Origin of the sequence: Kitasatospora sp. NPDC098663 (genome assembly GCF_044760075.1) — a bacterium.
Lineage (GTDB): Bacteria > Actinomycetota > Actinomycetes > Streptomycetales > Streptomycetaceae > Kitasatospora.
The window spans coordinates 1-87090 of record NZ_JBIWAP010000041.1 but is presented as its reverse complement, the minus strand read 5'-3'; the positions used below and the strand labels follow the sequence as shown (position 1 = coordinate 87090).

The following is an 87090-nucleotide window of genomic DNA, read 5'->3' as shown; positions in this document are numbered from 1 at the left end:
GGCGCCCCCGAAGAATGCCTGGACTGCGCCTGCGGCCTCTACCTCGACAGCCCGGCGACCTGACCCCTCCACGAACTTGCGCGGAGCAGCACTAGCCTGCAACCGTCGTCCGCCCTCGCGGACCCCCGCCGCCGGGACGCCGAGTCCTGTCCACCCGTCGGCCGGCAACCGAGCACCACAGCGGACGGGAGCGGGGGAACCAAGGTCAGCGCCCGGCCCGTACGCTCCCGCGTGCGGGCCGTGGCTAGGGGTGAAGCCGCTCCCACCGGCGGCCGGGCCACCTCAGCCCGAATCCGACAGCTCACCTCGCAGGCGTCGCAGAGGACACTGCCATGCACCAGCCTGCCCGGCGCCGCGCGCCGCGCCACGCCCGCCCCTCCCACCGGGGCCGCAACGCCGCCCTCGCCGTCACCGGAGCGCTCGCCGTCACCGGCGCCGGACTGCTCGGCCTGCCGGCCGTCTCCGGCGCCCAGGCAGCCGCCGCCCCGACTGTCACCCAGGACCGGCTCGCTCCGGCGACCATGGTCGCCAACCAGGCCGCCACCGCCTCGCTGACCCTCCACTCCCCGGCCTGCTTCACCGCGAGGACCGTCGGTGTGGGCGTCCGGAACGCGGCCGGAGCGAACCTCGACTTCCCGGGCAACGCCTCCAACGTGCAGATCTGCCCGAGCGGCCTGTCCTTCACCAGCGGCGCGCGCGCCCTGCCGGCCGGGACGTACACCCAGTTCGGCTTCTGGCAGGATCTCGGCGGGGCCTGGCACAACCTGGCCTCGCAGCAGCTGGTGGTCTCCAGCACCCCGGCGCCGACTCCTACCCCGACGCCGACCTCGACCCCGACGCCCACCGCGAAGCCGACCCCGACGGCGACCGCAACCCCGACGGCGACCGCAACCCCGACCCCCACCCCCACCCCCACCGCGAAGCCGACCCCGACGAGCAGCCCGAGCCCGACGAGCAGCCCGAGCGCCACCGCCAGCCCGTCGGCCGGCACCCCCGCCTCGCCGGTCGCCGGCAAGTCGCTGACCTGGTCCGACGAGTTCAACAGCCCGATCAGCTGGGGCTCGCGCTGGGTCGGCGACAAGAGCACCGCGTACAAGTACGGCAACCACAACCCGGACGACAACAAGCTCGACCTGCTGAACAAGAACAACGTCAGCGTCGCGAACGGGGTCGCCACCTTCACCGCCGCGCCCGGCACCACCACGCTGGAGAACGGCAAGCAGGCCTGGAACACCGGCTTCCTGACCACCGAGGGCTCCAGCGAGGGTTTCCAGGTCAGGACCGGCGACTACGCCGAGACCCGGGTCAAGCTGCCGTCCGGCTCCGGCGCCTGGCCGGCCTTCTGGACCTGGAAGAACGGCAACGGGGAGGTCGACTCCTTCGAGTACCACCCCGACAACCCGAATCTGCTGGAGCTGACCAACCACGTCAACCCCGGCAACCCCAAGTACTACACCGACGCGAGTGCCGTCGCGAAGGACCAGTGGGTGACCATCGGCACCTATTACGGCGCCACCTCGGTGGACTGGTACGTCAACGGCGCCAAGGTGTTCTCGGACGGCAAGGGCGTCGGCGCCAACTGGTCGGCGTACCTGATCCTCAACCTGTCGGTCGGCGCGGGGAAGTACCACCCGGCGCCGCAGGGCACCGCCCCGATCACCTTCGCCGCCGACTACGTCCGCGTGTACCGGTAGGGCCTTCGGGGATTCCGGGTCAGGAACCGGGAGCCGTCTCGACCACCGTGATGTCGAACGGCTGCCGGTTGTTCCCTTCGTCCGGGTCGTCCACGCCGCGCACCGCGACCGAGCCGCCGGTGAGCTTGCCGATCGGCAGGTCCGGGGAGAGGCGCACCGGTACCAGCGCGGTCGCGCTGCGCAGCGGGGGCAGTCCGGCCGGGAAGACGCAGCGCACCTGGCGGCCGTTGAGCCGCACCTCGCAGTCCTCCGGGAAGTACGGGCCCTCGGGGGAGACCCCGGGGGGCAGCGTGACCAGCACGGTGAACGGTGCGGCGGTGGTGTCCGGGCCGTGGTTGGCGATGAAGGCGTGGATGGTGGTGGTGCCGCCGGGCGGGGCGGCGTCCGGGTCGAGCCGGACCACCTCCAGATCGGAGCGGGACGCCGCGGGGGCTGCCGTGTCCACCGCCGACCGGGGCTCGGGCCGCCGCAGCGCCCAGGACGGGCCGGCGGTCAGCGTCGCCACCGAGCAGCCGGCCGCCATCGCGGCGACGAGCGGGGCCGCGCGGAATCCGCAGAGCCTGTTGCCCTGCCCGGACCAGCCCTGCCGGGACCCGCTCTGCCCGGACCCGCCCCGCATCATCGAACGCCCGTACGTCATCGTTGTCCACCCTGTCCCGGGGCCCGGCCGCCCGCGCCGTTGCGGGCCGCGTCCGCACCAGGGTGGCGGAGCCTGCGCCGGGGGCCGGTGCAACCCGCTCGGCGTCCGCCCGAACGGGCGAGCGCACGCACGGGAAGTCGACCGGAGGACTCTGCCGGCGAGATCGACTTCCCGTGCGCGAAGCGGGCGGTGGCGGCGGGTCAGGGGGCGAGGACCTGCCCCAGCCGGGTCGCGATGTGGTGCATCACCGGCACCAGCGAGGACGTGCCGGCCTGCTCCTCCAGGGCCCGGATGCGAGCCTCCGGGCCGGACACCGACAGGGCGGTGGGCGTCGGCGCGCCCGGTACGGCGAGCGCGATGCAGCGGACGCCGATCTCCTGCTCCTGGTCGTCGACCACGTAGCCGCGCTCGCGCGCCTCGGCGAGCTGGTGCAGCAGCTCCTGCGGGTCGGTGACGGTGTACTCGGTGTGCGCGGGCAGCGGGTTGGGGCCCAGGATGGCGCGTGCCTCGTCCTCGGGGAGCTGGGCGAGCAGCGCCTTGCCGACGCCGGTGCAGTGCGGTTGCACCCGTCGGCCGACCTCGGTGAACATCCGCATCGAGCGCCGCGACTGCACCTGCCCGACGTACACCACCTCGCCGCCCTCCAGCACCGCCAGGTTGGCGGTCTCGCCGGTGGCCTCCATGAGTTCGGCCAGGTAGGGGCGGGCCCAGCTGCCGAGCAGCCGGCCGGCCGTCTCGCCGAGGCGGATCAGCCGGGGGCCGAGGGTGTAGCGACGCGCGGTGTCCTGGCGTACATAGCCCTGCTGGACGAGGGTACGAACCAGGCGGTGGATGGTCGGCATCGGCAGGCCGGAGCTGGCGGAGAGCTCGCTGAGGGTGGCCACGCCGCCGGAGTCGGCCAGCGCCTCCAGGAGTTGGAAGGCGCGCTCGACGGACTGCACGCCGCCGGTCGCGCGGTCCGTGCTGGTCGTCGGTGCTGTGTCGGGGGTCGAAACCACCGGCGTTCCCTTCGCTGTCGGGGAGGAGTAGAGTCCCGGCGATCACATCAACAAACCGTTGAAATTCTGTATCGCGGAAACTAGTCTCCACCTTACAGAATCGAACTCGCCGACAGGCGGGTTCCGATCAAGGAAGTTCCCACCGGAGCTCCCTCCGCCAGGCTCAACCGCTTAGGAGTGTCCTGCCCATGGCTACAGAACAGGGACCCGTCGGCGCCTCCCCCGCTGCTCCGGTCGTCACTGTCGCCGGTCCGCGCGTTCACCGGGCGGAGGAGGTGCTCACTCCGGAGGCGGTCGCCTTCGTCGTCGGCCTCCATCGCGCTTTCGAAGGGCGGCGACAGGAGCTCCTGGCCGGGCGGAAGGCCCGCCGGGCGGAGATCGCCAGGGCCGGCACGCTGGACTTCCTCCCCGACACCGCCGACATCCGGGCCGGCGACTGGAAGGTCGCCGAGGCGCCCCGCGCGCTCCAGGACCGCCGCGTCGAGATCACCGGTCCCACCGACCGCAAGATGGTCATCAACGCCCTCAACTCCGGCGCGCGGATCTGGCTCGCCGACTTCGAGGACGCCACCTCCCCGACCTGGGAGAACGTGGTCGGCGGCCAGATCAACCTGATCGACGCCTTCGAGGGCCGGATCGACTTCACCACCTCCGCCGGAAAGGCGTACGCCCTCAAGCCCGCCGCCGAACTCGCCACCGTCGTGGTCCGCCCGCGCGGCTGGCACCTGGACGAGAACCACCTGCTCGTCGACGGCACCCCGGTCGCCGGAGCCTTCCTCGACTTCGGCCTGTACTTCTTCCACAACGCCGCCCGGCTGCTCGCCAAGGGCGCCGAGGACCCCAACTCCGGCCCGTACTTCTACCTGCCGAAGACCGAGAGCCACCTCGAAGCCAGGCTCTGGAACGACGTGTTCACCCACGCCCAGGCCGCGCTCGGCATCCCGCACGGCACCGTCCGCGCCACCGTGCTGATCGAGACCATCACCGCCGCGTTCGAGATGGACGAGATCCTCTACGAGCTGCGCGACCACGCGGCCGGCCTCAACGCCGGGCGCTGGGACTACCTGTTCTCGATCGTCAAGAACTTCCGCGACGCCGGCGAGCAGTACGTCCTGCCGGACCGCAACAGCGTCACCATGGCCTCGCCGTTCATGGCCGCGTACACCCGCCTGCTGGTGCAGACCTGCCACAAGCGCGGCGCCCACGCGATCGGCGGCATGGCCGCGTTCATTCCCAGCCGCAGGGACCCGGAGGTCAACGCCGCCGCCCTGGAGAAGGTCAAGGCGGACAAGGACCGCGAGGCCGGCAACGGCTTCGACGGCTCCTGGGTCGCCCACCCGGACCTGGTTCCGGTCGCCCGCGCCTCCTTCGACGCGGTGCTCGGCGAGCGCCCCCACCAGAAGGACCACCCCGGGCCCTCCGAGCCGGTCACCGCGACCCAGCTGCTCGACATCGCCGGCGCCGGCGGCACCTGCACCCACGCGGGGCTGCACAACGCCGTCCAGGTCGGTATCCGCTACATCGAGGCCTGGCTGCGCGGCCTCGGCGCGGTCGGCATCTTCAACATGATGGAGGACGCCGCCACCGCGGAGATCTCCCGCTCGCAGATCTGGCAGTGGATCCACAACGGCGTCGTCCTGTCCGACACCGGCGAGAAGGCCACCGCGGACCTCGTCCGCGCCCTGGTCGCCGCGGAGTTGGCCGAACTCCTGGCCGAGCTGGGTGCGGACGCGTACGCCGGCGGCCGCTGGCGCGAGGCCGCCCAGCTCTTCGAACAGGTTGCCCTGGCCGAGGAGTTCGCGGACTTCCTGACCCTCCCCGCGCTTCCCCTGCTGGGCTGAGACCCAATCCATCCGCCGGTGCCGCCGCTGCCGCCTGCCAGGCTGTAGCAGTCCCACCGGCCCATTGCTCCGTTCCGTACGGCGACGATTCCACCTGTCCTCCCGTCGCCGTACGGAACGGCCTTTTCCCGGTACCCGGTAAGGAGTTCAACCGTGCCCCGCATCTTCTTCAACGGCCAGGCCATGGTCGGCGGACCGTTCCACGCCAAGGTCGCCGACTCGCTGGTCGGCCCGGCCCGGACGGCCCCCGGCTACCGCTTCTTCTCGATCGACGACGTCTGCCCGGGCCTGCTCGCCGATCCGACGGTCGACACCGCCATCGAGGGCGAGCTCTACGACATCACCCTGGAGCACCTGCGCGACGTCATCCTCCCCGGCGAGCCGCGGGAGTTGGAGCTCGGTGTCATCAAGCTCGACGACGGATCCGCCTGCCTGTCGATGCTGCTCGCCCGCGGCGAGGTGGAGCGGGGGGTGCACCGCGAGATCACCCACCACGGCGGCTGGCGCGCGTACCTCGGCTCGCTCGGGCGTACCGCCTGAGTCCGGGCCCGTAGCGGCGGACGCACCACAGCGGACGGATCGCGGCGAACGGATCACAGCAAGCGCATCACGGCGAACAGATGTCAAAGAACAGATTTCAGCGAACAGATAACAGATGACAACTTTCGTCATCTGTTATCTGTTCGCTGTCACCTGTCACCTGTCACCCGCCCCCGGGCACGCCGCAGCCCCGGACCCTCGCCGTGGGTCCGGGGCTGGCGGTCCGCGCGCCGGCCGGGAAGGCCGGGTTGCGGAGTCCGGGTCACGCACCGTCCCTGGGCGGCCCGGAGTTCAGGGGGTGGAAGGGGAGCAGCGGGCGTCAGAGCGGCCGGGCGGCGAGCTCCTTGGCGGCGCGGGCGCAGGCGCGGGCGATCCGGTCCTCGTTGACGGTGGTCAGCTGGCCCTTCTCGACGACGGCGTTGCCGTTGACGAACAGCACGGCCAGCGGCGGCAGGGCGCCGAAGGTGAGGGCGGCGACCGGGTCGGCGATGGAGGAGTGAAGGACGCCGTCGATCTTCCACAGCGCGAGGTCGGCGAGCTTGCCGGCCTCGATCGAGCCGATCTCGTCCTGGCGGCCGAGCACCCGGGCGCCGCCCATGGTGCCCAGCCGCAGCGCCTGGCGGCCGGTGAGGGCGGTCGGGGAGCCGTGCAGACGGTTGATCAGCAGGGCGTTGCGCAGCTCGGTGCCGAGTTCGCCGGACTCGTTGGAGGCGGTGCCGTCGACGCCGAGGCCGACCGGGACGCCGGCCCTGAGCATGTCGGGGACGCGGGCGATCCCGGCGGCCAACCGGGCGTTGGAGGAGGGGCAGTGGGCCACGCCGGTGCCGGTCTCGGCGAACTTGGCGATGTCGGAGTCGTTCATGTGGACGCAGTGCGCCATCCAGACGTCCTCGCCGAGCCAGCCGACGGACTCGAAGTAGTCGGTCGGGCCCATGCCGAACAGTTCCTTGCAGAACTGCTCCTCCTCGGCGGTCTCCGAGCCGTGGGTGTGCAGCCGGACGCCCTTGCGGCGGGCGAGTTCGGCGGACTGGCGGAGCAGGTCGGTGGAGACCGAGAACGGCGAGCAGGGCGCGATGGCGACGTGCAGCATCGAGCCGAAGGAGGAGTCGTGGTACGTGTCCACGGCGGCCTCGGAGGCGGTGAGGATGTCGTCGAGCTCCTCGACCGCGTGGTCCGGCGGGAGGCCGCCGTCCTTCTTGCTGCGGTCCATGGAGCCGCGCAGCGCGGTGAACCGCAGGCCGAGCTCCCGGACGGCCTCGATGGAGGCGCCGAGGACGTCGCCGCCGTCCTTGGGGAAGACGTAGTGGTGGTCGGAGGCGGTGGTGCAGCCGGACTTGAGGAGGGCGGCGGCGGAGCCCTGGCTGGCGGCGTGGACGAGCTTCTCGTCGATCCGGGCCCAGGTCGGGTAGAGAGCGACGAGCCAGTCGAACAGGATGTCGTTCTGGGCGAGGCCGCGGGTGATCCACTGGTAGAAGTGGTGGTGGGTGTTGACCAGGCCGGGGGTGATCAGGTGGCCCTCGCCGTTGATCCGGCGCACCACGTTGTCCAGCCACTGCGGGGCGGGTCCGTCGCCGACCGACTCGATCGTGTTGCCGAGGATGACCACGTGGCCGCGGGCGTACTCGGTGTCGTCGGCGTCGACGGTGGCGATCGCGACGTTCTCGATGACGATCCGCTGGTCGGCGGGTGGGGGCTGGACTGCCATGGTGTCACTCCTATGGGGGGCCGGGAGGGGCGTGCGCCCCTCCCGGGCCGGTCAGGACGGTGTCGCCGTCGGCACCGTCGCGCCGGAGGTCTGGCCGGATCCGGTCCGGCGGGCGGCTCCGACGTGGTGGAAGAGCAGGTTGAGCAGGACGGCCATCACGCAGCCGACCGAGATCCCGGAGTGCATCAGGGTCCGGACGGCCTCCGGGAAGGAGTCGTAGAAGGTCGGCGCCGCGATGGGGATGATGCCGACGCCGAGCGACACGGACACCAGGATGGTGTTCGAGCTGGACTCCATCCCAGCCTCCGCGAGGGTGCGGATGCCACTCGCCGCGACGGTGCCGAAGAGCACGATTCCGGCGCCGCCCAGGACGGGCTGCGGTACCAGGGAGACGAGCGACCCGAGCACGGGGAAGAGCCCGAGCAGGATCAGGATGCCGCCGCCGGCCGCGACCACGAAGCGGCTGCGGATCTTGGTCAGCGCCACCAGCCCGATGTTCTGGGCGAAGGCGCTGGCGGCGAAGCCGTTGAAGACGGGGCTGAGCGCGGTGGCCAGTCCGTCGGCCCGGAGGCCGGCGGCGAGCGTGGGTTCGTCGGCCTCGCGCTCGACGATCTTGCCCAGGGCGAGCATGTCGGCGGTGGACTCGGTCATGGCGACCACCATGACGATGCACATCGAGACGATCGCGGCGGCGTCGAAGACGGGCGCGCCGAAGTGGAACGGGGAGGGGAGCGCGAAGATCTTCGCGTCCTTGACCGCGCCGAAGTCGGCCAGGCCCAGCGGGAAGGCGATCAGGGTGCCGAGCGCCAGGCCGATGAGCAACGAGAGCTGCTGCCAGAAGCCGCGCAGCAGCCGGTTGCAGAGCACTACCGCGACGAGGGTGATCGCGGCGAGCCCGACGGCCCGCATGGAGCCGTATCCGGGGGCGCCCGGCGAGCCGCCGCGCGCCCAGTTGACCGCCACCGGAAGCAGGGACACCCCGATGAGGGTGATCACGGTGCCCTGGACGACCGGGGGGAAGAACCGGATGAGCTTGCAGAAGTACGGTGCCGCGAGGAAGCACAGGATCCCCGCGACGATCACCGCTCCGAAGATCACCGGGAGGGCGTCCTTCGGGCTGTGCTCCTTGGCTATGGCGATCATGGGCGCGACTCCCGCGAAGGAGACGCCGTTGACGAACGGCAGTCGCGCGCCGATCTTCCAGATGCCGAGGGTCTGGAGCAGGGTGGCCAGTCCGGCGGTGAACAGGCTGGCCGAGATGAGCAGGGCGAGTTCGGCGGGGGAGAGCCCGACGCCGGCGCCGACGATGAGCGGGGGTGCGACGACTCCCGCGTACATCGCGGCGACGTGCTGGAGTCCGGTGGAGAAGAGCTTCACCGGGGGCAGCAACTCGTCCACGGGGTGGGTTCCGGGCCCGGACGGCTCACCGGGCAGGTGTGCCGACGTGCCGTCCGGGCCAGGGGTTCTTTCCGGGGTGGAACCGCCGTCTTTACTGCTGGTGTCGCTGGGTGCCATGTCGAGCCCCTCTTGTGCCCGTGACTCCCGGCGCGCCCGCGGCGCTGGAGGTGCCCCGAGGGCGGGACGGCGGTGCAGGAATCCCTCGGGGCGCTTCTCCAGTGCCCCGGGCCGGCCGCCGCGAGGCAGACACGAACTCCGGTGGGTGGGGGTGGAGAAACTGGTGGAACGGGTGGTGCCGGTGGTGCGGGTACTGCTGTCCGCCCGGACGCGGCCGGCGTTCGGGGGCCGGCGGGTGCGGCGATTCCGGGCGGTGCCCATTGGGGTGGGGCGGTCAGGCGACGGGGATGACCGGGACGACGCCCTCGCGGTGCACGGTGCCCTCGATGAGGCCGTACATCCGGTCGGCGGCGTAGTAGACCTCGTTGTCGTTCTTGAGGCCGAAGGGCTCCAGGTCGACGAGGAAGTGGTGCTTGTTGGGCAGTTCGAGGCGGACTTCGTCCACCTCGGCGCGGTTGTTGAGGACCCGGGTGCCCATCGAGTGCAGGGTCTGCTGCAGCGAGTAGGAGTAGGTCTCGGCGAAGGCCTCCAGCAGGTGCCGCCGCACGTGGGTGTAGGAGCGGTTCCAGTTGGGCTGGGCCTCGCCGTCCCGGCCGTCGTAGCCGTACTTCCAGCGGGCGGTGACCTGGGTGGCGAGGATGCGGTCGTACGCCTCCTGCAAGGTGGTGTACTTGTCCTTGATGTAGCCCCAGAACTCCGAGTTGGTGGAGTTCATGACGACGAGGTCCTTGAGGCCGGAGATGACCTGGACGGTCTCGCCGTCGTAGACGATCTCGGTGGTGCGGGTCTCCTGGCCGTTGCGGACGAAGGAGTGGCCGACCTCCTCCGAGCCGATGAAGCGGGCCGAGTTGTCCGGCGTCTTGATCCGGTCCCAGGCGTACTCCTCGATCCGGATCCGGGCGCTGTGCACGACGCCGCGCTCGGTGTCGTCGACGAAGTGGCGGGCCAGGATGATGCCGAAGGCCTCGGCCGACTCGATCCCGTGCTCCTTGGCGAAGGCGTACACGGTGTTCTTGGTGGTGTCGGTGGGGAGGCAGTTGGCGTTCGACCCGGTGAGGTGGACGTCCTCGAACTCGCCCCGGAGGGAGACCGAGACGTTCAGGTCCTTGATCTCGTGCCGGGTGGAGTCGCGGTAGACCCGCACGATGCGGTTCTCCGCCTTGCCGTACTGGTTCTGACCGAGCACGTGGGCCATGACGTGGCTCCTAGGGCTTCCAGGTCGGTCTACTAGCTTCCGCGGTAGACCGAGTATCCGAACGGGTTGAGCAGCAGCGGCACGTGGTAGTGGTGCTGCGCGGGCGCGACCGTGAAGACGATCGAGACCTCGGGGAAGAACGGCGGCTCCGCGGACTTGAGCGCGTGGTAGGCGCGGGTGTCGAAGAGCAGCCGGACGACCGAGCCCGCCTCCACGGCCGGCAGGTCCTTGACCCGGCCGTCGGAGTCCGTGGCGGAGGTGCCGAGCACCTGCCAGCCACCCTCGGTGTGCAGTGCGAGCTCGACCGGGACGCCCTCGGCCGGGAGGCCGAGGCTGGTGTCGAGCACGTGGGTGGAGATGCCAGTCATGGGTGAAGTGACCTTACTGATGGCAGAAGTGATCATTCGTCAACAAATGCTGATGATCCGTCAGGATATGTCCACCGGGGCCCGCCAGGGCCCGTCGCGGCTCCGTCAGGATGCGTCGAGCAGGCGGTTGAGCCGAATGTCGTTGATCTTGCGCAGTTCGCCCCGGACGATCTCCGCCTCGGTGGCGGCGTCGTTGGGGTGGCGCTCGCGCAGGGCGGCGAGCATGGTGGCCGCGGTGCGGCCGGTCGCGCAGATCAGGAACACGTGGCCGAACTTGGCCTCGTAGGCGGCGTTGGCCTCGTGCAGTTCGTCGAGGAGGGCTCGGTCCACGCCCCGGATTCCGGCCTGCTCCCGCTGCGAGGTGGCGTCGCCGGTCTTGGGCTTGCCGATCCGGGCGTGGCCGGCCATCGCGTCGTGCAGGTCGGCGACCGTCAGCCCGGCCATGGCCGCCGCGTTGGCGGTGAGCAGGGACTCCCGGTCGGACCAGGGCCTGGCCCGCGCGACGTCGGCGGCCCAGTGGGGGCTGGAGCAGACCTCCAGCAGAACGGCTTCCAGGTCCGCGGCGTCGGCCGCGGCCAGGGCGTCAAGGGTGTGGGGGTGGTTGGTCACGGGTGGACCTCCTGAAGAGTGGTGCCACCCGCACAAGCTAGATCCACCCCACCCGGCCGTCAACACTTTGTTGAACGGTTGGTGGTTACGTTTTGAACCGGCCGCCGTTGTCGGCGCGATTCGTGTGCGATTCGCCAAGTGCGCCCCGCCGGGGGCTGGTTCGGACCGGCCGTGCCGGCGGGGTCCGTCCGTTCGGAAGGTTTCCGCCAGAAGGAAGTCCTGGCGGAATCGACCGAGGAGACAGCCGGGGGGTCGACCCGGGGGCGACCGGGGTCAGGAGGGCTTCGAGCCGTCCTGGCGGTTGAGGTAGTTGTACACCGTGAACCGGCTGACGCCGAGCGCCGAGGCGACCGTCTCGACCCCGTGGCGGACGGTGAAGGCGCCGCGCTCCTCCAGGAGGGCGACGACCCGCTGCTTCTCCCCGCGGTCCAGTTCGGCCAGCGGGCGGCCGTCGAACTGGCGGGCCATCTCGGCCAGCAGCCGGTCCAGGGCGCTGCTGAGGTGCGGCAGCCGGACGGCGAGCGCCGGGGTGCCCTCCCACTCCAGGACGACGTCCTCGGGCTTCGCCTCGTCCAGTTGGACGGGCGTCGCGCCGACGGCGTCGAGCAGCGGCTTGATCGCCAGGGCGAGCGGGTGTTCCACGTGCCCGGTCACGGCGTACCGCCCTCCTCGCCGAGCACGCTGACCTGGACCGAGATCCGGGTCGCACCCGCGGTCAGGGTTTCCCGGAGCAGCTTGGTCACCGCGGCGAGCACCTGGTCGGCCTCGCCCTCGGCGCCGGTCCCGAAGGGGCCGACCGAGACGGCCAGGCCGGCCTCGTCGACGACCTGGCGGGCCGCCGCGGCGTGCTCGGGGAACGTGTCCAGTTCGAACGGTTCTGTCGTGAACTCCACCATCAATCGCACGTGCTCACTGTAGCGAGCGCCGGTGCGGGCGGGCAGGGTCGGTCGATCCGCCGGTCGCGGCGCCGGTGGGAGGGGGGTTCCGGGCTCACGGCCGGGCTCACGGCCGGGCTCACGGCCGGGCTCACGGCCGGGCTCACCTCCGGGCTTCTTCAACAAAATGTTGCGGCGGTCTTGACACCTGCTCGCCGAGCCGGAGATGCTTCCACCAAGCAGAATCCCTCTTCCGGATCGTGGAAGTTGCGGATCTCGGTAGCGAGTGAGAGGTGAGTGACGTGACGGCCGCTTCCCGGCACAGCTTCACGGTCAACCTGTCGATCCTGTTCGGCGAACTGCCGCTGCTGGAGCGTCCCGCCGCGGCCGCGGCCGCCGGTTTCACCGCCGCCGAGCTGTGGTGGCCCTTCGGCGCCGAGCCCACCCCGTCCGAGGCCGAGCTGGACACCCTCCGCAAGGCCTTCGGCGACGCGGGCGTGCGGCTCACCGGCCTCAACTTCCTGGACGACCTCACCCTCGGGGCCCGCGGCACCGTCTCGGTGCCCAGCGAGAAGGACCGCTTCCGGGCCAACGTCCCGGTCGCCGCGGGGCTTGCCGCCTCGCTCGGCGCCAAGGCGCTCAACGCGCTGTACGGCAACCGGATCGAAGGCGTCGAGGCCGCCGAGCAGGACGCCCTCGCGCTGGAGAACCTGGTGCTCGCCGCCGGGGCCGCGCACGAGATCGGCGCGATCCTGCTGATCGAGGCCCTCAACACGGCGGAGTCCCCGGACTACCCGCTGGTCTCCGCGGCCGCCGCGGTCGAGGTGGTCGACAAGGTCAACGCCGCCACCGGCCTGGGCAACGCGAAGTTCCTCTGCGACCTCTACCACCTGGCCAGGAACGGCGAGGACCTGCCGGCCGTCATCGACGCCTACGCCGACCGGTTCGGCCACGTGCAGATCGCCGACAACCCGGGCCGCAACGAGCCCGGTACCGGCGGGCTGGACTTCGAGGACCTCTTCGCCCGGCTCACCGCCGCCGGCTACGCCGGCCCGATCGGCCTGGAGTACCGCCCCTCCACCGGCGTCAGCGCCGACAGCTTCGGGTGGCTGCCGCGCGAGCACCGCGCCGCCGAGTAGCCGCCGAGTAGCCGTCGAACAGTCGTCGAGTAGCCGCTGAGCAGGCGCCGAGCACCCGTCGAGCGGGCGGGCCCTGCGCTGCCCCTGAGCGGGCGGGCCGCACGCCGCCGGGCAAGCCCGGCCCACCACCCTCCCCACCCCACGAACGACGTAAGGAACGACGCGATGAGCCGCAAGATCGCCTTCATCGGCCTCGGCATCATGGGCAGCCCGATGGCCGCCAACCTGGTCAAGGCCGGCCACCACGTCACCGGCTACAACCTCACCCAGCCGCAGATCGACGCCCTGGTCGCGGCCGGCGGTCACGGCGCCACCAGCATCGCGGACGCGGTGAAGGACGCCGAGGTCGTCATCACCATGGTCCCGGCCGACCCGCACGTCGAGCAGGCCATCCTGGGCGAGGGCGGGGTGCTGGAGAACGCCAGGCCCGGCACCCTCGTGATCGACATGTCCTCGATCACCCCGCAGACCTCCCAGAAGGTCGAGGCGGCCGCCAAGGAGAAGGGCGTGCGCACCCTGGACGCCCCGGTCTCCGGTGGCGAGGCCGGGGCCGTCGAGGCGGTGCTGTCGATCATGGTCGGTGGCGCCGCCGAGGACTTCGCCGAGGCCAAGCCGCTGTTCGACGTCCTGGGCACCACGGTCATCCACGTCGGGCCGTCCGGTGCCGGCCAGACCGTCAAGGCCGCCAACCAGCTGATCGTCGCCGTCAACATCCAGGTGCTCGCCGAGGCCGTGGTGTTCCTGGAGAACGCCGGCGTCGACCTGCCCGCCGCGCTGGACGTGCTCGGCGGCGGCCTGGCCGGTTCGACCGTGCTGAACCGCAAGAAGGCGAACATGGTCGACCGCGAGTTCGCCCCCGGCTTCCGGATCGACCTGCACCACAAGGACATGGGCATCGTCACCGACGCCGCCCGCGCCGTGGGCGCCGCGCTGCCGGTCGGCGCCGTGGTGGCCCAGCTGGTCGCCTCCGCCCGCGCCAACGGCGACGGCTCGCTCGACCACTCGGCGCTGCTGCGCGGCGTCGAGCGCCTCTCGGGCCGCGAGGTCAAGTAGGCCCCGGGGCCTCTCGGGCCCCCCTGTGAACTCCTCCTGGTGGCGTGTACCTCATCCGGTCGTGCCCGCGCCACCAGGGGGCCAGACCCGACCGGCGGTCGGGCCGGGGCTCATCCGCCCGCCCGCCGGTCGATCCAGCCGGTGATGCGTACTCCCCTGCCGGGGGCACTTCGGTCGTGCCGGTACGCCTCGCCTGGCCCCCTCCCCGCCGAGGGGAGCCTCTCGTACGTCGGAAGCGGGACGAGGGGAACGGCGGGGAGGGGGCCGCACCTCCCGCCGGGAGCGCACCCTCCCGGCGGGGGCGGACCCTCGCGACGGCGGGCTGACCCCCGCGACGACGGGCGGACCCCCGCGACGACGGGCGGGCGAATCTCCTGACAGGGGGTCGCATCCCCGGAGCACCCGGGCTCATGCTTGGCACAGGCTGTCGAAACATCGCCAGACCCCGTACGGAAGTGAGGACCGCACCATGCCCGTCACCCCCCACCAGGGCCATGTGGTCGTAGCTCCCGACAAGTTCAAGGGCACCCTGGAGGGCGCCGAGGTCGCCGCCCGGATCGCCGCCGGCGTCCGGCGCGCCGCGCCCGGCGTCGAGGTGCGCGAACTGCCCGTCGCCGACGGCGGCGAGGGCACCCTGGCCGCCGCGCTCGCGGCCGGCTTCACCCGCGTCCCGGCCAAGGTGGCCGGGCCGACCGGCCTGCCGGTGGACGCCGCGCTGGCCGTGCGGGGCGACACCGCCGTGGTCGAGCTGGCGCAGTCCTCCGGTCTCGCCCGGCTCCCCGGCGGCCGCACCGCCCCGCTCGCGGCCGGCTCCTACGGCGTCGGCCAGCTGATCGGCCGGGCCGTGGCGCTCGGCGCCAAGCGGATCGTGCTCGGCCTCGGCGGCAGCGCCTGCACCGACGGCGGCGCGGGCATGGTCCAGGCGCTCGGGGCCCGCCTGCGCGACGCCGACGGCGCCGAACTGCCCCCCGGCGGAGCGGCGTTGCGCAGGCTCGACCGGATCGAGCCCGGCCCGCTGGCCGACGTGCTGGCCGGCGTCGAGATCGTCGTGGCCTGCGACGTGGACAACCCGCTGCTCGGCCCGCGCGGCGCCACCGCCGTCTACGGCCCGCAGAAGGGCGCCGACGGCGACGACCTGGTGGTCCTGGAGGAGGGCCTGACCCGCTTCGCCGACCAGGTCGCCCTGGCCACCGGACGGGACGTGCGCGACGCCCCCGGTGCCGGGGCCGCCGGCGGGGTGGGTTTCGCCGCCCTCGCGCTGCTCGGCGCCACCATGCGACCCGGTATCGAGCTGCTGCTCGAACTGCTGGGTTTCGACGAGGCCGTGCGTGGGGCACGCCTCGTCGTGACCGGCGAGGGCTGTCTGGACGCGCAGACGCTCCACGGCAAGGCCCCCGCCGGCGTTGCCTCGGCGGCCGCCCGGGCGGGGGTTCGGGTGGCCGCCGTGGCGGGGCGGCTGGAGCTGTCCGAGCCCGAGTGGCGGGCCGCCGGGTTCACCGCCGCGATCGCCCTCACCGACCTCGCGGAGCAGCCGGGGGACAGCATGACCAAGGCCGGTGAGCTGGCCGAGGTGGCGGGGGAGCGGCTGGCGGGCGAGCTGCTGTCCGGCTGATCCTCCGCGCCGACCCGCCGTACCCGTTCCCGCATGCCGATGGGCCGGGCGGATCCCCCGTGCCGACGGGGTGCGCGGATCCCCCGTGTGTTCGCCTCGTACGTTCCTCCATTGACGTTTTGTTGAAGGCGGGCCTAGGCTCCCGGCAATCCTTCGCTTCCCCGCCCGGTTCGCTGCCGGTTCCCTGCCGGTCCGCCTCCCGGTTCCCGCCCGGCGCCCACCCCCAACTTCCAGGTTTCGGAGGTCTCCCATGCCTTTCAGCCAGCCAGCGGTGATCCGCTCCCGACGGGTGGTCCTGCCCGACGGTGAGCGCCCCGCCGACGTGCTGATCCGGGACGGGAAGATCGAGCAGGTCGCCGCGTACGGCGCGCTCCTCGCGGGCGACCGACCCGACGGCGACGGCGGCCTCGCCGACCTCGGGGACACCGCCCTGCTGCCCGGCCTGGTCGACACCCACGTGCACGTCAACGAGCCCGGCCGCACCGAGTGGGAGGGCTTCGCCACCGCCACCCGGGCCGCCGCGGCCGGCGGCGTCACCACGATCATCGACATGCCGCTCAACTCCGTCCCGCCCACCACCACGCTGGAGGGCCTGGCCGCCAAGCGGAAGACCGCGGACGGCCAGGCCTGGGTCGACCTCGGTTTCTGGGGCGGCGCCGTCCCCGGCAACGTCCCGGACCTCGCGCCGCTGCACGAGGCCGGCGTGTTCGGCTTCAAGAGCTTCCTCGCCCCCTCCGGCGTCGACGAGTTCCCGCACGTCGAGGCCGCGGACCTGGAGGCCGCGCTGGCCGAGCAGGCCCGGCTCGGGGCGCTGGCGATCATCCACGCCGAGGACCCGGCCGTGCTGGCCGCCGCCCCGCAGCAACCCGGCGTCCACTACCGCGACTTCCTCGCCTCCCGCCCCGCCGACGCGGAGACCGTCGCCGTCGCCGTCCTGCTCGACACCGCCCGGCGCACCGGCGCCCGCGTCCACATCCTGCACGTCTCCTCCGCCGCCGTGCTGCCGCTGCTGCGCCAGGCCCGCGAGGACGGCGTCCAGGTCACCGCCGAGACCTGCCCGCACTACCTGACCCTGGCGGCCGAGCAGGTGCCGGACGGCGGCACCGCCTTCAAGTGCTGCCCGCCGATCCGCGACGAGACCAACCGCGACCTGCTCTGGCAGGCCCTGGCGGACGGCGAGTTCATCGCCGTGGTCTCCGACCACTCGCCCTCCACCCCCGACCTCAAGCTGCTGCCCGAGTACGGCGGCAGCGGTGACTTCGCGGCCGCCTGGGGCGGCATCGCCTCCCTGCAACTGGGCCTGCCGGCGATCTGGACCGAGGCCCGCCGCCGCGGCCACGGCCTCGCCGACGTGGTCCGCTGGATGTCCGCCGGACCGGCCGAACTCGTCGGCCTCACCGGGATCAAGGGCGCCATCGCGGCGGGCTGCGACGCCGACCTGGTCGCCTTCGACCCCGACGGTGAATTCGCCGTCCACCCCCGCGAGTTGCACCACCGCAACCCCGTGACCCCGTACGCGGGCCGGACGCTGACCGGCGCGGTCCGCACCACCTGGCTGCGCGGCCGCGCGGTGGACGTCTCGGCCGAGCCCTTCGGCCGCCCGCTCACCCGGCCCGTCGCCGCCCCCACCACCACCCCGTCCGATCGCCTGTCCTGAGGAGACTTCGTGACCACTGCCGACACCCCGAGCGCTCCCTTCACCGAGCTGGTCAACCTGGCCTCGCGGCTGCTCGGCGCGGGCGTCGTCGCCACCAACGAGGACACCTTCGCCGACGCCGAGAACCTCCTGGTCGCCAAGCCCGCCGAGTTCCGCCCGCACACCTTCGGTCACAAGGGCCAGATCATGGACGGCTGGGAGTCCAGGCGCCGCCGCGGCGTCTGCGCCGACCAGCCCCACCCCACCGACCAGGACCACGACTGGGCGATCGTCCGGCTCGGCGCCGGCGGTGTGGTCCGCGGCCTGGTGGTGGACACCGCACACTTCACCGGCAACTACCCGGAGAGCGCCTCCGTCGAGGCCGCCTCCGTGCCCGGCCACCCCTCGCCCGAGGAGGTGGCGGACGCCGAGTGGACCACGCTGGTGCCGCGCACCCCGCTCCAGGGCGACACCGCCCACGAGTTCGCCGTCGACGACGCCAACCGCTACACCCACATCCGCCTCAACATCTTCCCGGACGGCGGCGTCGCCCGGCTGCGCGTCCACGGCGAGGTGCTGCCCGACCCGCGCGAACTGGACGGCCTCACCTTCGACCTGGCCGCCCAGGAGTACGGCGGCGTGGCCGAGGCGGCGTCCGACCGCTACTTCTCCTCCCCGCACAACCTGAACGCTCCCGGTCGCGCCTCCGTCATGGGCGAGGGCTGGGAGACCCGGCGTCGGCGCGACAAGGCCAACGACTGGGTGCAGATCGCCCTGGCCGGGGGCGGTGAGGCCCTGGCCGCCGAGGTGGACACCACCCACTTCGTCGCCAATGCCCCCGGCTGGGCCGACCTCGTCGGCTTCGACGCCTCGACCGGGGCGGACCCGGCCGACGGCGAGTGGTTCGAGATCCTGCCCCGCACCCGCCTGCAGCCCGACACCCGGCACCGCTTCCGGCTCGACGCCGGCCGCCCGGTGACCCACGTGCGCATCAACGTCCACCCGGACGGCGGCCTCGCCCGCCTCCGGCTCACCGGCCGCCTCACCGAGGCCGGCCGCGCGGCCCTCGCGCTGCGCTGGTTCAACGCCGTCCCGGCCGCCGAGGCCGCCGCGGCCCTCGCCGAGGCCGGCCTGACCGCCGACGAGGCCGCCGCGCTGACCGCCGCCCGCCCGCTGGCGGACCAGACCGCGGCCGCCGGCGCCGTCGCCGCGCTCCGGCCCGCCGACGGCCCCGACGGCGAGCACTCCTCCCGCCGCCGCTCGGCCGTGTGGCGCCTGCTGGGCGTCTGACGCCCGTTCGGCGGTCCGGCGGAGCCCCGCGCACACCGGGACTGACGGCACGTCACACCACTCTCCACGCAACGCTTTTATCGACACCTGAAGGACCCTCCATGTCCAAGATCCTGACCACGGAGTCCGGCGCCCCGGTCGCCGACAACCAGAACTCGGCCTCGGCCGGCGAGTACGGCCCGCTGCTGATCCAGGACCAGCAGCTGCTGGAGAAGCTGGCCCGGTTCAACCGCGAGCGCATCCCGGAGCGCGTCGTGCACGCCCGCGGCTCCGGCGCGTACGGCTACTTCGAGGTCACCGACGAGGTGTCGCGGTACACCCGCGCGGACTTCCTCGCCGAGGTCGGCAAGCGCACCGAGGTCTTCCTGCGGTTCTCCACCGTGGCCGGCAACCTGGGCTCCAGCGACGCGGTGCGAGACCCGCGCGGCTTCGCGCTGAAGTTCTACACCGCGCAGGGCAACTACGACCTGGTCGGCAACAACACCCCGGTGTTCTTCATCAAGGACCCGCTCAAGTTCCCCGACTTCATCCACTCGCAGAAGCGCGACCCGTACACCGGCGTGCAGGAGGCGGACAACGTCTGGGACTTCTGGGCCCACTCGCCCGCCTCGACCCACCAGATCACCTGGCTGTTCGGCGACCGCGGCATCCCGGCCTCCTACCGCCACATGAACGGCTACGGCTCGCACACCTACCAGTGGGTCAGCGCCGAGGGCGATGCCTACTGGGTGAAGTACCACTTCAAGACCAACCAGGGCATCCGCTCGCTGGACGGCGACCAGTCCGCCGAGGTGCTCGGCGCCGACGCCGACTCGCACCAGCGCGACCTGCACCAGGCCATCGAGCGCGGCGTGTTCCCGTCCTGGACCCTCTACGTCCAGCTGATGCCGGTGGCCGAGGCCGCAGACTACCGCTTCAACCCGTTCGACCTCACCAAGGTGTGGCCGCACGCCGACTACCCGCTGGTCAAGGTCGGCCGCCTGGTGCTCAACAGGAACCCGGAGAACGTCTTCGCCGACGTCGAGCAGTCCGCGTTCTCGCCGAACAACTTCGTGCCCGGCATCGGCCCCTCCCCGGACAAGATGCTCCAGGGCCGCCTGTTCGCCTACGCCGACGCCCAGCGCTACCGCCTCGGCGTCAACCACACCCAGCTGCCGGTGAACGCCCCGCACGCCACCGAGGCGGACAACTACGGCCGCGACGGCCTCCACGCCGTCAACAAGTCCGGCCGCGGCAAGAACTACGAGCCCAACTCGTACGACGGCCCCGCCCAGACCGACACCGCGCTCGCCGCGCCGGTCCGGCTGGACGGCTACACCGGCACCTACACCACGCCGGCTCACACCAAGGACGACGACTTCTTCCAGGCCGGTGAGCTGTACCGGCTGATGTCCGCGGGCGAGAAGACCCGGCTGATCGACAACATCGCGGGCTTCCTCGCCCAGGTGAGCCGCGACGACGTGGTCGAGAAGAACCTCGCCCACTTCCACGCCGCGGACGAGGAGTACGGCGCCCGCCTGGAGGCGGCCGTCGCCAAGCTGCGGGCGGGCGACGAGGGCTGAGTCACCCCGCCGCCGTGGCGCGCCACGCGTGACCACGGCTGAGTCACCCCGCCGTGGCGCACCACGTGTGACGCCCCGCTGACCGACTGACCCGCCCTCACCGGCCGCCGGGGCCCCGCAACCCGGCGGCCGCGGGACGGCCCCCTCCCCCCGGGGCAGTGGGGGAGGGGGCCGTCGTGCTGTCCTCCACTACCGTTCCTCCAGGCGATCGGTGGGTGCTCCACGGAATGTTCACGGATATTCACGGACAGCAGTCGCCGGGCCCGCCGGGTCGATAGGCTGGAGGGCGCCCGCGGTCGCTCCGTGGGGGGACATCGGAAGGGGACGACATGTCGACACCAGCCCCGGGTCGCCACGCCGCGCTGGACCAGGGCCTCGCCGGCCCGTTCACCTCCCTGCAGCACGCCCTCAGACTGCTGGAGGCCGTCGACCGGCACCCTGACGGTGCCACCCTGGTCGCCCTCGCGCGGGAGACCTCGCTCGGCCTGCCGACCGTCCGGCAGCTCGCCGAGATCCTCGAGATCGAGGGCTACCTCCAGTGCCAGGACGGCGGTTGGGTGCTCGGCGGCACCTTCGCCCTGCTCGGCCAGCACAACCGGGAGCAGCTGGTGAAGGCCCGGCTCAACCGCAAACTCGCCGAGCTGCGCGACGAGTTGGGCGCGGCAGTGTACTTCACCCGCTACCACGACGGCGAGTTGTCGGTGGAGGCGGTGTCCGCGGCCGAGTACGCGCCGGCGGTGCAGGAGTGGGTGGACTTCCGGGCCACCGCGCACGCCAGCGCGATCGGCAAGTGCCTGCTCGGCCAGCTCGACGCGGACGCCCGCTGGGACCACCTCTCCCGCCACCCGGTGGCCCGGCTCACCTCCCGGACCGTCACCGACGCCGACCAGCTGATGCACCGGCTGGAGCGGCAGCCGGCCACCGTGCCGGTGCTGGACATCCAGGAGTACGCGCTCGGCACGGTGTGCGCGGCCGTCCCGATCACGGCGGGCAGCACGGTCGGCTGCCTGGCCACGTCGATGCCGGTGGACAACGTGCACAAGCTGAAGGCCGCCGCCGAACTGCTGGCGGCCCGGGCGGCGCCGCTGATGCTGGCGATGGCGGTCTGACGGCCGGTCGTTCCCGCGGGCCCCGCCGGATCCGAGTGATCCGGCGGGGCCCGCGTGTTCGTTCAAGGACCTGGTCGTTCGCGCGCGTTTCCGATGACGGCCCCGGGGTGTGTCACTTATTAGACTCGATGTCGATAAGAGTCGCCGAACCCCTTGTCCCAACCGCTACCCGCGAGTACGTTTCCCTGAGTCGAGCCGCCGCCCCGAGGTCAGGAGGGCCCGCCGTGCCCCGCTCCACCCCCGTACCCGCCCTTGCCGTCCCCGCCGCGCGCGTCCACGACAGCCTCGTCCTCGAACCCCGGGACGTCCGCTTCGACTGGGACCGGCTGCCGCTGCACTGGATCCCCGACGAGCCGATGGCCACCCACGTCATCAACGTGCTGCACCTGCTGCTGCCCGAGGGCGAGCGCTGGTTCGTCAAGGTCTTCAAGGAGGCGCTGCCGCTCATCCGCGACGAGCAACTGCGCGAGGAGGTCCTCGGGTTCATCGGCCAGGAGGCCATCCACGCCGAGGCGCACCAGGAGGTCCTCGACCACCTGCTCGGCCAGGGGCTCGACCCGCGTCCGTACGTCCGGCAGATCGCCTGGCTGTTCCAGCGCGTCCTCGGCGACAAGCCCGGGCTCGGCCCCGCGCGGCGCCGCGAGAACCTCATCGAGCGGGTCGCCTTCGTGGCGGCGATCGAGCACTTCACCGCCTTCCTCGGCAACTGGGCGCTCAACTCCCCGGGCCTGGACCGCGCCAAGGCCGACCCGACGATGCTCGACCTGCTGCGCTGGCACGGCGCCGAGGAGGTCGAACACCGCAGCGTCGCCTTCGACCTGATGGTCCACCTCGACCCCGGCTACCTGCGCCGGGTCCGCGGCATGGCGGTCTCCGGGCCGCTGCTGGTCCACCTCTGGGTGCGCGGCGCCCGCTTCCTGCTCGCCGCCGACCCCACCCTCGACGGGCGGCTCAAGCCCACCTGGCGGGAGGCCGGCAGGATCGCCAGGCGCGGCCTGCTGCCCGACCCGGTCCGGTCGATCCGCTCCGGCCTGCGCTACCTGCGGCCCGGCTACCACCCCACCCAGGAGGGCTCCTCCAGCCAGGCCCTCGGCTACCTCGCCGCCTCCCCGGCCGCCCGCGCGGCGGCAGTGGCCCACTGACAAGGGGTCAGGTGACAGAGTTCAGATAACAGAAAACGTCATCTGTTATCTGTTATCTGAACTTTGAAATCCGAAACCTGTCACCCGTCGCTCGCGCCCCCTCCCAGACGCCAAGGACCGCCGGATGGACCTGCTCAACCCGCCCCCCGACCTCTACGGCCGCCCCCGCGCCGACGCGTTCATGCGCCGGCTCACCGCCTTCGGCGACCGCTACACCCCGGCCCTCGGTAGCCCCCTGCTGCGTCGCAACCCCCGCCGCCCGCTCAGCCGCCCCACCCCGCCGCTCCAGCTGGTCGTCGCCGCCCGCCGCCAACTCGCCGCCGACGTCGTCGAATTGCGGCTCACCGACCTCTCCGGCGGCCCGCTCCCCGGCTGGCAGCCCGGCGCCCACCTGCGCCTCGCCCTGCCCTCCGGCCGCGAACGCCACTACTCGCTCTGCGGCGACCCCGCCGACCGTGCCGCCTACCGGATCGCCATACGGCGACTGCCCGAGGGCGGCGGCGGCTCCGTCGAGATCCACGACACCCTGCACCCCGGCAGCCGCCTCACCGCCCGCCGCCCGCGCAACGGCTTCGCCTTCTGCGCCGAGCCCGCCGTCCTGCTGCTCGCCGGCGGCATCGGCATCACTCCACTGCTCCCGATGGCCCGCGAGGCGCGGCGGCACGGCCTGGACTGGCGCCTGGTGCACGTCGGCCGCAGCGCCGACACCCTCCCGTACGCGGACGAGCTGCGCGCTCTCGACCCGAGCCGGGTGGTGCTGCGCACCGACGACGAGCACGGCGTGCCGACCGGCGCCGACCTGCTCGCGCACGCCCCGCGCGGCGCCGCCGTCTACTGCTGCGGCCCGGCCCCGATGCTCACCGCCGTGCAGCGCGCCCTGGACGAATCCCCTTCCACCGCCCTGCACTTCGAGCGCTTCGGCGCCGCCCCGGTCATCGGCGGCGAGCCCTTCGCCGTGCGCCTGGGCACCGACGGCCCGGCGCTGGACGTCCCCGCCGACCGCTCCGCCCTGGACGTGCTGCGCGAAGCCCGCCCCGATCTCCCGTACTCCTGCCACCAGGGCTTCTGCGGCACCTGCGAGGTCCGCGTGCTGGCCGGCACGCCCGAGCACCGGGACCGCCGGCTCACCCCCGAGCAGCGTGCCGCCGGCGCCGTGCTGCCCTGCGTCTCCCGGGCCGCCGAGGGCGAGACCCTGGTGCTCGACCTGTAGCGTGCTCGACCTGTAGAAGGAGCCCCGATGGCGAACCCCCCGACCTTCCCCTACGACGAGCGCGACCTCGCCCGCTTCCGCGAGACCCAGCAACTCGCCTACCACTGCGCCGAACAGGTCGCCGCCTGGATCGAACCGGGCGTCACCGAGCGCCAGGCCACGGCCGAACTGCGCCGCCGCCTGGTCGCCGCCGGGGTGCAGGACTTCTTCCACGTCCCGTTCGCCTGGTTCGGCGACCGCACGGCCTTCCGGCACTTCCACACCCCGCTCCAGTTCTTCGCCGGCAACCGCCGCCTGGAGGAGGGCATGCCGTACGTCCTGGACTGCGCGCCCATCGTCGACGGCTACACCGCCGACATCGGTTACGGCGGCAAGGTCGGCGAGAACCGGGTCTGGGACCGCCTGGCCGCCGACCTCCAGGTGTACCGCGAGCTGATCCTCGCCGAGGTGCGCGCCCGCCGTCCGCTCAACGAGGTGTACGCGGCCGTGGACGCGCAGATCGCCGCGCACGGCTACGACAACCGCCACCAGGTCTACCCGGGCCGGGTGATCGGCCACCAGGTCACCCGCACCACCGTGCGCGGCCCGGCCGGGGTCAACGTCCTCGGCTTCGGCGTGCGCACCCTGCAGACCCTCGGACGCGAACTGATCTCCGAGCGCCTGCACGGCCGTTCACCGCTCTGGGCGGACGGCCGGTCGTCCCGGCACGCGCCCACCCCGGGCCTGTGGGCGGTCGAGCCGCACATCGGCTTCCGCGGCGTGGGCATCAAGTTCGAGGAACTGCTGGTGGTCACCGAGGACGACGCCCACTGGCTCGACGACGACCTGCCGCACGTCCGCCGCTGGACGGCGGACGCCGCCCACGACGTTGCCCTGGAGGCCGCCCGATGACCACCCCCGCCGCAGACGCCCCGGACGCCCCGGACGCCCCGGACGCAGCAGACGCCGCAGCTGCCGCGAAGGCGCCGGCCGCCCCGCCCGTGCGCCGCCGCACCGTGCACTCCGACGGCCTCCCGCTCGCCGTCTTCGAACAGGGCGACCCGGCCGCCCCCACCGTCCTCCTGGTGCACGGCTACCCGGACACCCATGCCGTCTGGGACGACGTCGCCGCCGACCTCGCCCGCGACCACCACGTGGTCCGCTACGACGTGCGCGGCGCCGGCCGGTCCGGAGTGCCCGCCACCCGGGACGGCTACCGGCTGGAGCACCTGGCCGCCGACCTGTTCGCGGTCGCCGACGCCGTCAGCCCCGACCGCCCGGTGCACGTGGTCGCCCACGACTGGGGCTCGCTGCAGTCCTGGGAGGCCGTCACCGAGCCCGGCTCCGAGCGGCGGATCGCCTCGTACACCACCATGTCCGGCCCCTGCCTGGACCACATGGGCTACTGGCTGCGCCACCGGATGCGCCGGCCCACCCCGCGCCACCTGCGCCAACTCCTCCACCAGGGCCTGCACTCCTGGTACATCACCGCCTTCCACCTGCCCTTCCTCGCCCCCGGCGTGTGGCGCCTGGGCCTGGCCCGGGCCTGGCCGCGGGTGCTGCGCGACCTGGAGCAGGTCACCCCGCGGCCCGACCACCCGCAGCCCGGCCTGCGCCGCGACGCCGTCCGCGGCATCGAGCTGTACCGGGCCAACTTCCGCCCCACGCTGCGCAGTCCGCGCGAGCGGCCGACGCGGGTGCCGGTCCAGCTGATCACCCTCACCCGGGACCGCTACGTCGCCCCGTTCCTCTCCGAGGGGCTGGAACGCTGGGTGCCCGAGCTGACCCGACGGACGCTGCACGCCGGCCACTGGTCGGCGCTGCTGGAGAAGGGAGCCACCGTGGCCGAGATGGTCCGCGAGTTCACCACCCGCATCGAACGCGGAAGCGCAGAGCCGACCCGGGAGCAGGGCGACGGCCGGCTGGTCGTCGTCACCGGCGGCGGCAGCGGCATCGGCCGGGCCACCGCGCTCGCCTTCGCCGAGGACGGCGCCCGCGTCGTGGTCTGCGACCTCGACCTCGCCGCCGCCGAGCGCACCGCCGAACTCGCCTCGCTGATCGGCCCGCAGGCGCACGCCTACCGGGTGGACGTCGCCGACGGCGCGGCGGTGGACGCCTTCGCACAGGCGGTCGCGGAGGAGCACGGGGTGCCCGACGTGGTGGTCAACAACGCCGGCATCGGCCACTCCGGGACGTTCCTGCAGACCACCGAGAAGGAATGGCAGCGCGTCCTGGACGTCAACCTCTGGGGCGTCATCCACGGCTGCCGCGCCTTCGGCACGCTGATGGCCGACCGCGGCCGGGGCGGTCACCTGGTCAACGTCTCCTCGGCCGCCGCCTACCTGCCGTCCAAGGCGCTCACCGCGTACGCGACCAGCAAGGCCGCGGTGTTCATGCTCTCGGACTGCCTGCGCGCCGAACTCGCCGGGCACGGCATCGGCGTCTCCACCATCTGCCCGGGCATCGTCAACACCAACATCACCCGCACCTCCACCTTCTCCGCGACCACCGCCGACCAGCAGGCCGCCAAGCAGGCCCGCGCCGCCAGGCTCTACGCCCGCCGCGGCTTCCCCCCGGAGAAGGTCGCCACCGCCATCCTCGCCGCCGTCCGCACCGGCAGGCCGGTCGTCCCCGTCACCCCGGAGGCCAAGGCCGCCCGCTTCCTCTCCCGCCTCAGCCCCGGCCTCCTCCGCCTGGCCGCCCGCCTCAACATCACCTGAGCGGGCCGCACGGGCCCGCGGTATCGGGCAGGACGACGCCGCCCTTGAGAACGCGGTGCGGCGCCGGAAGCGCGAGGCCTTCACGGCCCGGCTCGCCGAGGGCGGTCTGCCCGGTCTCACCGGACCGGTGGACCAGGGTGAGTGAGGAACGAGGCCCCGGGCCTGTGAGAGCATCGAGGCCCATGGAGATGACAACGGCTCTGTGGTCCTTCGCCCTCGTCGTGGGGCTGCTCACGCTCACGCCCGGGCTCGACACCGCGCTGGTGCTGCGGACGTCCGCGCTCGGGCGGCGGAGTCAGGCGTGGGGGGTGGTGCTGGGGATCCAGACCGGGACCCTGGTCTGGGGGACGCTCACCTCGGCCGGGGTGACGGCGCTGCTGACCGCCTCGCAGGTGGCGTACGAGGTGCTGCGCTGGGGTGGGGCGGCGTACCTGGTGTGGATGGGCGTCGGCATGCTGCGCAGCCGGGGCGGGGAGGCGGCGGTCGAGGAGGAGCCGGCCGAGGGCGGTTTCGGGTACGGCTGGCGGCGCGGAACGCTGACCAATCTGCTGAACCCCAAGGTCGGGGTGTTCTACGTGGCCGTGCTGCCGCAGTTCATCCCCGCCGGGGCCCCGCACTTCGCCGCCGGGGTGGCGCTCACCTGCGTCCACGTGGTGGAGGGCGTGCTGTGGTCGACCGTCCTGGTCGGCTTCGCCCGGGCGCTGCGCGGCTGGCTGCGCCGCCCCGCCGCCCGGAGGCTGATGGACCGGGTGACCGGCGCGGTGGTGGTGGGCTTCGGCGTGAAGCTGGCACTGAGCGACTGAGCGACTGAGCGATTGAGCGACTGACCGTCGGACTCAGGCGGCGTGCGTCCGGTGCGTGCGTCGTGCCCGGGGCTCCTCGGGGGTGGCCGGTGCCTCGTGGTGGATCGGGCCGTCCCCGGCGTTGAGCGGCAGGCAGCTGCCGCCGCGCCGGTGGGCGATGATCTCGGCGGCGACGGACACCGCCGTCTCCTCGGGGGTGCGGGCGCCGAGGTCGAGGCCGATGGGGGAGCGCAGCCGGCCGATCTCGGCCTCGGTGAGCCCGACCTCGCGCAGCCGCGCCTCGCGGTCGCGGTGGGTGCGGCGCGAGCCCATCGCGCCGACGTAGCCGACCGGCAGCCGCAGGGCGCGTTCCAGCAGCGGGATGTCGAACTTGGCGTCGTGGGTGAGCACGCAGAGCACGGTGCGCCCGTCGATCCGGTCGAGCTGGGAGTCGAGGTAGCGGTGCGGCCAGTCGACGACGACCTCGTCGGCCTCGGGGAAGCGCCGTTTCGTGGCGAAGACGGGCCGGGCGTCGCAGACGGTGACGCGGTAGCCGAGGAAGCGGCCGATCCGGACGACGGCGGCGGCGAAGTCGATGGCGCCGAAGACGAGCATCCGCGGCGCGGGCACGTAGGACTCGACGAAGCAGGCGACGGTGCCCTGGTCGCGGTCGTCGCAGGGGCGTCCGTCGAGGCCGAGCACGATCCGGCCGGTGCGTCCGGCGTCGAGCATGGCCCGGGCCTCGGTGACGACCGCCCGTTCGAGCGCGGTCACGAGGTGTCGCGCGGGGCGCGTCGCCGGAAGGGTGGCGGCGGGCGACGGCTGGGCCGTCGAGGGGGCGGGGGGGAGGGCGGGGGAGAGGGCGCCGTGGTGGGTGTCGGCGGTGACGGCGACGGTGGCGCCGACGAGTCCGCCGGGCCCGGCGATCACCCGGGCGAGCGCGACGGGGGTGCCGGAGGCGATGTAGGCGATGCCGGCGTCGAGTCCGTCGTCGGCCCCGGGCCGGATCGGCTGGACGAACACGTCGAGGACGCCGCCGCAGGTCAGGCCGACGGCGAAGGCGTCCTCGTCGCTGTAGCCGAACCGTTCCAGGACGGGTTCGCCGGACTCGATGGCAGCCTGGCACAGCTCGTAGACCGCGCCCTCGACGCAGCCCCCGGAGACGCTGCCGATCGCCTCGCCGGCCGCGTCGACGGCCAGGGCCGCCCCCGGGTCGCGGGGCGCGCTGCCGGAGACGCCGACGACGGTGGCCACGGCGAAGGAGCGCCCGGCCGCGTGCCAGGCCTGCAACTGCTCGGCGATGTCCTGCATGTCGGAGAGCTCCTTACACAAGCGAGGGTAGACGGGAGGTGCCGCCGTACGGGAAACGATTCCCGCACGGCGGCGGTGCGGCCAGGTCCTCTGCGGCCGAGCGGGGCTAGTGCACGCCCAGCCAGGACTTGATCGGGGTGAGCGCGAAGTAGACCACGAAGACCCCGGTGAGGATCCACATCAGCGGGCCGGGCTCGCGCCACTTGCCGGTGCCCGCCTTGATGACCGTGTACGAGATGACGCCCGCGGCGACACCGGCGGTGATGCTGTAGGTGAACGGCATCAGGGTGCAGGTGAGGAAGGCCGGGATGGCGACCTCGCGGTCGGACCAGTCGATGTGCCGGGCCTGGCTCATCATCATCGAGCCGATCACGACGAGGGCGGCGGAGGCCACCTCGGTCGGGACGATCGCGGCGAGCGGCGAGAAGAACAGCATCAGCGCGAACACGCCGCCGGTGACGGTCGAGGCGAGGCCGGTGCGGGCGCCGTCGCCGACCCCGGTGGCGGACTCGACGAACACGGTCTGGCCGGAGGCGCCGGACAGGCCGCCGACGGCGCCGCCGGCCCCGTCGATGAACAGGGCCTTGGAGAGGCCGGGCATCCGGCCCTGCTTGTCGGCCAGCCCGGCTTCGGTGCCGACGCCGATGATGGTGGCCATCGCGTCGAAGAAGCCGGCCAGTACCAGGGTGAAGACGGCGACCGAGGCGCTGATGGCGCCCAGGCCGTGGCTGCCGAAGGCACCGAAGAGGTCGACGTGGCCGAAGAGGCCGAAGTCGGGCGCGGAGACCGGGCTGCCCGGCCACACCGGGGCGGAGCTGACCCAGGTCTTCGCGGGGAGGTCGGCGACCGCGTTGATGACGAAGGCCACCACGGTGCCGCCGGCGATGCCGATCAGGATCGCGCCGCGGACGTTGCGGGCCAGCAGGACGAAGATCGTCAGCACGGTGAGGCAGAAGACCAGGACGGGCCAGCCGGCCAGCTCGCCGAAGGGGCCGAGCGCGAGCGGCGTGGGGCCGCCGGTGTGCACGAAGCCGGCCTTGACCAGGCCGATCAGCGAGACGAAGAGGCCGATGCCGATGGTGATGGCGTGCTTGAGCGGCAGCGGGATGCCGTTCATGATCTTCTCGCGGAGCCCGGACACGACCAGCAGGACGATCAGCAGGCCGTAGATCACGCACAGGCCCATGGCCTGGGGCCAGGTGGTGTGCGGTACCACCAGCGCGGATATCACGCCGGAGACCGAGAGCCCGGCGGCGACCGCCAGGGGGACGTTGCCGACCACGCCCATCAGGATCGTGGTGACGGCGGCGGCGAGCGCGGTCGCGGTGGTGAGCTGCGCGTGGTCCAGCTTGAGGCCGTTGACGTCGGCGCCGCTCAGGATGATCGGGTTGAGCAGGACGATGTAGGCCATCGCCATGAAGGTGGTGAGGCCGCCGCGGATCTCGTTGCCGAAGGTCGATCCCCGGGCCGTGATCCTGAAGTACGCGTCCAGTGCGTTCTTCGGCGCGGGGGCCGGGGCGGGAGCGGGCGTGGCGGTGTCGTCCTCGGCGGGTCTCTCCTCGGTGGAGCCGGGTTCCGTGGGGCTGTGTTCCGTGGGGCTGTGTTCCGTGGGGATCTGGGTCATGTCCACTCCCAAGTGTCAAAGGGGGTTGGGGTGGGCGAGCCGACCTGACTGCCAGTCAACGAGGTTGGCGCAGGGGGACTGCTCGACTCACTGGGCGCACTGTGGCGGTGCCTGCGGTGCGTGGGTGGTGCGCACCGCTGCAGAACCCCGGCGTGGGAGAGGCAGCGGGATGGTGCGGTCGCGTGCCGTGGGTGGTGCACGCGAGTGGGGGTGGCGCGGTGGAGCGGCCCCGGGGCGGCGGGGAGGACGGTCGCCGCCCCGGGGAGGTTCTCCTGCTCCCCGGGGCCTGAAGCCCGGGGGAGCTTGCGGGCTCCGGGGGCGTCAGGCCCCGGGGGCCTCCGTGGTCAGGTGCTCGGGCCGGACCGGGATCCGGTTGAGCGCCAGGCCGGTGGCGTTGCGGATGGCCGCCACGATCGACGGAGTCGCCGAGACGGTCGGGGCCTCGCCGACGCCGCGCAGCCCGTACGGGGCGTGCGGGTCGGGCAGTTCGAGGATCTCCACCGGGATCGGCGGGGTGTCGAGGATGGTGGGGATCAGGTAGTCGGTGAAGGAGGCGTTGCGCACCTTCCCGTCCCGCACGATGATCTCCTCCATCACGGCGAGGCCGAGCGCCTGGGTGCAGCCGCCCTGGATCTGGCCGACGACGGAGAGCGGGTTGAGCGCCTTGCCGACGTCCTGGACGGCGGTGAGCTCGACGACCTTGACCAGGCCCAGTTCGACGTCCACGTCGACCACCGCGCGGTTGGCGCAGAAGGTGTACTGGACGTGGCCGAAGCCCTGCCCGGTCTCCTTGTCGAAGGGGACGGTCGGGCGGTGGTGGTGTTCGCGGGTGAGGTCGATGGCCTCGTCGCCGAGCAGGTCGACCATGGGGACCAGCACGCCGGCGCTCTCCGAGACGACCTTCCCGGCGATCAGCGTGATGTCGCCGTGGGTCCAGCCGTAGCGGCGGCGGCCCTTCTCGATCAGCGCCCGCCTGACCGCCTCGGCGGCCAGCTTCACGGCGCCGCCGGTCATGTACGTCTGGCGCGAGGCGGAGGTCGAACCGGCCGATCCGACCTCGGTGTTGGCCGGGTGGATGGTGACCAGTTCGACGCCCAGCTCGGTGCGGGCGATCTGGGCGTGCACGGTGACGCCGCCCTGGCCGACCTCCGCCATCGCGGTGTGGACCATGGCGACGGGCTCGCCGCCGATCACCTCCAGGCGCACCCGGGCGGTGGAGTAGTCGTCGAAGCCCTCGGAGAAGCCGACGTTCTTGATGCCGACCGAGTAGCCGACGCCGCGCACGATGCCCTCGCCGTGCGAGGTGTTGGACAGTGCCCCGGGGAGCTGGCGCACGTCCGGGTGATCGGTGTCCAGCGGCGGCGGCAGCGGCATCTCCTTGGCGCGCCGCAGCAGTTCGGCGACCGGGGCGGGCGAGTCGATCTGCTGGCCGGTGGGCATGTGGTCGCCCTCCGACATGGCGTTGAGCTGCCTCAACTCGACCGGGTCCATGCCGAGTTCGACGGCCAGCTTGTCCATCTGCGACTCGTAGCCGAACGCGGCCTGGACGGCGCCGAAGCCGCGCATGGCGCCGCAGGACGGGTTGTTGCTGTAGAGCGCGATGGCGTGCATCCGCACGTTGGGGATCACGTACGGGCCGTGCCCGAGCGAGGCCGCGTTGCCGACCACGGCGGGCGAGGCGGAGGCGTACGCGCCGCCGTCCAGCACGATCCGGCAGTCGGCGAAGACCAGCTTGCCGTCGCGGGTGGCGCCGTGCTCGTAGTGCATCCTGGCGGGGTGGCGGTGCACGTGGCCGAAGAAGGACTCGTCGCGGGCGTAGACGATCTTGACCGGCTTGCCGGTGTGCTGGGCCAGCAGGCAGGCGTGGATCTGCATCGACAGGTCCTCGCGGCCGCCGAAGGCGCCGCCGACGCCGGCCAGGGTGAGCCGGACCTTCTCCTCGGGCAGGTCGAGCACCGGGGCCATCTGCTGGCGGTCGACGTGCAGCCACTGGGTGGCGATGTAGAGGTCGATGCCGCCGTCCTCGGCGGGCACCGCGAGGCCGGACTCGGGGCCGAGGAAGGCCTGGTCCTGCATGCCGACCTCGTAGTCGCCGCTGACGACGACGTCCGCGAGCGCGCGGACCTCGTCGGTGACGCCGAGGCCGGAGACCAGCCGCTGCTCGTGGCAGATGTTGCCGTACCCGTGCGACTTGTACTCGTGCGGCTCGTGCACGTAGCCGTGTGTGGCGGGGTCCAGGCACTGCTCCTCGGTGACGATCGGGGTGAGCACCTCGTACTCGACCTTGATCCTCTTCACCGCGCGGCGGGCGGTCTCCGGGTGGTCGGCCGCGACCAGGGCGATCGCCTCGCCGTGGTAGCGGACCTTGTCGATGGCCAGGGCCGGCTGGTCCTGGATCTCCAGCCCGTAGTACTTCGCGCCGGGGATGTCCTGGTGGGTGAGGACGGCGTAGACGCCGGGCACCTTGAGCGCCTCGGAGATGTCCACCGACAGGATGGTGGCGCGCGGGTGCGGCGAGCGCAGCGCCATGCCCCAGAGCATGTCCTCGTGCCACATGTCGGAGGAGTAGGCGAACTCGCCCTTGACCTTGAGGTGGCCGTCCGGGCGCAGCGGCGAGCCGCCGATGCCGTCCTTGCTGGCCTGCCGGATGTCCTGGAGGTTCTTCTGGCCCTGGATGGTGCGGGTGGTCATTGCGACACGGCCTTTCCGGCGCACGTGCGGGCGGACGCCAGCCGCACCGCGTCCATGATCTTCTCGTAGCCGGTGCAGCGGCAGAGGTTGCCCGACAGCGCCTCGCGGATGTCGTTGTCGCTCGGCTGGGCGTCCCGCTCCAGCAGCGCGTCGGTCTGCACCAGCAGGCCGGGGGTGCAGAAGCCGCACTGGACGGCGCCGGCATCGATGAACGCCTGCTGGACGAGGCCCAGTTCGCCGTTCTCGCCGGTCAGGCCCTCGACCGTGCGCACCTCGCGGTCCTGCACCTGGCCGGCCGCGACCAGACAGCTGCAGACCGGCACGCCGTCCAGGTAGACCGTGCAGGAGCCGCACTCGCCCTGCTCGCAGGCGTTCTTCGAGCCCGGCAGGCCGACCCGCTCGCGCAGCACGTACAGGAGGCTCTCGCCCTCCCAGACGTCGTCCGCCTCGACCGGCTTGCCGTTGGCGGTGAAAGTCACCCTCATGCCGCGCTCCTGATCTGCTTGCCGTAGTCGTTCCAGGTCCAGGTGAGGGTGCGGCGGGCCATCACGGCGAGCGCGTGCCGGCGGTAGTCGGCGGTGCCCCGGACGTCGTCGATCGGCGAGGCGGCGGCCTTGACCAGCTCGCCGAAGCGCTGGACCACCTCGGCGCCCAGCAGGTCGCCGGACTCCCAGAGGCCGCGCTCGGCGAGCACGCCCGCCAGGTACTCCTCGGCCTCGACGGCGCGGCGCGGCGTGGGGGCGGCCGAGCCGATGCCGGTGCCGACGGTGCCGTTCTTCGGGTGGAGGGCGAAGCCGAAGGCGCAGACCGCGATCACCATGGCGTTGCGGGTGCCGATCTTCGAGAACTGCTGCGGGCCGTCCGCCACCGGGATGTGCACCGCCCGGATCAGCTCGTCGGCGTCCAGGCTGTTGCGCTTCACGCCGACGTAGAAGTCGTCGATCGGGATCAGCCGGGTGCCGCGCACGGAGGCGGCCTCGACCAGGACGTCCCGGCCGGCCGCCAGCAGCGCCGGGTGGGAGTCGCCGGCCGGGGAGGCCGCGCCGAGGTTGCCGCCGACGCCGCCGCGGTTGCGGATCTGCGGGGAGCCGACGGTGTGGGCCGCCAGCGCCAGCCCGGGCAGCGGCCCGGACAGCTCGTCGATGATCCGGGAGTAGGGGACGGAGGCGCCGAGCCGGACGACGCCGCCGTCGTTCGACCACTGGGTGAGCTCGGTGATGCGGTTCAGATCGAGAATCGCGGATGGCCGGTGCACGTCGAAGTTCAGCTCGACCATGACGTCCGTACCGCCCGCGATGGGCAGTGCGGTCGGGTACTCGGCCTTCGCCGCGAGTGCCTCGTCCCAGGTAGCGGGCCGAAGGAACTCCATGCGGGTGTCTCCTCAAGTCGTCGCCTGCCGGACGGGTGGGCACACTGCCCGGAACTCGGTGTTCGGACCTCTCAACCAACCGCTTCGTCGCCTCCGCGTCGGGCCCCGGTCACCGGGCTGCGTCCGGCGGCGTGTCGCCCAGTGAACCGCCGCGACGGGGCCCACAGGCAGTCACCGATGGCATGAAGCCCCGGCTGTGCTCCCGCCCGGCATCCTGTACGTTCCTCTAAGGAGAGGAATGCGCAGCCCAGGTGTTCACCAGGTGCTACCTACGACCGTAATCCGGCCGTGATTCGCAAGCGACGGGCCCGTGATCCGCTCGCCCGCCCGGACGTGACGACAAGTACGGATGTTCGGGCACACTGTGACCCCCGACCGAACGCCCGGGCCTTCCCCGTTCGGCCCACCCCTCAGCCCCATCCCACCCTCAGCCCCCGTTAGGAGTCCGCGGATGCGTGTCCGTGACCTGCTCGCCCCCGGCGCCCCGCGACTGCGCCTGCTCGCGGCCGAGGACGAGCTGGACCGGCAGGTCAGCGGCGTCATGACCACGGACCTGCACGACCCCGGCCGCTACCTGCACGGCGGCGAGCTGGTGCTCACCGGCATGCTGTGGCGCACCGCCCCGGCCGATTCCGAGCGGTTCGTGCGGACCATCGTGGCCGGCGGCGCGGTCGCCCTGGCGGCCGGCGAGGCCGAGGTCGGCCCGGTGCCCGAGGACCTGGTGGAGGCCTGCCGGCGGCACCGGATGCCGCTGCTGGCCGTCCCCGACGACATCGCCTTCGGCACCGTCACCGAGTTCATCGGCCGCCAGGTCTCCGCCGACCGCGCCGCCGACCTCGCCGCCCTCGTCGACCGGCACCGCCTGCTGGTCTCGGCGGCCGGCGGCGGCGGCCTGGACGCGGTGCTGGACCTGCTCGGCGGCGACCTCGACCTCGACTGCTGGGTGCTCACCCCCACCGGCGCGGTGATCGCAGGCCCCGCCGACCGCCTCCCGGCCGAGGACCGCGACCAGCTGGTCCGGGCCCACCTCGGCGCCCAGCGCCAGCGCCGCCGCCCCCCGCACCGGGCCCGCCTGGCCGGCGGCTCCTACTCGCTGCTGCCCGCCCCGGCGTCGGCCGACCACCAGGCGCCGCTGGCCGACTGGGTGCTCGCGGTGGCCGGCGACGTCACCGAGTGGACCACCAAGCGCCAGCAGCTCGCCGAGAACCTGGCCCGGCTGGTCGCCGCCGAGCGCCACCGCCGCGACGAGGGCCGCCGGCTGCGCCGCCGCCTCGCCGACGAGGTGCTGGCCCTGCTCCAGCGCGACGCCGACCCGGCCGAGATCAGCCGCACCCTGTACGCCTCCTCGGCGATGGCCGCCCGCTACGAGAGTGTCGAGCCCAAAGCCCAGGCCCAGGACGGGTCCTGGCTGGTGCTCAGCGCCGAGGGCACCGGCCTGCCCGAGGGCGTGGTGCGCGCGGTCCTGGAGGAGGCGCTGGGCGGCACCACCGACCGCGCGCTGGTCGCCGGGGCCGGCTCCGGCGCCGTCGTGGTGCTGCCCGCCCTGGACGGACCGGTGCCCGCCGAGACCCTGCGCGAACTGCTCGCCCCGCTGGAGGCGGGCCTCGGCTCGGAGGGCCGGATCACCCTCGGGGTCTCCGCCCCCGCCTCCGAGGCCGGCGGCCTGCGCGGCGCCCTGGAGGAGGCCCGGCACGCCCGCCGGATCGCCGCCGCCCGGGTCGGCCGGGTCTGCGTGGCGGGCCCCGAGGAGCTGGCCTCGCACGTGCTGCTGCTGGCGGCCGTCCCGGACGAGGTCCGCCGCGCCTTCCGCAGCCGGCTGCTGGACAAGGTGATCGCGTACGACATCGAGCACCAGGCGGACCTGGTCCGCACCCTGGAGGCGTTCCTGCGCTCGGACGGCTCCTGGACGCGCTGCGCCGCGCAGCTGCACGTCCACGTCAACACCCTGCGCTACCGGATCGGCCGGATCGAGGAGCTGACCGGCCGTGACCTCTCCCGGCTGGAGGACCGGGTGGACTTCTACCTGGCGCTCGAACTGGCCTGACGGCCGGGCCCGAGAGCCGTGCCTCATGCGGGAGGGCCCGCCGCGAAAATGCGCGGCGGGCCCTCCCGCATGATCGTTACTGCGTGGGACTACTGCGGCGGGATGACCGAGGTCATCCACTCGAAGATGCTCGGCACCATGGTCTTCCACAGCTCGGTGGTGTGCGGGCCGTTGCTCTCCTGGACCTGGACCTTGGTCGGCTCCTTGGCCGCCGCCGCGATCGCCTGGCCGTCCTCCAGACCGTCGCCCTTCTTGCCGCTGATGTAGAGGCTGACCTTCGGCGGCTGCTGGGCGCTCTTGAGGATGTTGACCGGGTTGTTGGCCTCGCGCAGCTTCGGGTCCTTGCCGACCAGGGAGTCGCTCTCGGACGCCGGGTCGTTGTAGCCGGACATCGAGATCGCGGCCCGGTACCGGTTGGGGTGCGCCAGGGACAGCTTGGCCGCGCAGTGGGCGCCGGCCGAGTAGCCGGCGATGCCCCAGCGGTCCGGGGACGGGTCGGCGCGGAAGTTGTCCATGATCATCTGCGGGACGTCCCGGGTGAGCCAGGCGTCGGCGTTGATCTTGCCGGGGATGTCGGTGCAGCCGGCGTCCTGGTGGTTGCCGAGGAGCAGGGTGCGCGGCGAGACCAGGATGAACGGGGAGACCTTGCCCTGCTGCATCAGCGGCTTGAGCTGCTCGGAGACCTTGAGCGTGCCGTACCAGGTGGAGGAGGAGCCCGGGTAGCCCGGGATCAGCTCGACCACCGGGAACTTCTTGTCCTTGAACGCCGGGTCGTTGTACTGCGGCGGCAGCCAGACCAGCACCTCGCCGTCGACCCCGGACACCTGGCCCTTGAGCTCGGTCTTCTGGACGTCGCCGGGCACCGCCGGGTCGCCCACGCCGGCGAACTTCTGGAGCGCCTTCGGCGGCTGCTTGGCCGCGTCGCCGCCGCCCTGGCCGGCGCCCTCCTTGCCCGCGGCGCCCTGGTCGGCCGGCGCCACCTGCGGCACGGCCCGGACGTGGTCACCGGTGCCGAGCAGGTCGTCCCAGTTGCCGTAGATCAGGTTGGCGTTGTTGACCATCACGAAGACCATCAGCACGGCCGTGATCTGGCAGAACATGATCATGACGAGCCTGGACAGGATCCGCACCGGGTTCGGCCCGCGGACCTTGCCCCAGTACAGGAGCGCCACCGCGATGGACACCGGCACCAGGATGACGGTGAGGATGAAGAATGGCGTACCTGTCAGTTGCATCGAGTTCTCGTATCCGGGTTGCTGGCCGCCCGAGCCCCACTCGCCCGAACGCACTCCAATGGCATTGGACGGCGCGGAACCGATGATCGGTTGCCATCCGAATCTGTGCGGAACCTGAGAGGAACATCACGTTTCCTGTGATGTTCCTGTTTCGGGTCGGCGCTAAGTCTGCCACCCGGACGGCGGTCGCCCGGACGAGATGTCCAGCGAACTTCCAGGAAGGTCCCCCGGGGCACCTTACCTCCCGCGTCCCGGGCGCCGCCGGGCGAGGCGGTGTCATCCACGTGCCGCCCGGCCAGAGAGACTAGGGGGATGAGCACAACCCGCTTTCGCCCGTCCCGCCGTTTCTGGCCCGTCTGCGCCCTCCTGGCACTCGCGGTCACCGCGGCCGGTTGCAGCAGTACCGGAGGCCGCCGCGCCGAGGAGGCCCGCGCCAAGGCGTCGGCCGCCGGCGGCAGCGCCGTCACCACCCCGCGCTGGAAGGTCGCCATGGTGACCCACGCCGGGGCCGGCGACGCCTTCTGGGACAGCGTGCGCAAGGGTGCCGAGCAGGCTGCCGCCAAGGACAACATCACCTTCCTGTACTCCAACGACGCGCAGACCCAGAACCAGGTCCAGCTCGTCCAGGCCGCCATCGACCAGAAGGTCGACGGCCTGCTGGTCACCCTCGCCAAGGGCGACGCCATGGCCGACGTCCTCGGCAAGGCCAAGGCCGCCGGCATCCCCGTGATCACCGTCAACTCCGGCCAGGAGTACTCCGCCAAGTTCGGCGCGCTCACCCACATCGGGCAGGACGAGTCCACCGCCGGCCAGGCGGCCGGCACCGAGCTGGCCGGCCGCGGCCGCAAGAACGTGCTCTGTGTCATCCACGAGCAGGGCAACATCGGCCAGGAGCAGCGCTGCTCCGGCGCCCAGTCCAAGGCCGGCGGCGCCTTCCAGGTGCTGTACGTGGACGGCGTCAACATGCCCGACGCCCGCGCCGCGATCTCCGCCAAGCTCCAGGCCGACCCGTCCATCGACACCGTGCTCACCCTCTCCGGCCCGATGGCCGCCACCGGCCTCCAGGCCGTCCAGGACGTCCACCGCGCCGTCGAGCTCGACACCTTCGACCTGGGGCCGCAGGTGGTGGCCGGCCTCAAGTCCGGCTCCGTCGGCTTCGCCGTCGACCAGCAGCCCTACCTCCAGGGCTACGAGGGCGTCGACCTGCTCTGGCTGTACAAGTCCAACCTGGACATGCTCGGCGGTGGCAAGCCCGTCGCGACCGGCCCGCAGATCCTGACCAGGGACGACGCCGACGCGCTCGCCGAGTACGTCGCGAGGGGGACCAGGTGAGCACCACCGACGTCCTCGCCCAGGACCGCCCGGCCGCGCTGCGCCGCCTCCTCGCCCGCCCCGAGCTCGGCTCGCTGATCGCCGCCGTCGCGGTGTTCACCGTCTTCGCGGTGGCCGCCGAACCCTTCCTGCGGGTCTCCTCGCTGGGCACCGTGCTCTACGCGGCGTCCACCATCGGGATCATGGCCGTCCCGGTCTCGCTGCTGATGATCGGCGGCGAGTTCGACCTGTCGGCCGGCGTGCTGGTCACCACCGCCGCGCTGACCTCCTCGATGGTCTCCTACCAGTTCACCGCGGTGACCTGGGTCGGCGCGCTGGTCTCGCTCGCCGTCACGCTGGCCGTCGGCGCCTTCAACGGCTGGATGCTCGGCCGCACCCGGCTGCCCAGCTTCATCGTCACCCTCGGCACCTTCCTGATGCTGACCGGTGCCAACCTCGGCGTCACCAAGCTGGTCTCCGGCACCGTCTCGACCAAGCCGATCTCCGACATGGAGGGCTTCGCCTCCTGCCGCTGGCTGTTCGCCTCCGAGATCACCGTCGGCGGACTGACGATCAAGGCCACCGTCTGGTGGTGGCTCGGCCTGCTCGCGGTCGGCAGCTGGGTGCTGTTGCGCACCCGCTTCGGCAACTGGATCTTCGCCGTCGGCGGCGACGCGGACGCCGCCCGCGCGGTCGGCGTGCCGGTCGCCCGCACCAAGACCCTGCTCTACCTCGGTGTCGGCTTCGGGGCCTGGGTGCTCGGCCAGCACCTGCTGTTCTCCTTCGACACCGTGCAGTCCGGCGAGGGCGTCGGCAACGAGCTGATCTACATCGTCGCGGCCGTCATCGGCGGCTGCCTGATCACCGGCGGCTACGGCTCGGTGGTCGGCTCCGCGCTCGGCGCGCTGATCTTCGGCATGGCCAGCAAGGGGATCATCTACGCCCAGTGGAACCCGGACTGGTTCAAGTTCTTCCTCGGCGCGATGCTGCTGCTCGCCGCCCTGCTGAACGCGTACGTCAAGCGCCAGGCCGAACGGGGGCCCCGATGAAGACCGAACTGCTCGCCCTGGAGGGCGTCGGCAAGAGCTACGGCACCGTGCGCGCCCTCCAGGACGTCTCGCTCACCCTGCACGCCGGAGAGATCAGCTGCGTGCTGGGCGACAACGGCGCCGGCAAGTCCACCCTGATCAAGATCATCTCCGGGCTGCACCAGCACGACGAGGGCAGCTACACCGTCGGCGGCGAGGAGGTCCGGCTCGACTCCCCGCGCCAGGCCCTGGACCGCGGCATCGCCACCGTCTACCAGGACCTCGCCGTCGTCCCGCTGATGCCGGTCTGGCGCAACTTCTTCCTCGGCTCCGAGCAGGGCCACCGCCGCTGGGGCGGCCTGCGCCTGGACGCCGAGGCGATGCGCACCACCACCCGCGAGGCGCTCGCCCGGATGGGCATCGACCTGCACGACGTGGACCGCCCGATCGGCACCCTCTCCGGCGGCCAGCGCCAGTGCGTGGCGATCGCCCGGGCCGTGCACTTCGGCGCCAAGGTGCTCATCCTGGACGAGCCGACCGCAGCGCTCGGCGTCAAGCAGTCCGGAGTGGTGCTCAAGTACGTCACCGCCGCCCGCGACGCCGGGCTCGGGGTCGTCCTGATCACCCACAACCCGCACCACGCCTACCTGGTCGGCGACCACTTCACCCTGCTCAAGCGGGGCCGGATGGCCGGCAGCCACCCGCGCACCGAGATCGGCCTCGAACAGCTCACCACCGAGATGGCCGGCGGCTCCGACCTCGCCGAACTCTCGCACGAGCTGGCCCGGCCCACCGAACCCGAGCCCCGCACCGAGTCCCAGCCCCGCACCGAACCCCAGCCCCGAACTGACCCCGAGCCCCGTGAGGAGCGTCCGTAGCCGTGACCAGCCCCCAAGGCAGCACCCGGCCGGCCGTCCTGCCCACCCTGCTCGGCCTCGGCCCCCGCGCCGAGCGCCGCCGCCGCGCCCTGCCCGCCGGGATACTGCGACTGCCCACCATCGGCGTCGACATCGGCGGCACCAAGGTGGTCGCCGGAGTGGTCGACGGCGAGGGCAAGGTGCTGGAGAAGCTGCGCACCGACACCCCCGACAAGAGCAAGAGCGCCAAGGTCGTCGAGAACGTCATCGTCGACCTGGTGCTGGAGCTCGCCGACCGGCACGACGTCCACGCCGTCGGCATCGGCGCGGCCGGCTGGGTCGACGCCGACCGTTCCACGGTGCTGTTCGCCCCGCACCTGAACTGGCGGGGCGAGCCGCTCCAGCAGGCGCTCAGCGAGCGGCTGCGCTTCCCGGTGATCGTGGAGAACGACGCCAACGCCGCCGCCTGGGCCGAATGGCGCTTCGGCGCCGGGCGCGGCGAGGACCACATGGTGATGCTCACCCTGGGCACCGGCATCGGCGGCGCCGTCGTCCGCGACGGCTACGTCGACCGCGGCAAGTACGGCCTGGCGGGCGAGTTCGGCCACATGCAGGTGCTGCCCGGCGGCCACCGCTGCCCGTGCGGCAACCGCGGCTGCTGGGAGCAGTACTCCTCCGGCAACGCGCTGGTGCGCGACGCCCGCGAACTCGTCGCCGAGGAGTCCCCGGTGGTGCAGCCGCTGCTCGCCCGGGCCGGCGGCACCGTCGAGGGCATCACCGGACCGCTGGTCACCGAGGCCGCCCGGGCCGGCGACCCGACCGCCACCGAACTGCTCTACGAGGTCGGCACCTGGCTCGGCGTCGGCATCGCCAACCTGGCCGCCGCGCTCGACCCGGGCCGCTTCGTCATCGGCGGCGGCGTCTCCGAGGCCGGCGACCTGCTGCTCGGCCCGGCCCGGGACACCTTCCGCCGCACCCTCACCGGGCGCGGCTTCCGGCCCGAGGCGAGCATCGTGCACGCCGCACTCGGCAACGAGGCCGGCCTGGTCGGCGCCGCCGACCTCGCCCGGCAGGTCGCCCGCCGGTTCCGCACCATCAAGCGGCGCCGGGTCGAGCGCAGCGGCGTCTAGGCCCTGTTCGGCAAGATCGGCCGGACAGGGCCTCGGCCCTTTCGCCTGATTCGGTTCCGTCAACTACCGGTTGGTAGCGGTGCGGTGTGATTGTCGGGATCATGCCTCCTGTGAGACAACGGAGTTGACGTCGACTCAGGAGGACTCGGATGAGGGCTCTGGCCCGGATCGCACCACCGCTGCTGCTCGCCACCGCCCTGGTCTGGTCCTGCGCCGGGCCGGCCGGGGCGGCGGGGGCGGCCCCGCCGCCGAAGGCCCCCGAGGCGGTGGGTCGGGGCGGAGCGGTGGCCAGCGTCGACGCCGACGCCACCGCGGCCGGCATCGAGGTGCTGCGCAAGGGCGGCAACGCGGTCGACGCGGCGGTCGCGACCGCCGCCGCCCTCGGCGTCACCGAGCCCTACTCCTCCGGCATCGGCGGCGGCGGGTACTTCGTCTACTACGACCACGCCACCGGCCGGGTGCACACCATCGACGGCCGCGAGGTGGCCGGCCGCACCGCCGACAGCGGGCTGTTCCTGGAGGACGGCAAGCCGCTGGCCTTCGCCGACGCCGTCACCAGCGGCCTGTCCGTCGGCGTCCCCGGTACCGCCGCCACCTGGGACACCGCCCTGCGCCAGTGGGGCACCCGCACGCTCGCCGACGCCCTGGGGCCCGCCGAGCGGATCGCCGACAACGGCTTCGTCGTCGACCAGACCTTCCGCGGCCAGACCGCCGACAACTACGACCGGTTCAAGGACTTCCCGGACACCGCCAAGCTCTACCTGCCCGGCGGCAAGCCCCCCGAGGTCGGCACCGTCCTGCGCAACCCCGACCTCGCCGCCACCTACCGGCTGCTCGCCAAGGACGGCGTCAAGGCCTTCTACCAGGGCGACCTCGGCAAGGACGTGGCCGACACCGTCCAGCACCCGCCGGTCGACCCGGCCTCCGGCCGCAACGCCCGCCCCGGCAAGATCGACACCGCCGACCTCGCCGCCTACCAGGTCCGCCGCCAGGCGCCCACCCACGTCCCGTACCGGGACTACGACGTCTACTCCATCGCCCCCTCCAGCTCCGGCGGCACCACCGTCGGCGAGGCGCTCGGCATCCTGGAGGACGGCGACCTCGGCGCGTACAGCGACACGCAGTACTACCACCACTTCCTGGACGCCTCCCGGATCGCCTTCGCCGACCGCAACCGCTGGGTCGGCGACCCGGCCTTCGGCGACGTCCCCACCAAGGAACTGCTCTCCGCGCGCTACGCCGCCTCCCGGGCCTGCCTGATCAGCCCCGACCGGGCCCTCACCAGCCCGCTCGCCCCCGGCGACCCGCGCCACCCCGCCGACTGCGCCGAGGCCGGCCCCGCCGTCGCCGAGCCCTACGAGGGCCCCAACACCACCCACCTCAGCGTGGCCGACCGCTGGGGCAACGTCGTCTCCTACACCCTCACCATCGAGCAGACCGGCGGCAGCGGCATCACCGTCCCCGGCCGCGGCTTCCTGCTCAACAACGAACTCACCGACTTCGACTTCACCCCGCTCACCCCGGGCGTCCCCGACCCCAACCTGCCCGGCCCGGGCAAGCGGCCGCGCTCCTCGATCTCCCCGACCATCGTGCTGCGCGACGGCGAACCGCTGCTGGCCACCGGTAGCCCCGGCGGCGCGACCATCATCACCACCACCCTCCAGGTGCTGCTCGGGCGGCTCGACCGGGGCCTGAGCCTGGAACAGGCCATCGCCGCACCGCGCGCCAGCCAGCGCAACACCGTCGCCACCCAGGCCGAGCCCGGCTTCCTGGCGCTGCCCGAACGGGCCGCCCTGGAGGCGCTCGGGCACAGCTTCACGTCCGTCGCCGAGATCGGCGCCGCCACCGGCGTCGAACGGCTGCCGGACGGGCGGTGGGTGGCCGCGGCCGAACCGGTCCGGCGCGGGGGCGGCTCCGCGGCGGTGGTCCGGCCCACGGGCTGACCGGGCCGCAGGCCGGCCGGGCCGCGCTGTCGGTGCCGGGCGGTATGTTCGGGGTGGGCGTCCCCTCAGGGGGTGCCCACCCCTCGTCTTGACCGGACCACCCGTCCATCACCACTCGTCCGTACCGAAGCACCCGTCCGTACCGAACCACCGGGAAGGCCGCCCGCCGTGACCGTCCGCATCGCCACCTGGAACATCAACTCCGTCACCGCGCGGCTGCCCAAGCTCCTGGAGTGGCTGGAGAGCGCCAAGCCCGACGTGCTCTGCCTCCAGGAGCTCAAGTGCGCGGCCGACGCCTTCCCGTACGAGGAGGTGCGCGCCCTCGGGTACGAGACGGCGGCCCACGGCACCGGCCGGTGGAACGGCGTCGCGATCGTCTCCCGGCTCGGCCTGGACGACGTCGTGCGCGACCTGCCCGGCCAGCCCGGCTACCTCGCCGACGGCGCCCTGCTGCCCGACGTGGAGCCGCGCGCCGTCGCCGCCACCTGCGGCCCGGTCCGGATCTGGTCGGTCTACGTGCCCAACGGCCGCGAGGTCGACCACACCCACTACCGCTACAAGCTGGAGTGGCTGCAGGCGCTGCGCACGGCCGCCACCGAGGACGCCGCCGGGCCCCGCCCGTTCGCCGTCCTCGGGGACTTCAACATCGCCCCCGCCGACGAGGACGTCTACGACGTCGCCGCCTTCGAGGGACTCACCCACGTCACCCCCGCCGAGCGGGCCGCGCTGGAGGCCCTCGGCGAGGTGGGCCTGCACGACGTGGTACCGCGACCGCTCAAGTACGACCGCCCCTACACCTACTGGGACTACCGCCAGCTGGCGTTCCCCAAGAACCGGGGCATGCGGATCGACCTCACCTACGCCAACAAGCCCTTCGTGGACGCCGTCACCGACAGCTACGTGGACCGCGAGGCCCGCAAGGGCAAGGGCACCTCGGACCACGCGCCGGTCGTGGTCGACCTCGACCTGTGAATCACCCTGGGTGAGAGGCGGTAACCCGAACGGTCCCGACCGGTGGCCGGGGCCGGGCGGGCTGCCTACTGTCGGGCATAACCGGGTGCAGTTGTTCGACCACGTGGACATCGGAGTCCCCCCGGCTGCGCCCGAGAATCCCGGAGGTTCCGGCATGCGCCCCATGCGTACGGCCGCCGCCGCTCTGATCGGCGCGACGGTGCTGACCGGCCTGACGGCCCCCCTCGCATCCGCCAGGGACGGCTCGGCCTCGGTCAGCCCGTCCCAGGCCGCACCGGGCCAGACCGTGAAGGTCACGGTCTCCTGTGAGAAGTCGGACAAGCCCGACGCCAAGACCATCACCGCCCACTCCGCCGCGTTCGACGGCGGTCCGGCCACTCTCACCCTGGGCTCCGACGGCAAGCACAGCGGCTCGGCCCGGCTGGCCGGCCAGCACTCCGGGGACAGCAGGATCGACGGCACCTGCCCGGACGGCGGGGCGTTCTCCACCAGCGTCAAGACCGTCGCGGCCGCCGGCGTCCCGGTGGCCGGCTCCGACAGGGGCTCCGAGAAAGGGCCTGAGAAGGGCCCCGAGAAGGGCCCCGAGAAGGGTCCCGAGAAGGGTCCCGAGAAAGGCCTCGGTGACTGGGGCAAGGCGGCCGGCGAGTGGGCGGGTTCGCTCGGCCAGTCCGGCGCCGGCGGCCAGCAGGTCGCCCCGCACGGTGCCGTGAACACCGGCCTCGGCGGTTCGGTCGCGGCCGATCCGGCGGAGCTGGCCGGGGGCCTGGCCCTGGTGGCGGGCGGCCTCGGAGGCTTCTGGCTGCTGCGGCGGCGCGGTGCCTGATGGGCACCGCGCCTTTTTCGTCTTTCCCGCGCGCCGTCGGACCCTGACCGGGCCGGCGGCGCACAGGCGTGTCAGCCGGCCTGCGGCGCGGGGTTCTGCTGCAGCTGAGGCCCGTGCCCGTGCTCGTGCCCGTGCTCGTGCTCGTGCTCGTGCCGGAGGGTGCCGCTGGCCAGCAGGTACTGGGCCAGGACGTACGTCGCCATGATCCAGAACTGGTGCCCGGGCAGCTCCCGCCACTTCGCCAGCTGGGTGGCGATCAGCGTGTCGGACAGCAGGAACAGCGCTCCGCCCAGCCCGGTCCGCCAGCCCAGCCCGGCCGAGGTGACGGCCGTGGAGGCGAGCAGCAGGCTGTAGCCGGCCACCGGGATCCGCAGGTCCCCGAGGTCCGGCCAGAGCTGCCCGACCATGGCCGCCCAGGCGGTTGCGTACGCGGCCGCCACCACCAGGGCCCGCCGACGGTCGGTCAGCGCCCCGCGCCGGACGAACATCGTCACGTAGCAGATGTGCGCCGCCGCGAACGAGCCCATCCCGGCCAGGAACGCGGTGTCGTTCTTCAGCTGGAGCAGCACGTCCCCGCCCGCGCTCAGCAGCAGCGCCGGGGCCAGCGGCTTCGGCGCCCGCCGCCCGGCGGAGGCGGCCGCGGCGACGCTGTGCGCGGCCAGCAGCGGCATCAGGGCCGGCTTGGTGGCGTTCTGCAGCACGGACGCGCCGGAGGCGATCGCGCCCAGGTGCGTCGCCGAGGCGGCCGCGAAGCCGCCGAGCAGACCGGCGGCCGAGCGCAGACGGCCGCCGAGGACGGCACGGGTGGTCGTACGGATGCTCATGCGGCTGCTGACCTCCGGGGTCGGGCGGTGGGGGAGTGTGACGAACCCTAGGCGACCCGGCGGTACGGCGGAAGAGCGGGTTACCGGTGCGTAACCCGGGTGGTGCGGGGCGGGTGGCCGCGTGACGGCGGGTGCGGGCCGGCGGGCGGCGTAGCGGAGGGCCGCCGGTCACTTCGGCGCACGGCCGGTTGCTGCCACCGGGTGACGCGGCCACCGTCTAGTCTGGTCCCCGACATGGAGCAGCAGGAGTACGCGGTCGGTGCCACCCGGGTGGCCGCCGGCAGGCCGGACGGGCGCACGGGCGGGACGGGGCTGAGGAGCACCGACGCCCTCCTCGCCGTACGCGAACCCGCGGCCGGGGCGGCGCCCGAAGCCGTGTCCGGCCCCCGTGCTGACGCCGCGCCGACCAGGCCCGCGCCCGAGCCGGGCGCCGCCCCCGCGCTCTCGCCCGACCCGGGCCTGCTCCGGCTCGCCCACTGGTTCGCCGCCGCCACCCCCGGCACCGCCGACGACCTGTGCGCCGCGTCCTTCGGCCTCTACCCGGCCCGCCATCTCGGTGCCCCCGCCGAAGCGGCGCCCGACGCCGACGTCAGCTGGTGGCACGGCCCCACCGCGCACGCCACCGCCGCCCTGCGCTCCCGGGAGCCCCGCCCCGTCGGCGGTCTGCGCCGCGCCCGGCGGGACGCCTCCGCGCTGCCCGTCGTCCGGTCAGGTGCCAAGCCGGGCAGGCCCGGCAGGCACCGCAAGCCCGAGCGCACCCGCCCGGTGCCGGGCGCGCAGGATCGTTCCGGCCAGGACCTTCCGATACCGGCCCCGGCCCTGCTTGTCGCGGACGTTTCCGCCCCGGCCCTTCCCACCGTCGACCTGCCCGCCGTCGACCTGCCCGCCGCCGAACGCCGGATCGCCGCCCGGCTGCTGCTCGCCCACCCGCTGGTCACCGCCTCCGGCCCGCACGCCGACGGCTTCCCGTTGATCCGCCGTCACCGCGACTGGCTCGTCGAGCGCTTCGACGCCCTGCTCGGCTACCGGCTCGTCGTCGGCCCCTGGCACGCCCGGCTCTGCAAGGCCGGCCTCGGCCCCGGCGCCGCCCGCCGCCTCGAACACCCCGCGACCGGAGCCCCTTTCACCCCCGCCGGCTACGCCCAACTCGCTCTCGCCCTCGCCCTGTTGGTCGACGCCCCCGAGCAACTTCGGTACGGGCGACTGCTCGACGCCATGCGCGCCGCGGCGCCGGGCCTCGCCGCCGGCCCGGCCGACCGTGCGATGGCCCTCGCCGCGCTCGCCGACTGGCAGGTCCTCGGCGAGCTGCCGGTCGGCGGGGCCGACCCGGCCGACCCCGCCGACCGGGACGCCGTACTGACCGTCGACCGCGAACTCGCCCGCGCCGTCCCGGCCGGCCCGCCCGCCCTCGCCGACGACGCCGCCGACCTGATCCGTCGGGCCGCCGCCGCCGAACCCGCCACCGCCGTGCGCCGCCTGCTCGCCGAGACCCCCGCCGTCCTCGACGCCGATCTCCCCGAGGACCGGCGCGCCTGGCTGCACGAGCACCGGCTGAGCGGCCCGGCCGCGCTCGCCGACTTCCTCGGCCTGGAGACCGAGCTGCGGACCGAGGGCGTCGCCCTGCTCGACCCGGCCGACGAGCTCACCGACCTCGTCTTCCCCGGCGCGGGCCCCCTGTCGCAGGCCGCCCTGCTGCTGCTCGAAGGCCTGGTGGAGGAAGTCCGCCCGCTGCCCGGCGAGACCACCGCCGGCGGCGACGTCCCGATCCCCGACGCGCTGATAGACGGCCTCCTCGGCGACATCGCCGACGAGTACGGCCTCCCGGCCCGCTGGCGCCGCGACTACCTCGCCGACCGCACCGCGCTGCGCCGCGACGCCCTCGACCTGCTCCACAACCTCGGCCTGATCACCCCCACCCCCCGCGGCAGCCGCCCCCCGGGCTGGCTCCTGCGCCCGCCCGCCGCCCGCTACGCCCCCGCCCCGGACTTCCACCCCGTCCCCGGCACCGGCCGCCACTCCCGCCCTGCTCACTTTCAGACGCCTGGCTAGGGCGCGGCTCCCCGTCTTTAGGATTCCAAATCAGACAAAAGCTACCTTTTATGGATTTATTGATCAAATTTCCCCATTTTGATCGAGTCGACCCGGTCGCTCCTCCCGGGGTGTTCGCGTGAAATCCGGGCGAGCGGCAGCTGACAAGGCCGTACGATGACTATCCGCTTGCAACGACCGTCACGGTGGCATCGGCTGCGAGTCCTGTCCCTCGGGACGTTGGTCGATCGAGAGAGGGTCAGTACCTGTGGCGCGTCGCGGCAACCCTGAGCACGAGCGCGACGGTGGGCATCACGCCATCAAGGGGTTTACCTTCCAGTTCGACGCGTCCCTTTTGCGGCTCCTTGAGAACCCGACCGCCGAAGTGGAGGTCGAAGGTGTGCAAGATATCGGGGTCCAGAACTTCCACATCCAGGTGAAGAACCGGAACGAGAAGTTCTCGCTGATGAAGGTCGGCAAGGCCGTCCGGCAGATGATGGCCCAGTACGCGGTGGACCGTACCGCGAAGTTCGCCCTGTACTGCCATTTCTCGGACCAGGATTCGGGCACCTCCCTGGTACTGGCCCCGGCCGACCTGGACCGGGTGCTCGGTGCCGAAGTCGAGGAGTACGACGCTGAGACCAGGAAGTCGTTTACCGAAGCCTTCAAGATCCTCTTTGCCCCGGACTACGAGCGACAATTCGGAGATGTACTCCGGCTGCTGAAGACGGCGCTGCGGGCGGGCAGTGAGTCGGAGGCACTGTACTACCACGCCCTCATCCACGCCCATCTGCGGCATGTCGTTCTCACCCGAGAGCAGGGGGAACGGCGAGTTTCCTTCAGGGACTTGAGGGAACTGGTGCGGAGCGCGCGGTCGGCGATCTTCGAGGCTGGCTACGCCGAGTTCCGCGGTTACGACGACTACTTGAAGCTGCTGCGAGATCAGTATAAGAGCTCGTCGGTCAACGTGCCCAAGCGTCAGAGGCTCTTCATCGTAGAGGTGGGCCTGGGCACGCACATCGACGATCTCGTTGATGTCGCGAGCACCTTGCGACGCCGCTACTTCATCGGCGAGTCGCCGGCGCCATTCGTGAGTTTCCGCAACGTTGACGACCTGATCAAGCTGAAGACCGCGTTGTGGCGGGCCGACATCCGGTTCGATGACGGGTTCCCGTTCGGCGGCTCCGGATTCCAACCCGACCACCTGGTGGACACGCCAGGAGGAGGGCACGGGCTGAAGCTGGTCGACTTTGATGATATTCGATCCGTGACGGGGTCGGCCCGATTCCATGAGGTCCACGATTTCTATCTGTCGGACGCTGTGCCGACCCCGGATGCCATGGCAAGGACGTGGCACGTATCGGTCGAGCGTGTTCTCGACATTCAGAAGATCATCGATTGACCCGAGGGGTTGACGTGTCCGGTGCCGAAGTGGTTGCGGTATATCCCGATCGCATCAAGATCGAGGTCGGTGATATCTCCGAGCTCGCCGAGGGCGAACCGCTCAAGGTCGGTTCGTATCTGCGGGTCTACGACAGTGAGCAGTGCTCGATCATCGCTATCGTCGAGAACTTCTCCATCGAGCTGAAGCAGATTTCCGGCGCTGACCCGCGGCGGGTCTACGTACTGGAGGCAGTCCCGCTGGGCTTCCTCGATGCCGACGGCGTCTTCGAACGCGGTGGAGGGAGCATCGCGATTCCGCCGAAGTCGGTGGCGGTGGCGGGTCATGACGACGTGCAGCGGGTGTATGACACGGTTCCGCAGGAGAAGCGGTTCCTGTTCGCCTACCTCGCCCGCGAGCGACACGTCGACGTTCCTGTGGACGGTGACAGGTTCTTCAACCGGCATCTCGCCATCGTCGGGTCGACCGGGTCGGGAAAGTCCCACGCGGTCTCGAAGATCATCCAGCAGGCGACCGGAATGCGTGAGCCCAAGCTGGGTGAGTACCGGCTCAACAACACCCATGTCATCGTCTTCGACATCCATGGGGAGTATCGGACGGCGTTTCCCGACGCCAACCACCTGAACGTCGACACGCTGACCCTCCCGTACTGGCTGCTCAGCTCGGAGGAGCTCCAAGACCTGCTGATCGAGAGTCACGAGGAGCAGTCGCACAACCAGGTTGCGGTGCTGAAGAAGGCCGTCACCGACGGTCGGCAGGCGGCGTATCGTGACGAGGCCCGCCGTGACCTCATCCACTACGACTCACCGGTGTTCTTCGACATCGACACCGTCCTGGAGGAGATCCGGCGCAAGAACGAGGAGATGGTCGGCGGAACACGCGGCCAGAAGCAGGGGCCTCTGTTCGGGAAGCTGGACAACTTCCTGACCCGCCTGGAGGGGCGCCGTCACGACCGTCGTCTGGACTTCCTGCTCGGTGAGCGGACGAAGAAGGTCAGCCTGGAAGAGACTCTGCGTCAGTTCACCGGATACACGGAGTCCAGGGCCAATGTCACCGTCGTCGATCTCAGTGGTGTCCCGTTCGAGGTGCTGAGCATCACGGTCTCGTTCATCTCGCGGCTGCTGTTCGACTACGCGTACTACTACAAGAATGCGCACCCCGACCTGAAGGTGGAGACCCCGCTTCTGTTGGTGTACGAGGAGGCTCACAAGTACGTGCCGAAGAGTGGCGCCGCAAAGTACAACGCCTCGCGCGCGGCGATCGAGCGGATCGCGAAGGAGGGGCGAAAGTACGGGATCACCGCCGCGATCGTCAGTCAGCGACCCTCGGAGATCTCCGAGACGATCTTCTCGCAGTGCAGTAACTTTCTGGCGATGAGACTGACGAACCCTGAGGACCAGAACTACGTAAAGCGACTGATCCCCGACTCATTGGGCCCGCTGACCGAATCGCTGCCGATGCTGTCGTCGGGGGAGGCGCTGCTCCTTGGCGACGCGGTCGTGATGCCGTCCTTGGTCCGGCTGGTGGAAGCCGACCCCGTGCCGTCGTCGAGCGATGTGCGGTACCTCCAGGAATGGGTCCGACCCTGGCACGACGTCGTCTTCGACCCGATCATCTCTGACTGGGAACGGTAGGTGTGGCGGGTCACTTTCTCGCGGTGGCCGTGGTGGCGGCGAGGGTGCCGTGCTGGACGGTCTCGACGGTGGCGCCGACGCCGAAGGTGCCGAGGGCGATGGAGGCGAGGACGGCGGTGGCGGCGAGGAGGCGGCGGTGGCGCCGGGGGAGCGGGAAGCGCGGTTCCTGGTAGGGCGCCTGAGGGCTGGCGTTCATGACAGGGAGGGTCCCAGGGTGGTGTGAACGGTCGGTACGCGCGGGTGAAGTCCGGGCGGGGGTTGGGCGTCGGTTGGCCGCGTACGCCCCACCTGCGGGGGTGGGGCGTACGCGCTGGTCAGCGGCGTGGTGTGCGTTCGGCGAGGGCCTCGCCGACGGCGACCCGGACGGCGTCGCGCAGGCCGTGCACGGGGTGCAGGCGGGACGGGCCGGCGGCCGGGTCCTCGCGGAGCTCCTTCACCAGGGACACGCAGAGCAGCAGCATCACGACCACGAACGGCAGCGCGACCAGGATCGTCGCGTTCTGCAGCGCGGTGAGCCCGCCGGCCAGCAGCAGGGCGGCGGCGACCCCGCCCATCAGCACGCCCCAGACGACCACGAGCCAGGTGCGCGGGTGCAGCGAGCCGCGGCTGGAGAGCGAGCCGAGGACGAGGGAGGCGGAGTCGGCGCTGGTGATGAAGAAGGTCATCACCAGCAGTACGGCGACGACGCTGGTGACGGAGCCGAGCGGCAGCGCGCGCAGCATCTCGAACAGCGAGGCCTCCGCGCCCTTCGGGATGGTCGCGACCAGGTCGGCCGCGCCGGTGGAGACCAGTCGGATCGCGGTGCCGCCCATCACGCAGAACCAGATCACGGTGGCTCCGCTGGGCACCAGCAGGACGCCGAGCAGGAACTGCCGGATGGTGCGGCCGCGGGAGATGCGGGCGATGAAGGTGCCGACGAAGGGGGCCCAGGAGAGCCACCAGGCCCAGTAGAAGATCGTCCAGGAGCCGAGCCAGCTCTCGTCGGTGAAGGCCCCGGTCTGGGTGGACATGCCGAGCAGGTCGGAGAGGTAGCCGCCGACGGTGGAGGGGATCGCGTCCAGCGTGAACACCGTCGGACCGAACACGAAGACGAAGAGCATGATCAGCGAGGCCAGGACGACGTTCGCGGTGGAGAGCCACTTGACGCCCTTGTGGACGCCGGAGAAGGCGGAGAGCACGAAGGCGGCGGTCAGCGAGCCGATGATGATCAGCTGGGCGTTCTGGGTGTTGCGCACGGAGGTGATGTAGCCGAGGCCGTCGGCGACCTGGAGCGCGCCGAGGCCGAGGCTGGTGGCGGAGCCGAAGACGGTCGCGAAGACGGCCAGCAGGTCGATCGCGCGCCCGGGCCAGCCGTCGGCGCCGCGCTGGCCGATCAGCGGGACGAAGGCGGCGGAGATGCGGTTGCCGCGGCCCTTGCGGAAGGTGGTGTAGGCGAGGGCGAGGCCGCCGACGGCGTAGATCGCCCACGGGTGCAGGGTCCAGTGGAACAGCGAGAACTCCAGGGCCTGCTGGGCGGCGGCCGCGCTCTGCGGTTCCAGGCCGGAGCCGGGCTGCGGGGTGGCGAACAGCTGGAGCGGCTCGCCGACGCCGTAGAACATCAGGCCGATGCCCATGCCGGCGCTGAACATCATGGCGACCCAGGCGAGGGTGGAGAACTCGGGTTCGTCGTCGTCGCGGCCGAGCCGGATGCGGCCGAAGCGGCTGAAGGCGAGCAGCACGGTGAGGACGAGGAAGACGTCGGCGGCCACCACGAACAGCCAGCCGAAGTTGTGCAGGACCCAGCCGAGCGCGCTGCTGGAGGTCCGGCCGAGCGAGTCCTCGGCGAAGACGCCCCAGGCGACCACGGCCAGCACCAGGGCGGCGCTGATCCCGAACACCACCCGGTCGGCGGGCAGGGTCGCGGCGGGTTCGTCGGGCGCCTCCGCGGGTTGGCCGGGCTGCGGCGGCTGGCTGCTCATCGGGTGGACTCTCCTGCCTCGGGGCGGACGTGGGCTTCGGCGACATCGGCGGATTAAAGCTGCATGTCGCACTATGTCCAGTTCGTGCCGCGAGGGGCGGGAGGGCGCGCCGGGGAGGCGGAGGGTGGGGACTTACGTCCCGTCAGGCCGGGTGCTCAGCCGCGTGCTCACGGGCCGGGGCGTGCGCGGCGGGCCGCAACCACGGGCGGAAGCCGTCCGGCACCGGGGAGTTGAGCCGGCTGTCGCGTCGGACGGGTCAGGGCCGGTGGGCGCCGGACGGGACCTCGTACGGCGCCGGGTACGGCGTCTCGTACGGGTTCAGCACCAGCCGCACCACGTCCTCCAGCCGCCGCCGGGCGTCGCCGAGGGTGGTGCGGCCGGTCACCCAGGCGGTCAGCTCGCCCTGCCAGGCGTGGGCGACGATGTGCCGCACCAGGTCGCTGGCGGCGGCCGGCACCTCGGTCGTCACCGCCTGGAGGGCGGTGCTGTCGGCCCGGGCCATGCCCTGCAAGGTCTCGCTGGCGAACGGATCGGTGGAGGCGGCGACGGCCACCCGCAGCCGGGCCAGCTCGGGCTGGCGCTGGTAGGCCCGCATCCCGCCGCGGACGAAGCGGACCGCCCGGTCGGTGGCCCCCAGCCCGGCGCGCGGGCCGCGTAGCTCCGCCACCAGATCGGCCAGCAGCAGGCGGTGCCACTCGGCGATCGCCGCAGCCAGGAGGTGGTCCTTGGAGGAGAAGTAGCGGTACGCCGTCCCCAGGGCGACTCCGGACCGCTCGCAGACCTGTTTCATCTGCAGCCGTTCGACGCCGATCTCGTTCACCAGGGCGAGCGCGGCCGCGATCAGGCTCCCGCGGCGTTCGAGCTGGCGCGGAGACATCGCCTCCACCGGCCGTGGTGACAGGTCAACCTTGGTCACCCGCACCATGATACGGGCCGGGGCCGCTCAGGAGTATGACGCCGACCGGCCCCCTTGCGTTCGCCGTGCGGTCACCGTCGCCGGGGCCGGGAGCGATGACCGCTTCGTCCCGTCCCGTCCCGCGCCGGGTCAGCGCAGCCGGCGGATCAGCGACTCCTGCACGGCGGAGGCGACCAGCCGCCCGTCCCGGTCGTAGAACTCGCCGAGCGACAGCCCCCGGCCGTCCGAGGAGGACGGGCTGCGCTGGGCGAACAGCAGCCACTCGTCGGCCCGGAACGGGCGGTGGAACCACATCGCGTGGTCGAGCGAGGCGATCAGCAGCCGGGGCGGCTCGGTGCGCTGGAAGAAGTTCGGCTGCTCGTGCAGCCCGGCGGTGGAGGCCAGCGTGAGGTCGGAGAGGTAGGTGAGCGCGCAGACGTGCAGGAGCGGGTCGCCCTCGGGCAGCGGGGAGGCGATGCGCAGCCAGACGAACTGCTGCGGCATCCCCGGCACGGACGCCGGCACGCCCGGCGCGTCCGGCGGGACGAAGCGCAGTTCGAGGTCGCGGAAGCCGCCGGTGCCGGTGATCGCCGCGCGCAGGGCCGGGTCCCAGAGCGAGAAGGCGTCCGGCAGGGTCTCCGGCCCGGGCAGCGGCGGCATCGTGCGGTGGCGGTCGGTGGCGGTCTCGGGGCGCTTGAAGGAGGCGGAGAGGGTGAAGATCGCGTTCTGGTTCTGCACCGCCGTCACCCGGCGGGTGGTGTAGGAGACGCCCTCGCGGACCCGTTCGACCTCGTAGCGGATCGGCTGGGACGGGTCGCCGGGCAGCAGGAAGTAGCCGTGCAGCGAGTGCACCGCGCGCAGGCCCTCGCAGGTGCGGCCGGCGGCGGTGAGCGCCTGCGCGGCGACCTGTCCGCCGAAGGCGCGCATCGGCGCCCCGGCGTGGCAGCGGCCCCGGAACGTGTTCTCGTCCAGTCGTTCCAGCTCCAGCAGTCCGGCGAACGAGCCGGCCGGGCGGTCGGCCCGGATTTCCTGTTCGGTCAGGTCGGTCACGGGCCCATAGTGGCAGAATTCCGCCGCGCCGCGATGTGACCTGGGTAACGCCCGGGGGCTCCGGCATTCGGTAGAACCTGTTTCAGTACGGTCGCGGCCCGACGGATTGTCAGTGCCCTCACCTAGCGTGTTCGACATGACGCAATCCGCACACGCGTACGCCTATCTGCGCCCGTCCGCCGTCCTCGACGGCGCCGACGGCCGGCGCCTCGACCTGGCCACCTCCGGCGGCGCCACCCCGCTCGGGGAGGCGGCCAACCCGCGCTTCTTCGCCGGCTTCCTGGCCGACCCGGCGCCGGCCGCCGCCGCGCTGCTCGCGGTCGCGGACGTCGCCGCCGCGCGGTACTACCAGCCGCAGCTGCGCGCCTCGCTCGACCCGGTGGTCACCGCCAACGGGGACCGGCTGCGCTTCGAGTCGTTCTCCGGCTGCTGCGGCGTCTACGCCCGGCTCGACGTGCTCCAGGCCGGCCTCGACGGCGACGAGATCGGCCACGGCACCACCAACGTGGACGTCAACAACCCGCTGCGGGAGGCCCTGACCAGGATCGGCCCGACCGACCCGCTGCACCTCGCGGTCGGGCCGGACGCGCTGGAGGTCACCAGCTTCGACGGGCCGCTGGTCGAGCGGAAGGTGCCGCTGCCGCAGCGCTGGCTGCGCGGCTTCGCCGAGACCCAGGTCGTCGCCGCCGGCTTCGACCTGCGCGCCGAACTGCCCGCCGCCGAGGCGGTCCGCTTCCTGCGCTCGCTGCCGCGCGGCGGCCGCTCCAGCACGGCCTGGGTCGTCCCGGCCGGGCGGACGCTGCGGCCCACCACCCGGCCGGTGCCCGGCGCGGTCTGCCTGCCCGGGCCCGCCCGGCTGGTGGCGCTCCAGCGGGTGCTGCGGCACGCGCTCGCCCTGCGGGTGTACGGCCCGGTCGCCGCCACCGGCCCGGCCGCCTCGGCGTGGGAGGTGGTCCTGCCCGGCATGCGGCTCACCCTGACCCTCTCGCCCGACGCCTCCCGGGGCTTCTCCGGCGAGGGCGGGGTGCTCGGCGCGCTCGCCACCGGCACCGCCGAGCAGGACGCCGACCTCGTCGCGGTGCTGCTCGCCTGGGAGCCGCGGATCGAGGTCACCGACCTCGCCGAGCAGTCCGGGCTCAGCCACGAGCGGGTCCGCGCCGCGCTCACCCGGCTCGGCACCGCCGGGCAGATCGGCTACGACACCGCCGAGGCCGCCTACTTCCACCGCCAGCTCCCGTACGACGCGGGGCGGGCCGAGGCCGCCAACCCGCGGCTGCGCGCTGCCCAGGCCCTGGTCGCGGCGGGCGCGGTGCGGCTGGAGCCGGGCGGCACGACGGCCGTCGTCACGGTGGACGACCACATCCAGCGGGTGCGTACGGACGAGGCGGGGCGCCTCGGCTGCACCTGCCTCTGGTGGGCCAAGTACCGCGGCGGGCGCGGTCCGTGCAAGCACGCGCTGGCGGTCGCGATGGTGCGGGAGGCGGCCCGGCGGGCGGCCGGGGAGCGGGTTTCGACGGTCGTGAAGGAGGTCCGGGCGTGAGCGGGGTGGCACCGGAGTCGGTAGCGGTACCGCAGTCGGTAGGGGTGCGGACGCCGGAAGCGGGGCAGGGCGCGACCGCGGTCGAGGACCTGCTCGCCGCCGTCCGGGGCGGGCGAATGCCGCAGATACCGGCGCTGGTCGCCGCGTTGGACCAGGCGCAGCGCCGGACGTGCCTGCCCGCGCTGAAGGCGCTGCGCAAGGAACTGCGCGAGGAGTGGTCGAAGGAGGCGCTCGCCACCAAGGGCGCCCTGATGCTGGCCGGTGCCGGCTGCCACACCGGCCCGGCCGGCGCCGCCAGCTGGCTCGGCGCCCGCGACTTCACCTCGCGGGAGTGGGCCAACCACCCCGCGTTGGCCCGACTCGTCGCGGCGCAGCCGGTGGAGTGGCAGATCGAGGTGGCCACCCGGCTCGCCGCCCGTCCGGCGCCGCGCTGGGGTTGGTCGCTGTACCCGGTGATCGAGGCCGTGGTGCGCCGCACCGGCTGCGCGGTGCCGCAGAGCGAGCCCTTCGTCCGCGAGTGGACGGACCGCAAGCGCCTGGGCAGCGGCCCGCGGCCCACCCTGCTCGCACTGCTGCGGGCCGACGCGTTCACCCCGGTGCTGCTGCCCCAGGTGTTCGAACTCGCCGACGTCGGCGGGCCGTTGTCCTGGCGGTTCAGCCCCCGCCCCGGGGACGCCTGGACGGAGGCGATCGCCGAACTCGCCACCGTCGGCGACCTGGACCGGGCCGACCTGATCGACCGCTGCCTGGCCCGGCTGCTGCGCGGCGGCAAGCCGGCCGACCAGCGCTTCTTCCTCGACGTGCTGCGGGCCCTCGCCCCGACGCCGCAGGAGTACGCGGCCCGGGTACGGGACGTGCTGCCGCTCTTGGACGGGCTGTCGGTGGTCGCCGGGCACGCCCAGGACGTGCTCGCCGGGCTGGACGAGGCCGGGCTGATCGAACCCGAGGTACTGGTCGAGTCCTCCGCGGTGGTGCTGTTCCGGGCCGAGAAGAAGCTCGTCCGCGCCCAACTCGGCTGGCTGGAGCGGGCGGCCCGGCGCGCACCCGGGCGGTCCGGGCCGGTGGTGCTCGCAGCCGCCGAGGCGTTCGGGCACCCGGACCAGGCCGTCCAGGAGCGGGCGCTGAACGTGGTGGCCCGCCACCTGCGCGCGGCCGGGGAGGCCGTCCTGCCCGAACTGCGGCTCGCCGCCGAGGCGCTGAACCCCGCCCACCACCGGCGCGCCGGCGAACTGTTCGGCGCACCGGTCGGTGGCGACGGCGACGACGACCCGGACACCGGGTGGAACGAACTCCTCCCGCCCGCCCCCCAGCCCCTCCCGATCGGCCCGCCGATCGCCTCGGCGGCCGAACTCGCGCAGGAGCTGTCCGCCCTGCTCGCCGCCGACGAGCCGGAGCCGGCGGTCTTCGAGCGCGTGCTGGACGGCCTGGTCCGCCAGGCCCACCAGGACCGGGCGGCGCTCGCCGAGGCGCTGGAGCCGGTCCGGCGGGTCCACCCGTGGCACGGCGTCGACCGCTGGCGCGACTGCTCGCCCCGGGACGTCCTCCACGTCGCGGCCGCGGTGGCCGGCGAGACGCCGCCGCACCGGATCTGGGACTTCCTCGGCGGCAAGGGCCGCTCCCCGCTGCGCGGCCGGAACAACACCGCGCAGGGCACCGCCCTCGCCGCCCGGCTGGAGGAGGCAGCCTGGCAGGTGACCGCCGACCGGCCGCCCTACCTGCTGGCCATCCCGACCGACACCACCGGGGCGCTCGACCCCGGCACGCTGGTCGAACGCCTCGCCGGGTACCAGGCGGCGGGCGTCACCCCCGGCCGGGCCGACCTGTGCGCGGCCCTGCTGCGGGTCGGCCCCCGCGCCGACGCCGGGGTGCTGCGCGCCGCCGAGGCGCTCACCTCGCCGTCCGGGCGGTGGGCCGCCCAGTGGCTGCGCACCGGCGGCCTGCCCGACCAGCCGTCCGAGCGGGTGCTGTTCGCCCCCGGCCGGGGCTCGAAGCGCGGCCACCAGTACGCGGACCGCTGGTGGGAGGACGTCCGGCGGGTGGCCGTCGCCCAACCCGGCATCGGGGCCGGCCCGAAGGGCCCGGACGGCGAGCGGCTCGCCCCCGAGTTCCGGGCGCTGCTGGAGGGCACCGAGCCGAGCGTGGCCCGGGCCCGCAAGGTGGGCGACTGGACGTGGCGGCCCACGGCGCACTGGGCCGCGATGCTCCCCTGGCACCGGGAGGAACTGGCGGCCCGGTGGCTCGACCACTTCGCCGCCGGCGCCGACCGGGACGAGCGCGACGCGGGCCGGCTGCTACCCGCTCTCGCCGAGGCCGGCGGCCCGGCCGGGCTCGCCCTGCACCTGGCGCTGGCCTACGGCCTGGGCGCCCGGCACGCCGAGGACCGGACGGCGGCCGTCGACGCCCTGCTGGTGCTCGCCGCCCGCGGCGACCTGGACGGCGCGCAGCTCGGCCGCGAACTCGGCGCGCTGGTCGACTGCGGCGCGGTGAAGCTCAACCGGCTCGCGGCGGCGCTCACCCTCGCTGCCGGGACGGGCGCCTACGGCACGGTCTGGTCGGTGCTCGGGCCCGCGCTGCCGGCCCTGCTGGGCGGCGAGGGCACGCCCGCCCGGGGCCTCGGCGACCTGCTCGCCCTCGCGGCGGACTGCGCCCGGCGCACCCGCGCCCGGGGGCCGGTGGCCGAGGTGACGGCGACGGCGGAGCGGGGCGGATCGAGCCGCCTGGTCAAGGAGGCCCGCGCGCTGCGGGACGTCCTGGCGGGGTGACGCCGCAGCCGTCGGCGGGGCGAGGTGCACCACCGGGTGACGGCGGGTCGCGGGCGGCGTCGGGTCACGGCCTAGGGTGGGCGGGACTTTCGCCCGCCCCGTCCCACCGGAGTGCTCGTGTTGCACCTGCGCCTGATCGTCCCGCCCGACCTGCGGGAGCCCGTGCTCAGCAGCCTGGACGCCGTGGTCGGGGTGACGCACGTCGTGGTGCTGCCGGGCGCGGCCGTACGGCCTGCCGGGGACGTGGTGCTCTGCGACGTCGCCCGCGAGTCGGCGGACGAGGTCCTGGGGGTGCTGCGCGAGACCGGTCTGCCCGAGCGCGGGGCGATCGACGTCTCCGGCATCGAGCTGACCCTCTCGGCGGCCGCCGACGAGGCCGAGCGGCTGGCCCCGGGGGAGGGGGCGGACGCGCTGGTCTGGGAGTCGGTCTCCGAGATCACGCACGAGGAGTCCACCCTCACCTGGGTGTTCCTGGCCTTCCTCACCGTGGCGACGATGCTGGCCGCGTGCGGCGCGGTGCTGGACAGCGCGGTCCTGGTCGTCGGGGCGATGGCGGTCGGGCCGGAGTTCGGGCCGCTGGCCGGGCTGTGCGTGGCGCTGGTCCAGCGGCGGCTGCGCCCGGCGCTGCGGTCGTTGAACGCGCTGGTCACCGGCTTCGCGGTGGCGATGGCGCTGACCGTCGGGTTCTCTCTGCTGATGGACGGGCTCGGGCTGTTCAGTGAGGCCAAGTTCGCCGCCGCGCGGCCGAACACCTCGTTCATCTGGCAGCCCGACGCGACGTCCTTCGTGGTCGCCTTCCTGGCGGGCATCGCGGGCGTGCTCTCGCTGACCTCCTCGAAGGCCGGGATGCTGGTCGGAGTGGCGATCTCGGTGACCACGGTGCCCGCCGCCGCCAACGCCACCGTCGCGCTCGGGTACGGGGAATTCCGCCAGTTCTGGGGCTCCAGCGTGCAGTTGCTGCTGAACCTGCTGGGGATCGTGCTGGCCGGGGTGCTGACCCTGCTGGTGCAGCAGCGGGCCTGGGCGCTGATCCGCCGCCGGCGGCCGGGGGCGGACAAGTGACGGCGGGCAGGTGACAGCGAACAGATGACAGATGTCAGCGAACAGATCGTGAAATCTGCTCGCTGGGATCCGTCGCCCGCTCCCGGACCGGCACCGCGCTGCGGTCCCGGACCAGCGGCTCGATGCCGCGAGGCGTGGCCGCGACCGCGCGCCACCACAGCCGCAGCGCGGGCGGGTCGACCGGTTCGAAGGGCTTGCCGGGCCGGGGCACCGCCAGTCGGGCGCCGAGCGCCTGGGCAGCCGTGACCACCCGTTCGGCGGGCTCCTCCCAGGGGTGCGTCGCCAGGTTGAAGGTGCACCAGTGGATCGGCAGCAGCAGATCGCCGCCGAGGTCCAGGTGGGCCCGGACGCCCTCCTCGGGAGTCATGTGCACCTCGGGCCAGAAGTCGCTGTACGCGCCGACCTGCATCAGCGTCGCGTCGAACGGCCCGAGCCGGCGGCCGATCTCGGCGAAGCCCGGGAAGTAGCCGGTGTCCCCGCTGTGGAAGATCCGGTGCCCGCCGCCGGCCACCACCCAGGACGCCCAGAGGAACAGCGCGCTGGTACGCGGGCCGCGGCTGCAGTAGTGCCGGGCCGGGGTGGCGGTGAGGGTGAGCCCGGCGACCTCGACCGACTCCCACCAGTCGAGTTCGGCGATCCGCCGGGCCGGTACTCCCCAGCGCTCCAGGTGCGCGCCGACGCCGAGCGGGACGGCGAACACCGCGTCCGTCCCGATCAGCGCGCGGATGGTGGCCATGTCGAGGTGGTCGTAGTGGTCGTGGGAGATCACCACCACGTCCACCGGCCCGAGTTCGGACAGCGGAAGCGGCATCGGGTGCAGCCGTTTGGGCCCCGTCCAGGCGAACGGCGAGCAGCGCTCGCCCCACACCGGGTCGATCAGGACCCGCCGCCCGCCGATCTCGGCGAGCACGGTGGCGTGGCCGAGCCAGGTGAGCCGCAGTCCGGAGTCCGGCGGCAGGGCGAGGTCGACCGGGAGCAGCCGGTGTACGGGTACGGCGGCGGTCGGTGCCCGGCGGGTCTTGTCCCCGGTCAGCTGGGCGCGGGTGATCTCCAGCGGGCTGCGCTCGTAGACCAGGCGGCGGGTGGGCAGCGGGTTGCGGAAGGCGCCGTCGGCGAACTGCGGGGAGCGGTGGATCCGGGCCAGCCGTTCGCCCCGGGGCTCGGCTCCGAAGGCCTCGGCCCGGACCCGGTGCCAGGCCGCGCGGGGCAGTCGGGCCAGGTCCGACCCGGTGCGGTTCGCCGTCGGGCCGAGGGCCGGGCTGGTGGTCGGGCTGCTGGTCGGAGGGGTGGTGAACTGCGAGGACAGACCGGCGAGGCGGGAGAACCAGGGGGCGGGGCGGGGCAAGGCTCCTCCAAGGACGGTCACGGCTACCGGGCATGCCGGGGCGCGTATCCGGGAGACTGGTGAGGCCGCTGCGATACGACAACCATCTCGTCGGAGATTACTCGTCATGGGCCGTCCGGACCTGGTGAGCGGCCCCGCGCGGGCCAATCGGCGTACCCCGCCCCGGCCTCCGCGCCCACCGCCCGGCCGCGCGCCCGGGGCCACCGCCCGGTGCCGCTACGCGGAGAACCGTCCAGGACCGCTACGCGTAGAAGCGGGTGATCGTCTCCGCGACGCAGTGCGGCTTGGCGCTCTCCGCGCTGGTGATGGTGAACCGCACCAGCGCCTGGACCCCGCCCGGCACCTCGGTGGCCGAGAGCAGTTCGGCGGTGGCCCGGATCGCGGTGCCCACCGGCACCGGCGCCGGGAAGCGCACCTTCTCCGAGCCGTAGTTCAGCGCCATGCGCACGCCCTCGACGCCGTAGCACTCCTTCGCCAGCACCGGGATCATCGACTGGGTCAGGTAGCCGTGCGCGATGGTCGAACCGAACTGGCTCTCCTTGGCCCGCTCCGGGTCCACGTGGATCCACTGGTGGTCGCCGGTCGCCTCGGCGAACAGGTCGATCTGCCGCTGTCCGATGGTGTGCCACTCGCTGGTGCCCAGTTCGGTGCCGACGGCGGCGGTCAGATCGGCGAGGGAGGCGAAGCTCGTCACGGTGCGCTCCTGGGGGAGGGGTCAGGACGCCGGAAGCGTATGCGTACCCGCCGGTATCTGTCAGCGGTACGGAACCGGGAACCCGGGGGCGGGGGAACCCGGGGGCGCGGCGGCCCGCGGGTGTTTCAGGACCGCAGCGCCCCGCGCCCCAGCGCGTCCTGCCCGGTCGGGAACAGCCGCCGGCCGCTGACCAGTTCCGGCACCAGCGCGACGAACAGCGGTTCCGGGTCCCCCACCCACGGCCGCAGGCCGGACCGCAGCACCCGCCGCACCTGCTCGGGCTCGCGCACCACGTCCGCCCGGCCGTGGACCAGCACGCTCCAGCCCGTCCGGGTGACCGGGTCCAGCAGGTCCGCCTGGAAGGCCACCACCGTGCCGTCAAGCCCGCGCGCGGTGGCACTTCCCCGGCGCACGGCGAGCACCAACCGCCCGTCCAGGACCTCGAAGGAGACCGGTAGCACGGCCGGCAGTGCGTGCTCGGTGTACACCACGCGCCCGACGGGCACGGTGCTGAGCAGCCGCAGGCACTCGGCCTCGCTCAGGGTCTCCACACGGTCCTCACGCTCCATGCGTCCGATCGTCCTCCGGTCGGCGCGCGTGCCGATAGGGCCCATGGTCCCTGAGCGGACGGGCCGGGAGCCCCGTCGGCGGCCGCCCGGAGCGGTAGCCTGCCCGGCGGCGGTACGGTACGCGCCCCTGCTCACCACGGCAGCGGCGGGCGCGGCGGGCGGCCCCGGGTGCGCCGGGGCCGGCATGGGAGGGGGCGTGCGGATGGTGGGCGGGGTCGACCTGGTGGTGATCGGGGCGAACGGCGGGCCCGATCGGGGCTTCGGGGGCTCGGCGCTGGCGCCGGACGGCGCCCGGCTGCTCGCGCGGGTGCTGCCCGGGATGTGCTTCGACGTCGGTGCGGCCGGCTGCCGGGTCACCGAGGTGGCGCCGGACGCGGACGCCAACGCGATGCTCACCGCCGTCCGGGAGGCCGCCCAGCACCCGGGCCGGTGGCTGGTGGTCTGCCTGGTCGGCCAGTTGGCGGTCGATCCGCGCGGGCGCCGGCTCGCCCTGGTGACCGGCGGCAGCACCGCCGACAACGCCTACCGGCGCGGCCTGGCCTGGGACTGGGTGGTCAGCGCGATGGTGCACGGCGACCACGAGGAGGCCCTGCTGCTGGTCGACGCGGTGGCCGACCGGGACACCTGGGCGGCGCTGGAGCGCGGCGGCGGCGAGGACGGCGCGGGCGAACTACTGGCCTACCCGCGCGTCCCGCTGTGGGGCCGGGTCGGCCGGTACACCCCGGGCAGACGCGGCCGGGACGCCGTACTGCCGGGTGGTGAGGGTTCGTTCAGCCACGCCCTGACCACCGTGCTGCGGCAGGGTGTCCCGGGTGCTCCGGCCGCCGTCGCGCCGCTGGACCTCCAGCCGTCCGTCGCCGCGCTGCTCGACGGGGGCGAGGCGCCGGGTAGTTCGGGTGCGCCGGGCGCGCGCCTGCTCGTTCCGCCGCAGGGCGGGCGCCTGTTGATGCGCAATCGGGCCGCGGTTCGGGGCGCATTGGCCGGATTGTCGCTTTCCGAAGAACTGTTGGCCGTTCTGTGGCGGGAAAGTGCCCCGACGGAACCGCCTTCCGCGTAAGGTCAGGTGGCCTGAGGTGTTGCCGTGATGGGGTGGGTTGGCGAAGAATCGATCCCCAGCGGAAACACCTGCGGGACGACGGAATTCTTCCGGCGGCCACGGATCACGAATTGGTCGGTCGCGACGAGGTGGGGCGATGCGGCAGCGCGGAAATGTGTTGCGCCCTGGGGCGGTTGGGGTCGGTGGGGTGGTTCTGGTGTTGCTCCTCGGCGCCTGTGCGAGCGGCGGTTCCGGTGGTTCCGTCGATCGGCTCGGAACGGCTGCGCCCAGTGTCGCGGGAGTGGATCCGGTACCTCCTTCGGGTGGTTCGGTAAACACCTCGATCGCGCCGACGGACGGGCCGGAAGGTGCCATGGGGCGACTGGCCCTGAAGACGTATCAGGACTGGTGGCAGGCCCAGACCGAGGCATTCGGGCGGTCGGATTCGGACGGATTCGCTCTGGAGACGTACTCCTCCGGTCGGGCCCTCACCGACACCCTGGTCAGCCTCCGCCAACTTCGCGACGCCAAACTGGTGATGACCGGGACGCCGCGCAATTCGGCGGTGGTCAAGGCCATCGACCTGAAAGCCGATCCGCAGACCGCCGTGATCGAGGACTGCGTCGACGTATCGGGATGGCACCGCGTCGACGCCGTCACCCAGGTGGCGAAGGATCCGGGCGACCGACTGAACCGCTACGTCGCGACCGCGTCCCTGCGCTGGTTCCAAGCACGTTGGCTGATCTACGACTTCAAGCGGGAGGTGGACCGGGCATGCTGAACACGCGTAAACCGGCCCGGCGATTCGCGATCCTCGCGCCGTTGTCCGCCGGGTTGCTGTTGGCCTCGGCGGTGTCGGCGGCGGCGGACGAACCGCCGGGCGGAGGTGCCGAGCAGTGTTACCCGGACGTGATCTGCTCCGGGGTCAACACCGGTGGCACCAAACCGAAACCCGGACCGTCGCAGCCCGGCGGTGGCGGCGGGGGCGGTACGAGCGACGGGCCGCTGCTGTGCAGCTACCACGACCAGCAGTGGCCCTGCCACGACCCGGAGCGCGGCTGGTTCAACAGCGGCTTCGGGTGCTACTTCCGCCCGCTGGACAACCCGCCCCCCGAGGGCGCCTCGGAGTGGCAGGGCCACAAGCCGTCCGAGGGCGCGCTCTACTCGAAGGTCTGCCCGCAGACGGGCGGCGGGCAGGACGGCGCCGAGATCGTGTTCGAGGCCACCTCGCCGGCCGGGCCGCCGGCGCTGAACCTGGTGGACGTCGGCTTCGGCTTGGCCCACGAGATGCGCTTCCCGAAGCCGACGGCGGGTGTCGCGCCCAAGGGCACGGCGGTGGTGAAGGCGCCGGTCTGGCTCTGGCTGGACGGTGTGGCGGCGCCCGCGCCCAAGACGCTGTCCGTGCCGGGCGCCTCGGTCACCGTCACGCCGGTGCTGAGGAGTGTGACCTGGGTCTTCGACAGCGGCGTCTCCGTGACCTGCGACAAGGCCGGGACGCCGTACGACGCCAAGTACGGCGCCGCCAAGTCCCCGGACTGCGGCTACGAGTTCGCCGTGGGCTCGGGCACCAGGAAGAGCGGTGTCTTCGACGGCACGGTGACGGCGAACTGGGTGGGCGAGGTCGTGGTCACGGGGCCGAACGCGAAGACCTTCGACGTCAAGATGCCGCAGTCCTCGAACTTCACGCTCAAGGTCGCCGAGGTGCAGGTCCTCAACTGACCAGGCGGCGGACGTCCGATGCCCCGCGGCCCGGCCGCGGGGCGCCGGAGGCCCGGCCGCACGCGACCACGGCACCGCAGCCCGGGCGCCGAAGCCCGGCACCTGCGGCCTGGCCGGCGACGGCCCGAGCAGCGACGGCCCGAGCAGCGATGACCCGAGCAGCGAGAACCCAGTACTGACGATCCGGAACGAGCACGAGGGAAGGGCGGAACCCGGTGGAGAACCGTACATTCGCGACGCCGGGATCCGGCACACCCGCAGGGGCCGCGGTGTCCGTGGCGGTCCCGGACCAGGGGCAGGGGCCGGGCGCGGCCCCGGGCAGCGGCGCGGGCAAGGGCAAGGGGCGCGCCGCCCCGCACGTCCCCGGCCGGACGCTGCGGGCCCGGCGGCGGCGCCCGGCGGTGCTGGCGATGGCCGTCGCGCTGATCGCCGCCGGCGGCCTGGGCGGCGCGGTGCTCTACGACAGCACCGGCCAGCGGGTCGCCGTGCTGGCGCTGGCCCGGGACATCCCGTGGGGGCAGGTGATCACCGACGACGACCTGGTGGTGGCCCGGATCGCCGGCGATCCGGCGCTGCGGCCGCTGTCCGCCACCGAACGGGACAAGGCGGTCGGCATGCGGGCCGCCACCGACCTCAAGCGCGGCGCGATGCTCACCAGGGGCGACGTCGCGCAGACCCTGGCGGTGCAGCCCGGCCAGATCGTGGTCGGCGTCTCGGCCAAGCGCAGCCAGCTGCCCGCCAGCCGGCTCCAGCCGGGGCTGCAGATCGTCGTGGTCTACACCCCGGACAACACCAAGGCCGACTCGATGCCCGCGACGGTCATCACGGTCGGCCGGGTGGACACCGACGGCAGCCAGGTGATCGACGTGGCCGTCGGCGCGGCGGACGGCCCCCGGCTGGCGCAGTGGGTGGCCGGTGGCCGGATCCAGGTCCTGCTGGCCCCCCGCGCCGCCGCGGCGGGCGGCGCGACCGGGACCGCCGGTGCGGGCACCGGCGGCAGCGCCGCGCCGACCGCCCCGGCGACCGGGACCACCCCCGGCGCTGCCACGGCCCCCGTGCCCCCGACCGGGGCGGGTGGCGCCTGATGGCGGTGATCGCGGTGGCCGGCGGCCCGGGCGCGCCCGGCGCGACCACGGCGGCCCTGGCCCTGCTGCTGGCCTGGCCGCTGGAGTCCGGGCGGCGGGTCCTGCTGGTGGAGGCCGACCCGGACGGCGGCGCGGTGCTCGCGGGCGCCCTGGAGGGCCGGGTCGACGCGGTGTACGGGCTGCGCAACCTGGCCGTCGCGGACCGCCGCGGACTGCTCGCCGAGACCATCTGGGAGCAGCTGATCGACCTCTCGCCCGAGGGCACCGCCGAGCGGCTGCTGCTGCCCGGGCTGACCGACCCCACCCAGGCCCCGGGCCTCGCCTACACCTGGGAGCCGCTCGTCGACCTGCTGCACGGCCTCGAACCGCAGGGCTACGACGTCATCGTGGACCTCGGCCGCTCCGGCGCCACCGGCGTGAGCGCCGTGCTGGCCCGCCGGGCGGACGTGGTCGCGGTGACCGTCCGCACCACACTGCGCGGCCTGAGCTCGGCCCGGCCCCGGCTGTCCGCGCTCGCCGAGGACCTCGCCACGGCCGGCACCGGGGTGGACGCGCTCGGACTGCTGCTGGTCGCGGAGGGGCCGTACTCGGGGCCGGAGGTGGCGCGCGAGTTCGGCCTGCCGGTGCTGGGGCTGCTGCCGCACGCCACCCGCACCGCCCGGGTGCTCTCCGACGGCGGTGACATCACCGACCGGCGGTTCATCCGCTCGGAGCTGATGCGGACGGCGCGTTCGGCGGCGGACGAGGTGCAGCTGCTGGTCCGCCGCCGTCGCCAGCGGCTCGCGCCGACCGCCGCGCCCGTCCCGGCCCAGCTCACCGCCGCGGCCCGGACCGGGGTTCCGGCCCAGCCCCCGACCGCGGTGCACGCCCAGCCCCCGGTGCCCGCCCCGCAGGCGGCCGCGCCGACGGCGTACCGGCCGGTGGAGGAGGAGCAGCCCTCGTACACCCCGCCGCAGCCGGTCGGGCCGGTGATCACCACCGGCCCGGTGGCGCCGCTGGCCGGGCTGGCCCCCCAGCCGGCCGCTCCGGCCCCGTTCCCGGAGCACGTCCAGCAGCAGTCGCAGCCGCCGTACGGGCCGCAGGCCGGCTACGTCGCGTACGACCAGCAGGGCGGGTTCACCCCGTACGACCAGCAGAGCGGGGCCCCGTACGGCCAGCAGCCCGGGTACGCCCGCCCGGAGGCCGAGGACGACGGCCGCTACCCGCTCCAGCAGCCCGCCGTGACACCCGATCAGACACACCCGAACGGTCCGCAGCCGTACAACCCCGGGGAGGTGCTCCGTGCGCGGTAGCCCCCTGCACCAGCACCCCGCGGCCGACCCGGCCGCACTGCCCTGGGCCACTCAGGCCCAGGCCCAGGCGCAGACGCAGACGCAGACGCAGGCCCAGACGCCGGCGCCGGCGGCCGCCCCGCCCCAGGCCTACCGGCCGGGCCCCGTCGCCCCGCAGCCCGCGCCGCCGCCGTACGTCCAGGCGGGCGGCGCGGCCACGCCCACCGCCGTGCCCTCCCAGCTGCCCTCGCTCGACCTGCGCGGCGCCGCCACCCGGCCGGCCGTCGACCCACAGGTCGCCCGCGAGCTGAAGCGCCAGGTCGCGGCCGAACTGCACCAGCAGATCACCCGGTTGACCGCCACCTCGGGCGCCGAACCGGACCGCGCCACCCGCCGCCAGCGCGGCCGCGCGCTGATCGAGGAGGCGGTCGCGCGCTGGTCCGACGCCTACTCGCAGACCCACGGCATCCCGCCCACCCGGGAGCAGGACCGCGCGCTCGCCGAGGCCGTCTTCGACCTGCTGTTCCGGGCCGGGCGGCTCCAGCCCTACCTGGACGACCCGGAGATCGAGAACATCCTGATCAACGGCTGCGACGACGTCTGGGTCTCCCGGGTGCACCAACCCCTGCGCCAGGTACCGCCGGTGGCCGAGAGCGACGCCGAACTCGTCGAACTGCTCCAGGACCTGGCCCGCCAGCACGGCGGCGGCGAGCGCAGCCTGTCCACCGCCAGCCCGACCCTCGCGCTGCGCCTGGAGGGCGGCATGCGCCTCCAGGCCCTCACCGAGGTGACGCCCCGCCCGTACGTGGCGATCCGGCGCCACCGGGTGGCCTCGGCGACCCTGCCGGAGATGGTCGAACTCGGCACCCTGGACAGCACCCTGGCCGCGTTCCTGGCCGCCGCGATCCGGGCCCGCAAGAACGTGATGATCACCGGCACCCAGGGCGTCGGCAAGACCAGCCTGCTGCGCGCGATGGCCGCCGAGATCCCGCCGGACGAGCGGATCGGCACCCTGGAGTCGGAGTTCGAGCTCTGGCTGCACACCCTCGGCCACCTGCGCCAGGTCGTCCCGATGGAGGCCCGCGAGGGCAACGGCGAACGCGTCGAGGGCCGCCTGGCGGGCGAGTTGACGATCGGCGACCTCATCCCGGCGGCGCTGCGGATGACGCTGTCCCGGATCATCGTCGGCGAGGTCCGATCCGGCGAGGTCGTCCCGATGCTGCGGGTCATGACCAACGGTGAGGGCGGCTCGATGTGCACCCTGCACGCCCGCGGCCCGCACATGGTCGTCGACCGCATCGCCGAACTCTGCCTGGAGTACGGCTCGCACATGACCGACTCGCTCGCCTACCGGCTCACCGCCAACGCCCTGGACCTCATCGTGCACGTCGCCATGGTCGACGAGACCGCCGTCGGCGGCCGCCGGCACCGCTTCGTCTCCCACGTCCTGGAGGTCGCCGGCCTCGGCGAGAGCGGCCGGCCCGCGCTGAACACCGTGTTCGGCCCCCGGGTGGACCTCGGCGAGCCGCGGGCCGTCCCGCACACCCCGCCGCAGTGCCTGGACGACCTGCGCCGGGCCGGCTTCGACGCCGCCCTGCTCGGCTCCCGCTACGGCGGCTGGGCCACCCCGCTGCAACTGCGGATCGGCGGTGGCGCGCGATGATGCTGCTGTTCGCCCTGTGCGGGCTGGCCGTCGCGGGCGGCCTGGTCGCCCTGGTGGCCTGGGCCCGCGGCAGCGACCCGGCGGACGGGGACGAGACCCCGGAGCGGAGCAGCCCGCTGGCCGGCCGCGCCCACGTCTTCTGGTACGGCGCCCCCGGCGCCGCCTCGGCCCGGGTCGCCCGGCTGCGCCGGATCCAGCTGCCGCTCGCGCTCGCCGGTGCCCCGCTCGCCTGGCTGTTCACCGGCATCCCGCTGGCCGCCCTGCTGGTGCCGCTGGCCGTGTTCGGCCTTCCCTGGCTGTTCGACACCACCCGCCCGGACACCCGCCGGATCGAACGCCTGGAGGCGCTGTCCGAGTGGACCCAGCGCATCGCCGACGTGCTGCTGCTCGGCGTCGGCCTCAACCAGGCCATCGTCACCAGCCGCCGCACCGCCCCCGCCGCCCTGGAGGAGGAGATCGGCGAACTGGCCGCCCGGCTCCAGGCCCGCTGGCGGCCCGAGGAGGCGCTCCAGGCCTTCGCCGACAGCGTCGCCGACGCCACCGCCGACAAGGTGCTCGCCGCGCTCGTGCTGCGGTCCGGCGACAGCGGGCCCGGCCTGGCCCGGGCGCTGGCCGACATGGCCGACTCGGTGCGCGAGGAGGTCCGTCAGCGCCGCGCCATCGAGGCCGACCGGGCCAAGCACCGCACCACCATCCGCTGGCTGGTCGGCATCATCGTGCTGGTCGTCACGGTCGGCTCCTTCAACACCGAGTACACCCGGCCGTACGGCACGCTGCTCGGGCAGATCGTGCTCGCCGTCGTCGCCGCCCTGTTCGTCGCGATCATCGCCTGGATGCGCGCCCTCGCCTCGCACCCGCCGGTGCCCCGGCTGCTGGCGCCCGACCGGCGCGGCAAGGCCGGGCGCCGCGCCCCGATGCGTGAGGACGAGGCGCTCCAGCAACTCGGGGAGGTCCGGTGATCTCCCCCTGGTCCGTGCTGGCCGGGGCCGTCGCCGCCGGTGGCGTCGCCCTGCTGATCGCCGAACTGCGGCCCGCGCCGCCCGACCTGCGCCAGGCCCTGGACCGGCTGCACCGCACCCCCGCCGAGCGGGCCGCGGACCCGGACGAGCGGCCGAGCTGGTACGACCGGATCGGCGAGCGCTCGATCGGCCTGCGCGGAGTGTCCCTGCCGCACCGCGAACTCGCCCTGATCGGCCGCGCCCCGGCCCGGTTCATGGTGCACAAGCTGCTGTTCGCCGCGATTGGCCTGCTGCTGCCCGCCTACCTGGGCGCGATGGCCGTGCTGATGGGCATCGGCCTGCCCTTCGCCCTGCCGCTGCTGGCCGGGCCGCTGCTGGCCGGCCTGCTCTGGTTCGTCCCCGACGCCATCGTGCGCGGCGAGGCCAAGGAGGCGCGCACCGAGTACCTGCACGGCATCGCCGCCTACCTCGAACTCGTCGCCCTGGAGCGGGCCGCCGACTGCGGGCCCGCAGAGGCGCTGCGCCGCGCCGCCGCGGTCGGGCGAGGCACCGTGTTCCGGCGCATCCGCGACGCCCTCGACCGCGCCGCCACCGACCGGCTCCCGCCCTGGGCCGGACTCGACGCGCTCGCCGAGGAGTTGGGGCTCAGCCCGCTGCAGGACGTGGCGGACATCATGCGGCTGTCCGGCACCGACGGCGCCGCCGTGTACGACACCCTGCGGGCGCGCGCCAAGGGCCTGCGCGGCGAGCTGCTCGCCGAGGACCTCGCCCGCGCCAACGCCGACAGCGAGCGGATGGTCGCACCCGGAGCCGCCCTCACCCTGCTGATGACCGTCCTGATCGTCTTCCCCGCACTCCACCAGATGCTCAACTGACCCTCCTCGCAGGGCATCTGGCATCACACCGCACTCCACCCCCGGGAGACCCGAATGACCGTCCGACTCGTCCACCTGGCAGGCCGGCTGATCCGGCCCGTCCTGCTGCCCGTGCAGTTCGCCCTGCTGCTGTTCACCCTGCGGCTCGGCCGGCTGCGGGCCGCCCGCGCGCGCGGCGACCGCGGTGCGATCAGCATCGAACTCGCCCTCGCCATCATCGCGTTGGTCTTCGTCGCGGGCGCCGTCGCGACCGCGCTCTACCTGCTGAAGGACAAGGTCGTGCAGAAGGTCGAGCAGGACCCGAACATGCCGGGTGCGGGCGCCGCCGCAGGAGGCGCCACCAAGTGACGTACCGACCTCGCCGCCGCGGCGACCGGGGGTCGATGAGCGTGAGCCTCGCCATCGTCTTCCCGGTCGTCCTGGTGCTCCTGATGCTCGTCGTCCAGGCCGCGCTGCTCTGGTACGACCGCCAGCTCGCGCTCACGGCCGCCCGCGAGGGCGTGGACGCCGGCCGGATCCAGGGCAACGCGACGGACGAGGTGAAGAACGAGGCGGCGCGCCGGCAGGCCAGGGACTTCCTCGACCGGCAGGGCGTGCACTCGTACACGGTGACGACCGACGGCAGCACGCCCGAAGTGGTCCGGGTGACGGTGGCGGTGCGCCCGCCGCTGCTGATACCCGGGCTGTCGGCGCCCGCCCTGAGGCAGTTCGCCGAGGCGCCGCGCGAGCGCTTCGTCCCGCCGGTGGCGGTGGCGCCGTGAGACGGCCCACCCGGGCCGATCGGTGGGCGGCGCTCCGCGCCGAGGGCCGTTCCGTGCCCCGCGCCGCGCGCCGGCCCCGGTGGTGGCCGGTCCGGCGGAGCGACGGCGGCGCGGTCGCCATCGAGGCGGCGATCGTCGTGCCCCCGGTGGTCGGGCTGGTCCTGGTGGCCATCGCCGCCGGGCGGGTGCAGACCACGGCCGGTACGGTCGAGGCCGCCGCCCGGGCCGGCGCCCGCACCGCCTCGCTGCAGCGCAGCGTCGACGGGATGACGCAGCCGGGCCGGGACTCGGCCCTCGCGACGCTGCGCCAGCAGGGCGTCTCCTGCCGCAACGGGAACGTCCAGGTCGTGCCCGGCCAACTGGACCTGCCCGGCGGCGCCGTCACGACCGTCAAGGTCACCGTGGTGTGCGACGTCGAACTGGCGGACCTGCTCGGCGGACCGTCCGGCGTACCCGTGACGAAGCACCTCGTCGGCGAGTTCACCTCCGTGGTGGACCGCTACCGGGGCACATGACGACCCGGGGCGGCACCCGGCGGGACACGGGCCGCGACGGGGGATTGGGGACGGCCCGCGCGGGGGAGACGCAAGCGGAGAGCGCACGGGGGATGACGCGACGGAACCGGCCGGCGCCCGGTGGGGGCCGGTGGCGAGGACGAGGGGCGGGAGGGGCAGGGGGGATGGAAGTGCCTGTCAGGGCGCGGCGCCGGCGCCGCTCCGACCGGGGCGCGGTCGCCCTCTTCGTGGCGATCTGCGCGGCCTACGTCGTGCTCGTCATCGCCCTGGTGATCGACGCCGGCGGCCGGTTGCGGGTCGCCGAACGCACCGACGCCTACGCCCAGGAGGCCGCACGGGTCGGCGGACAGCAGCTCGACCAGGCCGCCGTCCTCCAGGGAAAGGGCTTCAGGGTCCAGCAGGACTACGTCCGGCAGGCCGCCGACGCCTACCTGGCCCTGTACGGCCTTCAGGCCGGCGAGGTCGAGTTCTCCGGCGACGGCAAGGTCGTCACCGTCACCGTGCGGGCCGACTACCGGCCCGTCCTGCTGGGCGCGCTCGGGGAGCGGAAGGTAACGGGCAAGGGCAGTGCGACCCTCGTCCACGGAGTCGAGAAAGCGGAGACCGACTGATGGCCGCGCCACGTGCCAAGGACCAGGCCCGAACCGCCCCGGGCCGGGCTCGAACCGCCAAGGGCCGGAGCCCCGGGGCCAAGGACCAGGCCCGGGGCGCCAACGGCCGGGCCCACACCGGACACCGGGCCGCGGGCCGCCCCGCCGCCCCGGCGCCCCGCCCACCGCGCGGGCGGGGCCGCGGCGCGGCCCTGATCACCGCGCTCGCCGCGCTGGTCACCCTGCTCGCCCTGCTGCTCGGTGTCCCCGCGCTGCTGCTCTACGGCACCCGCGCGGTCGCCGCGATGGGCGACGTCGCGCCGGAGGGCGTCGGCCAGGCGCTCACCGGCCCGGACGACGGCCGGCTGTTCCTCTGGCTGCTGGTCGTGGTCGGCTGGCTCGCCTGGGCCTGCTTCGCGTTCTCCGTGCTGCTGGAGATCCCCGCGCAACTGCGCGGCCGGATCGCCCGCCGCATCCCCGCCTTCGGCTGGAGCCAGCGGATGGCGGCCGGCCTGGTCGGCTCGGTGTTCGCGCTGATGCCGGTCGCCGGCTCGGCCTTCGCCGCCACCCCGGCCCACACCGCCACCGCCCCGGCGCAGTTGGCGGCCGGCGTGCAGCGCGCCGCCCTGCCCGCCGCGCAGGCCGCGCCCGCCCTGGCGCCCGCCGCCGAGCAGAACCCCACGTACACCGTGCGGGACAGCCGGCCCGCCGACAGCCTGTGGTCCATCGCCGAACGCCAACTGGGCTCCGGCGAACGGTGGGTGGACATCGCCAAGCTCAACGACGGCCGGGTGATGGACGATTCCGGCACCCGCTTCGACGCCGACCGGCCGATCCAGCCGGGGTGGGCGCTGCTGATGCCGGGGGACGCGAAGGCGGACGGGTCGGCGCCTGCTCCTGCGCCTGCTCCCTCGTCCGAGCCCGCGCCCGCCCCTGCTCCCGGTGCCGGGTCGGCCCAGGTGCCGCAGGCCGGGACGGAGCCGGGTGCGGGCGGGCACGCGACGGTCACCGTCCAGGGCGGGGACAGCCTGTCCGCCATCGCCCAGAAGGAGTTGGGGGACGCCGAGGCCTGGCCGAAGCTGTTCGAGGCGAACAAGGGCGCCCAGGCACCGGACGGGGAACGGCTGACCGATCCGGACGTACTGGTGCCCGGGATGGTGCTCACGGTGCCGGGGGCGGCCGCTCCCGCGCCTGCTCCCTCGTCCGCGCCCGCTCCGGCGCCGCAGCCGACGCCGTCGACCGGCCAGCCGCCGGCCGACCAGGCGCCCGCCACCCCCGCCCCCGCGCCGACCCAGGCCGCGCCGGCCCCGGCCGCGTCCCAGCCCGCCACCCCGGCGCCCACCCACGCACCCACCCACGCGCCCGCACCCGCCGCGCACGCCGAACCGTCGGCCGGCGACGACTACTCCATCGCCCTCACCGCCTCCACCGTCGGTGTCCTGCTCGCCGCCGTCATGGTCGGCACCGTCGCCCACAAGCGCGGCACCCAACTGCGCGCCCGCCGCCCCCGGCACCGCATCACCATGCCCGACGCCGAGGCCGCCGCCTTCGAGAACGAGCTCAGGGCCCGTCAGGACGACGCCGGCCTCGACCTGCTCGACCGCGCCCTGCGCACCATGGCCCGCAACACCGTGCGCGGCGGCAAGCGCCTGCCCGCCATCGTCGCCGCCCGGATCACCCCCGGCCACACCATCGAACTGCACCTCTCCGGCCCGGCCACCCCGATCGCGCCGTTCCGCGCCGCGCACGCCGCCAACGTCTGGTGGTGCAGCCTCGACTCCGGCGACCTGCTCAGCGCCGCCCAGGCCCGCAAGACCGCCGCGCCCTACCCCGCCCTGGTCACCCTCGGCACCTCGCCCGACGGCTCGGTCGTCCTCGCCGACCTGGAGGCCGTCCGGCTGCTCCACCTCTCCGGCCACCCCGACGACGCCCGCGACATCCTGCGCACCCTCGCCGTCGAACTCGCGCACAGCCCGCTCGCCGACCGGCTCCACCTGCACCTGGTCGACCTTGCCGAGGAGGTGCCGATCAGCGGCCCGGCCGCCGAACGCATCCACCGCCACCCCACCCTGGAGGCCGCGCTCGCCGCCCTCGGCCCGCGCACCGCCAAGGCCCGGGCCACCCTGGTCGCCGCCGAGGCCGCCAGCCCGCGCGACGCCCGCAGCCGGGGCCAGGCCGACGAGTCCTGGACCCCCGAGATCGTGCTCTGCGCCCAGCAGCCCGGCGGCGAGGTCCCCGCCGAACTCGGCCGACTGCTCGACGCCCGGCCGCGCACCTGCGTCGCCGTCATCACCCGCGCCCCCGAACGCGGCACCGGCCCGGTCGCCCGCTGGACCCTCCCGGCCACCGGCCAGGCGGCCATCCCCGGCCTGCACCTCACCGTCGAACTCCAGCGGCTCAGCGACCGGCAGTACGACCAGGTCGCCGAACTGCTCCGCGCCGCCGACGACCTCACCCAACACCCGGCCCCCGCCTGGACCCTGGACGGTCCCGGCCTCGACCCCGACGCGGACGACGACGACGCCGACACGGCCGAACTGCCCGCCGCCGTACCCGTACTGGCCGCCGTCGGGGCCCCCGCGGCCGGCGCGCAGGGCGGTACGGACACGGCCGCCGGGCCCCGGCTGCTCGCCCGGGTCATCGGCACCGGCGCCAGCCCGTTCGCGGGCACCGACCCGGCGACGCCGGTGCCGGCCCCTCCGGCCGCGCCGGGGCGGTACGCGGTCAACGGGCAGGGGCGGCAGGCCGCCTCCGCCGAGGCCGAGGCCGGGACCGGAGCCGGGACCGGGATCGGTACCGGGAGTGGGATCGGGACCGAGGAAGAGCTCGTGGTCGGTCAGGTCGTTGACGAGGCCGCGGACGAGGCCACCCGGGACCTGCGCCGCCCGGACGCGGTGGCGGGGGATGCGGCGGAGGCACCGCAGCAAGCCCCCGCGGCCGTCCTCGCAGTGCCGTCCGTCCAGCCCGTGCCGTCCGTGCCCGCCGTCCAGCCCGTCCAGCCCGTCGAGCCGGCCCCGGTCCACCAGCCCGCGCCCGCGCCCTCCGGCGTCGACCCGCGCGTCCCGTCCCGGCCGGAGCCCTCGCCCGACCTCGTGCCCGGTACCGAAGCCGAGGCCCTGGCCGAAGCCGGTTCCCAGGCCGGTTCCCAGGCCGATTCCTACGCCGAGCCCGGCCCCGCCGCCCCGGTCGCCCAGACCACCCCCGGGCGCAGCGACAGCGACGACCTGCTCGCCATCCTGCGCTCCCCGGAGGCCCACGCCGCCCGCAACGCCCCCCGGATCCGCCTGCTCGGCCCGGTCGACGTCGCCGGAGCCCTCGGTACCGCCGAACCCGGCGCGCTGTCCCGGCTCACCGAACTCGCCGTCTACCTCGCGCTGCGGCCCGGCGCCGACCACCACGCCCTCGACCACGACCTCCACCCCGGCGCCGCCCACCTCGACCCGCACCCCACCGCGGCCGACGCCAAGAGCCCGCTCCCCGGCAAACTCGCCGACCTGGCCGCCTGGTTCGGCACCTCGCCCGAGGGCCGCGCCTTCCTGCCGACCGACACCACCGACGGCTACTCCTTCACCCCCGTCGTCACCTGCGACTGGGACGAGTTCCGCAGCCTCTACCGGCGCGGCATGCGCAGCACCAGCGCCACCGCCGACGCCGCCCTCGCCCACGCCCTGGCCCTGGTGCGCGGCGCCCCGTTCGCCGAGGCCCCGCCCGCCTCCTACGGCTGGGCCGAGGCCGAACGCCAGGACATGATCGCGGCGATCGTCGACACCGCCCACGAACTGGCCGCCCGCCGCCTGCAGTACGGCGACCACCGCAGCGCCGAGGCCGCCGTCTTCCGCGGCCTCGCCGTCGCCCCGGACGTCGAACTCCTGCACCGGGACCTCTTCTACGCCTACGCCTCGGCCGGCGCCCGCGACCAACTCCTGCGCGCCGTCAACCGTCTCGACGCGCTCAGCCGCCGCACCGGCCGTGACCTCGACGCCGACACCGTCGCCCTGCTCCGCGATCTGCTGGCCGGTTCCTGACGTCCCCTGCATGCCGCTGCCCGGCCGCCCCTCGGGGTGACCGGGCAGCTGTAGTGCCACGCCGAGCAGAACCAGACGAGGGAAAGTCCAGTGCTCCAGCACCTCATCGACCAGGACGAGGGCCTTCGAATGGTCCCCGCCGACCGCAACGAGCTGACCACTGCGGTCGGCCGACTCAACGAGGAATTGCAGGGCTTGCCCGGGGAGGCCGACCCCGCTCGTACTCGGGTCCTGACCAGGTGGATCGGCATCGGTCAGATGTGCCTGGGCCACCACGAGGAGGCCCGTAGGAACCTCCGGCGGTCGCTCGACCTCGCCGCAGCGCTTGGCAACACCCGGGCCGTCGTCGCCACCGGGCTCAACCTGGCCGACGCGCACCGCTACGCCGGGGACGTCCAGGGCGCGGACGCGCTCTACCGCGGCGCGCTGAACACCGCGCGAAGCCAGCACCCGGAACTCGTGGACTTCGCGCTCCAGCACACCGGCAAGCACCTCATGGAACGCGGCGACCTCGCGGATGCCCACACCCATCTCCAAGAAGCGCTGCGCCTGCGGATCGCCAAGGGGGACACCGACCTGGTCGAGTCCACGCAGGCCGCACTCGACCGGGTCGAGCTGCTGATCGGCCAGGCCGCCGCATCGGCGGCGGACGGGGCGGTGCCGCCGCCAGTGGCGCGGCCAGTGGACCTCATGGCTCCAGTCCCGCACCACGGCCAAGAACCTTCCACCGGTCCCTGGGGGGTTCCGGAGCGGAAGGCGATGCCCTGAGAACCCGTTGCGGGTCCGAGGTGGATAGGGGTCGCGGCCCCTTGCACCTCAGGGAACAGGAGAGCTGTACCGGGGCCTGCCATGACGGCGCGACAGCGGGCCGCGTGGCGCGCCGATCGGAGACCCGGCCTGGATCGGGTGTGCCGGGATCTCGTAGGGTGGCGCGACGGGAGTGGTGGTAGGCACCACCCAGCAAGGGCATCAGACGCCGCGGAGCGGCGGGGTGGGCGGTGACCAGAAGATGGCGGAGACGACAGCTGTCCCCGGAGGCCCCGAACCGGCAGCGGACTCGGGCCCCTGGGACGCCGTACCGCCGCCGCGCACCCCGGCCGAGGAGCACCCGCCCGGGCCCGCCGCGCTCTACGAGCCGCCGCCCGTGCCCCCGCTCCCGCCGTCCGCTCCGGCCGCCCCGCCGTCGGCTCCGACGGCTCCGGCCGCGGTGCCGGGCCCGCCGCCGACCGCGCCCACCGGATGGACCCTCACCGGCATGGCCGCCGTGGGCGCGCCGCCGTCCGCGGCCACGCCGCCGCCCTTCCCGGCCCCGGCCGTGAGTGCCTCCGGTGCGGGCGGACTGGGGGCGGCGCCGCGCGGACGGATCCTGGTCGTCGAAGGCGGTTACGGCAACTCCGGGCGCCGTGCCTGGGGTCGGGGCGGCCCTGCCCAGGCGTCGGTGCTGTCCGCGATGCTCGCGGCCGTCTCACCGCAGGTGCTGCTTGCCGCGGACGCGGTGGACGCCGTCCACCTCCCCGGCGCCAGCGACCCGCACACCGTCCTCGCCCACCTGCGCGCCGCGTCCCGCCATCCGGGGCCGCTGCTCGTCCACTTGGGCGGTCACGTGGTCGCCGACAAGCGCGGCGGACAGCTCCAGCTCACCCTGCGCGACTCCAAGCAGGACGGCCTGCCCTGGCAGGCCGTCGCCGCCGAGCTGAGCCACCGCCCGGCCGAGTGGCAGACCCTCGTCGTCGCCGACCTCAGCGCCGACCAGAACGCCTGGCCGTACCTCCAGGGCGCCGCCTCGCCGCTCAGCGAGGGCATCCCGCTCTGGGCGGTCGTCAGCCCGGACCCGGAGCAGATCGGCACCTTCACCCGCGCCCTGATCGAGGCGCTGCACGGCGGCCGCCCCGGAGCGGGCGACGTGCTCGCGCCCGAGCAACTGCGGCAGCAGGTGTACTCGGTGCTGCGGCCGGATGTCGTCATCCTGGCCACGCACGCCCCGGACCGCCCGGTCTTCCGCAACACCGCCCGCCGTGGCGACGGTCCGCCGGCCGAGGTGTCGACGCCGGCCGACGCGACGCCGGCTGACACGGTGCCGCCGGTCGATGCAGTGCCGGTAGATGCGGTGCCGGTCGATGCCGTGCGTGCCGATGTGGTGTCGTCCGGGCCGCCCGCGTTGTCGGTGCCGCTGGCGCCGGGCCGGGCGGAGTCACAGGACGCCGTCGTCGAACCGCCCGTGGCGCCCACGGCTCCGTCGCCGTCGGCCTCCCCGGCTCCCGCGGCCGAGGCCGGTCCGGTGAGCCTGGTCAAGGTCGGCGTGCCGCCCACCCCGCCGAGGCCGGCCCGCCCGGTCAGCCTGCTGAAGGGGCAGCCGGCCGGTCCGGCCGGCGTGACCCTACACAAGCCCGCTCCGGCGGACGCTGCACCCGAAGCCGTCGAGGCGTCCGCGGGCGTGACGCTGGCCAAGTCCCAGCAGCCGGAGTTGGAGCCGGAGTTGGAGTCCGAGCGGGAGCCGGGTCAGACACCGGCGGACGCCGGCACGCTGACGCCGGAACCGCAGGACGCCGTCCCGACGCAGGCCCCTCCCGTTGACGAGGCCCCCGCCGACGCGGCGCCGACGGCGGAGGCGGCGGACGACACGGCCCCGACCGACGACGAGGCCCCCGCCGACGCGGTACCGGCGGACGAGGTACCTGCCGATGCGGTACCCGTCGACGCTCCGGTGTCCGGTCAGCCGCGTGCCGACTACCGGGAGGCCATCGGCCGGATCGTCCGCAGCGCGGACGCCGGCGAGCACGAGGCCGCCACCGAACTCGCCTTCGCCCTCGAACTGGAGGCGATCGCCGAGCACGGCGCCGTCTCCGAACCGGTCCTTCAGGTGCGCCAGGTCCGGGCACACGTGTGCCGTCTCGCGGGCCGGCCGGCCGAGGCCGCGGACATCTACCGCGAGGTGGCCCTGACGCTGCTCGGTTCGCAGGGGCCGGACCACCCGGAGACCCAGCAGGCGGCCACCAACGCCGAGGCCTGCTGGCGTTCGGTCCCCGACCGTGCGGCGGCCCTTCGGATCGCCCCGGAGATCATCGAGCTCCGCGCCTACCTCCCGGGCCCCGACGGCCGCAAGCTCCGCGCCGCCGAGCGCTACCTCGCCCAACTGGCCGCCGCCCCGGAGCCCGCCGCGACGCCTGCCTCCGCTCCGGCGGACCGCGTCTGACCCTTCGCGCCGCGCGCGGCTGGGCCGGACGACCGGCACCTGGCCGCGAACAGATGACAGCGGACAGATAACAGATAACAGCGAACAGATAACAGATTTCGAAATCTGTTATCTGTTCGCTGTCAGTTGTTACCTGCTACTCACTGAGGCCCGTCAGCGACCGGCGATGGCGTGGACGAACTTCGCGCCGTCGATGGTGCCGAGGCCGCTGGAGAGGTCGTAGCCCTCGGTGGCGGTGTAGCCGGTGACGCCGCCCCAGGAGTTGTCGCCCTCCTTCACGTCCGTGATGCCGCTCCACGCGCTCGGGAGCAGGTTGAGCCCGTACAGGCGCCAGTTGAGCTGGCCGAGGCGGTGGCCGGCGAGCTGGTCGGCGAGGGCGACGACGCCGGAGAACAGCGGGGTGGCCTCGCTGGTACCGCCGGTGAGGTGCCAGCCGACGGAGGTCGGGTCGTAGGACTCGTAGGTCCAGGCGCCGCCGTCGACGGCCGCGCTCATGCTGATGTCGGGCGTGCCGCGGTGGTTGCCGGTGACGTTGGCGACGCCGGCCTGGTACCACGGGCGCTCGAAGATGCCGGAGACGCCACCGCCGCCGGCGCCGGACTTGTCGTGCCACACCTTGTCGGGCGCGGTGCGCGCGCCGTTGTCGTCCAGGGTGAGCTGGGTGCCGCCGATGGAGGTGACCAGCGGGTCGGAGGACGGCCAGGAGTTGACCTTGTACGGGTACAGGTCGGTGCCGTTGGTCTGCGAGTCGGTGGCGCCGTTGTCGCCGGAGGCGGCGAGCACGGTGACGTTGTGGTCGGCGGCGGCCTGGAAGGCGTAGCGCAGGTCGGTGAGCGACTTGAAGTCGCCCTTGTCGTACCCGGGGAAGGTGTTCTCGGTGGCGCCGAAGCTCTGCGAGATGACGTCGCCGCGGCCGGCCTTGATGAGGGCCTTCTCGGCGTCCATCATCTCGGGCAGGCCGGTGGTGCCCTCGGTCTCGGCGACACCGGTCTCGACCAGGACGATGTGCGCGTCGGGGGCGATGGCGTGGGCGTACTCGACGTCCAGCGTGGTCTCGCCGGCCCAGCCGGTGTGGTCGGGGTTCTTGGGGTCGAAGGCGGGGACGTTGCCCCACTTGACCACCTCGACGTTGGTGTCCTGGATGCCCCACTGCTTGTCGAAGACCTCTAGGTCGTGCTGGATGGTCGGCGAGCCGAAGGAGTCGACGATGACGATCGTGCGGCCCTTGCCGGTGATGCCCTCCTGGTACAGCGGGTTCAGGTTGTAGGCGTTCCGGTACTGCAGCGGCGAGTAGCAGTGGATGCCGATCTGGCTGACGCACTGGGTGGTGGTCAGCGGGGCGGTGCGGCCCTGGGCGTTGTGGTGCCCGAAGGAGGCGGGGCGGACGTGGACGCCCGTGAGGTCGTGCGCGGGGGCGGCGGTCGCGGCGCCGACCGCCGGGACGGCGATGGTGCCGGCCGTGAGGGCGGTGGCCCCGACGGCGAGCAGAGCCAGGGCACGGCGAAGGGGGGCGGGGCTGCCCATGGGACTCCTTGGGGCGCAGGGCCCGACCTGGTCCGGTCGGGTCGGTCCGGCCATCCCATCGACTGCCGCATGATCATGCCATAGTCATTTGGTGGGGTCGCCCGATCAAGGGCATGGTCATGCTCGGCCACGCGAAAAGGTAAAGGCCGTCCCAGGCGAAGGTAACCCCACGCCCGGGACGGTCATGTGACGACACGTCAGTATTATCGTACTAATGCTGAAGGGTCCTCGAAGGTCCCCGCCCGGGCCAGACCTACCGCGCCCCGCCGTTGACGTACAGCGTCTGCCCGCTGACGTACGAGGCGTCCTCGCTGGCCAGGAAGGCGACCACGGACGCGATCTCCTCCGGCTGCCCCACCCGGCGCAGCGGGGTCCGGGCGGAGACCTCCGCCTGCTGGTCCTCGGCCGTGCTGCCGACCCGCTCGGCGGTGGCGGCGGTCATCGCGGTGGCGACGTACCCGGGGGCGACGGCGTTGACGTTGATGTTGAACGGCCCCAGCTCGATCGCGAGGGTCGCGGTGAGCCCCTGGATGCCGGCCTTGGCGGCCGCGTAGTTCGCCTGTCCCCGGTTGCCGAGGGCGGAGCGCGAGCTGAGCGAGACGATCTTCCCGTACTTCTGCGCCACCATGTACTTCTGCGCGACGTGGCTGCAGTTGTACGCGCTGGTCAGATTGACGGTCAGGACCGCGTCCCAGTCGGCCTTCGGCATCTTGAAGAACAGGTTGTCCCGGGTGATCCCGGCGTTGTTCACCAGGATGTGCACCCCGCCGAGGTCCGCCGCGACCTGCGCGAACACCGCCTCGACGGCGTCGTAGTCGGCCACGTCGCAGCCGTACGCCCGAGCGGTGCCGCCCTTGGCGGTGATCTCCGCGGCCGTCCCGGCGGCCCGTTCGGCGGTGAGGTCGACGACGGCGACGGTCGCGCCCTCCTGGGCGAGCCGGTGGGCGGTGGCCGCGCCGATGCCCTGTGCGGCGCCGGTCACGACGGCGACCCTGCCCGCGAACCTGCCCGCCAGGCCCGTCACTTCGGCCACTGCGGCTACTTCAGTCATTCCCGGTGCTCCCTTGAATTCGGACGCGAACTCGAACTCTGACGTGAACTCGGACGTGATGGCGAGCGCGGAACGCGAGCGCGCACTCAGTCAACGTTCTCGACGAGGACGGCAGTGCCCTGACCGACCCCCACACACATGGTGGCGAGGCCGCGCCGGGCGTCGGTGCGGCGCATCCGGTGCAGCAGGGTGGTGAGGATGCGCGCGCCGGAGCCGCCCAGCGGGTGGCCGAGCGCGATCGCCCCGCCGCTCGGGTTGACCAGTTCGTCGGCCTGTTCGGGGGTGAATCCGATGCCGTCGGCGGAGGCCAGGGCCTGGGCGGCGAAGGCCTCGTTGAGCTCGGCGGTGTCCAGGTCGGCCAGCGACCAGCCGGCCCGGCCGAGCACCTTGCGGGTGGCCGGCACCGGGCCGATGCCCATCACGTCGGGGTGCACCCCGACGGAGGCGCCGGCCACGTACCGGCCGAGCGGCCGCAGTCCGAGGTCGCGCAGCGCCTCCTCGCCGACCAGGAGCAGCCCGGCCGCGCCGTCGTTCATCGGCGAGGCGTTGCCGGCCGTGACGGTGCCGCCGGGGCGGAAGGCGGGCTTGAGGCGGGCGAGCTTCTCCAGGCTGGTGTCCTCGCGGATGCCCTCGTCCTGGCCGACCGTCACACCGTCGGGCCGTTCGACCGGGATCAGTTCCGCGTCGAAGTGGCCGTCCTTGCGGGCGGCGGCGGCCCGTTGGTGGCTGCGCAGCGCGAAGGCGTCCTGGCGTTCCCGGCCGATGCCGTACCGGCCGGCCACCTCCTCGGCGGTCTCGCCCATGCTGAGCACGCCGTGCAGGTCGGTCATCCGGGGGTTGGTGAGCCGCCAGCCGAGCCTGGTGTCGTAGGTCTCGATCCGGTGCGGAAGGGCCTCGTCGGGGCGGGGGAGGACGAAGGGGGCGCGGGTCATCGACTCGCAGCCGCCGGCCAGGACGACGTCGGCCTCGCCGGAGCCGATGGCCCGGGCGGCGAGGGTGACGGCCTCCAGCCCGGAGGCGCAGAGCCGGTTGACGGTGGCGCCGGGGACGGTCTCCGGCAGGCCGGCCAGCAGGACGGCCATCCGGGCGGCGTTGCGGTTGTCCTCGCCGGCCTGGTTGGCGGCGCCCCAGTAGACGTCGTCGATGCGGGCGGGGTCGAGGGCGGGGACGTCGGCGAGCAGGGCGCGCAGCACGGTGGCCGAGAGGTCGTCCGGGCGGACCGTGGCGAGCGCTCCGCGCAGCCGGCCGATGGGTGTGCGGCGGGCTGCGGTGAAGTAGACGGGACGCACGTCGTCGGGCTCCTATCCGGTTGAATTCGAGTGGTCCGAGTGGTGTCCGAGTGGTCCGAGCAGTCGGGACGGTCCGGGTGGTCCGGGTGATGCGGGTGGTCCGATGGACCCTTCCTGGTTGCTCGGATGCGATGAAACGGGCTGTTCAGAAGGCGTTGACCCCGGTGAGGGCACGGCCGATGAGCAACTGGTGGATCTGGCTGGTGCCCTCGTAGAGGGTCATGACCCGCGCGTCGCGCAGGTACTTGCCGACCGGGTACTCGTCGATGAAGCCGTAGCCGCCGAACACCTGGAGCGCGTTGTTGGCGGCCCGGACGGCGGCCTCGCTCGCGTAGAGCTTGGCGACGGAGGACTCGGTGGCGAACGGCAGGCCGCGTTCGATGTGGTCGGCGACCTTCCAGGTGAGCAGCCGGGCGGCCTCGACGTCGACGGCGATGCCGGCCAGCAGTTCCTGGACGAGCTGGTGCGAGGCGATCGGGCGGCCGAACTGCTCGCGCTCGCCGGCGTAGCGGACGGCGGCCTCCAGGCAGGCGCGGGCGATGCCGACGCAGCCCGCCGCGACCGACATCCGGCCCTTGGCGAGCGCGGACATCGCCACCCGGAACCCCTTGTCGACCTCGCCGAGCCGCGCGCTGTCGGGCACCCGGACCCGGTCGAGGGCGAGTTCGGCGGTGGCCTGGCCGCGCAGGCCGAGCTTGCCGTGGATCTCGGTGCGGGTGAAGCCGGGCAGGTCGGTGGGCACCAGGAACGCGGTGATGCCCTTGTGGCCCTGCCGGTCGGGGTCGTCGCCGCCGGTGCGGGCGAAGACCAGGGCGACGTCGGCCCAGGTGCCGTTGGTGATGAACATCTTGGCGCCGCTGATCAGCCAGTCGTCGCCGTCCCGGACGGCGCGGGTGCTGAGGTTGGCCGCGTCGGAGCCGGTGCCGGGTTCGGTGAGCGCGAAGCAGCCGAGCGACTCGCCCGAGGTGAGCCGGGGGAGCCAGTGCCGCTTCTGCTCCTGAGTCCCGTGGCCGTTGACGGACTTGGCGACCAGGCCGAGCGTGACCGAGACGATGCCGCGCACGGCCGAGTCGCCGCGGCCGAGTTCCTCCAGGACGAGGCAGTACGCGAGGTGGTCGCCGCCGCTGCCGCCGTACTCCTCGGGGATGGTGAGGCCGAGGAAGCCGAGTCCGGCCAGTTTGCCGATGATCGCGCGGTCGACGGACTCGGCGCGGTCCCACGCGGCGGCGTGCGGAACGATCTCGCGGTCGGTGAAGGAGGCGGCGAGGTCCCGGACGGCGCTCTGCTCCTCGGACAGCTCCAGGTTCACGGCGGCGGCTCCAGATCCATTAAACTAGCGCTGCAAGTTTTATGGAGGGACTGTAGCCCCGGCCGGCCCGCGCTGGGAAGGGGCGCCTGCCGGAATCGGTCCCCGCCCCACCCGACCGGAGGAACCGGAGGCAGCACCCCGATGGCCCGCCCGCGCACCCCGCTGCTCAGCCGCGAGCGCATCGTCGCCGCTGCTCTGCGGCTGATCGACGCCGAGGGCCTGGCGGCCCTCTCCACCCGCCGCCTCGCCACCGAACTGTCGGTCAGCGGTCCCTCGCTCTACAACCACGTCGCGACCAAGGACGAACTGCTGGACGCGGTGGTGGACAGCGTGATCGGCGAGGTCGACTTGTCGATGTTCGGCACTCCCGACGGCACTCCCGACCGCTCGTCCGGCGGTCGGCCGACGCCCTGGCCGGACGCGCTGCGCGACTGGGCCCGCTCCTACCGCGCCGCCCTCGCCGCCCACCCCAACATCGTGCCGGTGCTTGCCCAGGGCCCGGGCCGCCGGCCGAACGCGCTGCGCCTGGCCGACGCGGTCTTCGGCCACCTGGTCGAGGCCGGCTGGCCGCGCGGCCAGGCCACCCGGATCGGCGCGCTGATGCGCTACTTCGTCACCGGCTCGGCGCTGGCCTCCTTCGCGGCCGGCTTCCCCGCGGACGCCGAGGTGTACGACGCGGCCGACTACCCGCACCTCGGCGAGGCGCACCGGCTGGCCGGGCACCGCGGGACGGTGGACGAGGGCGCCTTCGAGACCGGCCTGGAAGCGCTGCTCGACGGGCTCGTCCTGCGCTTCGAGCGCCTCGCCGAACGCTCCTAGAAGGCTCCTGAAGATCTTGTTGGTGGAGGGGCTGTCCCGGTTGGGGACAGCCCCTCCTGCGTTATGTGGTGGTGGGGGTGATGGCCCAGGT

Annotated in this window: 72 protein-coding genes and 1 riboswitch; of the genes, 45 read left to right on the top strand and 27 right to left on the bottom strand. The window is 73.4% G+C overall.

Annotated elements, in window-relative coordinates:
* Positions 1-163 precede the first annotated feature (163 nt).
* A riboswitch (cyclic di-AMP (ydaO/yuaA leader) is annotated at positions 164-330 on the top strand.
* Between the two features lie 2 nt (positions 331-332).
* On the top strand, positions 333-1694 hold the full coding sequence (locus tag ACIQVZ_RS33325; protein ID WP_402455146.1) for a hypothetical protein: 1362 nt from the start codon (positions 333-335) through the stop codon (positions 1692-1694).
* A gap of 19 nt (positions 1695-1713) precedes the next feature.
* On the opposite strand, the gene ACIQVZ_RS33320 is transcribed toward ACIQVZ_RS33325, so the two are convergent.
* The gene (locus ACIQVZ_RS33320) at positions 1714-2334 is read right to left on the bottom strand and encodes a hypothetical protein (protein ID WP_402455143.1); all 621 of its coding nucleotides are present in this window, start codon (positions 2332-2334) and stop codon (positions 1714-1716) included.
* Between the two features lie 200 nt (positions 2335-2534).
* Positions 2535-3332, bottom strand: a complete 798-nt coding sequence (locus ACIQVZ_RS33315; protein ID WP_350875313.1) for an IclR family transcriptional regulator — start codon at positions 3330-3332, stop codon at positions 2535-2537.
* 188 nt (positions 3333-3520) lie between these two features.
* Here ACIQVZ_RS33315 and aceB point away from each other — a divergent pair, with 188 nt between their 5' ends.
* Positions 3521-5173 (top strand): malate synthase A, encoded by a 1653-nt coding sequence (gene aceB, locus ACIQVZ_RS33310; RefSeq protein WP_402455141.1) that lies wholly within the window; start codon positions 3521-3523, stop codon positions 5171-5173.
* A gap of 153 nt (positions 5174-5326) precedes the next feature.
* Positions 5327-5713 (top strand): gamma-glutamylcyclotransferase, encoded by a 387-nt coding sequence (locus ACIQVZ_RS33305; protein WP_402455139.1) that lies wholly within the window; start codon positions 5327-5329, stop codon positions 5711-5713.
* 319 nt (positions 5714-6032) lie between these two features.
* Here ACIQVZ_RS33305 and ACIQVZ_RS33300 read toward each other — a convergent pair whose 3' ends face one another.
* The 7 genes from ACIQVZ_RS33300 to ACIQVZ_RS33270 all read right to left on the bottom strand — a co-directional run bounded on the left by ACIQVZ_RS33300 (position 6033) and on the right by ACIQVZ_RS33270 (position 12001).
* Positions 6033-7418 (bottom strand): 8-oxoguanine deaminase, encoded by a 1386-nt coding sequence (locus tag ACIQVZ_RS33300; RefSeq protein WP_350875320.1) that lies wholly within the window; start codon positions 7416-7418, stop codon positions 6033-6035.
* Between the two features lie 51 nt (positions 7419-7469).
* The gene (locus ACIQVZ_RS33295; RefSeq protein WP_350875322.1) at positions 7470-8933 is read right to left on the bottom strand and encodes a nucleobase:cation symporter-2 family protein; all 1464 of its coding nucleotides are present in this window, start codon (positions 8931-8933) and stop codon (positions 7470-7472) included.
* A 274-nt stretch (positions 8934-9207) separates the two neighbouring features.
* Entirely contained in the window at positions 9208-10128 is a 921-nt protein-coding gene (gene pucL, locus ACIQVZ_RS33290) for a factor-independent urate hydroxylase (RefSeq protein ID WP_350875324.1), read from the bottom strand.
* 32 nt (positions 10129-10160) lie between these two features.
* Positions 10161-10496, bottom strand: a complete 336-nt coding sequence (gene uraH / locus ACIQVZ_RS33285) for a hydroxyisourate hydrolase (RefSeq protein ID WP_350875326.1) — start codon at positions 10494-10496, stop codon at positions 10161-10163.
* Positions 10497-10601: 105 nt separating this feature from the next.
* The gene (gene uraD, locus ACIQVZ_RS33280) at positions 10602-11105 is read right to left on the bottom strand and encodes a 2-oxo-4-hydroxy-4-carboxy-5-ureidoimidazoline decarboxylase (protein ID WP_350875328.1); all 504 of its coding nucleotides are present in this window, start codon (positions 11103-11105) and stop codon (positions 10602-10604) included.
* A gap of 273 nt (positions 11106-11378) precedes the next feature.
* Complete coding sequence (locus tag ACIQVZ_RS33275; protein WP_402455133.1) at positions 11379-11759, bottom strand: helix-turn-helix domain-containing protein; 381 nt, start codon at positions 11757-11759, stop codon at positions 11379-11381.
* Complete coding sequence (locus tag ACIQVZ_RS33270) at positions 11756-12001, bottom strand: thiamine-binding protein (RefSeq protein WP_079136014.1); 246 nt, start codon at positions 11999-12001, stop codon at positions 11756-11758. Before ACIQVZ_RS33270 ends, ACIQVZ_RS33275 begins: the two co-directional genes overlap by 4 nt.
* Before the next feature lie 272 nt (positions 12002-12273).
* Between ACIQVZ_RS33270 and ACIQVZ_RS33265 the strand changes: the two genes are divergently transcribed.
* The 12 genes from ACIQVZ_RS33265 to ACIQVZ_RS33210 all read left to right on the top strand — a co-directional run bounded on the left by ACIQVZ_RS33265 (position 12274) and on the right by ACIQVZ_RS33210 (position 27235).
* Positions 12274-13119, top strand: a complete 846-nt coding sequence (locus tag ACIQVZ_RS33265) for a TIM barrel protein (protein ID WP_402455131.1) — start codon at positions 12274-12276, stop codon at positions 13117-13119.
* 165 nt (positions 13120-13284) lie between these two features.
* Positions 13285-14172, top strand: a complete 888-nt coding sequence (locus tag ACIQVZ_RS33260) for a 2-hydroxy-3-oxopropionate reductase (protein WP_402455129.1) — start codon at positions 13285-13287, stop codon at positions 14170-14172.
* 469 nt (positions 14173-14641) lie between these two features.
* Positions 14642-15784, top strand: coding sequence for a glycerate kinase (locus ACIQVZ_RS33255; RefSeq protein WP_350875336.1), 1143 nt, complete (start codon positions 14642-14644; stop codon positions 15782-15784).
* 250 nt (positions 15785-16034) lie between these two features.
* Entirely contained in the window at positions 16035-17441 is a 1407-nt protein-coding gene (allB, locus tag ACIQVZ_RS33250; protein ID WP_402455127.1) for an allantoinase AllB, read from the top strand.
* Positions 17442-17450: 9 nt separating this feature from the next.
* The gene (alc, locus tag ACIQVZ_RS33245) at positions 17451-18710 is read left to right on the top strand and encodes an allantoicase (protein WP_402455125.1); all 1260 of its coding nucleotides are present in this window, start codon (positions 17451-17453) and stop codon (positions 18708-18710) included.
* Between the two features lie 101 nt (positions 18711-18811).
* Positions 18812-20272, top strand: coding sequence for a catalase (locus ACIQVZ_RS33240; RefSeq protein ID WP_402455123.1), 1461 nt, complete (start codon positions 18812-18814; stop codon positions 20270-20272).
* A gap of 329 nt (positions 20273-20601) precedes the next feature.
* Positions 20602-21381 carry an IclR family transcriptional regulator gene (locus ACIQVZ_RS33235; protein WP_063350013.1) on the top strand — a complete coding sequence of 260 codons (780 nt, stop codon included), beginning with the start codon at positions 20602-20604 and terminating at the stop codon, positions 21379-21381.
* A gap of 224 nt (positions 21382-21605) precedes the next feature.
* Positions 21606-22523, top strand: coding sequence for a metal-dependent hydrolase (locus ACIQVZ_RS33230; RefSeq protein WP_402455120.1), 918 nt, complete (start codon positions 21606-21608; stop codon positions 22521-22523).
* Between the two features lie 124 nt (positions 22524-22647).
* Positions 22648-23733 (top strand): PDR/VanB family oxidoreductase, encoded by a 1086-nt coding sequence (locus ACIQVZ_RS33225; RefSeq protein ID WP_402455118.1) that lies wholly within the window; start codon positions 22648-22650, stop codon positions 23731-23733.
* A gap of 27 nt (positions 23734-23760) precedes the next feature.
* Positions 23761-24624 (top strand): M24 family metallopeptidase, encoded by an 864-nt coding sequence (locus ACIQVZ_RS33220; RefSeq protein ID WP_387814612.1) that lies wholly within the window; start codon positions 23761-23763, stop codon positions 24622-24624.
* Complete coding sequence (locus ACIQVZ_RS33215; protein WP_402455116.1) at positions 24621-26432, top strand: SDR family oxidoreductase; 1812 nt, start codon at positions 24621-24623, stop codon at positions 26430-26432. The genes ACIQVZ_RS33220 and ACIQVZ_RS33215 overlap by 4 nt, the downstream gene beginning before the upstream one ends.
* A gap of 182 nt (positions 26433-26614) precedes the next feature.
* Positions 26615-27235, top strand: coding sequence for a LysE family translocator (locus ACIQVZ_RS33210; RefSeq protein WP_402455114.1), 621 nt, complete (start codon positions 26615-26617; stop codon positions 27233-27235).
* Positions 27236-27268: 33 nt separating this feature from the next.
* Here the strand turns inward: ACIQVZ_RS33210 and ACIQVZ_RS33205 are convergent, their stop codons facing one another.
* The 5 genes from ACIQVZ_RS33205 to ACIQVZ_RS33185 all read right to left on the bottom strand — a co-directional run bounded on the left by ACIQVZ_RS33205 (position 27269) and on the right by ACIQVZ_RS33185 (position 34209).
* On the bottom strand, positions 27269-28525 hold the full coding sequence (locus ACIQVZ_RS33205) for an XdhC family protein (protein ID WP_402455112.1): 1257 nt from the start codon (positions 28523-28525) through the stop codon (positions 27269-27271).
* A gap of 106 nt (positions 28526-28631) precedes the next feature.
* Positions 28632-30149 carry an NCS2 family permease gene (locus ACIQVZ_RS33200; protein WP_402455109.1) on the bottom strand — a complete coding sequence of 506 codons (1518 nt, stop codon included), beginning with the start codon at positions 30147-30149 and terminating at the stop codon, positions 28632-28634.
* Between the two features lie 321 nt (positions 30150-30470).
* On the bottom strand, positions 30471-32840 hold the full coding sequence (gene pucD / locus ACIQVZ_RS33195; protein WP_350875360.1) for a xanthine dehydrogenase subunit D: 2370 nt from the start codon (positions 32838-32840) through the stop codon (positions 30471-30473).
* Positions 32837-33325 (bottom strand): (2Fe-2S)-binding protein, encoded by a 489-nt coding sequence (locus ACIQVZ_RS33190; RefSeq protein ID WP_350875362.1) that lies wholly within the window; start codon positions 33323-33325, stop codon positions 32837-32839. The genes pucD and ACIQVZ_RS33190 overlap by 4 nt, the downstream gene beginning before the upstream one ends.
* Positions 33322-34209: an FAD binding domain-containing protein gene (locus ACIQVZ_RS33185; protein WP_402455105.1), complete on the bottom strand. Its 888-nt coding sequence runs from the start codon at positions 34207-34209 to the stop codon at positions 33322-33324. Before ACIQVZ_RS33185 ends, ACIQVZ_RS33190 begins: the two co-directional genes overlap by 4 nt.
* Positions 34210-34660: 451 nt before the next feature.
* Between ACIQVZ_RS33185 and ACIQVZ_RS33180 the strand changes: the two genes are divergently transcribed.
* Positions 34661-36253, top strand: a complete 1593-nt coding sequence (locus tag ACIQVZ_RS33180) for a PucR family transcriptional regulator (RefSeq protein ID WP_402455102.1) — start codon at positions 34661-34663, stop codon at positions 36251-36253.
* A gap of 89 nt (positions 36254-36342) precedes the next feature.
* On the opposite strand, the gene ACIQVZ_RS33175 is transcribed toward ACIQVZ_RS33180, so the two are convergent.
* Positions 36343-37488 (bottom strand): alpha/beta hydrolase-fold protein, encoded by a 1146-nt coding sequence (locus ACIQVZ_RS33175; RefSeq protein ID WP_350875368.1) that lies wholly within the window; start codon positions 37486-37488, stop codon positions 36343-36345.
* 312 nt (positions 37489-37800) lie between these two features.
* Between ACIQVZ_RS33175 and ACIQVZ_RS33170 the strand changes: the two genes are divergently transcribed.
* From ACIQVZ_RS33170 to ACIQVZ_RS33140, 7 genes are all read left to right on the top strand, one after another.
* Positions 37801-38820: a sugar ABC transporter substrate-binding protein gene (locus ACIQVZ_RS33170; RefSeq protein WP_350875370.1), complete on the top strand. Its 1020-nt coding sequence runs from the start codon at positions 37801-37803 to the stop codon at positions 38818-38820.
* Positions 38817-39848 (top strand): ABC transporter permease, encoded by a 1032-nt coding sequence (locus tag ACIQVZ_RS33165; RefSeq protein WP_402455100.1) that lies wholly within the window; start codon positions 38817-38819, stop codon positions 39846-39848. The genes ACIQVZ_RS33170 and ACIQVZ_RS33165 overlap by 4 nt, the downstream gene beginning before the upstream one ends.
* Positions 39845-40705 (top strand): ATP-binding cassette domain-containing protein, encoded by an 861-nt coding sequence (locus ACIQVZ_RS33160; RefSeq protein ID WP_402455098.1) that lies wholly within the window; start codon positions 39845-39847, stop codon positions 40703-40705. Before ACIQVZ_RS33165 ends, ACIQVZ_RS33160 begins: the two co-directional genes overlap by 4 nt.
* Positions 40706-40707: 2 nt before the next feature.
* Positions 40708-41814, top strand: coding sequence for an ROK family glucokinase (locus tag ACIQVZ_RS33155; RefSeq protein ID WP_400325662.1), 1107 nt, complete (start codon positions 40708-40710; stop codon positions 41812-41814).
* Positions 41815-41963: 149 nt separating this feature from the next.
* On the top strand, positions 41964-43757 hold the full coding sequence (ggt, locus tag ACIQVZ_RS33150) for a gamma-glutamyltransferase (protein ID WP_402455096.1): 1794 nt from the start codon (positions 41964-41966) through the stop codon (positions 43755-43757).
* A gap of 168 nt (positions 43758-43925) precedes the next feature.
* Positions 43926-44729, top strand: a complete 804-nt coding sequence (locus ACIQVZ_RS33145; RefSeq protein WP_402455094.1) for an exodeoxyribonuclease III — start codon at positions 43926-43928, stop codon at positions 44727-44729.
* Positions 44730-44883: 154 nt separating this feature from the next.
* Positions 44884-45552 (top strand): hypothetical protein, encoded by a 669-nt coding sequence (locus tag ACIQVZ_RS33140; protein ID WP_402455091.1) that lies wholly within the window; start codon positions 44884-44886, stop codon positions 45550-45552.
* Positions 45553-45623: 71 nt separating this feature from the next.
* On the opposite strand, the gene ACIQVZ_RS33135 is transcribed toward ACIQVZ_RS33140, so the two are convergent.
* A complete protein-coding gene (locus tag ACIQVZ_RS33135) occupies positions 45624-46376 on the bottom strand; it encodes a lysoplasmalogenase (protein ID WP_402455089.1) in 753 nt (250 codons plus the stop codon).
* A 234-nt stretch (positions 46377-46610) separates the two neighbouring features.
* Between ACIQVZ_RS33135 and ACIQVZ_RS33130 the strand changes: the two genes are divergently transcribed.
* From ACIQVZ_RS33130 to ACIQVZ_RS33120, 3 genes are all read left to right on the top strand, one after another.
* Positions 46611-48425, top strand: a complete 1815-nt coding sequence (locus ACIQVZ_RS33130; protein ID WP_402455087.1) for a DUF2398 family protein — start codon at positions 46611-46613, stop codon at positions 48423-48425.
* A gap of 247 nt (positions 48426-48672) precedes the next feature.
* Entirely contained in the window at positions 48673-49806 is a 1134-nt protein-coding gene (locus ACIQVZ_RS33125; RefSeq protein ID WP_402455085.1) for a hypothetical protein, read from the top strand.
* Positions 49807-49820: 14 nt separating this feature from the next.
* Positions 49821-51440, top strand: a complete 1620-nt coding sequence (locus ACIQVZ_RS33120; RefSeq protein WP_402455082.1) for an ATP-binding protein — start codon at positions 49821-49823, stop codon at positions 51438-51440.
* A gap of 10 nt (positions 51441-51450) precedes the next feature.
* On the opposite strand, the gene ACIQVZ_RS33115 is transcribed toward ACIQVZ_RS33120, so the two are convergent.
* The 4 genes from ACIQVZ_RS33115 to ACIQVZ_RS33100 all read right to left on the bottom strand — a co-directional run bounded on the left by ACIQVZ_RS33115 (position 51451) and on the right by ACIQVZ_RS33100 (position 55343).
* Complete coding sequence (locus ACIQVZ_RS33115; protein ID WP_350875387.1) at positions 51451-51636, bottom strand: hypothetical protein; 186 nt, start codon at positions 51634-51636, stop codon at positions 51451-51453.
* Between the two features lie 118 nt (positions 51637-51754).
* Positions 51755-53398, bottom strand: coding sequence for a BCCT family transporter (locus tag ACIQVZ_RS33110; RefSeq protein ID WP_350875389.1), 1644 nt, complete (start codon positions 53396-53398; stop codon positions 51755-51757).
* A 256-nt stretch (positions 53399-53654) separates the two neighbouring features.
* Entirely contained in the window at positions 53655-54314 is a 660-nt protein-coding gene (locus ACIQVZ_RS33105) for a TetR/AcrR family transcriptional regulator (RefSeq protein ID WP_350875391.1), read from the bottom strand.
* A gap of 129 nt (positions 54315-54443) precedes the next feature.
* Positions 54444-55343, bottom strand: coding sequence for an acyl-CoA thioesterase II (locus ACIQVZ_RS33100; protein WP_350875393.1), 900 nt, complete (start codon positions 55341-55343; stop codon positions 54444-54446).
* Between the two features lie 136 nt (positions 55344-55479).
* Here ACIQVZ_RS33100 and ACIQVZ_RS33095 point away from each other — a divergent pair, with 136 nt between their 5' ends.
* The 3 genes from ACIQVZ_RS33095 to ACIQVZ_RS33085 all read left to right on the top strand — a co-directional run bounded on the left by ACIQVZ_RS33095 (position 55480) and on the right by ACIQVZ_RS33085 (position 60707).
* Positions 55480-56883 (top strand): SWIM zinc finger family protein, encoded by a 1404-nt coding sequence (locus ACIQVZ_RS33095; protein ID WP_402455078.1) that lies wholly within the window; start codon positions 55480-55482, stop codon positions 56881-56883.
* Positions 56880-59645 (top strand): DUF6493 family protein, encoded by a 2766-nt coding sequence (locus ACIQVZ_RS33090; protein ID WP_402455075.1) that lies wholly within the window; start codon positions 56880-56882, stop codon positions 59643-59645. The genes ACIQVZ_RS33095 and ACIQVZ_RS33090 overlap by 4 nt, the downstream gene beginning before the upstream one ends.
* A 117-nt stretch (positions 59646-59762) precedes the next feature.
* Positions 59763-60707 carry a DUF389 domain-containing protein gene (locus tag ACIQVZ_RS33085; RefSeq protein WP_350875399.1) on the top strand — a complete coding sequence of 315 codons (945 nt, stop codon included), beginning with the start codon at positions 59763-59765 and terminating at the stop codon, positions 60705-60707.
* Positions 60708-60741: 34 nt separating this feature from the next.
* Here ACIQVZ_RS33085 and ACIQVZ_RS33080 read toward each other — a convergent pair whose 3' ends face one another.
* From ACIQVZ_RS33080 to ACIQVZ_RS33070, 3 genes are all read right to left on the bottom strand, one after another.
* Positions 60742-61926: an MBL fold metallo-hydrolase gene (locus ACIQVZ_RS33080; protein ID WP_402455148.1), complete on the bottom strand. Its 1185-nt coding sequence runs from the start codon at positions 61924-61926 to the stop codon at positions 60742-60744.
* Positions 61927-62293: 367 nt separating this feature from the next.
* Positions 62294-62746, bottom strand: a complete 453-nt coding sequence (locus ACIQVZ_RS33075; protein WP_350875401.1) for a MaoC family dehydratase — start codon at positions 62744-62746, stop codon at positions 62294-62296.
* A gap of 125 nt (positions 62747-62871) precedes the next feature.
* Complete coding sequence (locus ACIQVZ_RS33070) at positions 62872-63315, bottom strand: pyridoxamine 5'-phosphate oxidase family protein (protein WP_063350036.1); 444 nt, start codon at positions 63313-63315, stop codon at positions 62872-62874.
* Between the two features lie 196 nt (positions 63316-63511).
* On the opposite strand from ACIQVZ_RS33070, the gene ACIQVZ_RS33065 reads away from it, so the two are divergent.
* The 15 genes from ACIQVZ_RS33065 (at position 63512) to ACIQVZ_RS32995 (ending at position 81007) form a co-directional block, all read left to right on the top strand.
* Positions 63512-64372, top strand: coding sequence for a hypothetical protein (locus ACIQVZ_RS33065; protein ID WP_350875403.1), 861 nt, complete (start codon positions 63512-63514; stop codon positions 64370-64372).
* Between the two features lie 187 nt (positions 64373-64559).
* Complete coding sequence (locus tag ACIQVZ_RS33060) at positions 64560-65132, top strand: hypothetical protein (RefSeq protein ID WP_402455070.1); 573 nt, start codon at positions 64560-64562, stop codon at positions 65130-65132.
* Complete coding sequence (locus ACIQVZ_RS33055; protein ID WP_402455068.1) at positions 65126-66070, top strand: hypothetical protein; 945 nt, start codon at positions 65126-65128, stop codon at positions 66068-66070. Before ACIQVZ_RS33060 ends, ACIQVZ_RS33055 begins: the two co-directional genes overlap by 7 nt.
* A 269-nt stretch (positions 66071-66339) precedes the next feature.
* Positions 66340-67155, top strand: coding sequence for an SAF domain-containing protein (locus tag ACIQVZ_RS33050; RefSeq protein WP_402455066.1), 816 nt, complete (start codon positions 66340-66342; stop codon positions 67153-67155).
* Entirely contained in the window at positions 67155-68447 is a 1293-nt protein-coding gene (locus ACIQVZ_RS33045) for a hypothetical protein (protein ID WP_402455064.1), read from the top strand. Before ACIQVZ_RS33050 ends, ACIQVZ_RS33045 begins: the two co-directional genes overlap by 1 nt.
* Positions 68437-70089 (top strand): CpaF family protein, encoded by a 1653-nt coding sequence (locus tag ACIQVZ_RS33040; protein ID WP_402455062.1) that lies wholly within the window; start codon positions 68437-68439, stop codon positions 70087-70089. Before ACIQVZ_RS33045 ends, ACIQVZ_RS33040 begins: the two co-directional genes overlap by 11 nt.
* A complete protein-coding gene (locus ACIQVZ_RS33035; protein ID WP_402455059.1) occupies positions 70086-71048 on the top strand; it encodes a type II secretion system F family protein in 963 nt (320 codons plus the stop codon). The genes ACIQVZ_RS33040 and ACIQVZ_RS33035 overlap by 4 nt, the downstream gene beginning before the upstream one ends.
* On the top strand, positions 71045-71923 hold the full coding sequence (locus ACIQVZ_RS33030; protein WP_350875417.1) for a hypothetical protein: 879 nt from the start codon (positions 71045-71047) through the stop codon (positions 71921-71923). Before ACIQVZ_RS33035 ends, ACIQVZ_RS33030 begins: the two co-directional genes overlap by 4 nt.
* A gap of 54 nt (positions 71924-71977) precedes the next feature.
* A complete protein-coding gene (locus ACIQVZ_RS33025; protein ID WP_350875419.1) occupies positions 71978-72271 on the top strand; it encodes a hypothetical protein in 294 nt (97 codons plus the stop codon).
* Positions 72268-72684 carry a TadE/TadG family type IV pilus assembly protein gene (locus ACIQVZ_RS33020; RefSeq protein WP_350875421.1) on the top strand — a complete coding sequence of 139 codons (417 nt, stop codon included), beginning with the start codon at positions 72268-72270 and terminating at the stop codon, positions 72682-72684. The genes ACIQVZ_RS33025 and ACIQVZ_RS33020 overlap by 4 nt, the downstream gene beginning before the upstream one ends.
* Before the next feature lie 53 nt (positions 72685-72737).
* Positions 72738-73199 carry a TadE/TadG family type IV pilus assembly protein gene (locus tag ACIQVZ_RS33015; protein ID WP_350875423.1) on the top strand — a complete coding sequence of 154 codons (462 nt, stop codon included), beginning with the start codon at positions 72738-72740 and terminating at the stop codon, positions 73197-73199.
* Positions 73200-73363: 164 nt separating this feature from the next.
* Positions 73364-73810, top strand: coding sequence for a hypothetical protein (locus ACIQVZ_RS33010; protein WP_350875425.1), 447 nt, complete (start codon positions 73364-73366; stop codon positions 73808-73810).
* On the top strand, positions 73810-77814 hold the full coding sequence (locus ACIQVZ_RS33005) for a BTAD domain-containing putative transcriptional regulator (protein ID WP_402455054.1): 4005 nt from the start codon (positions 73810-73812) through the stop codon (positions 77812-77814). Before ACIQVZ_RS33010 ends, ACIQVZ_RS33005 begins: the two co-directional genes overlap by 1 nt.
* Positions 77815-77904: 90 nt before the next feature.
* Positions 77905-78582 (top strand): hypothetical protein, encoded by a 678-nt coding sequence (locus ACIQVZ_RS33000; RefSeq protein WP_402455051.1) that lies wholly within the window; start codon positions 77905-77907, stop codon positions 78580-78582.
* 223 nt (positions 78583-78805) lie between these two features.
* Complete coding sequence (locus tag ACIQVZ_RS32995; protein ID WP_402455048.1) at positions 78806-81007, top strand: hypothetical protein; 2202 nt, start codon at positions 78806-78808, stop codon at positions 81005-81007.
* Between the two features lie 153 nt (positions 81008-81160).
* Here the strand turns inward: ACIQVZ_RS32995 and ACIQVZ_RS32990 are convergent, their stop codons facing one another.
* The 4 genes from ACIQVZ_RS32990 to ACIQVZ_RS32975 all read right to left on the bottom strand — a co-directional run bounded on the left by ACIQVZ_RS32990 (position 81161) and on the right by ACIQVZ_RS32975 (position 86180).
* Positions 81161-82531, bottom strand: coding sequence for a S53 family peptidase (locus ACIQVZ_RS32990; RefSeq protein ID WP_350875433.1), 1371 nt, complete (start codon positions 82529-82531; stop codon positions 81161-81163).
* A 253-nt stretch (positions 82532-82784) separates the two neighbouring features.
* Positions 82785-83582, bottom strand: a complete 798-nt coding sequence (fabG, locus tag ACIQVZ_RS32985) for a 3-oxoacyl-ACP reductase FabG (RefSeq protein ID WP_350875435.1) — start codon at positions 83580-83582, stop codon at positions 82785-82787.
* A gap of 86 nt (positions 83583-83668) precedes the next feature.
* Positions 83669-84871 (bottom strand): thiolase family protein, encoded by a 1203-nt coding sequence (locus tag ACIQVZ_RS32980; RefSeq protein ID WP_402455044.1) that lies wholly within the window; start codon positions 84869-84871, stop codon positions 83669-83671.
* Between the two features lie 145 nt (positions 84872-85016).
* Complete coding sequence (locus ACIQVZ_RS32975) at positions 85017-86180, bottom strand: acyl-CoA dehydrogenase family protein (protein WP_350875440.1); 1164 nt, start codon at positions 86178-86180, stop codon at positions 85017-85019.
* Positions 86181-86321: 141 nt separating this feature from the next.
* On the opposite strand from ACIQVZ_RS32975, the gene ACIQVZ_RS32970 reads away from it, so the two are divergent.
* Positions 86322-86999, top strand: coding sequence for a TetR/AcrR family transcriptional regulator (locus ACIQVZ_RS32970; RefSeq protein WP_402455041.1), 678 nt, complete (start codon positions 86322-86324; stop codon positions 86997-86999).
* Positions 87000-87090 lie beyond the last annotated feature (91 nt).

Coding starts and splice junctions, on each gene's coding strand:
- ACIQVZ_RS33025 (WP_350875419.1), top strand. CDS start 71,978: ATGACCGTCCGACTCGTCCACCTGGCAGGCCGGCTGATCCGGCCCGTC.
- ACIQVZ_RS33175 (WP_350875368.1), bottom strand. CDS start 37,488: ATGCAACTGACAGGTACGCCATTCTTCATCCTCACCGTCATCCTGGTG.
- ACIQVZ_RS33235 (WP_063350013.1), top strand. CDS start 20,602: ATGTCGACACCAGCCCCGGGTCGCCACGCCGCGCTGGACCAGGGCCTC.
- ACIQVZ_RS33325 (WP_402455146.1), top strand. CDS start 333: ATGCACCAGCCTGCCCGGCGCCGCGCGCCGCGCCACGCCCGCCCCTCC.
- ACIQVZ_RS33320 (WP_402455143.1), bottom strand. CDS start 2,334: ATGACGTACGGGCGTTCGATGATGCGGGGCGGGTCCGGGCAGAGCGGG.
- ACIQVZ_RS33225 (WP_402455118.1), top strand. CDS start 22,648: ATGGACCTGCTCAACCCGCCCCCCGACCTCTACGGCCGCCCCCGCGCC.
- ACIQVZ_RS33220 (WP_387814612.1), top strand. CDS start 23,761: ATGGCGAACCCCCCGACCTTCCCCTACGACGAGCGCGACCTCGCCCGC.
- ACIQVZ_RS32970 (WP_402455041.1), top strand. CDS start 86,322: ATGGCCCGCCCGCGCACCCCGCTGCTCAGCCGCGAGCGCATCGTCGCC.
- pucL (WP_350875324.1), bottom strand. CDS start 10,128: ATGGCCCACGTGCTCGGTCAGAACCAGTACGGCAAGGCGGAGAACCGC.
- ACIQVZ_RS33135 (WP_402455089.1), bottom strand. CDS start 46,376: ATGAGCATCCGTACGACCACCCGTGCCGTCCTCGGCGGCCGTCTGCGC.
- ACIQVZ_RS32990 (WP_350875433.1), bottom strand. CDS start 82,531: ATGGGCAGCCCCGCCCCCCTTCGCCGTGCCCTGGCTCTGCTCGCCGTC.
- allB (WP_402455127.1), top strand. CDS start 16,035: ATGCCTTTCAGCCAGCCAGCGGTGATCCGCTCCCGACGGGTGGTCCTG.
- ACIQVZ_RS33055 (WP_402455068.1), top strand. CDS start 65,126: ATGCTGAACACGCGTAAACCGGCCCGGCGATTCGCGATCCTCGCGCCG.
- ACIQVZ_RS33010 (WP_350875425.1), top strand. CDS start 73,364: ATGGAAGTGCCTGTCAGGGCGCGGCGCCGGCGCCGCTCCGACCGGGGC.
- aceB (WP_402455141.1), top strand. CDS start 3,521: ATGGCTACAGAACAGGGACCCGTCGGCGCCTCCCCCGCTGCTCCGGTC.
- ACIQVZ_RS33270 (WP_079136014.1), bottom strand. CDS start 12,001: ATGGTGGAGTTCACGACAGAACCGTTCGAACTGGACACGTTCCCCGAG.
- ACIQVZ_RS33170 (WP_350875370.1), top strand. CDS start 37,801: ATGAGCACAACCCGCTTTCGCCCGTCCCGCCGTTTCTGGCCCGTCTGC.
- ACIQVZ_RS33210 (WP_402455114.1), top strand. CDS start 26,615: ATGGAGATGACAACGGCTCTGTGGTCCTTCGCCCTCGTCGTGGGGCTG.
- uraH (WP_350875326.1), bottom strand. CDS start 10,496: ATGACTGGCATCTCCACCCACGTGCTCGACACCAGCCTCGGCCTCCCG.
- ACIQVZ_RS33045 (WP_402455064.1), top strand. CDS start 67,155: ATGGCGGTGATCGCGGTGGCCGGCGGCCCGGGCGCGCCCGGCGCGACC.
- ACIQVZ_RS33255 (WP_350875336.1), top strand. CDS start 14,642: ATGCCCGTCACCCCCCACCAGGGCCATGTGGTCGTAGCTCCCGACAAG.
- ACIQVZ_RS33035 (WP_402455059.1), top strand. CDS start 70,086: ATGATGCTGCTGTTCGCCCTGTGCGGGCTGGCCGTCGCGGGCGGCCTG.
- ACIQVZ_RS33200 (WP_402455109.1), bottom strand. CDS start 30,149: ATGACCCAGATCCCCACGGAACACAGCCCCACGGAACACAGCCCCACG.
- ACIQVZ_RS33215 (WP_402455116.1), top strand. CDS start 24,621: ATGACCACCCCCGCCGCAGACGCCCCGGACGCCCCGGACGCCCCGGAC.
- ACIQVZ_RS33160 (WP_402455098.1), top strand. CDS start 39,845: ATGAAGACCGAACTGCTCGCCCTGGAGGGCGTCGGCAAGAGCTACGGC.
- pucD (WP_350875360.1), bottom strand. CDS start 32,840: ATGACCACCCGCACCATCCAGGGCCAGAAGAACCTCCAGGACATCCGG.
- ggt (WP_402455096.1), top strand. CDS start 41,964: ATGAGGGCTCTGGCCCGGATCGCACCACCGCTGCTGCTCGCCACCGCC.
- ACIQVZ_RS33190 (WP_350875362.1), bottom strand. CDS start 33,325: ATGAGGGTGACTTTCACCGCCAACGGCAAGCCGGTCGAGGCGGACGAC.
- ACIQVZ_RS33130 (WP_402455087.1), top strand. CDS start 46,611: ATGGAGCAGCAGGAGTACGCGGTCGGTGCCACCCGGGTGGCCGCCGGC.
- ACIQVZ_RS33005 (WP_402455054.1), top strand. CDS start 73,810: ATGGCCGCGCCACGTGCCAAGGACCAGGCCCGAACCGCCCCGGGCCGG.
- fabG (WP_350875435.1), bottom strand. CDS start 83,582: ATGACTGAAGTAGCCGCAGTGGCCGAAGTGACGGGCCTGGCGGGCAGG.
- ACIQVZ_RS33180 (WP_402455102.1), top strand. CDS start 34,661: ATGCGTGTCCGTGACCTGCTCGCCCCCGGCGCCCCGCGACTGCGCCTG.
- ACIQVZ_RS33115 (WP_350875387.1), bottom strand. CDS start 51,636: ATGAACGCCAGCCCTCAGGCGCCCTACCAGGAACCGCGCTTCCCGCTC.
- ACIQVZ_RS33070 (WP_063350036.1), bottom strand. CDS start 63,315: ATGGAGCGTGAGGACCGTGTGGAGACCCTGAGCGAGGCCGAGTGCCTG.
- ACIQVZ_RS33095 (WP_402455078.1), top strand. CDS start 55,480: ATGACGCAATCCGCACACGCGTACGCCTATCTGCGCCCGTCCGCCGTC.
- ACIQVZ_RS33240 (WP_402455123.1), top strand. CDS start 18,812: ATGTCCAAGATCCTGACCACGGAGTCCGGCGCCCCGGTCGCCGACAAC.
- ACIQVZ_RS33185 (WP_402455105.1), bottom strand. CDS start 34,209: ATGGAGTTCCTTCGGCCCGCTACCTGGGACGAGGCACTCGCGGCGAAG.
- ACIQVZ_RS33260 (WP_402455129.1), top strand. CDS start 13,285: ATGAGCCGCAAGATCGCCTTCATCGGCCTCGGCATCATGGGCAGCCCG.
- ACIQVZ_RS33140 (WP_402455091.1), top strand. CDS start 44,884: ATGCGCCCCATGCGTACGGCCGCCGCCGCTCTGATCGGCGCGACGGTG.
- ACIQVZ_RS33110 (WP_350875389.1), bottom strand. CDS start 53,398: ATGAGCAGCCAGCCGCCGCAGCCCGGCCAACCCGCGGAGGCGCCCGAC.
- ACIQVZ_RS33295 (WP_350875322.1), bottom strand. CDS start 8,933: ATGGCACCCAGCGACACCAGCAGTAAAGACGGCGGTTCCACCCCGGAA.
- ACIQVZ_RS33205 (WP_402455112.1), bottom strand. CDS start 28,525: ATGCAGGACATCGCCGAGCAGTTGCAGGCCTGGCACGCGGCCGGGCGC.
- ACIQVZ_RS33300 (WP_350875320.1), bottom strand. CDS start 7,418: ATGGCAGTCCAGCCCCCACCCGCCGACCAGCGGATCGTCATCGAGAAC.